Origin of the sequence: Pontibacter fetidus (genome assembly GCF_010119545.1) — a bacterium.
Taxonomy (GTDB): Bacteria; Bacteroidota; Bacteroidia; order Cytophagales; family Hymenobacteraceae; genus Pontibacter; species Pontibacter fetidus.
The window spans coordinates 1-115,343 of sequence record NZ_JAAEAA010000003.1; the positions used below are offsets into that span (position 1 = coordinate 1).

Genomic DNA, 115,343 nt, shown 5'->3' on the forward strand with positions numbered 1-115,343 from the left:
CTGCGTATTTGATAATAAATGCATAAAGCCTCCTTTTCTAAAGTGACCTGATACTACTGTCACTTACGAAAAGAAGGCTTTTACTTTTTAGAAATCCCTAACCTAAAATTCGGGATGACTCATGTTTGTATAGAGGAAGATTATACCTCCTTCTTTCTCTTAAAGTAAATAAATAGTACGATAAAAGTAGCTAGAATTACTAGTATAAGTTTTATTAACTCATATGGTTTTTGGTTGGAAAAATCATATGAGAAGAGCTCTATAGTTATTGTTGTAAGTAATAACAAAGAAAGCAGTACATAAGGAAATCTTATTTTCATATAATTTAGTAAATTCTACCACCATGACATACAATCACCAAATTCGTAAGTCGCAATTGCTGCTCCTACCCATCCTAAATATCTTGAAGCTACTTTTTTAAGTACTGATTTTACAGCACTTCTGCTCATATTATTAATACCTTTAGTCATTAATTCGCCAATTGCAGTAATACCTACTGCTTGTAAGGCACAATCATAAACTTCACTCTGAACGCCCTCTACAATAATCCCATCAACTGGAGCATAAGCAAGCTCATGATAGTTTCCTGTTAGAAGACTTGTTTCTGTACTAACATCGATCATTTCAACACCATAATCAGCTTGGTCTTCTATTTGAGCAATTGCTAGTCCAGCTTCAGCAATTCCTGGATTATCTAGTGACCCAAACTCATATATTATTTCTTCTTCAGATATCCCGTATGATTTTATAAGTTCTATACTACTTAATCTCAAGCCTTCCAAATCTGATTCATCGGCATTATTCAAATCTAAGCTGTTAGTTGAAACTGAACGATTACTAGATTTAGTAACTGCATTTTCTTGAAATTTGATTGCCTCATTTTTAAGATTCTCTATTAAAGCAGAGTTATCAAAAGGAGCAATTTCCTCTTCGTTATCGCATGAAGTTAAATTTACAACTACAGCAAGAGATAAAAGTAATTTTAAAGTTTTTTTCATTTGTTTTAGTTTTATATTAAACATATTCAATATTAAATATAAAATAACACACACATTTAGGAAGATATATAAAAGAAAGTAACATCTATTGAAACCTTATTATACAGCTTAAAGCAATTTTTACACGGTTTTATTTATATTTTATCTATATTTTATCTATACTTTTGAAGTTAATTATGACATATAGTAACATTCCGGGAAACAGAAAAGCCGCAGACATTACACCTGCGGCTTTAGATTTAAGAAACTACTTCTCTCGTTTTAAATTAAAATTATAGTTTAGGCCTAATGCTAAAGAGCCTTGATAAGGATACTGGTCTCGTGGCTGCAGGTCTTTGTTAAAGTTACGGCTTATTAGGTAATAGTTTAAATATGTATCAAAGCGCTTACTTATAGGGTAGGCTATTCCAAAACCTGCTGTTATAAAAGTGTTGATACCAGATGCTTCGGCGCTATAAGTAATTGTTTTAATTCCATCCTGCGTTTTAGATTTTTCAGCATAGGTCGTACTATACATAGGTGTAAGCGTAGCTGTACCGTAAAACTGTAATTTCTTTAATGGATAGAACAGCACATAATCCGCTGTAATCGGTATACCTACACCTTTCGTTTTAGAGATGTCATCGTAATAAATCAGTTTGTCTTCGGATTCTACGTAAACAGATCCAAAATTCCGGTTGTCGGTGCCATACCACGCTCCTACTTGCATCCGTAGTTTTTCATTAGGCTTAAAACCGAAGTAAATAGAAGTATAAGGTTGAATATTGGCACCTTTAGGTTCTTCGCTATACTTTAAATCAAATCCTATGGCAAGTCCGTTTATGCCAACATAAAGTTTTTTCTCTAACGTAGAATCAAGATTGGGCTGAGCAACGGCGGCTAATGAACTGAGTGAAAGGGTAAGTGACAGAAATAGTGCTTTCATAAAATTTGGCTAAAAATTGAGAAGTATAGGGAAAAAGAACAGCAGGCTTTAAACCTGCTGCTCTTTTAGCAATTGAATACAGTTATTATCTGCGCGGCATCCCAATTCTATACTTGATACCTAAAGTAGCGTTGGCAACATTAGCGGCTCCTCCCTGCTTGTTTGGTTTCAGGTAGTATATTCCCCGGAAGTCTGTAGAGAAAGCTATAGGTAATTTGCCCAAGCCTATTTCTGTTCCTACTATAAATCCTGCACCTACCTGTGTCGATGGTTTGGGGTCTTCACTAAAGATAGTGCCATAGCCTTCTTTTGTAATATGTAGCAGACCGGTACCGCCACCATAATAAAGTAAAAAATGGTTAGAGTTAAATAATTTATTGTGCCGTTCGTACATCAAAGCTAATTGATAGGCGTTATCATTAAAAATCACCTTTGAAACACTTGCTTCTAATGCACTCTGCCTGCCAATAAAGTATTTAGCATTTATCCCCATATCAAACTCACCAACTAAGTTTAATAACCTTACACCTACAGCAAGTTTATAAGGTGGTGCTGCGGCAAACTCCATTTGCTTCTGAATATCAATTGAATCAGGATTGACTTGAGCAACGGCAGCAAAAGAAGAAACTAAAAGGATGAAGGATAGGAATAGTGCTTTCATAGCTGTTCAATCTGGTTAGACTTCAGAACTTCTTGCTTCTCCCGTTTCCAAGTGAAGTTATAGTTTAGGCCGATGCTTTTAGCGCCATTTTTAAGCGAAATAGTTGAATACTTACGTTCAAAGTTATAATAGGCAAAATCACTTTCTGCATAAGCGCTCCACTTGGCGCTAAACCTATAACGCATTGTGATTCCGGCAGATGCGACTGCTGTAAAGCTTGAAGTATTTCTGTTATAAAGCTCTGTCTTCATAGAGGATCCACCTTAAGGCTCTCGGTTGCCCGGGCTTTTATATGCCTGTATAAAGGTGTAAAAGAGGCACTTCCATAGAATTGCAATCGTTTACCCGGATTGAATGGAGTCCACTTAAAAGTAAATGGAATAGCCACCGCACTGAGGTGCTGGTAGGTTTCTTTCATATAAATACTGTCAGCCTTAATGTGCCTTGATACTCCAGCCTGCTGGGCTTCATTCATACCATACCCTATCCCGATCTGCAAATTTGCTCTATCGCTTAGTCTTTGGATATAACTCAAATGGATAAATGGAACATCTAATGCTGGCATTCGATATTCCGGTGTACCTACTGCATCATAAGGTAATACACTTAATCTAATATCAATTGCTGACTTTCCAGATTGGATTTCTTTTTCAGAAGAAGCCTGCTGGGCTCTTGCTGCAGAGATAATTCCTATAAAGATGATAGCTACTAAAAGAGTAATTCGTCTGAATAAGAATAAAGGGAAACATATATAATCATTTAACATAATTGAATTTAAATAAGTAAAGTTCTTGAGAACTGAATAATAAACTAAACCTCCTTCTTAATTTTATAATAATAGGGATCATTAAATACCAATCCAGAAATAATACCTCAATACCTTGACTTACTATCTAGGTATTGAGGTAATGAAATATTATCTAATCTTTTTATAAATGAAGTATATGTAGTCGCCTCCAGCACCTTCATTTAGGTCTTTAGGCACTTTAATCCAAGGGTAGGGGTGGTTCTATTGTACTACTATTACCGTAAATTACACCTACTTCTATTATAACAGGTAGTGTTGGGTTATAGGGATCTTCTTCTGCGCCTTTCTGCTGATAAGCATATATATATTTACCGCTAGCGCCATCATTTAAATCTGGAATGTGAAATCCTAAAGCATCTTTTACTTCAATCCCAGGTAAGTTAGTATCATAGAACTTGGGTGTCGTACCAACTGTTTGCAATACAACTTCAATGCCTCGTACAGGCACATTTTTACCCATAGAGTATGTATCTACCCAGTTTGAAGAACCTTGAACTTTCGTATTATCCCTGGTAAAACATAGATAAATGTATTTACCACCAGCTCCCCTATTAAGATCTACTGGGATTTTATAATACCCGGGCAAGTCCGTTGGTTCAATAGAGGAGGAACTCCCTTTAATCACTTTCAAATCATAAATTGCACCAACTCCACCTAACGACTCCGAGGTTACAAATGTAGATGCTGGTAAACCACCTGTGCCACCACAGTCGTCACAAGGATCCATATAGTTCGCTCTGATAGTCCCGGCAGCATCATACTTCGGTCTTGTGGGGCGTTCTCTTCCATCTTCATAGCCAGTTACCTGCACATCTTTGCTTACATACTGGCCGGTTTTATCAGACTTATACTTGACATCCTTGTTCTCTTTTTCTTTGCCGCTTTTAATGGTTTGGCCTTTGGTAGCGGTTAATGCTTCAGGCTTTACCGCTTCGTCTGCTTTGTCGCAACTCCACAAAAAAGTGCTTGCAGCTATAAAAAGAACTACAAATAGCTTAAGCCAAACTGGCTTAAAATTGGGGGGGGGTAAAAGTTTTGATTTTCATAAAAGTTGGATTAGGTTAGAAATATGGTCAAACCTAAATATTAAAATCCAACTATAAAAGACTATCTTACTATGGTTTGTAACATCTGTTTTAAAAACACGAAATGCCATGAACTTCGCGCAAACCAAATTTTACATCCAGATTTGGTTAAAAAAATGTCTATTTTAGAGCCATTCGTAACATTGGCCCCATAAAAAAGCCGCAAGTATTTTACCTGCGGCTTCTCTTAAATTTATAGCTGCGGCTATAGTTACCCTTCGTAATAAAACTCGCCGTGGGCGCTTCTTATAGTTAACTCGTTGGTTTTGCTGGCTTCCACGCGACCAATTATCTGCGCATCCACATTAAAAGATTTAGATATCGCGATAAGCTCCTGTGCGTATTGCTCCGGCAGGTAAATTTCCAGGCGGTGGCCCATGTTAAACACCTTGTACATCTCTTTCCAGTCGGTGTGGCTTTGCTCTTGTATAATCCGGAACAGGGGCGGCGTCGGGAACAGGTTATCTTTTATGATGTGTACCTTATCGGTAAAGTGCAGTACTTTGGTCTGGGCGCCGCCGCTGCAATGCACCATGCCGTGTATGTGCTGACGGTGTTCCTGCAATATGGCTTTAACTATAGGCGCATAGGTACGCGTCGGCGATAAAACCAGCTTACCTATTTCCATACCTGTTTCTTTGTCTACATCGGTCAGGCGCTTGTTACCAGAGTAAACCAGGTCTTTTGGCAGTTCAGGGTCAAAGCTCTCAGGGTACGAGTTTGCCAGGTAACTATGGAACACATCGTGGCGGGCCGAGGTAAGGCCGTTGCTGCCCATGCCGCCGTTATACTCCGTTTCGTATGTAGCCTGGCCAAAAGATGCAAACCCAACTATAACATCGCCGGGCTGTATGGTGTGGTTACTGATCACTTCGTCGCGGCGCATGCGGGCAGTAACGGTGCTGTCAACTATAATGGTGCGTACCAGGTCGCCTACGTCAGCAGTTTCGCCACCGGTGCTGTAAATACCAATTCCGTTATCGCGCAGCATTTCCAATACTTCTTCGGTGCCGTTTATAATAGCTGCAATTACGTCGCCGGGTATCAGGTGCTTGTTACGGCCTATAGTTGAGGATAGCAGGATGTTATCGGTAGCGCCCACGCAAAGCAAATCGTCGGTATTCATGATAACGGCATCCTGGGCAATTCCTTTCCAGACGCTCAGGTCGCCGGTTTCTTTCCAGTACAGGTATGCCAGCGATGATTTGGTACCAGCTCCGTCGGCGTGCATAATATTGCAGTAGTCGGGGTCGCCGGTCAGTATATCCGGAATGATCTTGCAGAAAGCTTTCGGGAAAATGCCTTTGTCGATGTTCTTGATGGCATTGTGCACATCTTCTTTGGAAGCTGACACGCCGCGGCGCAAATATCTGTTTTCCATAGTTCGGGATGATTTGCTTACAAATTTAACAAAGCAGCCGGGATTGTAGCAGCAGTTTGTAAATTAAAAGAGCAGCGCAAGTATAAACTATAGTTATAAAGTTATGCCTCCTTATAAATACAGGACTTTCGGGCACAGGCGTTATCTTCCAAGTCTTGCTCTTAAGTAGTTGTCAAAATCTGGATTAGGTTAGGATAAGCAGTATTAGAGTTCAGACCTTGTAGCGTCCGGAGGTCCTACGAGCGTCTTTGCCACAAAGCTGTTTAGACGCTCCGAGGTTTTGCAAACGCTCCGAGGTCGTTTCTGCCTTTGCTATAGTTACGGCTATAATTTTATAGTTTCTGTTTTACCTCACCCCGGCCCTCTCCTTTTAAAGAAGGGCCCTACCCAAAACAGGAGAGGAAATTTTTACCTACTCTTTCATTTGTTATCCTGAAAGGATCTTGTGGGAAGGGAGATTAAGCCTTTGCTATTACACACCCCCTGCCCCTCTCTAGAGGGGAATTTCTGCCTCAGCCATAGTTTGCAGTTTAGTTCTATAGTTTCTGTTTGTCATCCCCCTGCCCCCTTCAAAGGGGGACTTTCTGCTTTTGCTATGGTTAAGGTTATAGTTCTATAATTACAGTCCAAGATCGGACAGGTCGCGACCTGTCCCTACGGAACTATAACCAAGATAAAAGTCGAAGCTTATGCTTTCAAAGTATAGACAAACTATAACTATCGAAATGATCTCAGTCTTTGGGTTGAGCGCCTTGTAAATATCTGGTGCCGTTAGGGATCGCGAGGAACGAGCGAAGGAGATTTGCACAGCGCGATGCCTGAAGACGGGGCCTCCCGGCCCAAGAGGGCACCAAAGTCAACTATAAAACGATAGGAAAGTAGAGCTCCCAGGATTGGAAGTAACTATGCTAGGATAGCTGGGTGTGAGTAAGTATAGACTCCAACTATAAGCTGCGATAGATTTCTCCTTGCGTCGAAATGACAATGAGGATTATACTTAAACTAAAAAGCGGCTGAAGTATAAACTCCAGCCGCTCTTTATCTGTAGCGCTACACTGATTACTCTTTTATACGCACCACTTTAAATTCGGTACGGCGGTTACGCTGGTGCTCTGCATCTGTTTTAGCGTTCTTTACTACCAGGCGGCTTTCGCCATAGCCTTTGGCTGTAATGCGACTTCTATCTATACCTTTCGAGATGATATATTCCACAGCCGATTCGGCACGGCGTTGCGACAGGTCCTGGTTATATACATCGCTACCACGTACGTCGGTATGCGAGCTCAGCTCTATCGAGATGTTAGGATTATCATTCAGCACTTCTACCAGTTTATCCAACTCAACAGCAGCATCCGGCCTGATATCGGCTTTATCGAAGTCGTAGAAGATGTTTTCCAGCACGATCGGCTTCTCTTTCACGATCTCGTTAAGCACCAATGTTGCTGTCAGGCGGATATCGTTTATATCTTCCAGCAACTTATCCTGTGACGGAATTTTGCCTATAGTTGAAATGCGGTAACGTGCCGTAAAGAAGCCGGGCTTTTCAGAAACCAGCGAGTAAGTAGAAGCAGTATCCAGGGCAAAAGAGAATTTGCCTTCGGCATCGGAATTCGTTTCTTTTATCTTCTGGCCTTTTTCATTCTGAAGTATAACCAACTGGTTCGGAGCTATAGTTTGCTGTTTTGCTTTGTCGCGACGCAGGTATACGGTACCATCTACATAAAAATTAACCTGCTTGCGCTGCGATTTTACCAAACTATACAGGTCATCTCCCCCTTTGCCACCTTCGCGGTTAGATGAGAAGAAACCTCGTATCGGGCTCTGGAAATAGATGCTGAAATCGTCGCCAGCAGAGTTTACGGGCGTTCCCATGTTTACAGGTTTGCCGTTTTCTACTCTGAACAAATCCAGGTTACCTAAGCCTGGCAAACCATCTGAGGCAATGTATAAGGTGCCATCCGGTGCTACATGCACAAAGCTTTCGTTGCCTGGTGTGTTAATATCCGGACCCAGGTTTTCAGGAGCTCCAAAACGACCATTATCATCAATTTCCACTTTATAAATGTCATTACCACCTAAACCGCCTTTTCTATCGGAAGAGAAGTATAAGGTTTTGCCATCTGGCGAGAAAGCCGGAGACGAATCCCAGGCGCGGGCATCGTTTATAGTTAGCAGTTTAGGTTCGGTCCAGGCATTGGAGCGGAAGTATGTCACAAACAGGTCTACGTTCCGGCGGCCTTTCTTAGACCCTTCGTTGCCACGTGCAAAAACCATGGTGCGGCCATCGTTGGCAAAAGTAGCCAGGGCATCGTGCATGTTCTCCAGGTTCACGTTATCATACTTGCGTACTTCGCCGGCTTTTTCAGCAATAGAGTCTGTAAGCGCGGTAGTATAAATATCTATAAAGCCTTCGCCGTTGCCCATATATGCTTTGCCCGAACCACGTGTAGAGGAAAACACCAGTTCGTTGTTCAGGATATAAGGGCCAAATTCAGAAGCTTCGGAGTTCAGGGCCTGCAGGTTCTGTACTTCGTATGCCTGCCGGCCGCGCATGATGTCACTTAACTGTCCAAAGTTCTCTACCTCGCGGGCAGCAAGTCCTTTTAACCTGGAGTTGGTGCCTATATTGGCGTAGTCCTGTAGTTGGTTAAGGGCCTCTTCGTACTTGCCGTTTGCCTTAAGCGCCATACCATGGTAGTAAAACGCTTCTTCTTTACGGTAGCCGCCATCCAGCGCAGCTTTATAAAACGGCTCTGCCTCTGCTAACCTGTTAGACAAGCGGTAAGACTCGGCAATTTTATAGTTTGTTTCGCCGGGGTTCTTAGAACTTTTCAGTGCCTGTGTATAATACTCAATAGCCTTGTCATACTGCTCCATCTCGAATCGCTTATCGCCTTTGGCAAGCTGTTGCGATGCCCCACATGCACTCAGTAATAAAGCAATCAAGGCCAGGAAACTAACGTGCTTCAGGCTTCGGATTAATTGGTTAGCGTATGGCATCTGGTGCATGTATGTTATATGTTGGGCAGATTTCTAAAAGTAACGCGAAAGCCAGCTTTGCTGTGCCGGACGTGGCCATGCAGCCTGCAGCTCTCCATAGTTGGTAACTAGCGTATCAAAGTATAAGGTATCTTTACTTATATCGCCGGCAACCACTTTATTTTTAAGCTCACTCATAGGTACCAACTCCACTTCTCCTTCTCTCAAAAAAGCCAGCTGTGTGCGGTCGAAGAACGAAATATTAAACCGCTGCTCCAGTTCGCGCACAAAATTTACCGACTTATCGATAGAGCAACCGCTGGCTGCTGTCGCATTTTCGTTGTTGGCCAGTACCAGAAAGCGGTCGTGCAATAGCTCTGCAGATGCCTGTAAATTGGTACCGTGGCTGCTCCAGTCTGTTGCAAACTGCTCCAGTAAAGGCTTTATTTCTGCTTGTTCTGCCTCATTAAGAGGCCTGTTTGCCTGATAGATCCAGACACGGGCTTGTTGCGGCAGTTCATCAAACGGAATATACATTTTTATAAATGGTTGAATTGTTGGTTGTTAAATTGTTAACATTCTGAATTGTTGAAGGTTAAACGGCTTAATGGATATAAACTATAGTTAATAGCGCCTGTTTATACTTTTATCAGGAATTAAACAATTTAACAATGCAGCAATTATTTAGTTAATCCTTCAGCTTGTGCGATCAGTTCAGCGATGTCGAACACTTTTACGTTTTGTTCCTGCTCCTTGTTCTTTACGCCGTCGTTCATCATCACCATACAGAACGGGCAGGCTGTTGCAATCACGCCTTCTGTTCCTAAAGTGGCTAATGCTTCTTCGGTTCTTTCGATGTTGATCTCTTTACGGCCTGGTTCTGCTTCTTTAAACATCTGGGCACCACCGGCACCGCAACATAACCCATTGGCACGGCTACGTTTCATCTCCACCAGGTCGGCATCCAGAGCAGCCAGCACATCGCGCGGCGCTTCGTAAATATCGTTGGCACGGCCCAGGTAACATGAATCATGGTAGGTAATACGCTTACCTTTAAACTCGCCTCCACCCTGTATTTTTACCCTGCCTTCGTTTATAAGCTGCTGCAGGAAAGTAGAGTGGTGAATTACCTCATAGTTGCCGCCCAGGTCAGGGTACTCGTTTTTAATGGTGTTAAAGCAATGCGGGCACGCTGTAACTATAGTTTTAATGTTATAGCCATTCAGTACTTCTATGTTAGTAAGCGCCTGCATCTGGAACAGGAACTCGTTACCGGCACGCTTGGCAGGGTCGCCGGTGCAGCTTTCTTCAGTACCCAACACCGCATACTTTACACCCACATGCTCCAGTATCTGTACAAACGCGCGGGTCACTCTTTTATAACGATCATCAAAAGAGCCGGCACAGCCAACCCAAAACAGTACTTCCGGTTCCTGGCCATTTGCAGCCATTTCGGCCATGGTAGGTACTTTTATTAACTTCTTATTTTCTTCCATCTGTGTATTTAAAATGACAAAGGACAATCTGACAAAAGACAAAGGACTTACTTTTCAGCTCCTTCATGCAATGACTTATGTTCTTTATCTCAAAAATCTATAGTTTAATTTTTGCTTGGCAGGTATAGTTCGTCGGCCCAGTTAAAGCGGTCGGATGCCGGGAATGCCCACGGTGCGCCGTTGTTCTCGATGTTGGTGAACATGGCGTTCAGCGATGCCGGCGCAGCCGATTCTTCCAGCACCAGGTAGCGGCGCAGGTCCATGATCGTAGAAAGCTGATCGATATTTACCGGGCATGACTCTACGCAGGCGTTGCAGGTAGTACAGGCCCAAAGTTCTTCCGGAGTGATATAACCTCTTAATAGAGTCTTCTCGTCGGTCGTTTCCACACGCTCCACACCCATTTCCTTGTAATGGTTTGGATTAAAGATGGCTGGGTGTTCGCCTTTTTCTTCCATGCGGTCGCGGGTATCCATGATGATCTTACGCGGCGACAGTAACTTGCCTGTAATGTTGGCTGGGCATACCGACGTACAGCGTCCACACTCCGTGCAAGTATAAGAATCCATCAACTGCTTCCAGCTTAGGTCTTCTACATCTTTTGCACCAAAGCGCTGCATAACCGGGTTGCCTTCTGCATCAACTTCAGGAGCCGGTGGCTGGTAGCTTGGGTCCAGCATAGCTTTAATTTCGTGCGTTATGGCCGGGTTGGTCATGAACTTGCCTTTTGGTGCCAGCTTAGAGAAGTACACGTTCGGGAAAGCCATGATGATGTGGAAGTGCTTGGAACTAGGCAGGTAGTTCATGAAGGCAAGTATACCGATGATGTGGATCCACCAGCCTACGTTAGCTATAGTTGCCAGCGTGCCCGCATCGGAGCCAAATGCATTTATAAACATGCTGCTTACCGGGAAAGCACCCGCCAGTTCATGCCCTTTCAGTTCAGCTAATTTCAGATCAGAGATATTGAAAGCGAAAAGCGCAAACATCAGCACGATCTCCGTGATCAGGATAACGTTGGCATCCATTTTAGGCCAGGCACGCATCTCGACACCGGTTGCAAGACGAGGCACTTTGGTAACGTTACGGCGCCATAAGAACATAGCACAGGCAATAATTACCAGCGCTGCCAGTATCTCGTTCACAGCCATCAGGGCATCATAAACAGGTCCCATAAAGCCCAGCACGCGGTGCGTACCAAAAATACCGTCTATCATGATCTCCAGTACTTCGATGTTGATCACCAGGAAGCCCACATACACAAACAAGTGAAGTATAGCCGGCAACATGCGCTTAAACATTTTCTGTTGGCCAAAAGCAACCAGCAATGTTTTATTGATACGCTCCGGCGGGTTGTCCTCTAATTCCAGGTCGCGGCCCAGTTGTATGTTTTTTCGGATTTTGCGGATCTGCCATACAAACAGGCCAATGCCTATGGCTGCCACAATCAGGAAGATAATGTTTGAAATTCCTATCACGGTAAATTATTCGTTATACATACCAATTTATAGATAAAGATAGTAGTTTAATAAGAACAAACGCATATATAGGCCTTTTTTAAAATTTTTTTAGCCGGAATGTTTGCTACTTAAAAGTTAGTTGCTACTTTTGCATACCCTTACGGAAAAGGGTGACACAACAGAGCTGGTGATGTAGCTCAGTTGGTAGAGCAAAGGACTGAAAATCCTTGTGTCGTTGGTTCGATTCCAATCATCACCACAGCAAAACCCTTGTCAGAAACGGCAAGGGTTTTTTGTTTTATAGGCTTTACGCTCTATTCTGCGCCTTTTACCCTTCTTGTAGATATACAGATAAGACTTTAATAAATGTACGCAAATCAACAGGGTAAAGGTGCTTTAGTCTGTTTACTGTCTCATCTACTGTCTCATGTATTACCACTATCAAGCAGATCAACAGTCAAAAAGGAGCATATTAAAAACCACTACGACTAACTTAATTAGGGACCTACAACTAATGGTAAAGCAAGCACCTATAAAGGTAATAACCCCATTTTTTCCCTATCCAATAGACCAGCACTCTCGATAATATTATCTGGTTCTAAATAGCTTATCGCTAATTGAGGTTTAACCTTTATATATCTCTCGAGTTCTTCTTCCATCACATTTCTTACATAGCCTTCATTGCCTCTTGTTGTAAGTATGCTATCATGTATCGTAAAGATTGGGAGATCAGATCGTTCTCTGCTTATTCGAGTGCTGATCTTATCCAATATAAGCCATGATTCAACAGACTGAAGCAGTCTTGCCAGCCTGCCTTTGTCGCCTTTTTTCAGAAGCTTGAAGAGTTCATAAACATTAGGAAATACTCGCTTAAACTCTTGCTTCAATTCACCCCCTTCCTGACCTAGAAAGTTATTACCAGTGAATAACACTGTGAATACTACTGCTTTTATCTCCTTCCTGTAAACATATATATGTGCTGTCTTACGAATAAACTTATAGGCTAAGTATTCATAAAATGAGCCTTTAGACATCTCCAACTCGTATTTTGCAACATCCTGAAGATCAGCAGTATATACGTATTTAGAAAACATAATGAGAGAAGAAAGTTGAGAAGAAGAGGTGGAAGGTTGTTTGATTTTGCCTTGTGCTTTCTCTACTATATTCTTACTTATTTTAGATGCCTTAGTACCTGAAAGCTCTTGGAAAACCCTTGGAGCAACTGTACTGATATTAAACTTTCTTGTATTCCTTTTTGCATTGCTTAGCTGCGTATCTACATGTCCTTGGTAAAAGGCTGGATTGAACAGCACCAAACTCAAGTAAGGCTGAGAACTTGTAATATCAACTGAAACCAAGGGCTGTCCTTTATAAGTAAGAAAATGACGCAGCTCGCTCTTCATGTTGGTCAAGTTTGTGTGCAGCCTCTGGATATTGCCATCTACTTTCATGTGGAACCTACCATTCTCTATACTAACTACATTCTGAAGCATGGCCAGGTAACGCATTGACTTGGTACTTTTACCTGTTGCTTCTTCTTGCTTCATTAGTTGCTGAATATAGGCTCGTGCCTCTGCACCATCTATTTGAAGGTCCCTATTAAACCACAATACCAGATTAGGATAAAGCTTTTTGGTTTGATTCCACTGCTGTCTTCTCTCTTTCTCGATTCTTCTGTTAAGAACCTTATCATTTGATATAACTTCAGTTAATGAAGTATTCAACCTATACTTTTCTCTGAACCTATATTGTCTGCTCTTATGATCAACAGTGCTATAGGTCTTATCAATTTCTATTAGCCTTGCATCATCGTCTAGCGAAAGACAATGGAGACCTGAAGCATAGTCAAGATATTGGGTATAGTTCTTTGCAATCTTAGCTAACTCCACGCTCGACAAGGGCACCCAACCATCATCATTTTTCGCAATGTCTTTATTATGCGCTGGCACAGAGATTAGCAGACTTAACATAAAAGCTAACTTACCTTTGCTGAAGTTCTCTATCTTACTTGTAGAGTACTTCTTAATATGTTCATCAAGATTTAAATCAATAGGAAGGTTTATAATCATTAATTCATGTTTTAGAAGTACGCAGAGCGCAGCTTATTGTAGAAGGGAGATAAGTTAATACTTATTTACTAGCGATAGCTTCTTCTTACTTATGTATGTGGTTTTAAGAGTGTATGAGTAAAACTGCAACACTATCTGAAAGCACAGTAATTTACTATTAACGAGTCTACCTTAATCTTTACACATTGTATTAATATAGCTTTAATTGATGGTAAGCAACTCTTCATACTTTGCACCATTACACCTAAAGCAAATACCTGACTGCACATGGCTGAACTCAGGAAAGACACCAGCACCATGGCACCTCGAGCAGTTAGTATATTCCCCTATTTTATTTCCCCATCTATCAAGTACAGGCACTTTGCTATTCTTATGCAGTTCTTCATGGCAGTACCAGCAAAGGGTTGTCAACGCACCATCTGGATACTCCCAAGGCATTGCACCTACCTGGTAGTACTTATGATGGACTTGCAAGCCCTTCACGTTTTTCCACTCTGTATAGGTATTCTTTTTATAGGTCTCAAAGGCCTGAATAAACCTTGCATTCTCTTTTCCCAATCGATCTTCTAGATAAGCTATCTCAAAATCCTGATCAGTGTAAGTCTTACGTGCTATTAGGTGAGCAATCTCAATCCCATCTCCCCTACCTGATGGTAACACCAGCATTAATGAGCCCCTTTCTGGACGCTTATTACCTTGTACAGGGATGAAAACCCTATAAGGAGTATGCTCTAATGAAGACACAATAAAAGCTACTATCCACTCAGAGTTAACATTGCAGCGAGACACCTTGCATAAAACAGCTTTATCGAACAAATTACTGTTGCCACAACTTACACATGTATTATTATCTCTACCTACTATAGATTTGCGCTTCTCCTTCCATTCAGGAGCTTCTAGTAGTTTAGCGTATATAGACATTCTTTCCTATTGACAATGATAAATAAGATTTAAATCAATTCTGATTCTTAGACAACAAGCTCTTTATACCTAGCGCCATCACATTGGAAACAGATTCCTCCTTGTATATGACTAAACTCTGGGAAATGCCCTACTCCATTACACCTGGAGCAATTGGTATATTCTCCAATTTCATTATCATACTCATCTAACACAGGCACCTTGCTGTTTTGGTGTAATTCGTTATGACAACACCAGCATAACGTTGTAAGGGCATCATTTGGATATTCCCATGGCTTTAAGCCAACCTTGTAGTATTTATGATGGACTTCTAATCCCCCAATAATCTCCCACGACCTATAAGTCTCTGCTCTATATTCATTAAATGCAGTGATATATTCACTATGGGTCTTCCCTAAATCCTGCCTAAGGTGGAAAAGATTCCAGTCTTCTTTTGATGCCTTTCTAAATGCTACAACATAATTACTAGTTGCACCCAAGTTATTGGATCTGGATGATACGAGCAAAGGAGTAAAATAACTTATTGGATCCAGGTACTTTCTCAGCATATATGCTTCTCCCTCATTGTCTGACTTGAAATCTTTATAGGTAACCAAGAGAGAGTCTTTTAACCCACGAATATGATAAATACGAGCAAATGAGCTCTGTTCGAACAGCTTGGTGTTATCACATATAGTGCATGAATTCCTATCCCTTATTACGATATAATTGCGCTTGCTCTTCCATTCAGGTGATAGCAATAGCTGTGCATATTCAGTCATCTTATCCTTTGATATTCCATACAATATATAATTTTTATATTTTTTTTGCCCCACCCCCCTTCGCAACATATAATATAAGCCTGCCCCCTAGCCTAACCTTGCGATTGGCACTGGGTCTCTCGCTGTTAGAACTTATAAATTATAACTACTTATGGTAACAATTGTAGATTGGAAAAAGCGTAATGCTGAGGATGGCAGAGAATTTAATGCGTTAATACTGCAGGGTGACATTGAACTGATTCAGTCCAAGGAATCAGGAAGATTCTACGCAACTGCCAAGAAGTGCTCTATATCCTGCACGTTCAACGATGTAATCTGTGGTACTCTTATTGGAAAGACATTACCAGGTCAAATTGAGAAGATGCAGGTAGATCCATATGACTATCACATTCCTGGTACTGATGAGATCATCAGCCTAGCCCACACCTACTATTATGATCCTGTAGAAAGAACCATGGAGCAGGAAGTGTTTGGCATGAAGGCAGCAGCTTAGCGCCATAACAGAGGTAGCCATTACGAGCTACCTCTTTTGTTTATCCCCTTACAATTACTCAAGTAACATGATTACAAAACTTCTGCTTAGCCCAGAGCCTAGCAGGTTCGATGATAGCTGCTTGTTCTTATCCAAGTTTAAACTTCAGAGAATTTACTGTCCTTTCGATGTAGAATGTATTAAACCCATCAGAGGCATAAGTACAGGCCAGATAAGGCAGGTAGATAAAATACTAAGTTGGGGATCAGGCCTTATCCTTTACTTTATAGGAGGCAAGCTATATCCCCACCAATTCTTTCGACTTAAGCCACCATATCACTTTGTGCTAACTAGATTCAAATAGAATTAAGGAGTTATGCTGAATTTCTTAGGCATTGTTCTGTGAGATAGTTTCTCCTGCTAACTAAAAAACTACTGAAAGAACGTAGCCACGACCATTCGCTGCAGCAAGATGGGAAGGGGTAGCAGCCATGCTTGGCTTCTATCCCATTGCAGCATCGCAATCATTATAAAACAACCACAAACTTAATTAACATGAGACATTCACTTATTAGGGTTACATCCCAACCAGAGCCTAGGCTTACAGTAAGCAGCAACAGCGAGACAGAAGCAACTACTTCTGTCTCTTCTGCTTTTATAGAAGCTAACACAGTATCAATTGTTTTGTCTGAGTTGCAACAAGATCATATTATCCCTGTTTATGTGAAGGATAATGAGCCACTAATCAGCCAGGCTGACTTCATTCAGGCGACTCAGGAAGCTGCCTCCATCATCTTTAGAGGGGAGCAGATTCTGTCTCCTCAGATCAGGTGCAGTCACCCTATCAAGGGTAGAATTCCAGAGGCTAAGGACAAGCCTGCAAACCAACTACTGGAATGGGAGAGAACGCTATACTATGAGCGCATGATGTTTCTGCTCGAGATCCCATCTATCGTGAATACAGTAGACAACAACCAACTTACCTTGACTATTGGTGGGGTAAAGGCCTATAACCTAGACAACCTCTACAACAAAAAGGGGGCTGCTGAGCACTTCAAGGTGTTTGTTGGTTTTAACAATTTGGTGTGTACTAACCTGTGCGTAAGAACAGATGGTTATCTCGCTGATCTCAAAGTAAGCCACATAGATCAACTGTATGCATGTATTCAACAGCTCCTAAGTACTTATGATCAGCACCAGTACTTGAAACAGATGCAAACTTTGACAGAATATTCTATCACAGAACAGCAGTTCGCACAGCTGCTTGGACGTTGCAGGATGTACTTGCACATGCCAACTGAGGAAAAGAAGCAAATCCCTCCATTGTTATATGGTGATTCCCAACTGACTACTGTCTGCAAAGATTATTATAGAGACACCAACTTGTGTAAAAAGGAAGATGGTAATATCAGCCTGTGGAAGTTCTACAACCTTTTAACTGGAGCTAATAAGTCAACTTATATCGACCAGTTCCTTGATCGCTCTGTTAATGCGTTAGACTTTACGTCTCAAATACAAGGAGCTATACAAGGGCAATCCAGTAGCTGGTACATAGGCTAGCCTACTGTTAACACATGAGTAGGTAGACTTACAACTGCTACCTACTCATCCTTTCTTACTGGCCTTCAATTGTAATATCCAACTCATTGAGCATGGATACTACTTCATCAGGCATTCTCCCTACTCTAGCAGGTGAGATAGTATCAAATGCTAAACTTAGCTGAGGACATACCTCTTGCATGCTAGTTATATATCTGCATAATAACATCCCAGTTTCAGACTTACCTGGGAAATTCATTTTGCTAACACTATCAGTTTGGGCTGAGCGATATAGGTTTGAAAGCTTCTTATGTAATTTATTATCTGCATTGGTATTCTCAGAAGGTATGCTTTCGATTAAAGCTCTTATATCTTCAGCTGACACTCTAATTTCATTAGATTCAGTTGATTCTGAAAGCAAGTCATTTATAAGATTTGCCCAAACTTCTGGAGCTATCGAATCCTCTAAATCCTGTCTCCCAAGATAATATTTAACAGCATCAGGCATTGTTCTATCTTTTACAGCTTTCTGGTCACGATCAAAAATGTATACAATAGAATCTGTATTCTTCTTAAATCCATCCATCAAACTTGTAAACAGCCTTTGGTTCGTTGCTTCATTACCTGAACCTTTCATATTAATCACTTGAATATTATCCTGAAGAAGGGTTCTTCCTGTATGAAGACGATAGAGTGCAGGGAATAAGTTATATTCTGTTTGACCTTCTACAACTAAGAACTTATCGTGAAATAGAAAATCACTATTACGTAACTTTAAGCTATCATAAACATCTTCAACATCTTCGCATGTATTAGTTTGAGTATAACCATTAAACAATACTGTTTTTTTGATTTCACTCAGGTTAGTCTTATCTACAAAGATTGTAGAGTGAGTGGATAAAATCACCTGAACTCCTCCTGATGTTGCGTCTCTCAGAAGATCAAAGAATTCACGCTGAGCACCTGGGTAAAGATGAGTTTCAGGCTCATCAAAGGCCCAAATATATTCTTTTTTACTATCTAGGCGCTCTGCAAGCCTTCTTGCCTGAGCCCTTAATAACCCATACCAAATTTGTCTTTTAACGCCTTCCCCTTGGGATTCTATATGGATAAGCCCTTCAGAAGTACTCTTTTCTACTAAAATGTCTGTTACACTAGGTTTGATTACTGGTGGAGATAACTTAGCAGTTATGTCTATTAACGATGGTACTACAGTAGTTAACTCTTCTAACAAGTTTTCCCTAAGTTCTTGATTTATTTCATTTTCAAGATCTTGTGCAATTTGAGCTACAGATTCACGCACTTCTTGGAAAGCTGTATTTATTTTAGATGTTAACAAATCATCTGCTTGTTTTTTGATATCCTCTAAAGAGCAACGCCAATCAAGGTATCTAAACTCTGGAAATGCAGGACGATCTTCTCTTTTGAAGCCATATAAAGACCAGCCCTGTAGTAATCCAGCTGAGTGATTTACATAAACAGCTTTTATACGTTCATATTTTGATGGCCTTCCTTCTCCATTAACATTATCAATGTCTTCATCCCTGATGCCTAATTGACTATTTAGGGTTCTAAGTCTTGCTTCAGTCAACGCCCAAAGGTCTTCTTCGCTCTGACGTTCTTTGCATAACACGTATGTACTATGAGTACCTGTTTCACAAGAAAAGCTCCTTAGCATCCATATACTATCGTCTTCTGAGAACTGTCTGCAGATACGAAGCTGTTCAGAGTAAGCTTGGTAGCTTAGTTCAGTATCGTCAGCTTCAAGCTTGAATTTACCTAGAATGATTGTTTCTTGCTCTGAGTAAGCTAAACTAGGTAGTCCATTCTCTCTCAACAACTCATCAAACTGAGCTATAGCTAGCGCAGAATTAGATAGATCTCTCTGACTACTCAAATCAGATCCATATTTATAGCTAGGATTTTGATCTAGTAGTAAACCAATTGCCTTAAGCACAGTCGACTTTCCACAGTCATTAGCACCTATAAATACATTAGGTTTATTAGAATTGAAACTTACATTTACTAGCTGGCAGCTGCGATAATTAACGATAAGAAGTTGAGCTAAATACATGACGTTATAAGTGACTATAGATTGTTTTCATACTAAATGAATAGCAGACAGAATACTTCCTGTAAATCTAAAGTTTACACCTTAATTCATATATATTGCTTATACTATATTTCTGCACAACTTATCAACACTCTTGAAATCTTAACTACAATAATAATTACCTTGTTGGCCCTCTATCAGTCTGTCTTTCAATAACCACTTGTATATCTTCGTCGACATTGGAAAGAAGATTATATCCTGTTGCTGTCTCTATTGCATCTACTGTGGTACGATAAGCTCCCCAGTCAGAACTAATGGAGCTATTGTTGGGTGTATCCACTGCAATCACCCTAGTTGTTGTAGTAATCCTGCTCAGATCATTCACACCTTCAGGAAGTATAACCAGCACTTTCCAGATGCGATTAGGTACTGTCACCCTTCCCTGATCTATGGTCTGCGCCAACCCATTGCTGCCTGTGCCACCACTTCCATAGTTTCCCATCATCACATACACCTCCATGCCATCATTTACTAAATCACGAGTGTAATCTTCCAGATTAGCCCATGTCTGGCGATTATGGTTAGGGGCCTGTGGAATCATGTTCGTCATTAAGAATGTGGCAGAGTTATCTTCCACAGTTTTGGTTCTGTCTGCAGAAGGCGTGTTGTGACCACGATCAAAGCCACTGCCTGTATAACTGGTGGCAGCTACCTTGTACCAAGCTGAAGGCAGACTCTGGTCAGCTCTGAAATCGTCCTGTCTGTCTGTTGTACCCAACCAGTCTTTGCTCACATACCAACTTACCCAGTTAGGCGTTCCCCTGTCGCGACTGTAAGACAGCGCATATTGTGGTCTTTCTATTAAATAGTTGTTGAAGTTACCTTCATCACTCGTCGCACTACTTGGATTGCCTAGCAGCAAATGCTCTCCATCAAGAACTGTTGACTGCTGTGGCGCTACTTCTGTCTCCTTACAACTTACCAGGAACAGGACTATGAATACTTGGTAGAGAAGATTTCTTTTTGTCATGATATGCTGATTAAGATTATATCAGTCTATAGACGTAGCAGAGTTGATCTTGTTTATGCTTCGCATATTATGACTCATTGTGCTTTTAAGCTCGTAGAAGGATTGTAACAACCAGTTCAGCACCATGTGTGGTAGATATTCAGTTATTCCTAAGGCAAAGGGTAAATCGCGTGTTTCCAAACTTCTCAAAAACCACATACAGGAGGCGAATTATAACGCTGCACCATCCCAAAGCCTACCTGTGGTTACTAATGACCATCCAGATGAAGTGCAGTACTTCTCCTGGGGCCTGCAGCCCTTCTGGGCGAAGGATGCAAGAGCAGTGAAGCGCTCTATCAATGCTAGGGCAGAAACGCTGACAGAGAAGCCATCTTTCAGGAATCTGCTGAAGTCAAAACGTTGTCTGGTTCCTGCTGATGGTTTTTACGAATGGCAAGTAACAGAACATGGCAAGGTACCTTACAGAATCCTGCTGAAGAGCGAAGAGCTGTTCTCCTTTGCAGGGCTTTGGGATGAATGGCTGGATAAAAGTACTGGTGAGGTATTGCATACTTATACCATCATTACGACTGAAGCTAATGAGCTTGTAATGCCAATTCATGAACGAATGCCTGTGATATTGTCGCCAGAGACTGAGAAACTATGGCTGGATGAACATGAGACGCAGGATGAATTACTATCATTGTTGGAGCCATACAAAGCTGATGAGATGAAAGCTTATCAAGTTTCTCCCTTAGTCAACTCCCCACTGAATAACACATCTGAAGTAATTAATTCGCTTTAACAGAAGTCTTAATAAGTAACTTGTTTAACGAGCATTCTGACCTTCATCCATGTCACTAATTATATCACCATGTGTGATTAGATCTGGATCATTTAGATCAGGAGCTGGTAAAGAGCCTATTTGAATTTCTCCAGGGCGATTAAGAGCTGCATAATGCAAGTTAATGTTTACTACTTTTGAGTAAGGTATTACCATTAGCGCCCCTGGCACTTTATACTTCCTTTGTGACTGTGCCTGCACCAAGACTTCTTCGCCTGCATCATTCTTGCCATTTACCTCTTCAGTCAGAGGTCTTCTAAATACATGGCTTAAGGTCAGGCTATCCAGCTCAGCATTATTATTAAGGCTATAGTCCTGAAGTATACCTGAATAAATAATCGAACCATCTGCAGTATCTACCAGCATATCTACTACTCTCATATCTATTCGTGTAATAGGAGGCCTCTGTACATCAGGAAACCTTGTGATTTCTCCAGAGAATATGTAGTGCCACTTGTTGTTAAAACGAAAGTATGCAAGGTTAATATCTAACGATCCAAACCTGATGATTACGCGTCCTATTAACCCTAATAAATATGCTACAGCCCAAAGCACAATGTGATAAATTGCTATTGGGACAAAAAACGTTGAAAGATTAGAAAAGCTTTCCTTGATTCTATCTGGGTTACTGCTACTAAATAGCAGATTGCCAAGCAATGGGAAATCCACCTGATAATCAGTCCAATTCTGAACTATTACTAAGTAAAGCGCGTGAAGCACAACGCTTGGTAAGATTGCACTAATTAATTCATTGACTGGATTGCTTGGTAGTATCCTTTTAGTGAATGGAGCAGAAAAAAAGCCCCTAGACATTATCAATCCAGGAGCTATGATGAGTACGATTAGTATCGAAGCAACAGCGAAATTCAAGAGCTATTAAGTATGTGTCAACTCGTATTTTGATTCACCTAATAAAGTACCAGAGGATGATTTTCTGAATCCTTTACTACTTTCCTTTCTCTTAAGAACTTCTTCAACAATAGTATAACCAGCCTCCCAATCGTTAGCAAGTACTTCTTTCCCCCTTTTACTTAAAGGAGCAGAGAAAGTAAAGCCTAGCTTTAGATGCTTTAATATATTCATAACTACGTTCATTAGCCTATCCATATTATAACAACCTCCTCTCTTAGAGTTTAGTTTCTCATTGCGAGCACTAGGTTACCCTTCTTTATAATCTCTACACTTAGTTATGCCTTTACGCAGAGTAGTAGTTGTAGTTGTTGTTACTAGTATGTCCAATATTACGACATTGTCTGAACATTGCAAACGATCTATGTTACTATTTTAGTTTAGCTCTCTTGCTACCCCTAACATTCTTATCAGCATGTCTCTCTTTAATACCTGTACTCTAATCCCCTACTATCCTTCCTATTTACCCTCGTCTCATCAATAGTAGTTTAAGACATTACAAATGTGGTAGCAGTATCTTATTGTTTAAACTAATATATGATTAGTAGTAACTTCAATACATAATTCTCTGAGTTACAAAGTTTCACATCAAAACATCAATCCTATACTAAATTCCATCTCAAATAAACGCCAAAATAATTAGCATTAATCATCACTTTACACGTATTTGCTAACTATATTAGTTTTTAGATATAATGTAAACTGTTATGTGCACTGCCAAGGTTATACCTATTTCCTCTCATGCGCTAGAGCTGTTTGATTTTGATTTCCTCGATCATGTTCAATTGCCTTTATATGCTTCTTATGTTTCAGCAGGCTTCCCATCCCCTGCAGACGACTACTTAGAAGATAAGATTGACCTAAGCAAGTACCTCGTACAGAACCCAACTTCCACTTTTATGATGCGCGTAAAAGGTAGTTCTATGCAGGATGCGAATATTAACGATGGTGACATTCTGGTAATTGACAGATCCCTTAAAGCAGCAGATGGTCTGCCTGTCGTCTGCTTTCTGGATGGCGAGTTCACAGTTAAGACCTTCAGAAAGATTGAAGGCAGAGCGTTTCTGTACCCTGCTAACCCTGCCTATCAGCCAATAGAAGTAACTGAAGAAATGGATATGCGTGTGTGGGGTGTTGTAGTATGGGTATTGCATAAGCCTGTAAAGTTATGACGACCTTGTTTGGCTTGTGCGACTGCAATAACTTCTATGCAAGCTGCGAGCGAGTCTTTGACCCTAGCCTGAATGGGAAACCAGTAGTGGTACTGAGCAACAACGATGGCTGCGTGATCGCCAGAAGCAATGAAGCTAAAGCGTTAGGCATTCAGATGGGCGATCCCTTCTTTAAGATCAGAAACCTAGTCGAACACAAGCATCTACACGCCTTCTCATCCAATTACGTGCTGTATGGGGATATGTCAGACAGAGTAATGCAGACCCTATCGCTGTTCACGCCTAACGTAGAAGTATACTCTATTGATGAGTGCTTCCTGGACCTGGGTAACTTTTATGATGTGAACCTATTTAATTATGCGTGGGAGATCAAGCGAACAGTAACGCGATGGACTGGCATCCCTGTCAGCTTAGGTATAGCCCCAACCAAAGCCTTGGCAAAGGTCGCGAACAAGCTTGCCAAGAAGTCTGCTAAAGCGAATGGTGTGTTGGTTTTGACAGAGCCCTACCACATTGAGAAAGCATTAGAGGCAACTAAGATCGAGGATGTCTGGGGCGTGGGGAGGCAGTATGCGAAGTTCCTTAAAAACCACCACATCAATACTGCCCTGGACTTTACTAACGCTTCTGAGAACTGGATCAGAAAGCACATGACAGTGGTAGGTGTGAGGCTGCATAAAGAGCTGCGTGGTGAGTCATGCTTGGAGCTTGATGAGGTAGCACCACCCAAGAAAGGCATCTGTACCTCCAGAAGCTTTGGCAAGAAGCTTACAACATTCGAAGATATACTGGAAGCTACAGCCAGCTATGCAGCTAAGTGTGCCAAGAAGCTTAGAAACCAGAAGAGCTGCGCTAAACTTGTAACTGTGTTTGTACAGACCAACCCCTTCTCTGAGAACGACAGACAATACTACAACAGCAAGACCATTTGCATGCCAGTAGCCACTAATTCAGACATAGAGCTGATTCACTATGCTACATTGTCGCTTAAAGCGATTTTTAAACCACACTACTGGTACAAGAAGAGTGGGGTGATCGTGACTGAGATTGTACCTGAAACCCAGATTCAGTTTGACCTGCTTGACACAGTAGACAGGGATAAGCACAACAGCTTGATGAAGGTAATGGATGGGCTGACTGACAGGTTTGGAAGAAGCAAAGTACATGTAGCAGCTCAGGGAATAAGCAAGAGTTGGCTGCTGAAGTCTGATTACAAATCACCATGTTATACCACAAGACTTGAGGATATGCCTACTGTGTTCATATAGATACTTAGAATTCCTTAAGCCTTAATCATTCTAGCTTAATTTTGACTACTAAAGCATTTTCGTTAGCATTAATTATGCTAAATTGAGGCTTTTCTAATTGATATATTATTATATAACTATTACATTTTAAAGGTGGATTTATTTTCTGAAGTTGAAGAGTTAGTGCAAGGCTATGAAGCCTTGAGAAATATCAATTGGAACTTTCAAGATTCAATATCTGATACAATACATTCTATACACCCCTATCCTGCAAAATTTATTTCAGATATCCCAAGAGCAGTTCTGAGAGCTCTTCCTATTCCAAAAGACACGATTGTTTTAGATCCTTTTTGTGGTAGTGGTGTCACCTTAGTTGAGGCACAAAGGGCAGGGATAGAGTCTGTTGGTGTAGACCTTAATCCAATAGCTTGTTTGCTCTCGAGAGTAAAGGTAAATATTCTAGACAGAGGCTTCCTCAAATCTGCAGAAAGTGTAATTAGTAATTGCCTTGCTTATGAGGGAGCAATTGAAATACCACTTATCCCTAACTTAGATCATTGGTTTAGAGGGGATGTTCAGGAAGCAATAACACTTATTATAAGAGAGATTAATAGCATAGAGAATCACAATATCCAAGATGCCTTAAGGTTTTGTCTATCAAGCATTATTGTAAAGGTTTCTAATCAAGAGAGTGATACAAGATATGCTGCTATAGAGAAGAATTATAGAAAAGCTGATGTTTTTGACCTGTTTAGTAAAGCAGCTAAAAAGCTTGCGAAAGTAAAAAATGAATCACGATCTATAGTAGCCTCCTCCATCTTAAATAAGAGTTCGTTGACATTGAATGCTAATGACTTTAATAAGAAGATTGGACTTGTCATTACATCACCTCCTTATCCAAATGCCTATGAATATTGGCTCTATCACAAGTATAGAATGTGGTGGTTAGGTTATGACCCTATCGATGTAAAAGAGCAGGAGATTGGAGCAAGAGCACATTATTTCAAGAAGAATCATCAAACAGAGCATGACTTTATCAGGCAAATGAATGAATTGTTCTCATCTCTACAGGAGAACATGATAGATGGGGGCTATGCAGTATTTGTGATAGGGCGTTCTAAAATACATGGTAGAATAATTGAAAACCATAAGATAGTTAAAGAAGCAGGGGAGAATAATGGTTTCGAAGAAGTTTTAACAACAACTAGAGTTATTAAAGCCAGTAGAAAGTCTTTTAATCTTTCCCATGCTAGGATTAAAGAAGAGTATATTGTTGTACTTAAAAAGCGTGGAACTAATGGCAAATAATGAAGTAAATCTCTTCTGGCACAAGTATAAGTTCTTTCCTTACGAGAAGAAATTAGCCATAAGAGAAATTCAGACGTTACTCGTTCCAGAGAGAATAGATGAATATCCTGAAAGAGTAACAGTTACTGCACCTCAAAATAGAAATAACTTAGAAAAGCTAGTATACTTTTCTCATACCCAAACGAATGGAGCCTTAATTGAAACAGAGCAATTCCAATACGAGAATGGAGCAAGAGCTAATATTAGATTAAAGAAGCAAAATACGAGATATTCTGCTCATGGCTTACACGAGTATAAAGGCAAATTCAACCCTCAAGTCGTAAGATCTCTATATAATATCTTTGGCATACAAGAGGGTAGCTTGGTGCTTGATCCTTTTTGTGGTAGTGGCACATCACTAGTTGAAGCTGCTCACCAAAACATTAGAGCAGTTGGTACAGACATTAATCCTTTAGCAGCTTTCATTGCGAATACAAAACTAAATAGTCTTCAGATTAATATTGCTGAGTTAAGAGAAGCAAAAGAGCAGCTATTTAGGAACTACACTACCATAAGAGAGGGATATGAATTACCTGAGCACGATGTTAGGTTAACTTATTTAAATGATTGGTTCCCATACAATATACTTCTAGATATAGAGGCTTTCAGGTTATCAACTAATGACTTGCCAGAGGCACAACGTAATGTGTTTCTAGTAATTGCGAGTAATTTACTAAGAGATTATTCTTTGCAAGAGCCTGGTGACTTGAGAATAAGACGAAGGAGAACTCCTCTTCCAGAAACTCCTTTTAAAGAGGCTCTTTTAACTGCAGTTGAAGGTAGTATAGTTAATTTAGAATCGTTTCAGGTTCAATTTGGCGTCTTAGAAACTGAAAATCATGCACTTAACTTGGACATTCGAAATGCTATCCCTAATGAGAATATAAGAGGTGGATTTGATTTCGCAATCACAAGCCCTCCTTATGCTACAGCTCTACCCTATATTGATACTCAAAGACTAAGTTTAGTATGGCTGGATATGATTTCTGCCAGGGAAATTAAGAATCTAGAAAGCGATTTGATTGGGAGTAGAGAATTTAAGCTTAAAGCTGAAGAGAAAGCTTGGTCTGAGAACTTAGCAACAAATACATTGGATTTGCCAGAAGAAATATATAATTTTTGTTTCAGATTATATTCAATGTTAACCCCTACAGATGGCTTTAGGAAGAAAGCATTGCCTTCACTTTTATACAGATACTTCAAGGATATGTCCTTAGCCTTTACTTCTGTACATAATCTTTTGAATGATGGAGGGCATTTCGCACTGATAGTTGGCCACAATCATACTAAGATAGGTGGTGTTAGAACAGATATAGATACTCCTTACTTTTTGGGAATCCTTGGAGAAAGTCTTGGCTTTCAAATCCATGAGATTACACCATTAGAGGCATACCAACGATATGGTTTAAATGCTTCTAATGCAGTTGAAAAAGAATCACTCATAGTTTTTACAAAATAGCTAAAAATGCAGTTCACCCTTCATCCTAATGTTTATAATACTAGCCCTAGTTCTAAAGGGCTTTTACACATGCTTGAACAAGTTTGGGTTAGAGATAGGGAGCCTGGAGATGGTACAAATTATATCATCTCTGGCTTCTCAAACTACAATGGAGGGGTAAGATTCTATGAAATATTCAAGCAGCATATAGACAATGGGGGCCAGTGTATTGCAATATTGGGAGGCAGCACCTCTCAAAGGCTTTCAAGTATCCAAGTAGTTGAGCAACTACTTGAGGTAGGCTGCAAAGTTTATCTGATTAACAGAAAGAGGATTCTACATGCAAAGTGCTATGGCTTTAGTACTAACAATGAACAAGGAGTAGTTATATCTTCTGGCAACTTCACAGGCCCTGGAATGTCACAAAATATTGAGGCATCAATGTTAGTAAAAGGCAGCCATGTGCAAGAATTAAACTTCTCTTGGAACGACTTAATCAATAACATGTTGAGTCAAAACTGGAGTATTTACGAACCAACCTTAGCAGATAGAACTCATCCTGCTTGGCAGCTGCTATATGATGAAATAGGTACAAGTGTAAGATTAGAAGATGCGCAGGAAGTAACAATGCTATTAACCTTAAGCCATGCTGATACTGCTCGCATACAGGCTGCCCCTGGCACTACAGCAGGAAAAGGAACACAGTATTTCTGGTTAAGTAAAGATTCCTATGACTTCTTTCCTGCATTAACGATAAGAAATGAACGAGGGCATAAGGCAACCTACTCTGCATTAATCAACATGAATTATGTTGACTTAGGTATAGTTGATAATGAATGTAGAGTAACATTTGAGGCAGAGAATAATTTAGACTTTAGGTTAGGTACTGGTAAGTTAAGATACTCTAGGATTGCTCGTTCAGGTGACCTTGCAGCGATTACAAGAATTAGTGAGTTTGATTATGAGCTAAGGGTTCTACCAATTGGATCGAACGCTTATACTGAGTTACTCCCTTATGCTGTCAACTTTATAGGGCATCAAGGGAAAAGATATGGCTATATCTCAAATGAAGACTTTAGCAATATTTTAACTAATTCATAGCTTCTAAACCATTTTAGATTAATTACCCCAGAGTAGCTCCTGTTGCATACACTACACTTTATATTGTAAACATGCACATAAATTAGAGTTGTAATGTGCTCTTGAGCTGGTTAATATTTATTAAAACCCCTCAGAAAAGAATTCCTGTAAAGTCATTTTATGAATGGCTAGCACCCTCAGTAGGGTTCGCATAGTCAAATTAGCTTCCCCCTTCTCCAGTCGCCAGTATTGCATCCTACCTAGCTCATGGTCCAATGCAAAGGATTCGTAGCTACTGTAGCCCTTCTCGATTCGAATTGCTTTCAGCCTATCGCCTATAGCTTTCAGTATCTCTTCTTCGCTCTTCATAGGGCGAAAGTTGAGAGTTATCCAGCTTTAGTATTACACCATACATTTTAACACCATATATGGTGTATAATACATGTTTAATATTTACTTTTAATTCAACTAATATACCAATCATGATTAAAAGGATAACCTTTACACTCATTCTGACACTTACACTTCTAGCATCAGCTCAAAGTCAAAACCTCATAGGCTATACCAAAGAAGAAGTGAAAGCTTATGTTGCAGAAAACGAACCCAATTATACCTTAACTGGAGACAGAGAAGGAGTTGGTCTAATTTACAAAGTGGATAATGAACCTCATCAGGGCTGCATTTTCCTCATAGAGGAGAACGATTTGTGCTACTCACTTCAAGTTGCCTTCCCCTACAATAAGCTAAATTCAGTAATCAATGATCTGAATTCAAATTATGTCAAGCTGAGCTCATATGAATGGCTTGAACATTCTGAATCAATGATATACAAACTTAATCTCATTCGAGAAAGCTCATTCTTCATTATCCAGCGATCAATACACAAAATAAAGTAGCCCATGAAAATCAACAGATTATTACTGATCATTGTATTGTTAACATTTAGTACTATAGTAAAAGCACAAAGCGTAAGTGAAACACTAAAGTACATAAATGAGAAGCTCAATCAGACCACTGATGTAATGCAACAGGGGCAGAAGTTTAAGTGGATTGTTTCTAGTGATGGTAAGCTTACACGCACTCTATACCATCGTAATGGCTCAGTAGTCTATACTAATACAATTTATTTAAAAGAGCTATGTGTAAAGCCAGAATGTATAAGGGAAGACACAATGGATCCTATTAGTCAGGGAGACAAGCCTAAAATAGTGTATACCTTCGCAACACCCAATAGCTCAAATGCAAAGCCATTCAGGATATTCATGGACGACAATGCAGATAGCTATAAGGTAAAGAATGCAGTTATACATCTTGTTAAGCTAGCTCAAAACAACAAGAGTTATAAGCAGAAAGACCCCTTCGATTATTAACAGACAGAACTATTCATCTATAGATGTATGTGATTTCAAAAGAACCTAAAACCTCTTTATCGTGCCTTTGAGTCAATATGCCAAAGTAAACATTATAGTTCCAGTAGCTCAGGCATGACAGAATGATCAATCTGAATCATACCAAGGCTTCGTAGATAGGTCAAGCTAGTAGTTAGGCTAGTGTGGCCTAGGAGTTGTTGCAGCAGCTTCAGATTTTGTGTTCTGCCAAACACATTCACAGAGGCAGCATGGCGAAAGCTATAAAGGGTCTGGTTGACATTAATTAATCTTTTCAGCAGCATCTTATTCTTTGCCCTCGACCACATCGTGTTAAAATAAGATTCATTGTAAGGTACGCCTGTTCCAGAAACAATATAATTGTCTGGCTGCAGCTGGTCTACTCCTCTTCTCTGGAGTTCTTCCCTTACATATACTGGCACAGGCATGGTTCTGATTCTGCCACTCTTGTTTTCGCTGCCCTCTAATGTAAGCTGAGAAAGCGTTTTATTAAAGTGCCTTCGCTGCAGCAATCTGATCTCCTGATGAGGGCGCAGCAGCACGCCATACATCAGCAAAGCGCATAGAAACAGATTAGGGTAGTGCTCCTGGAGAAAAGGCAGTACTTTGGAAAGCTGATCAGGAGTATAAGCCTGATGTAGGACAGCCTTAGCCTTTCGCTTAGAGGTAGCTAGCACAGGATTGGACTGGCAGTATCCCTGTTTAACCAGTTTGGAGAACACAGCAGCCAACGTCCTGCGTTTGTTCTGGTAATAGGTTCCTGAAGAGGAAAACTGCTGCAGGAAGCGTTCTATATCTGCTGAGGTGACTTGGCTGGTTAGTATGTGCTGTTTGCCCTCTGCCTCTATAAACTCTTTAAACTTCTCCTTCACACTTGTTATATCACGTTTATAGGTCCTGCTATAGGCACTAGTCTCCACTTCCTTAACTATTCGCGCCAATAGCTCTACTAAAGACAAATGCACAGGTTTAGGGAGTGGCTGAGATTGTTTGGCTTCTGGTGTCCATCCTTTGAGCAAAGTGCGTGTATACTCCCTCAGAAGCCGCTTAAGTAGGCGCCCCCTTTCTGTGTGGGTTTTCGAAGTGTTGGGAAAGCAGCTTATATTGATGGCCTTCCCATTATAATAGCGACAGCGCCTGCCATTAAAGTAGAAGCTGATAAAGCCACGCTGCGTTAAATCAGTTGGGTTGTAAATCTGTGGGTCAGTGAACATAAGACAATAAACTTTAAGGTTACTGTCTCATCTGTTGTCTCACAGTGGGAAATATAGGCTAAAAAGTGCCCTGGTGATGTAGCTCAGTTGGTAGAGCAAAGGACTGAAAATCCTTGTGTCGTTGGTTCGATTCCAATCATCACCACAGCAAAACCCTTGTCAGAAACGGCAAGGGTTTTTTGTTTTATAGGCTTTTCAGTTTTATAGTTACCTAACTATAGTTTGCCTTATCCTACTCTATATCTTTTTGCTTATATTGTTTCTGCATCTATACTATAGATTAAAGTTATTTGATGCGTTTATACTTTGATCACCTATACTTATGGATACGATCTTCTGGATTTGCGTGCAATTGATGGTGATGGGTGCGAAGCTATTAGGAATAAGTTACCAGCAGCTGAATGTGATTCTGTTTGTTATACTTCACCCGGCGCTAACTATAGTTTTCTGGTACCAGTACAGGCGCTACAAACGAAAGTATAAACTGGCCATTACCAATTCAGACCAAATTATAGTTAATAACAATTAGCCCTTAGCTCCAGCAACGCAGCCGAATAGCCCAGGTCATAAGCATTGCCAAAATAGATACACGCCGAATCGGGCTCCTGCAATTCCAGTTTTGTTCTCCCCATCAGGTAATGCACTCTTCCGTTGTCATTATCTATGGCCAGGGCGCGGCGATAATCATGCTCCGATAGTTTCCAGGCTTCTATTTTATAATACCCGAATCCGCGGTAGGTTAAGGCTGCAATTCTTTTGTCTTTGGCTGTGCCGTAACGCAGGTAGGTTGATAAGTCGCTAAGGGCTGGTTTATACTTTTGTAAATAGAATAACCGCACCTCGCCGCGGGCCAGGTAAGCATCCCAAAGTTTTTCGTTTAAAAGTATAGCTTTGCTTAGGTCGGCTTCGGCTTGCTGGTAACTCGATAAATGCTGCTTACTAACACCCCGCATAAAGTATACTTCCGCCGATGGTTTTTCTTCCAGGGCTATAGCTTGATTAAAGTCTTGCAGAGCAGCTTCGTAATCCTCAAATACAGTTAACTCCAGTCGGCCTCTCTCTTTGTAAGCTGCGGTGTGTTTTGGCTTAAACTGAATGGCATCCGACAGCATCCGGTGCGCACTACTGTATTTACCATCTGCTATATAAGTTAAAGCTGTTTTATACTTATCTTCCCCTGATATGTGGTCCATTACCACCTTTAATAACAGACTGAACAAAAGTATACCGCCTACAAAGGAAATAGTGATGTACAGGTCTTTGCGTGAGAACCTGCGCTCTTCAGTGCGGATGTTATGGTAATAGCGTTCCGAAACCGGGGCAGGTTCGCGGGTCTGGCGGTAGCGTTGGTTATAGTAGGGCTGGTATTGCTGCACCACGCGTTGCCGCTCGCGCAGGTATTGCAGTTTAAGGTCGTAGCGGGCACGCTTGCCCGGGTTCGATAAGGTTTGATAGGCCGTATTTACCAGCTTGAACTTATCTTCGGCTGCTCTATTTCCGGGGTTTTTATCCGGGTGGTACTTTATGGCCAGTTTTTTATACGCCTGCTTTACCTCTTGCTGCGTGGCAGCCGGGCTAATGCCAAGTACAGTATAAAAATTCTGCTCCAACGTGTAAATGTGTTATAAAACTAAACCAGCCCCAAAGGTAATTAAAACACTTTTTGGCCATTAGTGTATATTAGGTACCAATGTAATTATACTTTACGTAAATATTTGAATACACCTGCGTATACAGGGTAAGCAATTAACAAGCTAAAAACTATGGCGATGCAAGATAACGGCACAAAAGAAAAAAGCACGCATATTGTCGAGAACCTGATGGGGTACATCGACACGCGTATCGATATTATACGATTAGAAATTCAGGAAAAGCTAAAGGCCTCGTTTGTAGGTATAACCCACGGTGTGCTACTCGGTCTGGTAGGCTTTATGTGCCTCATATTTGTTAACATTTTTCTGGGCCTGCTGCTAAACCATCTCCTCGACAGCACGTTTTGGGGGTTCGGCATCATTGCCTTAGTTTATGTGGTGCTATTAGTTATACTTGTAGTTGGGTTAGATAAAAAAATGTTCCAGGGCATGGCCGACAAAACGTTCGACAATACAATTTACAAAACAGATAAAAGAGAAAAAACTATATGAGTGACCTTAACAATCCTTTGTTCGACAGCCAGCGGGAGTTTCTGGAGCGTCAGAAAGAAGAGTATAAACATGCGCTGATGGGCGACGTGGAGCAGATAAAAACCCAGGGCCAGGAAATAGGCAAAAAAGTAGCGATAGCAGGTGGCGTAGTGCTGGCCGGTTACTTGCTGAAGCGTGCATTTACGAGCGATAAAAAAAAAGCCCCAAAAGTAGCTAAAACTAAAAAGGGCAAAGCTGCTCATGCAGCAACCGGCACTATACCTGTATCGCACCCGATCCCGGATTATGATCCTATTTTGCATACCCCTGTTACCGATTTCGTAGCTGAACAACAAGAGCCGGCCAAAAAGGGAAAAAAACCAAAGCAAAAATCCGGACCAGGCATGGTGCAAAGCTTTTTGCGATCTGACCTTGCCCGCACGATGGCCATGGAAGGCGTAGCGCTACTGGTTGCCTATATTGCTAAAAAGGGTGCTGACCAAATGCAAAATCAATCTAAAAATAACGATATTGCAGCAAAAGCTGTTCCGGCTACCGAAGCAGACCCTATAGTACAAAGCGCCTCAGAAAAGCATGCCATTTAACATTCTTCGCGAAACACAGCAGACCAGACGCACCGGCAGAAAACATTTTGCCGTATTGCTAGACCCCGATAACCTGGACGAAGCAAGCTGTCTGCAACTGCTGCACTTAAGCGAAGCAAGCCACGTCGATTTCTTTTTTGTTGGTGGCAGCCTGATTACTACCGAAAACCAGGCAACTATAGTTCAATTGATAAAACAGCATAGCCGCATTCCGGTTATACTTTTCCCGAGCAACAGTCTGCACATCGATAAACAAGCCGATGGCATCCTGTTGCTTTCTTTAATTTCGGGCCGCAACCCTGATTTCCTGATTGGCCAGCACGTACTTTCAGCTCCAATTCTTAAAGCCAGCAACCTGCACGTTTACCCAACCGGCTACATGCTTGTAGACTGCGGCCGCCAGACCACGGCAAGTTACATGAGTGGTACCACACCTATCCCTTATGACAAACCAACTATAGCCAGCTGCACTGCCATGGCCGGCGAACTGCTTGGGCTAAAGTATATGTATTTAGATGGTGGCAGCGGTGCGGCCAAGCCAGTGAGTGCGGAAATGATAACAGCCGTTTGCGAAGCCGTAGACGTGCCGGTTATAGTTGGTGGCGGCATTAACACTGCCGAAAAAGCAAAAGCAGCTTTGGAGGCAGGTGCCGATGTACTAGTGGTAGGTAACCATATAGAAAAAAACCCCGGCTTTCTGGCCGAGGTTTCTTCAGTAGTCAATTCTTATAATCTTACCTTAGATGTTCATCGCTGATTCGCGACGACGCATCTTACCGGCAGGAATACCGAACATCATCTTAAAGCGACGGCAGAAGTAAGCGGTATCTTTGTAACCAACTTCTTTACCAATTTCGCGGATGCTCTTCTTAGTAGTTCTTAACAGGAACACGGCACGCTCCATACGCTGGTACTCGATGTAATCCTGAGGGTTTATACCGGTCAGCATTTTAAAATACTGGCCTACATAATCCTCTGATACGTTCGCAACGTTTGAAAGCACTTTGTTCGAAAGATCGCCACCAATGTTCTCCTTAATGTAGTTGAACAGGTCTATCAGGCGCGGATCTTTAAAGTAGGTGCTGTTGGTTGCCAGCTGCTCCACAAACATTCTGTTACGAAGAATGTGGCGCACAACTTCTACAACAATGTTCTCAGTATAGATATTGATCAGACGCTCTCTGCCTGGCAGGTCCTGCATGCTCTCTTCTACCACTTTTATCACCAGGTTGGCCAGTTTGTTGTTTCCTGAGATCAGGAAAGCAGGCACATCTAGGGATGCAAAGAAGTTTACAGAGTCAAACACCTTCGCCTCGAACGAAACAAAGCTGTGGCTTTCTTCCGCATCTCCAATCAGGTCAAGATCGCTGTTATTCTTAAAGAATTTCTCTTTATTCGTGATCAGGTCATCGTTAGAGATTACTTTGCCTTCACTAGAGCCATATCTAACACGTGTGCTACGGCCTCCCGGAATAAACAGCAGTTCCCCCTCTTCTACCGCTTGCTCCTCATCGCCGAAGGATATACTGCCTTTATGAAGCAGTATTAGGTTGTTGCCAACATCGTAGTAATTGCGAACCGTAAACGGCTGCTGCAATACCAGATTCTTAGCCTTAATGAACCGCACCCCAAGCGATTCAATAATTTTATTGTAATCTTCCATTGTGTAACCAACTAACTTTTTATACTATAAACCCGTTAATTATGGCTTAAAGCTAAGACTAATCTTTATAAAATTCAAATTAAATTTTAAAATTAAATTTTAATTCGGAAAATCCTATAGATAGCCTAAGCTGCACAGAAACACATTTTTACAGAGAATTCTACTTAAGCAGTTCTCTTGATATTACTATTTTCTGTATCTCTGAAGTACCTTCGTATATCTGTGTAATTTTTGCATCGCGCATCAGACGCTCTACATGGTACTCTTTCACGAAACCGTATCCGCCGTGTACCTGCACTGCTTCTATAGTTGTATCCATTGCTACTTTTGATGCAAATAATTTTGCCATAGCGCCAGACTTACCATAGTCAGCATGTGTGTCTTTGTCGTAAGCAGCCTGCAGGCAAAGCAGACGTGCCGCTTCAATGTTGGTAGCCATATCAGCCAGCTTAAACTGTATTGCCTGGTGCTTCGCGATCTCTACACCAAATGCCTTACGCTCTTTAGAATACTTAACCGCCAGCTCATACGCGCCAGATGCTATACCCAGCGCCTGCGAAGCGATACCGATACGACCACCAGACAGCGTAGACATAGCGAACTTAAAGCCGAAGCCATCTTCACCGATGCGATTTTCTTTTGGCACCTTCACGTCCGTAAACATCAAAGAGTGTGTGTCAGAGCCACGGATACCCAGTTTATTTTCTTTCGGTCCGATCTCGAAGCCAGGCATGCCACGCTCAACTATAAGCGCGTTAATACCACGGTGACCTTTGGCTACATCTGTCTGAGCGATAACCAGGTAAACAGAAGCTGTGCTACCATTCGTAATCCAGTTCTTAGTACCGTTTAGCAGGTAATGGTCGCCCATATCTATAGCGGTAGTGCGCTGCGATGTAGCATCAGAACCAGCTTCCGGCTCCGATAAACAGAACGCACCAATAATCTCACCAGTAGCCAGGCGGGTCAGGTATTTCTGCTTTTGCTCTTCTGATCCGTATTTCTCAAGGCCCCAGCAAACAAGCGAGTTGTTAACCGACATTACAACAGAAGCAGAAGCGTCTATTTTAGAGATCTCTTCCATCGCCAGCACATAAGAGATGGTATCCATACCGCCACCGCCGTACTTCGGGTCCACCATCATCCCCAAAAAGCCAAGCTCACCCATTTTTTTGATCTGCTCTGCCGGGAATTTTTGGTGCTCATCACGCTCAATTACACCAGGCAATAGTTCTGTCTGTGCAAATTCGCGGGCAGCTTCCTGTACTGCCAGGTGTTCTTCTGTTAACTGAAAGTTCATATTATGTATATAATAACTATTGTAGAACGAAAACTTTTCAGGTACAAAACTATAAAATACAACAATATAATTTTAACCGGACTACTAATAAATGTTTATTGTTCCGCAATCGGTCAGTATTAAAAGCTTTAACAGTAAGTATAGAGGGAAATAAAAACGCCACCCGCAGAATGGAAGAGGGTGGCGTTATACTTATACGAGACAAATTATAATTTAGTCGCGACGCCCCATTAATAAGGAGCCGTAGTATAATAACGTGGCCAGTGAGCCAAGCGCAGCTACCACATAGGTTAAGGCGGCCCATTTAAGTGCATCTTTAGCCATACCATATTCCTGCTGGGTTACAATTCCATTTGAACTGATCCAGGCCAGGGCGCGCTTACTGGCATCGAACTCTACCGGCAGGGTTATAAAACTGAATAGCGTAGTTAAGCCAAACAGCGCTACACCTATAGCTAATGGCACCGGCGTAGACTGCAGCATTAAAATACCGATCAGCAGAATCCATTGCATGTAGCGCGAAGCTATACTTAGCGCCGGCACCATGGCTGAACGGAACTTCAGGAAACTATAGGCTTTGGCGTGCTGTACCGCGTGGCCACATTCGTGGGCTGCTACTGCTGCTGCTGCCGCACTGCGAGCCTCATACACATACTCGCTAAGGTTTACTGTTTTATCCGTTGGGTTGTAGTGGTCTGTTAATCTACCTGCCACCGATATTACGCGCACGTCTGTAATGCCATTGTCGGCTAGCATTTGCTCTGCTATTTCGCGTCCGGTCATGCCGGAACTTAGCGGCAGTTGAGAGTATTGCTTAAACTTGCTTTTTAACCGCCAGCTCACAAGCCAGCTTGCAAGCATAATCGCGATCATTATTATCCATATACTAGGCATAGTCGTTATCTATTTTCGTTTAACTGGTTCTCTATTTTCTTTACGATGTTTGTAGTGGAATAACCGGTAACCAGCGGAACTGTTTTCACTTCGCCACCGGCTTTCAATACTTCTTCGTGACCTACAATTTGCTCCACGGCATAATCGTCACCTTTTACAAGTACGTCCGGTTTTACGGCTTTAATTAGTTCCAGCGGGGTATCGCTGTCAAACAACACTACAGCGTCCACAAACAAAAGCGATGCCATTACCCGTGCACGTGACATTTCGTCCTGAAGCGGGCGGTTTGGCCCTTTTATACTGCTGATAGAATGGTCGGTATTAAGCCCAAGCACCAGTTTATCGCCAAGTTGTCGTGCTTTTTCCAGGTAGTCTACATGGCCAAGGTGCAGCAGGTCGAAACAGCCGTTTGTGAAAACGATCTTCTGCCCTTGCTTGCGCCACACCTGTAGTTGCTCTAAAAGTTGCGGTAAAGTATAGATCTTATCGGTTGAGTTCATGGTTTGCTATAGTTCTGGTTTCAGGAAGTGCTGCATCTGCCGACGGCTTACGCAACATACCTGCTATAAAACTAAGCACTCCCATGATAACGACCAAAAGGGTTTGAGAAGTATGTGCCAGCAGCGCATAGGCCATTCCGGCTTCTTTAGGCACTCCGTAAAGTAATAACGCAGCTTGTACCAGCAAATGATATACGCCTACCCCGCCTTGTACCGGAGCCGCCATACCTAAACTGCCAACCACCAACACAGAAAGCGCTGCACCATAACCTAGGTTGTTTGTTGCCGGAAGCGCATAAAAAACAACCAGGCTCATGCCGTAGTACATTAGCCATACAAAAACAGTATGACCCCAGAAAGCGGCCTGGTTATCGAGTTTGGTGATGCTAAACACACCCTGTAGCATGCCTTTTACAAACTGCATTGCCTTCTGGAAAAAGGCATTCTCGCGCAGTAGGCTAAGGTAACGCAAGCCAATAGCTACAATAACTATAGCTGATACCAGAAACAGGCCTGCTACCCAGTAAAGCGAGTTTATAGTTTGCTCCAGGTTGCTATACTTGCTTGAAAGCAGTTCCCATAAAAAGTCTTTTATCTGGTTGAATTCGATCAGTAGCGTAAGGCTTACAGCTACCAGCAGCATGATCATATCCACGAACCGCTCGGCTATTACAGTACCAAAGCCTTTGTTTACCGGCAAGCCATCAGAGCGGCGGAGCATGGTACAACGGACTACCTCGCCCATACGGGGCAATACCAGATTGGCCAGGTAACCTACCATCATGGCATTATAGGTATTGGCCAACGAGGGGTTGTAACCGGTAGGTTTTATCTGCATCTGCCAGCGGTAGGCACGACTCAGGTAAGCCACCACTCCCATTACCAGCGACAGGGCAACCCATCCATAGTTGGCATTCTGTAGTTCTGTCCACATTTTCTCGAAGTCGAGCTCCTTTAAGGCATACCACATTAAAAATGCAGATACACCAAGCAGCAGGATGTACTTGAGAAAAGAGAGCAGCTTCTTCATGCAGCGGTATTAAACCAGGCGGTTATGCTGATCCGGGAAAACAAGGGTTGGCTTGTGTGCTTTCGCATCTGCAAACGAGATGCTGCAGTAAGAGATTACAATAACAATATCGCCTACCTGCACTTTACGTGCAGCAGGGCCATTTAAGCAAACAGTACCGGTTCCGCGTTCGCCCTTAATTACGTAAGTCTCGAAACGCTCGCCGTTGTTTATGTTTACGATGGTAACTTTTTCATTCTCCACCACATTGGCGGCGTCCATCAGGTCTTCATCAATGGTGATGCTGCCAACATAGTGCAGCTCGGCCTGGGTTACCTTACAACGGTGGATCTTGGATTTTAAAACCTCAATATACATGGTTTGTAACTAAATAAAGCGCAAAGTTAGGCAATAGGCAGCAGATATACTATGAAACTATAGTCACACTACCTTGTCTCAAACAATTTATACTTCGCTTAAATTCACTACCAGGTTATCGATCAGGCGTACCGGACCTACCTGTGCTGCAATACATAAAGCTACTTCCTGCACATCAGCTATAGTTTCCAGGGGCTGTAAGGTAAGCGGGTCGGCTATTTCAAAATACTCCAGTTCTACTTCAGGCTTATCTCTTAGGTATTCGGCTACAGCTTCTTTTATAGTTGGCAAAGGTGTATGTGCCAGTTGTTTTCTGGCCAGCTCAAGGGCCTCGTGCAAGCTAACCGCAATTTTACGCTGGTCCGCGTTCAGGCGTTTGTTTCTCGACGACATGGCCAATCCATCAGCTTCACGCACAGTTGGGTAGCAAACTAATTCTATATTAAAACCAAGCCCAAGTATAAGCTGCCGAACTATAGCTACCTGCTGCAAATCTTTTTGTCCGAAATAGGCTTTATGCGGCTGCACCATGTTAAACAACTTACCAACTATAGTTGCTACGCCGCTAAAGTGCCCCGGCCTGAACTCGCCTTCCATTACCGTCTCCAGTTTTCCGAAACTAAACTGCAACATAGTGTGTTGTGGATATATAGCTTCGGGAGTTGGCGCAAAAACATAATCGCATCCGGTAGTTTGCAGCAGTTCTACATCGGCGTCTAATGTGCGCGGGTATAGTTTGTAGTCGTCAGGGTTATTGAACTGAGTCGGGTTTACAAAAATGCTGCAAACCGTAATTTCGTTATCTTTTGCCGATGCGCGCAGTAGCTGCAGGTGGCCTTCGTGCAGGGCACCCATGGTTGGTACAAAGCCAATGCTTTTGCCACTACAGCGCAGCGCCTGCATTGTCTCGCGAAGCTCGTTTACCTGCGTAATTACTTGCATATGTTGTGTTTCAGGGTTAAAACTGTAAAAGCCGGCAAAAGTAAGTCACAGCAGATAAAATTGAAAATTAGAATAAAAAATACTAATTTTGCACGTCCCAATACTGTTGCCTTTTAATTTTTAATTACAAACTCATGTCAAAATTGCGAATTCTGTACGCCGCCACCGAGATCCTTCCCTTCCTTCAGACCACAAAAGTAGCAGAGTTTCTGAACACACTGCCACAGGCGATGCAAGAAAGAGGCATGGAGATCCGCATCTTTGTACCAAGGTTCGGTATCATTAACGAGCGCAAGAACCGTTTACATGAGGTTGTTCGTCTTTCAGGCATCAACATCGCTGTTGGCGACGACGAGAAACCACTGGTAATCAAAGTGGCTTCAATCCCGAATGCTAAATTACAGGTATATTTTATCGACAACGAAGACTATTTTCACAGAAAGTCCGTTTTTGTTGACAAGAACAACAAGTTTCACCAGGATAACGACGAGCGTGCTATCTTCTTCTGCAAGGGCGTGCTGGAAACCGTTAAGAAACTTGGCTGGGCTCCGGACATTGTGCATTGCAACGACTGGATGACCGGTTTGATACCAATGTACCTGAAAACAACTTATAAAAAAGATCCGATCTTTAAAGACTCTAAGTCGATGTTTACGGTGTATAACCACAACTATACACACAAGTTTGCAGACGACCTGGCTGAGAAAGTAAAGATGTTGGATATTGATGACAGTATGCTGGGCCACCTGAAGTCTGCTGATATCGACAGCTTCCTGAAAATAGGTATGGAATATGCCGACTCAGTTATCAAAACAAACGAAGATTTCAGCGACAACATCAATGCCCTGTTCAGCGATTTTACTGCCAAGAACATCAGCACTGTTAGCGCCGACGACACCCTTTTAGATTCATACTATAATCTGTATAATGAACTTAGCCGTTAGAAGATTTACCCTTTTCTTCTTTTCCCTTGCTACACTTGCATCCTGCGAAGACCCATCTGACATAGGCTTAGACCTACAAGATGAAAACCAGATCGGAGCTTTTTATACCGATACGCTAACTGTAAATTCAGGCACGGTACTGCATTCAGACTCTGTGCTTGCCTTTAGGCAACTGCCACTTTCTATTGGTGGTTACCAGGATGCAACGCTGGGAAATGTTAAGGCAACTGCATTTACAGAATTAGGATTGTCGGGCGAAAGTGTATCTTTTGGTACAACTCCGGTAGCTGACTCTTTGGTACTGAGCCTGGACTATTCAACAGATATTTATGGTGCTAAAGGAATTGCTCCCCTTACATTAAGTGTACACCGCCTTACAGAGAACTTCCAGGATAAAGCATCTTACTTTACAAACTCGTCTCTGAGCTATGATGGTGATGCACTGGGTAGCGTAACTTTCCAGCCAAAAGTTTTTGTAAACGATACAACAAAAGCGGAGACAACCAAACCTGCAAGAATACGTCTTGACCTGGCGCTTGCCAACGAATTGCTTGAGCAGTCCGGCAAAGACCCGTTAAAAGATCAGGCTAAGTTTGTACAGTTCTTTAAAGGCATAGCTATAGTTCCGCAAGCTGACCCGCGCGTATTGATCGCTTTAAATACCAGTTCCAGCAAAACAAAGCTTACGCTTTACTATAAAAACGGTACCGAAAAAAAGGAGCAGAACTTTTTTATGGGCGGAACCAGCATTCGTAACTTCACCAAAATTGAAGCAAACCGCACCGGAACAGCACTGGCAGGCCTGTCAAAATACGAATTACTTAAATCTTCAGAAACCGGAGACGAGATGTATGTGCAGGCGGGCACACAATTGCTTGCCAAGCTTAGTATACCTCACTTAACCAAAATGAAGGAAAAGTATGGTAACATCGTAATTAACAGGGCAGAACTTGTAGTACCTGTTAAAAATAACTCCTTCGAAACGCTTACAGCACCCGAGTATCTGGGCATTTACGAAACCAACAACTCTAACCGCATACTTTACACCAACAAGGGCATCCCGAAAACGGTACCAGTTGACAACCCAAATGCATTAGATTCTTATGCCTTCCCGACTGCGTTAGCTCTGGTAAAAAAAGAAGACACAAAAGAGGCAAACTATAGAGTAAATGTAACGGCTTATGTGCAGGCAATTATAGATGGCAAAAAGCCAAACAGCAGCTTACTGATTACACCTGCAAAGTTCCAGCCTGGCACGAGTGGTAATTCGCTAAGCAACGAAAGTGTGCCTAAAAGGGCTATCCTTGTTAATACTGCCGATAGAGGTGTGAAGCTGCGTATTTACTTCTCAAAACTGGATTAAATTATATTATAAAATATTTTTAATAGGTACCTTTGCGGGTACCTATTATAGTTTATATACAACAGACTTATGTGCGGAATTGTAGCATACGTAGGGCATAGAGAAGCTTGCCCAATAATTATTAAAGGCCTTAAGCGCCTGGAATACAGAGGATACGATAGTGCTGGTATAGCCCTGATGAATGGTGAGCTGAACGTTTACAAGAAAAAGGGTAAAGTTAGCGAACTGGAAGGGTTTATTGCTGACAAAAATGTACATGGCAATATTGGCATGGGCCATACGCGCTGGGCAACCCACGGTGAGCCAAATGATGTAAATGCACACCCGCATTACTCTACATCAGGCAAAATCGCCATTATTCATAACGGTATTATAGAGAACTATGCAGCCCTGAAAACGCTGTTACTTGAGAAAGGCCATACGTTCCAGTCTGACACCGACTCTGAGGTTTTCATTAACCTGATCGAAGATATCCGCACGACAACAAACTGCACATTGGTAGAAGCAGTACGTTTAGCTTTACATGAAGTAGTAGGTGCTTACGCTATAGTTGTTTTATCAAAAGATGATCCGAACCACATGGTGGCAGCCCGTAAAGGTAGCCCGCTGGTAGTTGGTGTTGGCGAAGGCGAGTACTTCTTTGCTTCTGATGCTACTCCGATCATTGAGTATACCAACGATGTGATTTACCTGAACGACTATGAAATTGCCGTAGTTAAAGATGGTAAGTTAGATATCCGTACAAAAGAGGATGTGCAGCAAACACCTTATATTCAACGTCTGGAGCTTGCCTTGGAGTCGATTGAGAAAGGTGGTTACGAGCACTTTATGCTGAAAGAAATATTTGAGCAGCCTCGCTCTATATTGGACAGCATGCGTGGCCGTATGATCGCGGAGAATAACCATTTAATGATGGGCGGTATCCGTGAGTACGAAAATAAATTCGCAAATGCCCAGCGTATACTTATAGTTGCCTGCGGTACATCATGGCATGCCGGCTTGGTAGCAGAATACCTGATCGAAGATCTGGCCCGCATACCGGTTGAAGTAGAATATGCTTCAGAGTTCCGTTATCGTAACCCGATCGTAAACGAAAACGACATTGTAATTGCTATTTCACAGTCTGGTGAGACGGCTGATACGTTGGCAGCTATAGAACTTGCGAAATCTAAAGGTGCTACTATTTTCGGTATCTGTAACGTGGTAGGTTCATCTATTGCACGTGCTACTGATGCTGGCGCTTATACGCACGCTGGTCCTGAAATTGGTGTGGCTTCTACTAAAGCGTTTACAGCACAGGTTACTGTACTTACGCTTATTGCCATGATCATCGGTAGCAAGCGCGGAACTATAGAAACCAGCAAACTACACCAACTGATCGCTGAACTGGAGCAGATACCTGCAAAAGTAGAAGAAACACTTAAGCTGGATAAGCAGATCGAAGAAATTTCAGCTATCTATAAAGATGCTACTAACTTCCTGTACTTAGGTCGTGGGTATAACTTCCCGGTTGCCCTGGAAGGCGCGCTTAAACTGAAAGAGATCTCTTACATACATGCCGAAGGTTACCCAGCCGCAGAAATGAAGCACGGGCCGATAGCGCTAATAGATGAGCAGATGCCAGTTGTAGTTATCGCTACAAAAGACAGCTCTTACGAGAAGATCGTATCGAATGTGCAGGAAGTAAAGGCGCGTAAAGGAAAAGTGATTGCTGTAGTTACCGAAGGCGACACAACTATACCTGCCATGGCTGACCACGTGATCGAGATACCAGAGACAAGCGAGCACCTGATGCCACTATTATCTGTCGTTCCGCTTCAGTTGTTATCTTACCACATTGCAGTAATGCGCGGTTGCAACGTAGACCAGCCTCGTAACCTTGCAAAATCAGTAACAGTAGAGTAATTACTACTAACTATAAAACAAAAAAGGAGACCCGAACAGGTCTCCTTTTTTATGCTTGCAGCTATAGTTTATACTTCGAACTTCTGGCCTGTTAGGTATTTTGTTTTAAGCAAAGGGCAGACTTTGTAGCGTTCTTCTTTTGTGTCTTCGTAAACGGCCTGCAGCAAATTATACACATTAGCTATCCCTATCAGGTTAGCCCACTCAAAAGGACCTTTCGGGTAATTGGTACCCAGCTTCATCCCCAGATCAATGTCATTTATACCTGCAGTTCTTTCCTGCAAAGTATAGCAGGCTTCGTTAATGATCATGCAAAGTATACGCGGCGTAACCATGCCCACGCGGTCAGCAACAATTAGGTAATCTGTTCCCAGTACACTACATACCTCTTTCAGTTTTGCTTCGCAGCCATCATGTAGCAGGCTTACTTCCAGCACCGGGCGGTTAAAAAGCGAAGGCAATCCGTTAAAGCCAATTAAAGTACAGGGTCTATCCGCATTTGCTTCTTTCACCAGCGCCGCTAATTGCATGGTTGCTGCATTACAGAAAACTACTTGTTCGGGGGCGTAATAGCTCAAACGTTCCGGTTGCTCATGCAGCAGAAAATCAAACACTACATCAGAAGGCTCCAGTTGCTCATCAATTATATTATGGCTCTGCAGGAACGTGTAACGTACGCCGTTATCAGTTTCCGGAAATTTCTGCCTAAACTCTGCGGCCATTTCGGGGCCAGCCAAAACAAGTATGTGCATAATTCTGTACTTTTGATGGTAAAGATAAACATTTAAACTTATTCAGAATGGCACATACTATAGTTAACGCACAGAATGCTCCTGCCCCGATCGGGCCTTACAGCCAGGCAACTATGGCCAACGGCGTACTTTATGTTTCGGGTCAGATACCGCTAAACCAACAGACCAGCGAACTGGTGACTGGCAGGATCGAGGACGAAACGCACATGGTGATGAAGAACCTGCAGTTTATACTTTCAGAAGCTGGCATGGATTTCAGCAACGTAGTAAAATGCAGCATTTTTGTAAAAGACCTGAACAACTTTGGTAAGATAAACGAAACCTATGGCAGCTACTTTACCAGCAACCCTCCTGCCCGCGAAACTGTAGAAGTTAGCCGCCTGCCAAAAGACGTGAATGTGGAGATTTCCTGTATTGCAGTGAAGTAATTACTAACTACAAACAAAAACGCCTTCAAGTTATTTTGGGAGGCGTTTTTGTTTGTAGCTTATTTCTAGTTAAGCGGCTCCGGATCGTCTTTCAGGTATAGCTTTATATAAACTGAATCGCCTTTGGATATAGTAAGCTTATCCAAGCCAGTTTCCAGCTTAGAAATATATTTTGCCCTGATTTTAAAGTCGCCCGGCTGAACAGTTATAGTTGTATCAGCTAGTTTGTTTGCGGGATCAATAACTACATTGTTGATGTAATAGAATGCAGGTGTTCTTTCCTGTTTATCCTCAAAGTGATAAGTGCCTATGGTTATATAACTTCCGCCGCCTTTCGACTTCAGTCTAATAATCTCAAAGCTATCGCCAAGGCTTTGGATTTTACTGCTTGAACAGGCAAATAGAAATAAAGCGAGCAGGAAATAACGATACATATAGAGTAACTATAGTTGTATTAATTCAGGTAAGAGAAGGTCAAATCGACCTTTAAGCTACCTTCGATAGCCTTATATGGTTTGTACCTCAATTCGTAATCAGGACTATACCAGTCACTGTTATAAATGACTTTATTAACCTTCCCGGCCAGCAACTTTACATTACCAATCATAGCGGTATCATTTATACTTCCGCGCACTACTATTTTCAGGTTATGCACATACTCATCAGCCCTAAGCGGGGCAATTACTTTATAGTTGTGCGGACTGCTGATCTGATCTATAACTATAGTTTCAGTTTCACTTCCTCCAATAGAAAGGAAGGTCATAGCTGCAAATCCGATTAAACCGGTTAGTAGAGCTATCGCAATCCAGATTATATTACGGGCTCTCATATAAGTATAAAAATATAAATTTTTACCACTTTACCATAAAATTGCCAAACTTTTAATTCTAAATATTTGCTCCCTGTTCTTTCTCCGTTTCTTCTGGTGGAACTATAGGCTCTTCTTCGCCACCATACACTTCCCGTTCGTGTTTACCGGGTTCTGCGTTTACAGCTGAGTTGCCTACTTCAATTTCCTGCCTTATAACACGCACTGCGTAAGTAGCCGGGTAAATATTATGCCCGTATTTGCGGGAGTACACAAACGTGAAAACCGCCCCGAAAAAAATGATCTGGGAAGTAAAGAAAACCCAGGTTAAAATGATCACGACAGAACCAGCTGCCCCATATACCGAAGCTACATCATTCTTGCCCAGGTAAAACCCGATAATCCCTCTGAAAATCGAAAATAGCAGTGCTGTAACTATAGCTCCCACCCACACATCACGCCATTTGATCCTGGCATCCGGAAGAAACCTGTAAATGCAGCCAAACAGGAAGGACATCATCACCAGACTCGACATAAAATTAGCCAGGTGCAGTACATACACGATCCAACCTGAGAAACGAGCCGTCAGGAAATCGCCGATGATAACCAGCACAGTGTTCGCCAGTAACGATAGTAAAAGGATGATCGCAATAACCAGGATCATCCCGAAAGAAAGAAACCGGTCGAGCAAGAGTTTAAGGTAGCCACGTTTAGGCTTGGGCTTTACATACCATATTTCGTTCAGGGAATCCTGCAGGGAGACAAACAAGCCGGTTGCGGCAATAAACAACGCCACGCCGCCAACTATAGCCGCCAGGTTCAGGTTAGTGAAAGCATTTACATTTTCCACCATCTTCTGCACGGCATACGCCCCTTCCGAACCTATCAGTTCTTTTATTCTATAGTATATCTCCCCCGATACGGCCTGCTCTTCCAGGAAATAGCCACTGGCACTAATGATGATGATGAGCATTGGCGGCAGCGCAAAAATGGTATAGTATGCCAATGCCGCTCCCTTCTGAAAAGAGTTGTTATCCAGGAACTCCAGCCAAGTTTCCTCGAGCAGGAGCCAGATCATAAGAAGTCGGGAGCGTACCATCCGGGCCGGTTTTAGCTATGCGTACTTACGCTGATACGCAAATACCTGATATTGTTTGTACTTGCGCTTTATGTATAAAGGATAACATGAAACGAAGCTGCCGTTTATACTTACGATTACGTACTTTATTTTGTAAATTGCGCCCGAATTAGACGATTACCAGAAGACGACCATACATGGAAAGAGAAGTTAGAGTACGCTTTGCACCAAGCCCAACCGGGGCGCTTCATATAGGCGGTGTTCGCACGGCCCTTTACAATTACCTGCTGGCCCGCAAAACCGGTGGTAAAATGATACTTAGAATAGAAGATACAGACCAGAATCGTTTTGTGCCAGGTGCCGAAGATTACATACGCCGGTCGCTGGAGTGGTGTGGAATTGAGCTGGATGAAAGCCCATGGAATGGTGGCCCGTATGCGCCTTACCGCCAGTCGGAACGCAAGCCAATGTATATGCAGTATGCCCTACAGTTGGTGAACGACGGCCACGCCTACTATGCTTTTGATACTGCCGAAGAACTGGAAGCGATGCGTGAGCGACTGAAAGCTGCCAAAGTAGCTACGCCACAGTACAACGCCATTACGCGTGCCACTATGCGCAACTCGCTTACCATGCCTGAGGATGAAGTGAAAAAGCTTCTGGAGTCTGGTGCACCGTATGTGATCCGTTTAAAAGTACCGCGTAAAGAAGAGATTCGCCTGAAAGATATGATCCGTGGCTGGGTTATGGTACACTCTTCTTCTATAGATGATAAAGTATTGATGAAGTCGGATGGTATGCCAACCTACCACCTGGCTAATATTGTGGATGACCACCTGATGAAGATCACGCACGTGATACGCGGGGAAGAGTGGTTACCGTCTGCGCCGTTGCACGTGTTGCTTTACCGCTACTTAGGTTGGGAAGATACCATGCCTGAGTTTGCCCACTTACCATTGTTACTTAAACCAGACGGAAACGGAAAACTTAGCAAGCGCGACGGCGATAAGCTGGGCTTCCCGGTATTCCCGCTGCACTGGCAGGATCCGTTTACAGGTGAGATTTCTTCTGGTTACCGCGAGGCTGGTTATTTACCGGATGCCTTTGTTAACTTCCTTGCTTTCCTGGGCTGGAACCCGGGCACGCAGCAGGAGATCTTCTCGATGCAAGAACTGGCAAACGAGTTTACAGTAGAGCGTATCGGTAAGTCTGGTACACGTTTCGATATTCAGAAAGCCCGTTGGTTTAACGAACAATACCTGCGCGCCAAACCAGACAGCGAACTGGCAGGTTACCTGCTAACTGCGCTGGAAGAGCATAACATTGATTGCACACACGAGAAAGCCGCCAAAGTTGCCGGACTAATGAAAGAGCGTGTGAGCTTCCCGCAGGATTTTTGGAAAGAGGCCGCTTATTTCTTTGTTGCCCCTGAAGAATATAACGAGAAGGTAGCTTCTAAAAAGTGGAATGCCCAGTCGGTTGCTGTGTTTGAGCAGTTTAAGAACGAATTGCCAACTATAGCGGACTTTAATGCTGATTCGGTAAAAGAGCTGCTGACAACTATACTGGAACGTAACGGTATGAAGATAGGCCAGGTAATGCAGGCGCTTCGCCTTGCTGTAACCGGCGCCGAAGCTGGCCCGGACCTGATGCAGATCATCGAGATAATTGGTCGTGAGGAAACTATAGCCCGCATCGAAACGGCTATTGCCAAGCTTAGCCAGTACGCTACTGCCGAGTAAGCAACTATAGCTTTAAACAAGAAGGCTGATCCGTTAACCGGGTCAGCCTTTTTTATTGCTGCAAACTATAGCTGGCCACACCAACCGTAACTATTTGCCTTTTTCTACTTATAACATCAGGGAATATAAACTATAAGATCATGGCTAGAAATAAGAAACCCGATAAGAGTAAAAAGAAATCCAAAGTGCATAAAGACCTTGAGGGATTTGAAATAAAGGTAAACGAACACGGAGAGATCATCTCTAACTATAGTATTGACAGAATAAACGAGTTCCTGAACAAAAATGTGGATGACAAAAAACTCGTAAAACGCGACGCTGCAGAAAAAGCCAAACGCGAAGAAGAAGAGTATCATGTAGAAGAGGGCGAAGAAGTAGAAGAAACCGACGAGGACTTTGTACGAGGCACCAGTTCTGTATCGGATGACGAAGATGACCTGCCTGTTAAACCAAAGCGGAAAGCCGACGAGGATGAGGAAGAAGATTAACTATAGTTTATAGTTCTTTCCCTAACCAAAAGAGCAAGTTTAACTATAGTTGCCGGTCAATTTCTGCTAATTTATTATCTTGCTGTACTATAACTAATCAGGATAAACTATGAGAAATTCACACGAAATTGACTACAAGATTTTTGGCAACGACATACAGGTGCTGGAGATTGAACTGGACCCGCAGGAAACAGTAATTGCCGAAGCCGGCGCCATGGTGTACATGGAGGAAGGCATCGATTTCCAGACCAAAATGGGCGATGGGTCCAGCCCAAGCCAGGGATTTTTAGGAAAACTGGTATCGGCAGGTAGCCGCCTTATTACTGGCGAATCGCTGTTTATGACGCACTTTACCCACATGGGGCATGGCAAAAGCCGTGTGGCCTTCTCCGCACCTTACCCGGGCACTATCCTTCCGGTTGACCTGACAACTATCCGTAACCGCACGCTTATCACGCAGAAAGACGCTTTCCTGGCAGCTGCACTAGGCACAAAACTGAGCATCCATTTTAACCAGCGTTTAGGAGCAGGTTTCTTTGGCGGCGAAGGCTTTATTCTGCAAAAGATGCAGGGCGATGGCATGGCCTTTATACACGCCGGCGGAACTATAGTTGAGAAGCAGCTGAATAACGAAACCCTGAGAGTAGATACAGGCTGCGTAGTGGCTTTTGAAGAAGGGATAGACTTTAGCGTGCAGCGCGCCGGCGGACTGAAATCGATGATATTTGGTGGTGAAGGTCTGTTTTTAGCTACATTGCGTGGCACCGGCCGTGTTTGGCTGCAGTCTATGCCGGTTAAGAAACTGATTCAGGCACTGATGCCACAAGGCGAAAACGCCCGCAAAGAAGGCAGTATTTTAAGTAGCTTTTTGGAGTAAGTTCATAGTGTGCTTTATACCTTACCCATAAACTACCTCAAACTTTATGAACCGGATAACTAAAATCATAGTTGGAGCCTTTATTGGTCTTTTCTTAATTGCATCTACTATAATTGTTGTTATATCTGTTAAGGTAAAAGATGCAGGTGCTTATAAGGCTTCTCAAAAATATATTGAGACAAATCCAGATGTCCTTAAAGAAACCGGAGAAATAAAGGGCTATAGTTTTTTTACTTCTGGATCAATTGAGCATAACTCTAAAGGTGGCGTTGCTTATTTTAGCTATACAGTTGAAGGAAGCAAAAGCGATTTACCTATTCATATTGTTCTCAAAACAGACTCTCTGGATAATTGGAACGTAATTGATTTTACAATGCTTGAATAAGCTCTAAAACAAGAATGTCTGGTAATTATAAACTTTAAAACTATAATTTATAATTGCACTCGCTCGCCTCTGGCGAGTGTGAGCTACTGGTGGCGTCCCGCCACTTATTCCTTACACATATTTTAAATCGGCCAGAGTCCGCTGTTAACCCACACTCGCGGGACGCGAGCGAGAGAACTGAAAAGTAAACTATAGTTTAAAGATCCGGCTAAAGCTATACTTGCGGCATTAAAGGAACTATAAAACAAAATGTCCGGTAAGTTTATACTTACCGGACATTTTGTTTTATTAACTCAGAAATCAAGACTCAGAACTCACCCAAGATTATTTACCTGCATAATCTCTTCCAGGTATTCGCGGGAGTTGCTCAGGCGTGGTACTTTGTTTTGTCCGCCTAGTTTGCCTTTATCGCGGAGCCAGTTCATAAAAGTACCTTGTGGAGCAGCATGTACAATCGGGCCTTGCAGGGCAATATCGTTCTGGCGCTTAGCATCGTAATCAGAGTTTACTTCGCGCAGGGTTTCGTCGAGGAGATACGTGAATTGCTTCAGGTTATCCGGTGCTTTCTCAAATTCTATCAGCCATTCGTGTCCACCGCGCTTGCCGCTTCCCATATACACAGGCGCAGCAGTAAAGTTGGTGATGATAGCTCCTGTCGCTTCGCAGGCTTTGGTAATGGCGGCTTCGGCATTCTCAACTATAACTTCTTCTCCGAAGGCATTTATAAAGTGCTTGGTACGGCCTGATATCTTGATGCGGTAAGGACTGAGGCTGGTAAAACGGATTGTATCGCCGATTTTATAGCGCCATAGGCCGGCATTGGTAGAGATAACTATAGCGTAGTTCTTTCCTAATTCAACCTGGTCCAGTGTCATCGTTTTGGGGTTTTCTTCCTCAAACTGGTCCATTGGTATAAACTCGTAGTATACGCCATAGTCCAGCATCAGCAGCATCTCATCTTCTGTTCCGGCCTGGTCCTGTATCCCGAAAAACCCTTCCGAAGCATTGTATACTTCCAGGTAATTCATTTTATCAGATGGGATAATCTCTTTAAATAACTGACGGTACGGGCCAAAGGCAACAGCTCCATGCGTAAAGAGCTCCAGGTTAGGCCATACTTCCAGGATATTATTTTTGCCGGTAACTTCCAGAATACGTTTTAAAAGTACGTAGGTCCAGGTGGGTACGCCGCTCATGCTGGTCACATTTTCGGGCACGGTTACCTCCACCATCTTCTCTATTTTCTCTTCCCACTTATCCATCAGGGCTATTTTAAGCGGAGGCGTACGAATGGCCTCGGCCCAGATAGGCAGGTTCTGCATGATAACTGCAGAAACGTCGCCGCAATTTATCTTGGAGTTTATTTCGCTTGGGCGATGACTGCCACCTATACTCAGTCCTTTACCGGTAAACAGCTTGGTTTCAGGGTACAGGTTCACATAGATAGACAACATATCCTTCCCGCCCTTGTAGTGACAATCTTCCAGCGACTCCGGGCTTACAGGTATAAATTTGCTGCGGGCATTGGTAGTACCAGATGATTTAGCAAACCACTCAACTTTACTTGGCCACAGCAGGTTTTGCTCCCCCATCATTACGCGCTCAATGTACGGGTATAGTTCCTCGTAGGTAGTAACCGGCACACGCTCCTGAAACTCACGCACCGACAGCTCATCGCTATAGCCATACTTTTTACCCCATTCTGTCCCTTTTGCGGTATTGATCAGGTTCTGAAACAGCTCGTTCTGTACCTCATGCGGGTACTTCCGAAACAGATCAATGTCATGGATCCGCTTCTTCATTACCCAGGTAACTATAGAGTTAATTATTTCCAAGTTAATTGGTGGCTAAATTGTTGATGGTTAAATTGTTAAATTGTTATTTGTCCACTTAACAAGGCTATTGATTGCTATTGGTAGCTTTTTCAATTCGCCAAGGATATGGTTGTACTGCTCTTCATTAATCAACTTACGTGCTCTTGCCTTCTAGGTCCAGTTAAATGACTCGTACATGGACCCTTGCGCATAACGGTAAAACTTAATTTTATCTTTCTTACCGTATCTACCGAAACCCTCAGCAATATTAGCTGATACGCTATCTATCGCTGTTATATACTGCTCTCCTACTGTATTCTGCGCAAAACGGCTCCAGTTCATTACATTATCCCAGATATAGTTGCTCAGAGCATAGCTTATTCTGTAGGCTTCTATGTCATTTAATTTGAGATATCTTTTCTCTTCCATTTATCTCTTATCAAACAACAATTTAACCATTTAACAATTAAACCTAAATCTTACGCTTAAGCTCAAAGTGCTTACCTAAGTATACACGGCGTACCTGTTCGTCGGCGGCCAGTTCTTCAGCAGTTCCTGACTTCAGAATTTTACCTTCGAAAAGAAGATAGGCCCGGTCAGTGATAGAAAGGGTCTCGTTTACGTTGTGGTCTGTGATAAGGATACCGATGTTTTTGCTCTTCAGCTTGGCAACTATACTTTGTATCTCTTCCACGGCAATGGGGTCTACACCGGCAAAAGGCTCATCCAGCAACACAAAGCTGGGGTCTACGGCAAGGGCACGGGCAATTTCGGTACGGCGGCGCTCACCACCGGATAGTACTACACCTTTGTTTTTGCGCACGTGGGTCAGCGAGAATTCCTCCAACAGCTCTTCTACCTTCTGGCGTTGCTCCTCCTTGGTTTTATTAGTCATCTCTAGCACCGCCATAATGTTTTCTTCCACGGTCAGCTGCCTGAAAACAGATGCTTCCTGGGCCAGGTAACCAACCCCACGCTTGGCACGCTGGTACATAGGCATAGCTGTAATGTCTTCAGTGTCCAGAAATATTTTACCGGAATTAGGCTTTACCAACCCCACAATCATATAGAAAGAGGTTGTTTTACCGGCTCCGTTTGGTCCGAGCAACCCTACTATTTCTCCCTGGTTCACTTCTACGCTCACGTCGTTTACTACATGGCGCGATTTATATTTCTTAAATAAGTGCTCAGCTCTAAGTATCATCTGGCTAAGTTACGGATTATCATATCATACTGCAATGCTGCAACTTTTAGCTATCGTAATGGTGTTGCAGAGGCTAGCTCCTGCTTTTGTACAATTTAACTTTTATAACAATCTTTATAAAAGTTACTGTATCAGCTTGTATGTCAGCAGTTAGTTATTTAAATTAAAATACTTTTAGCCAAATGCCTTTTTATGACGCTTTCTTTACTCCTATCATTAAGCAAACATGCTGCGCTTACCGGCTTGCTTTGGGTTTCATCCCTGGCAAGTTATAATACTGCTGTTGCAGAAAATATTGTTTCTGAAACTATAGATAACGGTGGCGAAACTAATACTACCAACAACGCTACACTCAAAGGTATTGATGTATCGAGGTGGCAAAAAGAAGTAGATTGGCTGCAGGTAAAAGATGCGGGTGTAACGTTTGCCTTCGTAAAAGCTACCCAGGGCGATTTCAGGTTAGATCCTTTTTTTGCGCGTAACTGGGAAGAAACTAAACGCCATGGCATAAAGCGTGGTGCGTATCATTTCTTTAAGCCCGAGGCTCCGATACAGGACCAGATCAATTTGTTTACCAGCACTGTAACTTTAGCTCCCGGCGACCTGCCCCCTGTGCTGGATGTTGAGATTGCTGACCCAAAGATGAGCGGCGAGCAGCTACGTGCCAATATTAAAACCTGGCTCGAAGCTGTTACCAAGCATTACGGCGCCAAGCCTATCATCTATACCAGCCAGAACTACTATCGCCGCTGGTTACAGGGTCATTTTACAGAATATCATTTCTGGATTGCGCGTTACAGCCCTGTGCAACCGGAAGTGCACCACACCGATAGCTGGATGTTCTGGCAGTACACTGACCGTGGTTCGGTATCTGGTATAAACTCGGCAGTAGATATTAACTTTTTTGCCGGCGACATGGATAAATTATCGGAGCTTTGCCTGCCGGAGGTAACGATAGCAAGTGAGCAGGTTAGCCCGTTACAGCAGCTAAAGCATAGATTTCCACAGCCATAACTAGAGCAACTATAGCATTTCAGAAGCAGCCTTTACCCCAAGTACAGGCTGCTTTTTTTATTTAAAGCGGATATCTTTGATAGAAAGCTGGGTGGTGATGTTGCCCCTATAGTTGTTCTCTTCTATGGTATAGCAAACATCAAACGGAATACCTTTGGAGATGTGGTGGTAATAATCGCCGAAACCAAAAGCAATGGCATCGAAGGAAGTATAGCCATCCTGGGTCAGGCGAAGTTTTAGGTGTGTATCGCCCACTACGCGCAGGTTACCAGTATCGTACACACACTCCGATACAAACACAGGGCGCATGTTACCTGGCCCAAACGGCTCCATCTGTTTTATGATCCCAAAAAAGTTACGGGTTATCTGGCTGAAATTGATCAGCGTGTCTATTTCGATCTGGGGGGTTTGCTGCTCTTCGGTGATAGCATTCGATACAAAGTGCTCAAAGCGCTCTCTAAAGGCCGGAATATTCTCTATTGGTAAAGTTAAGCCTGCTGCATACATGTGCCCACCATACTGATCTAACAAATCAGAGCAGCTCTCTATGGCGCTATGCACATTAAAGCCATGCACCGAGCGCGCCGAGCCCGAAGCTTTACCGTTGGAATGGGTAAGTATAATGGTTGGCCTATAGTATTTCTCGATGCAACGTGAGGCCACAATCCCGATCACGCCTTTATGCCAGTTCTCTTTGTATAAAACAGTTGACTTTGCATTCCGCAGAAAATCATCCTCCTCTATCATCTGAAGGGCTTCTTTGGTAATGTTGCTGTCTTTGCTTCGCCGCTCCTTGTTAGACTCGTTAATGATATCGGCCATTTTAAAGGCTTCATCTTTTGTCTGGGCCAACAGCATGCGCACCGAGTTCTTGGCATCGCCCATACGCCCTGCGGCATTTATACGCGGCGAAAACCCGAAAACTATACTTGTGATATCCATTTCGCCGGTTATTGCTGCAAGCTCTTTTAAGGCATCCAGACCAGGGCGGGTTGGTTGTGGCCCGTTCAGTAATTGTAACCCGAAGTAAGCCAATATCCTGTTTTCACCGGTAATAGGTACTATATCGGCAGCTATACTTACAACTACTAAATCAAGGAAGTTAAAAAGCTCTTCCAGCTCTACGCCGTTTTGCAAACAGAAAGCTTGCAGCAGTTTAAAACCAACTCCGCACCCCGACAGCTCTTTGTAAGGATATGGGCAATCTATTTGTTTTGGGTCCAGTACGGCTACTGCCTGTGGTATATCGTTGTCAGGCAAGTGGTGATCGCAGATAATAAAATCAATTCCGAAGCTAGCTGCATAGGCCACTTTATCCGCAGATTTAATTCCACAGTCCAGGCTAATGATCAACCCGAAACCATGTTCTGCGGCGTACTCTATTCCTGCCGTCGAAACGCCGTAGCCTTCTTTATATCTGTCCGGGATGTAAAATTCTATCTGGTGAGTATAGTGGCGCAGAAAACCATACATCAACGCTACCGAAGTGGTGCCATCTACATCGTAATCACCATAAACCAGTATTTTTTCGGAACGGTGCAGGGCTTCTGTCAGGCGGTTAACGGCACGGTGCATGTCCTTCATCAGGAACGGGTCGTGCAGGTCGGCAATGGATGGGCGGAAAAAAGCTTTTGCTTCCTCAAACGTACAGATGTCGCGCTGACAAAGTATACCTGCAATTGTGGGGCTCACCTTCAGGCTCTCGGCCAGGTTCTTAACGATCTCTTCGGATGCTTGCTGCTTGTATACCCACCTTTTCTCCATAATGCTTCTCGGCCTTGCTATCAGTTCAGGCGTAAAGGTAACTAATTTAAACAGGTTTTAGTTTTTGCCACACCAACACTTTGAATAGGTTAGCCCGAAATTCTATACATTTGTATCAGTACAACAGCCATTGTAGTGAAACGATTCAGAGATTTATTTCATAAGTATAAAGACTATTCTCTTGACCTGGTCATGTATGGGTTCTTCCTTCTTTTTATACTTATTCTTTTTATTTTCTTTAGTTAAGAATTGCCAGACCTTGCAATATGTACAGCTTCTGCTAACGTCTATTGCTATAGTACCTCTTTGTCATCCCGAGAACAGCCGAGGAATCTTATGTGTCCTATAGCTAAAGTCTAGAGTTCTTACTTTGTCATTTCGAGCGTAGTCGAGAAATCTATCTCAGCATATAGTTCCTGTTTTCTGAAACTTTAACCAAGCCATCCTTTCAAATCTCCTTCATTCCTGGGAGCTTTACTGACCTATCGTTTCAATTATACTTTGGCTCCCTCACGGCCGGGAGGCCCCGTCTTTGGGCATCGCGCTGCTGCCTTCTTGCTATCCTCGTTCCTCGGATTGCCTGCGGCACCGCAACAAGTCAAAGGCGCTCAACCCAAAGACTGATATCTTTCTACTATTCACCACTAACTATAGTTTGAACTTGCTTGCTTCGAAATTGATCGTGGTAATAATTTCGTAGGGACAGGTCGCGACCTGTCCGCTTCAAAGGCTGTAACTATAGAACTATAGCATCAACTATAACAAAGGTAGAAACTCCCTCTCCTGTTAGGAGAGGGCTGGGGTGAGGTAAAACAATAACTATAAAACTATAGCTTCATTAATTAACGGCATCTCCTCGCAATTTCCGGAAACGTTTACGGGCTTCGGCTACGAAAATGCTACCCTGGTGCTTTGCCAAAAGGTCGTTGTATAATTGTTGTGCTTTGGTGGTGTCTTTCAGGTTCTCTTCGTAAATGTAGGCCATCTTAAACAGGGCATCGTCGCTTAAAATGTCGTATTGCAGATTACCAACTATGTGCTGCAAACTGGCAACTGCTTCCGTAAAATTACCCATCCGCTCCTGTATGCTGGCTTTCTGAAAGTATATCTCATCTGTTAAACTATGGCCGGGATATTTTTTCAGCATGGCATCTAAACTGGTGAGGGCTTGCTGCAGCTTATTCTGGAACACAAGCAATTCTATGGCAGCATATTCTTCCATAGCTGTTGTAGAGGTGTCCAAGCCGGTATTGTCGGTTATGAGCAGGCTAAGATCCATGGCATCGTTGGCAATTTCGCGGCTGGTGGCCAGTTTCAGGATGTCCAGGTGGGCTTGTGCCAGTTCAAAATCTCCTTTAAAGTAACTGAGCCTGGCATTGCGCAACTTAGCATCGTAGCCTATCGGGGTATCTTTATGCGATTTCTCTACTTGTGCATAGAGCAGCGTTGCTTCCCATGGTTCTCCTTTAAGCAAATAGATGTCTCCTAAGGTTAGTTTACTCTCGGCTACCAGGTTGGCGTTGGCTCGCGGCATGGCAATGGCTTCCTGCAACAGTTCTATGGCTTTATCTTTATCATCCAGGTGAAAAGCATATAGGTTAGCCATGTGTTGCAACACTTCTACGGTAGCGGCGTTACGACCAACTTCTGTCAGCAGGGCATCATAGTCTGCAATCAGGGCACGTATCTTTTCTTTATCAACCGGAAACGTATTTTGCACCTGCTCTTCGCGGGCATTTATCAGGCGCTGCCGTGCTACCAAATAATATGGCCCCGACGGGTACTCTGTAACAATGTACTCAAATGCTTCGATAGCGCTTTTATAGTCTTTGTTTTTGGCACTTATCATTCCGAGCTCCATTACCCGGGCTCCCCCGCTGCGGGTGCGTTTGTCTACAGCCCGCGCCTGCATCAGTGCTCCATAAAAGTCCAGTCGCTGCACATATAACCAGATCAGCAGTTCGTTGTAGGATACTTTATCCGGGTATTGCTGCACGCGCATAATCAGCTCTTTCTCAAGCGCATCCAAGGCTTTATCATCCCGAAGACTGTTCTGTAGCATGTTTTGCACATAGCCTATCTCCCCTTCATTCTCCTGCAGCAGGTTCAGCACTTCGGGTATCAGGGCCGTATTTTTTTGGCGATAAGTATAAAGGGCTATCAGGGCGCGGTTATTTTCGATCGGGTTTTTGGTAAGCTCACGGCTACGCAGATAGGCTTTTTCGGCATAATCGTATAGTTCGTTCTGGATAAAAGCACTGGCCACACCTATAGTTGCTTCCGCAGGCATTTGCTGAATGATCTTATTAAACTGCTTTTCTGCGGCTGCTTTGTTTCCCTCGGCCTGGTAAACAATTCCTAAATCTACTTCAAAGTTATAGTTGCCCGGGTTTTGTTTTATACTTCGCTTTACCAGCTTTTCGGCATCTTTATAGTTTCGGAGAGCAAGCAGCGTTTTCAGGTAATCGGGGTAAGTAAGCGAGAACAGGCGTTTGTCGTTTATCAGCTTTTCGTAAAGTGCTTCGGCTTTCTGGTATTCTCCTTTACTGAAATATTCGCGGGCAAGCTCTAACTCCTGCGTTTGTGCCTGTGCTATAGTTGTAACTATAGTTAAGCAGAGTATCAGCAGGTATATTTTTTTGAATGGGGCCATGGGTTTACCTAAAACGAGAATCTGCCTGAATTTGATATAGAAGCTTTTTGTGTTTCTATTACTGAAGTTAACTATAGTTGATACCACGCCCGCTCTCAGGAACACATTTCAAAAGCAAGTATAACCGCGACTGGAAAATGCTGCACAGGTTTATAGTTACCTACAGGCATCTACAACTATAAGTTATCATTTATAAACATGCAATCCTATAAAAACAAAAGAGCCACTCTGTGGGGAGTGGCTCTTTTTATACTTCTGTACCGGGGCTTAGAAGAACTTAACGCGGTTATCTGTAATGTTCGATTTTTCTTTGATGGCTTCGAATGCCTGACCTTCAGTGTTTGCAGCACGCTGGTTAACCAATTGCAGCTTCACACCCGATAGGTCTTTTACTTCAGGCGCTTTTGTAATGTTGTTTAGCTCCACTACAATTACACCACCGTTACCTTCAAACGGAGCAGTACGGCTACCTGGCTTAAGGCCAAAAGTTTTACCAACTGCAACCGGCTCCAGGCCAATGCCAGGTATAGTTCCGGCAGCAAATGTTACATCATCAGCAGTTCTTACCATTGCATCCGGGCCATAAGCCGCAGCCATCTGGTCTACGTTGCCTTTTGTTTTCTGTATCTTCTCGATGATCTGTTTTGCTTTCAGTTCGTTACGAACAGCGGCTGTCAGCTCATCTTTGATATCCTCTACTTTGGCATAACCTTTTTCGCGCTTGCCTGTAAGTACGGCTACCACAAACTGGTCTTCTATCTCAAATACCGGAGATACATCGCCTATTTCAGTGTCTTTAGCATATGTCCAGCGTACAAGCTCACGTGCATTGTTTAGGGCACCGGCAATAATGTTGTTCTTACCGATCTCTTTTACTTCCTGCTTCACAAGCGCTTTGTTCTTAGCAACGTTCGCCTGGAACTCCTCTAAGCTACCGCTTGTACCAGAAAGCTCATCGGCCACGGCATAAGCTGCATCACGGGTAGACTCGCTTGGCTCGATGGCACGCTCTATAGCAGCAATTTTGTAAGAGCGGCTGGTTTTAGGAGCAGTAATTTTTACAATGTGGTAACCATATTCTGTTTCTACCAGCTCAGGCAATAAACCTGCTGAGGTAGCACCAAATACAGCTTTCTCAAAAGCAGGCACCATCTGGCCCGACTGGAACCAACCTAAATCACCACCTACAGAGGCAGTACCATCTGTACCGTGCTGCGCAGCCATCTGGGCAAAATCAGCACCTTTCTGTATCTGACTTAAGATGTCGGCAGCTTTAGCTTTAGCAGCAGCTTTTGCTTCCGGCGTATCGTTTTCAGGCTTTATCAGGATGTGGCTTGCTTTAGCAGCGCTCTTACCACCATCTTTAATATCAATTACCTTGTAAAGTGAGTAGCTCTCAGCAGTAGTATAAGGTCCGTATACTTTACCTTCTTCCAGGGTTACGTTACGAAGCTTCTCAGGCAGTTCGCCCGGTGTTAGGTAAGTACCGTTAAATGGCGTGTCAGAATTGGCATTAACAAAAGCAGAGTCGTTAGTAGCTGTTGCAAATTGCTTTGCGGCATTTGCCATCTCTTCTTCATACGACTTGTTATCTTCCTGCGAGGCCGTTACCGGTATGCTTACATACTCTATGTTACGGCCATCCTCTACTTTATAAAGCTCTTTGTTGCGCTCATAAAAATCCTTCAGCTGTGCATCTGTTACTGAAACCGAAGAGTCAGAAATTGTGAAGTAAGGCACATACAATACTTTTACAGAAGCCATGGCATTCTGCGCGTTAAAGTAGTTTTTGGCTTCGGCTGTAGTTACGTAAACCGACTTGCTAAGCAGGTTGCTATACTTAGTACGGATACGGTCCGTTAATACGCCCTGCTCAAAGTTAGCCCACATTGGTCTGGCTTCAGGCCCCATCTGGTCCATGTTCTGCAGGTACTGGATAACCTGCGCACGGTCAAACTCACCGGTCTGTGGGTTAGTGAATGCCTGCTTTACAGCCGGGTGTATGTTATTACCCTGCACCATATCAGCCATCTCTTCATCTGATACTTCAATGCCAAGGCGCTCGTATTCTTTCTCTAAGGCAATTTTAAAGATCAGCTGGTTCCAGGCCTGCTCACGCATCATGGCAAGTTCGCCTTCGTTTGCGGCCCTACCTGACTGATTTTCGTAATTGGTCTTCATTTGCTGAAATACCTCATCAAACTCCTGGTATTCAATTGTTTCACCAGCTATTTCACCAATCTCGTTGGCGTCGTTTCCAAGAAGCCTTGAGTTTGGCCCAAGCAGGTCGCCGCCCACTACAAATATGCCAAGCCCGATGGCAATGGCGCCTACCGCCCAACCAGACTTCTCTCTAATCTTGTTAATTAATGCCATTATCTATTTAACTTATAAAAAGGATTGTGCAAAATAAGGTTAATCGCGCTAAAATTCAAAATTTTATGCAATTCTGTTTACTGTTTCGGTTCTGCCTGATAATCTGGAGTTTTTACCAGACGTACTGTGTTAATCCGGTTCTCATCCATAGATAATACAGTAATCCGGAACGGAGGCCGGGACACCACATCGCCGGGGGATGGAATTTCGCCTACCTCCGAAAATATAAAGCCTCCCAGGGTCTCGTAATCGCCTTCCGGCAGGCCCAGTTCATACTTGTCGTTCAGGTAATCAATTTCCAGACGGGCGCTCAGCACATAAATGCCTTTTTCCGGGTATACCTGCTCCAGCGAATCATCCATGTCATATTCGTCCTCAATCTCCCCGAAAATCTCTTCTATCACATCTTCAACCGTAACTATGCCGGCTGTTCCGCCAAACTCATCCAGTATCACGGCCACGCTCCGGTGCTCTGATACAAAGCGTACAAAAAGCTCGCTGGCCAGCATAGTTTCCGGCACCAGGCTTACGGGCGCAAGTATATCGGCAATATGAGCTGGCTGCTTAAACATATCTAACTGGTGGCAATAGCCTATTATGTTGTCGATGTTATCGCGGTAAACCAGTATTTTGGAGTGGCCTGTTTCTATAAAAGTCTTACGCAGCAGTTCTACCGAATCGTCCACTTCTACGGCTTCAATTTCGGTACGGGGCACCATGCACTCGCGCACTTTTACCTTTTTAAACTCCAGTGCATTATGGAAAATCTCGGAGTCTACTTCGGGTGCGTTTTGCTGCTCAGGGTGGTACAGGCGGTTTTTGATATAGGCGTTCAGGTCGGTAAACCCAAAAACTGGCTTCTGGTCCGGAAATTCTATCTTAAAAAGCTTTTCAGCTACTACTTTGCTTAGGCTAACTATAAGATAAACGACCGGGTACAACAGGTAATAAAACACAAGTATAGGCAACGCCAGTACCTGCAGCATGCGGTTGGGGTTGATAACAAAAAGGCTGCGAGGTAAAAATTCTGCAGTTAAAAGCACCACTACCGATGCCACCATTACCTGAATCACAACTATAAGCAGGTCGAACTGCAGCTGCTCCGGAAAGATTTGGGACAGCAAGGTATGGATGAGCCCGGCAATGGCAAACCCATAAAGCACAAGTGCCAGCGTGTTACCGATAAGGGCCGTGCCCATTAGCCGCGAAGGGTGCTGCAGCAAATGCCAGAGTATTCGCCCGGATAAGACGCCATTCTTTTCGCTTAGCTCTATCTGCAGCTTATTAGCCGACATAAACGCGATCTCGATGCCTGAAAAGAAAGCAGACAACAGCAGCCCGATTACTAAAAGTATGATCTGATTGGGTTCTATCATTTTATATCAATCCTGGCTTCAGGACTTCAGATTCTTTTTGCGATGCCTGTAAACTATAAAAAGCACCAGCGCGATCATGAATATCCAGTAGTTTCCGGCAATATCCTTATCTTCTATACTGCGGTGTATGCCTATAACAATGGTCACGAAAGCCAGTGATAATAAAATGGTATTCAAAAGTTTTTGGTTCATTACTCTTCCAGGTCAAATGCACCTGTTATTTTCTGTATGGTATAGTTCTCGAAATTCTGGTCGGAGCGCAGGCCTTGCCCGGTAACCACGCGGTTAGGGGTCGTGATCTTTACAAACTTATCGGTATAGATCTTGCGGCGGCGCCTGTCCCAGTATAGTTCCTCGGTTTCCAGTTTCTCGCCTTTTGCAATGTTATGCACTTGTACATCGCCCCGGGCATAGTATATTTCGCGGCCTTTGTCCTGCTTGCCATAGTTGGCGCGCATAGTTGAGGTAACCTGGCCAGCCTGCTGAAAGAACTCTACATAAAACCCTTTCGGAAACACGCCATCGCCATCCTGAAACTCCTGTTGCACGGGTGCTTTCAGGCGTATCATTAGCTTAGCCGAATCGCTGTAAAGTGTAAATACATCTTTGTTCTCGATTACGGGCCCAGTATACTTTACTTCCTTGTCGGGGTCTTTCAGTTCCTGCTGGCAGCCAAACCCAACTATAGCTATAGTTGCCAGCAACATATGTACCCACGCTTTTATCTTCATCTCCGGAAATATGGTTTCTGTGAATTTAGCAATTTTTATGTGATTGTGCATACCCCTTGTTTACGTAAGCCTATAATACAAGAAAGGCCGCTTTACAACGGCCTTCTCTGTTATAGCTATACTATAAAATGCTTACTCCAGCCTGCGCTTTATAAACCAGCGGCTGTTTACGGTTACCCCAACACTAAACTGGAAATATTTTTCCTGCACCAGGCCATTATCGGTTGTGCCACGCAAACCATAGCCAAAGGCAGTGTTAAGCTGGTACATATCGTAAATGGTAGAGCGCCCAAATGGCAACGTAGCACCTATCGTTATACCTTTGTCTTTTATTTGTTCGTTGTTAAACTCGTATGGTGTATTGCCATAGTATAAACCGGCACGATACGTTATGCGCTCAAAATAATTGCCCACCGAATTTGCATCCGGAGTATATTCTGCACCTACACTTGCGCGGTAGCTGTCAACCAGTTCCTGCTCGTCGGTAAAGTTTTTAAAGCCCGACCATTTTTGGGTGTAATAATCGGCAGCAAAAGTCAGGTTAGAGCCATTGTCTATACTAATGCCGGCACTAAAGCTGGATGGTATATTTACATCGCCTTTTGCATCAACGGCATACAGGCTATCCTCTATTACCTGCCCAAAAGCGCTGCGGCGTTCAAAACCACCATTGCGTTCTGCATTCAGATCAGTTTTAAAGGTGTATACCGCACCGGCACTTACAAATAACTTATCAGCAAATTTCTTACGGTAGTTGGCACCAGCCCTGAAAAGCAGGTCGTTGTATCTTGTTTTCTCGCTATACACTACCTGCTCTGTAAAAGAGTTAGGTATTTCGGTATCGTTAATAGAGGTGGCAGACTCTTTTGTGATGCGGCCAAATAGGTAAGATGCGCTTGCACCTATCGTTAGGCCAGAAGTTATTTTTACGCCGTGCCCAAAGTATAGCTCTGAAATGCTGCCTTCGCCTTTGTAAGCTTCTGTTGCTGTTGCCTGCGGGTTTAGACGGGACGTAGTTGTTACATCATACGACACATCGGAGTACGGGCGCAGGCTAAGGGCCGAGGTCCAGAATTTTGCTATAGGCACCGAAAGGGAAACCGTGGAGAGGTTTGCCGTACCATTGGTCTGCGATTTTGTAGCGTTTTGCAGCGTTTTTATCTGTCCGCCAACTCCTATTTCAAAAGCTGTAAGGCTGTTGTAATACAGCAACGATGGGTTTGCTGTATTTATCTGGTAGCTGTTACCCGCTGCTATACCTGTGCTGGCCATACCTGCATTCCGGATATTGCCTGTGTTATAGTTGTACTCGCCTAAGCCGTAGCGTGAATATGGAGCATTGCCTATCGTCTGTGCCTGTGCCCCATACGAAAAGCAAAGTACAGCAGCGCAAACCAGGGCGCGAAGTGTTTTATACATTATACGTCAAAATTCTGTGAAGCCCGATCAAGACTAATTCAGGAATTACAAAGATGCGTCCTTTTAAGTTACTTTCAAAAAATCCTGCGTCGCCACCGCAAAGTATAACCACCAAATCCGGCGCCTTTTCAGAATATAATTGTATAAGTCCGTTCAGTTCTGCTACAGTGCCCGCTAAAACACCACTCAAAATAGATTCTTCTGTAGTCTGGCCGGTAAGTGGAAATTTATCAGGAATTTGGTCTATTAACGGCAGCCTTTGGGTAAAAGTATGCAGCGCTTTAAATTTCATGCGCAGGCCCGGTGCAATGCCACCGCCCATATAACTTCCGTCTGCAGTTATAAACTCGTGTGTTAAAGCTGTGCCAGCATCAAATACCAGGCAATGCTTTCCCGGGAAAAAATAATGTGCCCCTACTGCTGCTGCAATCCTATCAGCGCCCAGCGTTTGCGGGTTTTTATAGTTGTTTAAAACAGGCAAGGCTGTCTGCGCCGATAACATGATGGTGTTACCGGTTACAGACAGCCTTGTAGTATAGTTTGTAGCATCAGCGGCTACGCTGGCAACTATGGCATCTTCAAAAGTATGGTTAGTTATCTCTGCCGGGATGTTTTCCAATCCCTGGAAATAGCCCTGTTTGATAAGGTTACTTCCTTCGAAGATGCCATACTTGGTGCCTGTGTTGCCTACGTCTACCGCAATGCGCTGCATAATTCTTACATAAAGTATTTCAGACGGATAAGCTCTTTCTCAGAAAGATAGCGCCAGTTGCCGCGCGGCAGGTCTTTTTTGGTTAAACCCGCATACTGCACTCTGTCCAGCGTTACTACTTCGTAGCCCAGGTGTTCGAATATACGACGTACAATGCGGTTGCGGCCAATGTGTATCTCCAGACCCAGGAACTTTCCAGTATCACCGATCAAAGCCACATCATCCACTTCTGCTTTGCCATCTTCTAATTCCAAACCTTCCGCTACTTTCAGGAAGTCTTCTTTTGTAATTGGCTTATCCAGTTCTACCTGGTAAATCTTTTTCACGCCGTTTGATGGGTGTGTCAGTTTCTGAGCCAGTTCGCCATCGTTCGTGAAAAGTAACAAGCCAGTTGTGTTTCTATCCAGTCGGCCAACCGGGAAAATGCGTTCTTTCGATGCTTTCTCTACCAGGGTCATTACTGTTTTGCGGCCTTCCGGGTCGTCTGTGGTTGTCAGGAAATCTTTTGGCTTGTTAAGCAGTACATACACCAGTTTCTCGCGGTTCAGCAGCTTTTTGCCATACTGCACTGTGTCTTCCGGACGAACTTTAAAGCCCATTTCGGTTACCACTTCACCATTCACTTTAATTTCACCAGACTCGATCAGGGTATCGGCTTCGCGACGGGAACACACACCTGCGTTGGCGATATAACGGTTCAAACGGATTGTTCCGTCATCTTCGCCTTCCTCCTTGCGGTTGCTTTTCTTGATGCGCGGGTTATTCTCGTAATGCTTGGTGTTGTAAGTAGGCGTTTCCGGATCACCGAAGTCCTCACGGTTAGAGTAGCTGGTTCTGCGGTCTTTGTTGCCAAACTTTGAATTACGATCTGATTTGAAAGGCTTTCTGTCGGAGTTAAAGCTACGCTCGCCACCTCTTGCAGGTCTGTCTTCGCGGTTACCGTTTCTGTCAGAGTCGAATGAACGGCGCTCTCTGCCTTCGTTTCTGTCTGAACTATAGTTACGGCGCTCGCCTCTTTCTTCACGGTTAAATGATTTTCTTTCACCACGGTCAGTATTAAATGAGCGACGTTCGCCTCTGTCTTCACCACCTCTTCTTTCATCGCGTCTGTCGCTGTTGAAAGAGCGGCGCTCTCCGCCTTCACGCTTGTCGCCAAACGATCTGCGTTCTCCACCTTCTCTCCTATCGCCGTAAGGCTTACGCTCACTACGGTCCGAATCAAAAGAGCGACGTTCACCACCTTCTCTTCTATCTGAATTAAAGGTGCGTTTTTCGCCTTCTTCGCGTCTTGGGGCAAAGCTACGGCGCTCACCTCCTTCTTCGGATGAACGACGATCGGCCCTGTTAGGACGGTCAGCGTTAAATCTTCTTTCACCACCCTCACGACGGTCGTTGCCAAAAGAGCGGCGTTCGCCACCTCTGTTGTCATCGCGTCTGTCTGAGTTAAATGTTCTGCGCTCGCCGCCTTCGCGTCGGTCGTCTCTGCGGTCAGAGCTATAGTTGCGTCTTTCGCTGCCTTCACGACGGTCACCGAACGATCTGCGTTCTCCACCTTCTTTGCGGTCGCCGTAAGGTTTGCGCTCTCCACGGTCAGAGCCGAATGAACGGCGTTCGCCACCTTCGTTTTTATCTCTTCTGTTAAAGATTTTCTTCTCGCCGCGGTCGTTGTTTGGTCTGTCAGAATAATTTCTGCCAGTATCTCTGCGTCCTGCTCCGTCGTTGTCGCGCGCAGGTCTTTCGTTATCTCTTGCCATTGTTATTGTGTTACTCGATGCAGTATCGCTACTGTACCTTTATGTGCAGTATAATTGAATTTGTATTACTCTTGTGTGGGTTCGCTAATCTGCAATTTCGCCAATTACGTTTTCTTCGGTAGCGAAATCTTTTAGCTGTGGGAGGTCTTTAATGTGGTTGATACCGAAGTAGTCCATAAACTTCTGCGAAGTACCGTAAAGTACCGGCCTTCCTATAGTATCTGCTTTTCCTTTAATTTCGATCAGCTCTTTTTCCAGCAGTTTCTGGACGGCATAATCGCAGCCTACGCCACGTATCTGCTCCATTGCCGAACGGGTTATAGGTTGTTTGTAGGCAATAATTGCCAGCGTCTCGAGTGCAGACGCTGACAATTTTTTCTTTGATTTCTGTTTCAGGTAAACACTTACCGTATCCTGGTACTCTGGTTTGGTAAGGAACTGGTAACCGCCCCCGATCGCGTAGATCTGGAAGGCAAAACCGGTCTCGTTCAGCTGTTCATTTATAGCCTCAATACTTTCGAGCACATCACCAACAGCAATTTCCATTTGCAGCGCCTCCGTAAGGCAACGCTGAATTTCCTCTATGCTGATAGGGGATTGCGCACAGAAAACCAGTGCTTGTATATGATGCTGTAAGATATTCAAGAAGTAAAAGTTCTAGTCGTTACGCTGTAGTTTAGCTTCGATAGTATGTTGTGTGTGCGGCACGGCGCGCAGTCTCTCTTTCGGGATAAGCTTGCCAGTAACGATACAAACGCCGTAAGTACCGTTTTTAATACGGATAAGCGCATTCTCCAACTGCTGGATAAACTTCATCTGGCGGGATGCCAACTGGTTTAAGCTTTCCTTTTCGGCCGTATCAGCACCATCTTCCAATACTTTTGTAGGCGATGCGGTGTTATCTGTACCGGTATCGTTGCGGCGGCTAAGGGTTTCTTTTATAAAAGTTACCTCTTTTTTCGCGTTCGTCAGCTTCTCAAGGATGATGTTTTCGAATTCCTGTAGGTCTTCTTTCGAGTAGCGCTGTTTTTCTTCGTTCGTATTCATCGTATCGTATAAATATACTTGCTTGGGGTTCGTTTTTATAGTTGCTCTTTACTCGCCAAGTAAGCTTATAGTATAAAGCATATTTTAGTAAAATTCGTGCAAAAATAGTAGTATTATTTATTCTTTACTACCTATCCTCTCTTATTTAATGTTTTTTTAATGCACATTATCAGCGGCTTCCATTAAAATTGCACGCTTTTTAAGTATAAATACGGAGCGCATTAATGTTTAAACCTTAACTACAAAAACCGCTCCATAGCTGCACCGCAACCTTAAGGCGGGCTGCAACTATAGTTAGAAGCTTAGCATATGGATAACGGCTGCCGCAGCCTCTACTCCTTTGTTGCCGTGTTTGCCACCAGCTCTGTCCAGTGCCTGCTCCAGGTTATTGGTCGTTACCAGGCCAAAAGCTACCGGCTTGTTATACTTCAGCGATACATTGGTTAGTCCGTTTGCCACTGCGTGGTTAATGTAATCGTCGTGCTTGGTATCTCCTTTAATTACCACACCTATACAGATTACGGCATCAATCTCTTCGTGCTGCGCTAAAAACTGGGCCCCTAAGGTAAGCTCGAAACTGCCTGGCACGGTGTTGCGGAAGATGTTCTCTTTCTGAGCGCCATGCTTCAACAGTGTTTCGATAGCGCCATTGCTCAGGGCATCGGTAATGTCTTTGTGCCACTCGGCCACTACGATGCCGAATTTCTTATCAGACATATCCGCAAAAGTAGCGGTGTTGTACTCGTTCAGATTTTTTAAAGCTGTTGCCATCTTTAATTTCGTTGTTCGTTACTCGTTATTCGTTGACCGGTTTTTCAGTTCCGATAATTTCTGCTTCTTCTACAACTATAGTTTATAGTAAACTATAGTTTGAGGTCGGCTTAAAAACAGAAGCGCTTTTGCCTTATAAGTAAAGACAAAAGCGCTTTTATAGTTTATACTCGGGCGTTACCGATTAGTTTGCGCCTCCTGCAAGTGCCTCAGCACGAGCTTTGTATTTTTTAGCGTCGTTCAGTTCAGCTGCTGTTACGTAGCCTGTTACAATTTTGTCGTAAGCCTCGGCAGCTGCCTTATAGTTGTTATCAGCTTCGTAAGCGATACCAGCTTTCATGATGTACTGTGGCGAAAAGAACGGGTTAGCGTTGTGGTTAGCAGCCTTCATGTACTGGTCAGCAGCTTCTTTATTTTTACCTTGTTCTAACAGTGCATCGCCAATTAAACTATAAGCACGCGCCTGCAGCAGGTAATCATCAGACTCAAACTCTTCCAGGTGCTGCTGTGCCTCAGCAAATTTACCAGTTTTTAAAAGGGCTACACCCGCGTAGAAATTAGCCAGGTTAGCAGCATCAGTTCCGCTATACTCGTCAGCTATTGCTAAAAAGCCTTTATACTGTCCGTCGCCGTTAAGGGCTTTGTTCAGCGAATCAGCTTCGAAATAGTAAGTAGCCTGGAACATAGCTTCCTGGGCTTCCTGGTTCTGGGTAGTGCGGTGGTTAAAGTATAAAAAGCCTGCTACAACTATAGCGGCAATGGCGGCAAACACACCGAGCAAAATTGATTTGTTCTTCTTTACGAAATCATCCGTGTGCGATAAACGCTCTGCTAACGCATCCGGATTCTCAACCAGCTCTTCAAACTCGCTGTGCTTATTAACTGTTTCTTTTGCCATTGGTATTAATTGAATTAGAAATTCAAAAGTAGGAATTAAAAATTGGATTTAAATCTATGTCCGGTAATTTCGGAACACCAAATTTATAATTTTTAATTCCTAATTCTAAATTATTTTAGTCCATTACGTAAGGGTAGTCCGGCTCCACGTAAATATCTGTGTATAACTCAGATGGGTCCGGGTAAGGAGATTCTTCGGCAAATTTAACGGCATCCATTACTCTTGCCTTTATTTTCTCGTCTATCTGCTCCAGTTCTTCTTCGGTAGCCCAGCCGTTCTTCAGTATAACTGCAGCAACAGCTTCTATCGAGTCGCGACCTTTGTAATCTTCCAGCTCTTCTTTGGTTCTGTACTTGGCAGGGTCCGACATAGAGTGGCCTTTGTAGCGGTAAGTTCTGAACTCAAGCAAGGTAGGTCCTTCGCCGGCACGGGCACGCTCAGCAGCCTCAGCTACAGCAGTATGCACATTCTCAACGCTCATCGCATCAACCGGGAACGATGGCATATCATACGCAGAACCCAGTTTGTAAAGATCCTGCACGTTTGATGTACGCGATACCGAAGTACCCATAGCGTAACCGTTGTTCTCAATCACAAAGATTACAGGCAGTTTCCAGCTCATGGCCATGTTAAGCGCTTCGTGGAAAGCACCCTGACGCACCGCGCCATCGCCCATGTAGCAAATGCAAAGCTTGCCTGTCTTGTTATATTTCTCGGCAAATGCCAGACCTGCGCCTAGTGGCACCTGTCCGCCAACAATACCGTGGCCACCTACAAAGTTTACTTCCTTATCAAAAATGTGCATAGAACCACCCTTGCCTTTAGAGCAACCGGTAACTTTTGCAAACATTTCGGCCATTACTGCGCCCGGGTCAGTGCCCAGGGCAAGCGGGTGTGCGTGGTCGCGGTAAGCAGTTATCCACTTATCGCCTTTTTCGAGGGCGGTTACTGCACCGGCCACACAAGCCTCCTGGCCAATGTACAGGTGGCAGAAACCTTTAATTTTTTGCTGACCATATAACTGGCCTGTTTTTTCTTCGAAGCGGCGGATGAGTTTCATGTTCTCGAACCACCACATATAGGTTTCCTTTGAAAACTTTGGCTCAGCCTGTACCTTTGCTTTCGCCGATTTCGCGCTTGCCTTTTCTTTCGTAGCCATGGTAAAAATCTAATCTGGGTTTTATCCGTTGCATGCTCAGGTATAAAAACTACCTTGCATGGTGGGCGAAAAGGCCCGGAACGGGTTTAGCTGCGAAATTAAGGAAAAAGAAATCAATTATAAACTGAATGCTCCTCGAAAATCTAAGTCTGCTGTTTTTCAAGAACTACGACGATGCCACGCTGGCTTTTTCGGAGCACATAAACTGCTTTATTGGCGACAACGGGAGCGGTAAAACCAACCTTCTGGATGCCATACATTACCTCTCGCTTACCAAAAGTGCCTTTATCAGCTCTGATGCGCAAAGTATAAAGCAGGGCGAAGACTTTTTTATGGTGAAAGGCCGGTTTATTGTTGATGACACCAAGCACACCGTGCAGGTAAGCCTGAAACAGGGCCAGAAAAAGACGGTTACGCACAACAAGGTGGTGTATGAAAAGATGAGCGAGCACATAGGCCGCTTCCCGGTGGTACTGATTTCGCCTTATGACACCGACCTGATACGCGAAGGCAGCGAAGAGCGCCGCAAGTATTTCGACAGCCTGATCTCGCAGCTGGACCATACGTACCTGGAAACGCTTATTCAATTCAACTATATTCTGAAGCAACGTAACTCGCTGCTAAAGCAGTTTGCCGAGCGCAACTACTACGACCGCGATTACCTGCACATACTTAACGAGCAGCTTGTACCGCTGGGCCAGCAACTGGCGCAGGAACGCGAAAAGTTTCTGGAAATGTTTGTGCCGGTCTTTCAGAAGCATTACCGCCACATTTCCGACAGTTCCGAAACCGTTACCTTAACCTATAAAAGTCAGCTGTTAGGTTCTGATTTTGCCCAGCAACTACTGCAGCACGAGCGCAAGGATATGGCGCTGCAACGCACAACTATAGGCCCACATAAGGATGACTTCGTGTTTTTGATGGATGGCAACCCCGTGAAGCATTTTGGCTCGCAGGGTCAGCAGAAAAGCTATGTAATTGCTCTTAAGTTGGCGCATTTTGAAGTAATGGCCGAACGCCAGCATCACAAACCCCTGCTGCTTTTAGATGACATCTTCGACCGCCTCGACGAAAAGCGCATCACCAAGCTCATGCAAATGGTAGCCGCCCATACTTTCGGCCAGATATTTTTAACCGATACCCACCTCGACAGAACCGACAAAATACTAGAAGGCCTCTCCGAAAGTATCCGTAGATTTGATGTGAAGGATGGGGTGGTTAAGGTGATTGCTGACGGTTAAATTGTTTACCTGGTAAAAAAGAATCAACAGCAGACAAAGGTTAAATGGATACACAACTAGTAGATAGAGTAGAGACTAGAAGAGCTGAAAAAATGAGTAAGCTATTTCTTTATATTGGAATAGCTCTTATCTCTATTTTAGTCTTGAAACTATACTTTGGGCAAAACAACTTTGACTCAAGAAGATTTTGGCTGGATCTTTTACCTATGCTTCTCCCAATTTACCTTATGATAGTAGGCTATAAGGGACTAAAAAAGAGAATTGGACAATTTATTGAATGGCAGAAGTCTCAAATATTTTATAGACTTGGCGAGGATTCTTTTGAACAATCTATACCAGTAAATTCAATAACGGGAATAAACATTGAATTGGAGAACATTAAGGTAATGACAACTGAGGGCGAGCATAACCTTATCATTTCGGACTTTACTAACTATGAAACTATAAAACGCATTAAAAGCAATTTTGAAGCAATGAAGCTTAACATTGGCTAATAATCTCACGCCCTTCCAGATCTGTAAACCCAAAAGAGCAGTACCAGGCCAGTTACGCATTTATAAAAGTAGCGGTAACTATAGTTCGTGCGTCTGCAAATAAGCTGAAGTATAGGGATGTTCTTTGGCTACGCCTTCTTTCATAATGTGCATTACGACCCAGCCGGCTTCTTTCAGGTAATCCGAGATGATGGCCCGATGGCAGCGCCACCACACGGCTTCGGAGCACATATAAGCGGTGCGTTTTTGCAGGGCTGTTTCGGTTAAATCGGCAATTGCCTGCTTAAAGGCTTCTGTTTCTGCATAGTCGGCATATCCACGGAAAGACTCGCTTCGCCAGACAGTATTTTTGGAGTCCGGGTTTGGTTTGCGTCGGCCACCTAACTCTGTTTCGGGCATGTAGCTAATGCCGGCTTCGGGCAAATATGTCTGCAAAGCATCAACATTAAACTGTGGATATTTCCGGGACCCGGGATACCGGCGAACATCAGCCAGCACTTCTATCTCAAATGACTTAAGTGCTGCTACAAACTCTTCAGCGCTGAGTGTAGAGTGGCCGATGGTCCAGATGATGGGGTTATTTTGTGCCATTATAGTTTAACCGATAGTTGGGTTCGTCGTCAATTTTTCTCCTTATCTTTACTTGGGCAGCAGCAGTAATAGTTACAAACATGGGCTGCCAGCTTTTAATTACTATAGAATATCCATTACGTGCGCTACTACAAGAAGAAAGAAGAGATTGCAAAGCGAAAAGCCGGCACCCAAACGATAGGCGAAAGTATAAAAGGGCTTTTGCAAGCTTACCGCCTCGAAGGCAAACTGAATGAAGTAAACCTGGTGCAGCGCTGGGAGGAGATTATGGGCAAGCCAATCGCGCTGAAAACGCAGGAACTGTACTTTAGAGACCAGAAACTTTTCGTACGCCTGACTTCTGCCCCCCTTAAGCATGAACTTAACATGAGCAAAAGCAAGGTGGTGGAACTGCTTAATCGCGCCGCCGGCCACGAAGTGGTAAAGGAAGTAGTGTTTTTATAGTCTGAACCTGAATTAATGGGGATTGGTGGGATTTGATTGATTTTGTAGAGACGCAATACTTTGCGTCTTTTTTTGTCTGAATCAGGATTTACGGGATTTATAGATTTGCAGGATGCTTAAGACGTAGCAGCGTACACATCTCCTGCTAGCGCCTTACCTACTATAAAGCAAAAACACACCCCTGCCCCTCTCAAGAGGGGAATTTCGTTTACTGGTAAATCCTGTCCATCCTTTCAAATTCCGCAAATCCTGATTCAGACAAAAAAGGGATAGCTGCCGTATACTTGGGTCAAACTATAAACTATGACCGAACCTGCTTACCGACCTGTCTCCTACTCTCGCACTACACTTACCGAGCTCATGATTCCGAGCTACGCCAACTTTGGCGGTAAAATACATGGTGGTATTCTGCTGTCGTTGATGGATAAAGTGGCATATGCCTGTGCAGCCAAGCATGCTGGTAATTACTGTGTTACGGTTACCGTAGATGGTGTTCATTTTCTGCAGCCCGTGGAGGTTCAGGAACTGGTCTCGCTGATGGCATCGGTAAATTATGTAGGCAATACATCGCTGATGGTAGGTATAAAAGTAGTGGCTGAGAATGTAAAAACCGGATTGATAAAACACACCAACACCTCTTACTTTACCATGGTGGCCAAAGGCGAAGATAACAAGCCAACCCAGGTGCCCGGCCTCCTGCTGGAAAACCATGATGATACCCGTCGTTTTTTGGAAGCTATAAAGCGCCGCGAGCTGTCGCAACGCTACCAATCCGAATTTACTGAGGCCAAAACAATACTTTCGGTAGAGCAGGAACTTTATAAACTGCAAGGCGAGCGCTGCAAGCTGGCTTACGAGCTATAGTTACCAAAAAATGCCTGCGCCAGCCAGCCTGCTCATGTTAAGCTATAGTTTGGGCTCTTTTTAAACTATAGCCTCACAAGCCAGGTAATGCTTTTCTGATATTCTTAGTTATATTTAAGGTCTACACCTATACTTATTATGACCTTAAAACTTAACCTTACCCGCTTACTGGCTTTGCTAACTATAGCCAGCTTATATTTTACAACCATACCCGCCACTTCTGCGCAAACTATAGTTCGGCAGGACGACGAAATTAAGAAGATGGTAGACGAAATTTCTGCCGCTAACCTGGAAGCGTTGGTGCGTAAACTGGCTTCTTTTGAAACCCGCCACTCCCTGAGCACCATTAAAGACAAGAAAAAAGGTGTTGGCACTGCCCGCGAATGGGTAAAATCTGAATTTGAGAAATATGCAAAGGCATCCGGAGACCGTATGACCGTGGAACTGGATAAATACCAGGTAAAAGCTAACGGGCAGCGTATTCCGGAGGATGTGGAACTGGCTAACGTAATGGCGACCCTTAAAGGCACCGACCCTAACGATGACCGCGTGCTGATCATCAGCGGGCACATGGACTCGCGCAACACCGATGTGATGGATGCAAAAGGCAAAGCGCCAGGCGCTAACGACGATGGCTCGGGGGTAGCTGCTGTGATGGAACTGGCCCGCATTATGGCTTCGCGCCAGTTTCCGGCAACTATAGTTTTTGTAGCTGTAACCGGCGAAGAGCAAGGGCTGCTGGGTGCCCGCCACCTGGCCGAAAAAGCCAAAGCCCAGAACTGGAACCTGATCGCAATGCTGAATAACGACATGATCGGAAATTCATTCTCGAATGAAACAGAGCTGCGCAACAACATGCAGGTGCGTATTTTTAGCGAAGGCATACCAGCTGTTGAGACAGAAGAACAGGCCCGCATGCGCCGCTCTACCAACCGCGAAAACGACAGCGAAAGCCGCCAGCTGGCCCGCTACATGAAAGAAACCGGCGAACGCTACGTGGACCAACTGGAAGTGAAACTGGTGTACCGCAACGACCGTTTCCTGCGTGGCGGCGACCACACGCCTTTTAGCCAGAATGGTTTCGCGGCCATACGTGTTTGCGAAATGAACGAGAACTATAACCACCAGCACCAGGACGTGCGCGTAGAAAATGGCGTGCAGTACGGCGACCTGCCCGAGTTTATAGATTATGAGTACATGCGCAAAAATGCGGCACTTAACCTGGCATCGCTTGCAAACCTGGCCTGGGCACCCTATGCCCCAACCAACGTAGGCGTAAACATCAAAAACCTGACAAACAAAACCGACCTGCAATGGGAAGCCCCTGCCAAAGGCAAGAAACCGGCTGGCTACTATGTACTGATGCGCGAAACCAGCAGTCCTGTCTGGGAAAAGAAGTTTTTTGTGAAAGACACCAAGGTTGCCCTGCCTTATTCTAAAGACAATTACTTTTTCGCCGTACAGTCCGTTGATGCCGAAGGCCACGAAAGCCTGGCGGTGTTCCCGGTGCCGGTACGCTAGCTATAGCTATGCATTAAAAAAGGCTGGTGCTATAGTTTAGCATCAGCCTTTTCTATTTTACTGCATCGGCAGGTATAAAAAAAGCAGCCATAACAGGCTGCTCTTTAAGGGTGTGGTTATATGCTTTTTATAGTTTGGATATTTTGCTTAACGTAGAAGTTTCAGCCTGTATTTTTGGAGAACCTGCATAAGCTATAGTTGACGGTCCGTTTGCATCTATAGTTAAAGTTTCGGAGGCAAATACTTTTACTTTGCTGGCGCCGCTGGCACTAACTTTAACAGCTTTAGCTTTTAGCTCGTGGGTATCAATGTTCGAGGCACCGGCCATATCCAGTTCCACTTCATCGGCACGGCCGGTCAGTGTTACTTTGCTGGCTCCACTCATATCGGCATCCAGTTTTTTCACATCCAGGGCCAGCGATACGTTGGTTCCTCCGCTCAGGTCCATTTCAAAAGTTTCAGCCTTAAACGTAGATAAACCTACCACTTTTACACCGCCACTTATTTTAAGCGCGTTTAACTGATCTACAGTAACATAGGCTTTTATACCTTTCCGGGTATTAATGCTTCCTTCGGTGTACAGGTACAGCATGCCATTTTTTACTTCTGATCTGATGTTATTCATCAGGTTTTCCTCAGCTTCAATTTTCAGCTCTTCCTGCTTGCCTTGCTTTATTTCTATGGTAAAGCCACCGCTAACTTTTATGCCGCTAAAATCAGATACTTTGCGGGTTTGGGTTTGCAGGTTGCCGTTACCTTTTATTTGCTGGGCCCATGCATCGCCACCTAGCCCTAAAATAGCGAGTAATAACAGAAACACGATAGCTGCTGTGGAGGATGTAATGTTTCTCATAGTTTTATTTTGTGAGTTATAGTTAAAGTTTGATAGCCTTATTTGCTGAACCTGCTTAAGAGATGCAGTAATTCTGGAAAGGTTGCTTTGCCTCACAAAAAAATTTCAGAATGGCTATATAAGACAAACCGGGGGCTCTGTTAATCTATAGTTCCGTGTCTTCAACCTTGGGTTTCGTGCTGTTCATCTAATTTCCGGGTTGGTGCTTGTAACCAGCCTGTTAATCTTGCATCAAATGGTTAATTTTGTAGCAGGTAAAGTTTAATGCTACTGGCTTTGTAGTTATAGTTGCTCAAGCTTTCCGGAAGGTTTTAAAGTGAACGAGTGTTGTTTGTTGTTTGCAGCGGCAGGTGCTATACGTAGTGCCTGCCGTTTTACTTTTGCGGTGGGCTATAGGGGCCTGTTTATTAACACCTGAAATACCACCACGCCAACACTATAACACAGCACATCTACCGCATCCGGAGTATAAACAGGCGAAAACAGAGGCAATATTACTTCGAAGTAAATACTGACCAACACAGCCGCTACCAAACTATACCGCAGGGGTAACACAAAATAGTTATTGCTGAAGTATAGCCGCTCTGTGGCCAGAGTTATAGTTAACACCAAGGGCATGCAAAGCAGGTCGTCGAGGTATTGGTAAAGCGGGCTTATAAAGATGTGTTGCCACTCCAGTAGCTGGTTAAGCCAGAAAAGCAGCAGGCAAGCTATAAACACCGGGTGAGCAAAGGTCCTCATTTTACACTGCTACCAACCCGATCAATAGCATCAGCGCGCCAAGTATGAGCAAAAATATTTCTGCCGGGTTCAGGCCTTTTAAACTATACCATTTTTTGGTGGGCAAAGGGGTATGGCAGCTGGTGCACACCGTAGTGCCGGCTGGCAACTGTACCCCGCACGCAGGACAGATAACAGGTAGTGGTGCTTGTGTCAACGCTAAGCTATACTTACTTTTTAGTAGTGATCTGGATAACGCCGTTTGCGCCTTCGGCCCCGTAAAGTGCCTGCGCTTCTTTGCCTTTTAAAACGGTTATGCTTTCTATCTGTTCTTCATCCAGTCCTGTTATGGCCTCGGGTTCCTGGTCATCCGTCATGTAGCCTTTCTTTACGCCATCTATTACCAGAAGCGCTTTCAGAGGGGCAGCGTTGCTGTTTGGGGTAGCTATAGTTTCCGATGGGGCATCTTCAGGTACTTTTATGTCGGGCATTTCATACTCGTTCCGGAACCTGGTATCTACTACATCGCCTTCTTTGCCTTGCTGCAACGCCCTTGCATAGCCATCTATGGCGTATAATACCTGTTGTTGCTTAGGATTCATTAAAGGCCGGTTGTGTTTCAGGTCGTCGCGCAACATTTGGTACGATACTTTTCGGAGCCGCACGTAGTCTAGCAGTACCAGTACGCGATCTTTGTCTTTGCCCTGCACATCATCTATCGTTTCCAGCATTGTTTCGCTTTCGTCCCATAGTTGTATGCCAGCCTCCAATTGGGGCACAAACTCTGCCGCTTTAGCCTCATCCCCAACCTCGGAGAGTTTATAAAGTACCTGCATGGCCTGCTCCTCGTTCTGTGCAAACTGGTCTGATGTGTAGAGGTAGCGCAATTGCCCTTTAAAAGGCAGCAACACATAAATCAGCACTACAACTATAAGCCCTGCACCAGCGGTAAGGTAATTGCCAACCAAACTATAGTTTTGCGTTATCCGGCGTCCGGAACGCCACATCAGTACAGCGCCTAGTATAATTCCTGCTATCAGGCCGCCGGCATGTGCTGCATTATCTATCCCTCCTTTCATCCCAAACAGCAGATTTATGCCTATTACAAAGCCCAGGTTGGCCAGCATTGCCTTCTTTTCCTGCCAGGTTAGTTTCTGTTCCAGGGCCATCAGTGTCAGCAACAAGCCAAACATGCCAAAAATAGCACCCGATGCCCCTACGCCTACCCGTGTGCCATCCCACCAGATACTTAAAAGGCTACCCGACAGCCCGCATAAAATATAAGCGATCAGGAACGGGATGCGACCAATAAGCTGCTCCAGTTGTTGCCCCACACTTACCAAGGCAAACATGTTAAGCGCCAGGTGTATAATGCCCGCATGTATAAATGTACTGGTAAATAAACGCCACCACTGACCCGACAAAGTATAAGGCCCATAGTTGCCACCGACAGCAAATAACTGCCCTGCCTCCGGGTCTATAAAGCTAATACCGAGCAATAGCATCACTATAAACACAAACAGATTACTATTTAATAGTATAGGTGTAATGTAGTAGCCTTGCCTTGGTACAAAAGACTGCAGCATGCCTTTCAGTTTTTCGGCGGGTGTTTTTGGTCTGTTTTCGAGCTCTATTTTAGCATCGTAAACAGCTTGCGTGTATGCTTTTATTTCTTCCAGGTCGTGGGGTAGTTGCACATCGCGGGTCTGTAGTTCGGCTATCACGGCCAGTATGATTTCGGGCTCGTATTGTTCGCGCTCGTGTAATAGCGTTACTAATTGTTCGGTAGTAAGTGGTGCTACCTGGGCGGCAAAAGGGTTTTCCATGCAAAAGGCTTATAGTATAAAGGTAAGCAAGGCACAGATAAGCACAAAATACAGGGCAAAGCAGTTTTTCCCCAGCCCCTGTTTAGCCTACAGGCCATGTTATACAGCAGCATTGAGAAAATACTGATGTAAAAAATAACGGAACTATAGATTTGCCGGACTTAAACTATAATCTACTGAGTTATGAGGTGCGCAGAAAAATAAAATTTTGGGTCGAAAAGTGGCTCAGGAAGCTGTAAAGGTACTTTTCAAAAAAAATTAAAAAAATTTCGCCTGATCTCTTGCATTTAGAAATCAAGACGCATAATTTTGCACCCGAATTGAGAGAGACGGTTTATCGGAAAGCTAATATTGAAATAAAAATTTAGAGTTCCAAATTCCTCAATGATTTTTTTCGTGCGCGATAGATTATTTTTTGTGGCACACCAGAATTAAAGTTGAAAAATACCCTTCGGGGATAAAGATAAGGTTAGTTAAAGTTAGATTAGTTTAGTTTGTTTTAAGGTGAGAGAAGGCCCCAGTCATTTTGACGGGGCTTTTCTCATTTTAGGGGGTTTATAGTTTCGCGTTTAGATTAAAACACTTGTAACAGGGTAAACATAATCGGTTATAGTTGGTACTACCTATAGATGAAATTATTCAGAGACAGACCTGCTACTAAACCCAAGGCAGCCGACGATAAAAAGAGTTTTAAAGAACAGGTAGGCGCGCTGAAAAACCTGCCGAAGTTTTTCCGGTTGATCTGGGAGACCAGCCCCGCCATGACCATTGGTAACTTGGTGCTACGCCTAGTAAAATCAACGTTGCCACTCTCGATGCTATATGTTGGCAAGCTGATTATAGATGAAGTTATCAGGTTAATTGATGTAACCGGCGACCGCGACCTGAACTATTTGTGGCTATTGGTAGCTGCAGAATTGGGTTTGGCTATCGTTTCGGACCTCATAAACCGCGGCATTACCTTACTGGATAGTTTACTGGGTGATCTATTCTCTAACAAAACATCTATACAACTGATAGAACATGCCGCTACCCTGGACCTGACGCAGTTTGAAGACGCTACTTTTTACGATAAACTGGAACGGGCTCGCCGCCAAACGGTAACGCGCGTGGTACTTATGTCGCAGGTGTTGTCGCAGTTGCAGGATATAGTTACGATTGGTTTCCTGGCCGTTGGTTTGGTTGCGTTTAATCCATGGCTTATAGTTATACTTCTGATAGCGGTTATTCCTTCGTTCCTGGGCGAAACACATTTTAACGAGCGCACTTACTCTCTTTCCCGCTCCTGGACACCCGAGCGCCGCGAACTGGACTACCTACGCTACATTGGTGCTTCCGACGAAACAGCCAAAGAGATTAAAACCTTTAACTTGTCTGGTTTCCTGGCCGAGCGCTTCAAACTGTTATCTGATAAATATTACCTGCTCAACAAGAGCCTGATCATAAAACGAGCAGTGTGGGGTATTGCTTTGTCGGCGCTGGGTACGCTGGCTTATTACGGAGCGTATGTGTTTATACTTGCCCAAACTGTTACAGGAGCTATTACAGTGGGTAGCCTTACTTTTCTGGCAGGCTCGTTTAGTAACATGCGTGGGCTGTTGCAAGGCATTATGATGCGTTTCTCTCAAATTGCTGAGAGTGCTTTATACTTACAGGATCTGTTCGATTTCCTAGAGCTGAAACCCCAGATAACGCCGCCAACTAACCCGCTACCTGTTCCGAGACCAATACAGCAGGGTTTTACATTCGAGCAGGTTGGCTTTAAGTACCAGAATAGCGAACGATGGGCAGTAAGAAATTTGAGCTTCCATCTCAGGGCCGGCGAAAAACTGGCGTTGGTGGGCGAGAATGGTGCCGGTAAAACAACGTTGGTAAAGCTGTTAGCCAGGTTATATGAACCCACCGAAGGCAGGATACTACTAGATGGCGTGGATTTGCGCGAGTACGACCTGAACGACCTGCGCCACCAGGTAGGCATCATTTTCCAGGATTATGTGCGTTTCCAGATGTCGGCTTCTGATAACATTGCCATTGGCCAGATCAGTAACATCCGAGACACAGAGCGCATACAAGGTTCGGCACAAAAAAGCCTGGCCGACCCGGTTATTCAGCGGCTGCCCGATAAGTATGACCAGGTGCTGGGTAAGCGCTTTAACAAAGGGGTAGAATTATCGGGGGGCGAGTGGCAAAAAGTAGCTTTGGCCCGGGCTTACATGCGCGATGCGCAGCTGCTGATACTGGATGAGCCAACCTCTGCCCTTGATGCCCGCGCCGAACACGAAGTATTTATACGTTTCTCGGAACTTATCGCCGGTAAAACGGCAGTGCTTATTTCCCACCGCTTCTCTACGGTGCGTATGGCCGACCGAATCTTGTTTTTAGAGCAAGGCCAGCTAAAAGAGTTAGGCTCTCATGAAGAACTACTGGCACAAAATGGCAAATACGCAGAGCTGTTTAAACTTCAGGCAAAAGGGTATCTATAGTTGTTAATTGCCGGATTGTTTGCGGTCGGGTACTGGGGATTTTGGATCCTGCACACGCTTCTTAAACCTATAAATCCTGATACAAACAAAAAAGACGCAAGGTGTTGCGTCTCTACCGGGTCAATCTTAATGTCTACTAAACTATAAGATCTAACTGATCAGCAATCAACTACTAACTATAACTCCACGTGGAACATACTATAGGGCTTAGGTTATAAAGGGAGTAGTTACCTGGTTAAGCCAGGCTTCTGCTTCCTGGCAGTTGGCAAAGTTACGGAAAGGCAGCGATGAGTTATTTGTAAACGAATTTGCCTGGAGGTTAGCTATTTTATCGGACGGAAGGACGTTGGCTACCTGTTTTACACCGGCGTCAATAACCATTTTCTGAGCAGCCATATGCAGTTCATTTAACTCTTGCGGATGAGTTATCATCGAGGTCATATCCGTCAGAATAGTAAAGCCCGAAGTAGAAAGGCTTACACATTTCTCCCAATCTGATATAAAAGATGAAACAGCTTCCTTGTTCTTCCAGAAACCATGAATGGTAAAGTAAATACGGTTTTTTGCTTTGTCTATTTTAAGGTCATAGTAAGAATTCTGCGCAATTTGTTCGCAATTATTTACATGGGTGCTATGCATATTGGCGCTGTACATTAACTACCTTTTACGGTTTTACTACAGTTGCGCTTTATACTATACAAAGTTTAAGTTGAGCTGTTATAACTTTTTACTACCTCCAGCATAACTTCCGGGTAATCTGTTATTAGGCCGTTTACTCCATAAGTTAACAGCCGCTGCGCTGTTTTAGGTTCGTTAACAGTCCATACAAAGCAGTAAATGTTATGCTCTTTCAATAGTTTTATCAAGGAAGCATTTACCAAACTATAGTTTGGGTTGTAAGCATACGGCGTAAATCCGAGTTGTTGCAGGCGTTTTTCCGGAGGAGTTTCATCTTCGGTAAGCAGGCCAAGTTTTATAGTTGGCTTAAGGCGGTGCAGCACTTGCAGGGGTCGCACGTCGAACGACTGCACCATTACACTTTCCTCCAGGTTATGGGCTGCCAGCACTTTTAGCAGCAACTTCACAAAAACTTCCGGTTCCGGGTGGTACAGGTTATCCCCTGCTATAGTTGATTTGATCTCGATGTTAAAGTAAGGTATGGCTATGCTTTTATTTTTGCAGAAAGTGTGCACAGCTTCTATAGCTTCAGATAACAGTGGCTTATAGGCTGGTTGGTTTTGCTGGCCCGGGAAACGCGGATGTGGCTTTGAGCCGCAATCGTATTGTTTTATAGTTTGGTAGGGCAGTTTATAGATGTTAAGCTGGCATTCTTCTTCCGGAATTATAGTTGCGTTGTTGGGTTTAAGGCAATATTCGGAGGCAAACCACGGCTCATGCGACACCAGTACCTGTGCATCTCCTGTTATTACTACATCCATTTCCAGGGCATCTACGCCAAGTTCGGCAGCTTTCAGAAAAGCAGGTATAGTGTTTTCAGGTAAAATGCCACGGCAACCCCTGTGCCCGTGCACCTGTTTCCCGGCCATGTTTATAGTTAGTAGCTAATTGTGCTGCTGATAATGTGCACCGTCCCGTTCTTTAAGGCGATGTCTGGTTTGGAGATGCTTACCCCATTGACCAAGGTACTTTTTTTACGGCAGATGGTAATGGTTTCACCGTTCAGGGCTTCCAGTTTAGCGCCATCTTTCAGGTCTTTTTCGGTATAGTTTCCTTTCACTAAATGGCCAGCCATTATAGTCCTAATCTTATCTGCAGGTTCGTTTTGCAATGCTTTCAGGTCTGCTTCGGGTGGGGCAAACAGCGTGTAAGGCGAGTCGCCGGAAAGTGCCGGAATTAAACCTGCCGTAGTTAAAAGGTTTACCAGAACGGGCCTGTCTTTCATGATGTACTCAATCATGGTTGAACGGGTAGTTTCGACGGAAGCTACGGTCTGAGCCTGTACGTTTATGTTCGTAAACAGAAATACAGACAGGGTGAATGCAAGTATAAAATTAGAGGGGCGCATACGTGTAAGCGTTTGTTTTCAAACACTTATACGTGCAATCTTTAGTTAAGTAGGATGTTAACTATAAAAGCGCCCTTAAAATGGTAAACGCCAGCTGGCAATCTGCTCTATAAACATAGGCCCAGCCTGCGGAACTATAGCCAGACTAACTATAAAACCATACACTGCGCCGTAAAAGTGGGCATCGTGGTTTATATTATCGCCCATGCGCTTACCCGAAAAGTACGAATACATCAGGTACAAAATACCAAGTATAAACCCAGGAATACAAAGCACTGCATACAGGCAAATATCATTTGTAGGGTAAAACAGGATACTGGAGAAAACCACCGAAGCCACACCACCCGATGCCCCCAAAGCACGATAGCCCGGATCATTTCTATGTTTAATGTATGTAGGAATATCCGAGACTATGATACCGCCAATATAGATCAGCAGGAAAATAAGTACCCCCGGCACCTCGCCAAAACCGGCTTTAAAAGTATACTCCACGTTTGTTCCGAAAAAGTATAGCGTAAACATGTTAAAGAACAGGTGCGAAAAATCGGCGTGCAAAAAACCTGACGTAATAAAGCGGTGCCACGAGTTATCGCGGTTAACGGTGTAAGGGTAAAATATCCATTTCTCCATCAGGCTATGGTTGCTGAAGGCATACCACGAGATTCCGACAGTTATGATGATCAATATAAGGGTAACGCTCATTTTTAGAGTTCGAAAGTTTGGAAGTTAGAGAGTTAGAGAAGTAAGAGTTAGAAAAGTGTAAGTTAAAAAGTTAGAAAGTTGAGTGTATGTAGAGACGCAATACTTTGCGTCTTTTTACTTTAGAAGATAAACTATAGCTTTAAATTTTATCTATTCAAACTATAGCTGAACAACAATTTAACAATATAACAATTAACAATTTAACTATCCCGCTCCATTAACTGAAATGCCAGGCCACGTATAGTTGCTTTTCGCTTGTCTGGCAAGGCAATAGCATCTAAGTGGCGCAGGGCTTCCTTAAAGTACAGGTCTATCTGTTGCTCGGTCTGCTGACGGATATTTAGCTCGTCATAAATCCTGGTAATAGCCTGAACTTTGGCTCCAGCTATAGTTTCCTCGGTCTTATCGCGCCAGCTAACTATAGTTTGTAGTTGCTCTGGGTTGGCCTGCTCCAAGGCTGTCAGCATCAGGAAAGTCTTTTTATCGGAAAGGATGTCTCCCCCGACCTGCTTGCCAAACTTGTCTTTATCGCCAAACACATCCAGCAGGTCGTCGCGCAACTGAAAGGCAATGCCAATGTTATCGCCAAAGGCTTTTAAGTGCTCAGCATCCGCATCGGGTGCACCCTGAAGTATAGCGCCCAGCTCTAAGCTAAAGCCCAGCAAAACTGCTGTCTTCAACGTGATCATCTGGATATACTCTGGTATACTTACCTCGGTGCGCTGCTCAAAATTCATATCCAGTTGCTGGCCTTCGCAAACTTCGGCTGCGGTTTTACTGAACAGTTCCAGCACTTTTGCCAGCTTGTCCGGCTCTACCTGCATCATCAGTTGGTAAGCACGTACAAGCATCACATCACCACTCAAAATGGCGATGTTAGCGTTCCATTTTTCGTGCACAGTTTTCTGACCACGACGCAACGGCGCTTTGTCCATGATGTCGTCGTGCATAAGCGTGAAGTTGTGGAAAACCTCTACACCCGCAGCAGGCAAAAGTGCCTTTTCGATATCATCATCGAACATTTTAGCAGACAAAAGCACCAGCATAGGCCGGATACGTTTGCCGCCCAGCGCCATTATATAGCGGATGGGTTCATATAGTTCTGATGGTTGCTCGCCGTAGCGAAGCGTACTCAACGTATGGTTTAACTTTTCAGTCAGGATGTTGATATCCACGAGGCGCTTAATGAGTTTTGAGTGTTTCTACCAGTTCCAGATCGATGGTACGGTCGTTCAGGTTGGCGCTTACAACTTCTACCAGCACTTCGTCGCCAAACGAAATAATACGCTTGCTCTGGCGACCAATAATGCGGTAGTTGTTCGCATCCAGTTCATAGTAGTCGTCGTTCAGACTCGACAGGCGTACCATACCTTCGCACTTATTCTCTTCGATCTCCACAAATATACCCCATTCTGTAACACCAGACACAATTCCTTTGTATTGATTGCCAATCGTGTCCTTCATAAATTCTACCTGCTTGTACTTAATAGAGGCACGCTCGGCATCAGCAGCACGTTTCTCCATTTCAGAAGAGTGCTGGCATTTTGCTTCGTATTCATCTTTTTCCGTCGATGGGCCACCATCCAGGTAATGTTGCAGCAGGCGGTGCGCCATCATATCAGGGTAGCGGCGGATAGGCGATGTAAAGTGCGAGTAATGCGCAAACGCCAGACCAAAGTGGCCTTCCGGTTCGGTGCTATACTTTGCCTTCGCCATGGTACGGATAGCCAGGTTTTGCAGAACGTTCTGTTCTGGTTTGCCCTCGGTCTCTTCAGCCAGGTTGTTCAGTTCTGAAGATATGTTGCCATCCGGGTCTACTTTATAGCCAAACTTGCGGGCAAAAATCGAGAAGGTGCTTAGCTTATCCGGGTCAGGGGCGCCGTGCGTACGGTAAACCATAGTCGGGTGCTTTTTGCCTTTACCCAGGTTATACACAAACTCCGCTACCTTTTTATTAGCCAGCAGCATGAATTCCTCGATCAGTTTGTGAGCATCCTTGCGCTCTTTTACATAAATGTAAAGCGGCTTGCCATTATCATCCAGCTTAAATTTAACTTCTGTAGTTTCAAAGCTGATGGCACCATTCTTAAAGCGCTTGTCTTTTAATTTTTTGGCAATGCCGTTCAAGATGTTGATCTCTTCTGCAAAGTCTCCTTCGCCGGTTTCGATACGTTCCTGGGCCTCTTCGTAGGCAAAGCGGCGGTCAGAGTAAATTACCGTGCGGCCAAACCATTCGCTGTATAGTTTACCATTATCATCCAACTCAAAAACTGCCGAAAATGTCAGCTTCTCTTCGTTAGGTCGCAGTGAGCAAAGGCCGTTTGAGAGGCGCTCAGGCAACATTGGCACTGTTCTATCCACAAGGTAAACCGACGTGGCTCTGTGGAAAGCTTCTTTCTCCAGTATAGTTTTAGGCGTTACATAATGCGTCACATCGGCAATATGCACCCCTATCTCCCAGTTACCGTTCTCGAGTTTTTGTATCGATAAGGCATCGTCAAAATCCTTGGCATCGGCTGGGTCAATAGTAAAGGTGGTTACATCCCGGAAGTCGCGGCGCTTGTTAATCTCTTCCTGTGTAATCTTATCTGATATCTCATTCGCCTCTTCTTCTACAGTCTCCGGAAACTCGAATGGCAAACCAAACTCAGCCATAATGGAATGGATCTCGGCTTCGTGCTCGCCAGCAGGACCAAACACGCGGGTTACTTCACCTGTCGGGTTTTTGCCCGGTTTATCAGGCCACTCGGTAATCTTCACCAGCACCTTGTCGCCATTATTAGCGCCATTCAGGCCGCGTTCGCCTACAAAAATATCGAAGTATAGTTTCTTGAAATCCGGAACTACAAAACCGAAGTTTTTAGACAATTGTATAATACCTACCAGCTCTTCGCGGCGGCGTTCCAGTATCTCCACAACTATACCTTCGGCACGGCCTCCTTCGTATGTTGGCAGTACTTCTACTTTCACCAGGTCTCCATCCATGGCATAGTTCAGGTGTTCTCTAAATACGCGCACATCATCCTCGGTCTGTTCCGACACAATGTAGGCGTACTTGTTATTTGCCATATCTACCCTGCCGGTAATAATTTCTACCTTCAGGTTAAGCGTATACCTGTCTTCGTCTACCAATATGCGGCTCTCACGCTGTAGCACTGCCAGCATATCGCTTACCAGTTCGCGGCCTTTCTTATCTACCACCCCTAAGCGGCGGTATATCTGGCGCAATGTAAATTCTGTATCCGGATTTCTAGAGAACAGCTCCAGCACCATGCCTTTAGCTGATCTGTCGCGGCCGCCTTCTCTGCGGCCCGATCCTTCTCTTCTGTCACCTGATCTGCGGCTGCCGCCACCTGTTGTTTCTCTTTTAGATGAGCTTCCGCGTGTAGCCTCTTCTCTTCTGGATGATGACTCGCCACGGCGGGAACCACCTTTGTCGCTGCGGCCTTTTCCTCTGCCGCCAGTGTTATCTCTTTTACTTCTCATGTTTTATTTTGTTGGTATACAGCTTCTTTGGCTGCATCCGGTATTTTTTAGCCTTTATAGTTTTGATACTATACGCCACATATGGTGGTTTGGCTAATCTATAGTTGCAATTATGGGGTAATTTATAGATAAAGCGCTATATAATGTACTTTGTTTGAAATTAAGTTAGTGTTATGGTTGGTGTTGGAGGGAAGTTAGTTGTTCTATAGTCGCCTATTTGTCATGTCGAGCGCAGTCGAGACATCTTATGTGTCCTATAGTTAACTTCTATTGTCATTTCGAGTGTAACGAGAAATCTATCTCAACCTATAGTTATTTCTTTGTCATCCTGAGCGAAGTCGAAGGATCTTATCCAGCCCATAGCTAACGATAATTACTACTTGCCACAAGCAGTTCGTGCTATAGTTACTACCTATCCTGGGAGCTCTACTAGCTTATCGTTTCAATCCAGCTTTGGTGCGCTCACGGCCGCGGGGCCCCGTCTTCGGGCATCGCGCGGTGTACATTTCTTTTGCTCCTGCGTCACAATACCTGACGGCACCAGAAATCTACAAGGCGCTCAACCCAAAGACTGTGATCTTTCGATAGCTAACCTATAGTTTGAGCTATGGCTATAGTTGCATTGCCTTTTCGTGGTAGTAGTTTCTTAGGGCAGGCTGCGCCTGCCTGCTCGTGGGCTTTAACTATAGCACTTAGCCTCAACTATAGAACGATACCCAAACTATAAATTGGCATAAGTTCTCCCTCTCCTGTTTTTAGGAGAGGGCTGGGTTGAGGTAAAAATTCCCCGCTTTAGACTACCGAGAAGCGGTTTCGAAAGTAGCGAGCGTAGCTCTGAGGGGTTAGGGGTGGTTTAATAATCGTAACGATAAAACTATAACTCCAACCATACCAATAGCATTCATCCTGAAAATCCTGATTCAGACAATTGTTTGTCCCTTTTGGCTCAGTTAAGTTACAAACTCAACCTTATAGTTAGATTCGGGGTGCAAACTCGCGCCAGCGAAATGCTCAACTATACTAACTATAGGACTATGGCTCCAACTATAGCAAAGTGCTAATCCTGAAAGTCTATTAAATTCCTCTTAATCACTGGTCCTATAACTGTCCCGCTTTCATCATCTCACGTTTCTGCTGGGCTTGCATTATATCCTCCACTTCGCCTTTCGGGATAGCGTTGATAAGGGTGCGGGTGTATTCTTCTTTTGGATTCAGGTATAGTTGCTGCGGCGTGCCGCTTTCCACGATCTGACCTTTACTCATTACCAGGATACGGTCTGACATATACTTTGCCACCGACAAATCGTGCGTAATGAAAATGTAGGTCATCTGGAACTCGTGCTTCAGCTTGTTAAGCAAATTTAGCACCTGCGCCTGCACCGATACATCCAACGCCGACACAGACTCGTCGCAGATAATGCATTTTGGCTGCAGTGCCAATGCTCTGGCTATGCTTATACGCTGCCGCTGCCCGCCTGAAAATTCGTGTGGATAACGTTGGAAGTGCTCAGCCGTAAGTCCTACCTTTTCAAGCAGTTCCATAGTTTTGGCGCGGCGTTCTTTATCGTTGGCGTATAGTTTATGCACACGCATCGGCTCCATAATAGCATCGCCCACGGTGTGCATCGGGTTCAGCGACGCATACGGGTCCTGGAAGATCATCTGGAAATCGCGGCGGCTTTTGCGAAGTTCTTCTGAACTGAGTTGGGCTATATCGCGGCCATTAAAAATAATGCTGCCTTCGGTTGGCTCTACCAATCGGAGCAGCGCCCGGCCCAGCGTAGTTTTTCCACATCCCGATTCACCTACCAAGCCTATCGTTTCACCAGGATTGACTGTAAAGCTTACGCCATCTACAGCTTTTACATAATCGGTAGTTCTGCCAAAGAAGCCTTTTTTGATCGGGAAATATACTTTCAGGTTCTCTACTTTCAGTAAGGGTGGCTTCTGCTTGTTCTCTTGCTGATGCTTTATATCGGTAACGGTGCCTACATAGTTATTCACTACATCTACCAGCGATGGCTCCACAACTTCTTTCTTCCGCTCGATGATGTTCCCGTCCTCATCCTCCAGCATAAAATCCGACACTGTTGGAAGTATAGATTGCGGTTTGGCAGAGAGTTTTGGTCGGCAGGCCAGTAAGCCTTTGGTGTAAGGGTGTTGCGGATTGGTGAAGATATCGAGCACTTTGCCCTGCTCTACCAGCTTGCCTTTATACATTACCAGAATACGGTCAGCAATTTCGGCAACTACGCCTAAGTCGTGGGTGATGAACAGAACGGCTGTATTTTCTTTTACCCTGAGTTCGTCTATTAATTGTAGCATGCGTGCCTGCACCGTTACATCCAGCGCGGTGGTTGGTTCATCGGCAATCAGTATACTGGGCTCACAGGCCATAGCCATGGCTATCATCACGCGCTGCTTTTGTCCACCCGAAATTTCATGTGGATAAGCGTTGTATATTTTTTCCGGCCGTGGCAGTTTTGCTTTCTCGAAAAGGGCTATAGTTCGCTCTCTGGCCTCTTTTTCTGAAATATCTTTGTGTAGCAGAAGTACCTCCGCCACTTGTTTTCCACAGGTATAAACCGGGTTCAGCGACGACATCGGCTCCTGGAAGATCATTGAAATATCGTTGCCGCGTATCTGCTGCATCTGCTTTTCAGACAACTGAAATAAGTCTACTTCCCCAAACTTCTCTGACTGAAAAATGGCGGTGCCCCCTGCTATTCTGCCCGGCGGTGTGTTAATCAGCCGCATTACCGAAAGCGACGTAACCGATTTACCTGAACCTGACTCTCCAACTATTGCCACCGTCTCGCCCGGGTATATCTCAAACGATACCTTATCCACAGCTTTGGTTGTGCCGCGGTGCGTAGAGAATACAGTTTCTAAATCAGTGACTTTAAGTATGGGAGTTGCCAAGGTAATTCGGATTAATGGTATTAGTAAAAATAAGTTTTTTGCTTTTGAATAAGAAAGATAACGATACAATCTGTAAATTTTAACTATAGTTGCAGACTACAACCCCAACTATAATTCTGCATTCCTATTACTTACGCTCCTGTTCTACTAATTATAGTTAACTAATGAGAAAAGCATTGCTGCCATTCCTGGTCATCCTTAGTCTGGGTTTAAACAGTTGTAAAGATGAATCTGCTGAACCTGCTCAAGATAGTACCTTATACTTTCCACCCAATAACTCTTCTGTCTGGGAAACTGCTACTATACAGGAATTAGGCTGGAATGCAGCTGCCGTACCTCCGTTACTGGACTATCTGGAAAACAACAATACCCGCGCCTTTATACTTTTAAAGGACGGCAAAATTGTAATGGAACATTATTTCGGCAAGTCTGCCAATGGCACGCCTTTTACAACTACAAGCAACTGGTACTGGGCCTCTGCGGGTAAAACTTTAACAGCCTTTATGGTTGGCAAAGCTCAGGAAGACGGCCTATTAACTATACAGGATAAGACTTCTACCTATCTTGGGAACGGCTGGTCCAGTTTATCGACTGCCCAGGAAGATAAGATTACTTTACGCCACCAACTCACCATGACCACCGGCCTTAACGACGGCGTACCTGATAATCATTGTTCAGATCCTGGCTGTTTAACTTATCTTGCCCCGGCCGGTACACGTTGGGCTTACCACAACGGCCCGTACAATCTTCTAACTGACGTTGTTGCAGCGGCTGCAGGTAAAACGTTCAACAGTTATTTTGACAGCCAGCTAAAAAACAAAACAGGCATGGATGGCAGCTGGACCACTATAGGAAATGACTATGTGTATATAAGTACTGCCCGCTCTATGGCCAGATTCGGGTTGCTTATGCTTAACAAAGGCAAATGGGGCACTACCACTGTTTTAAATGATCAGGCTTATATAACGGCCATGTTATCACCTTCACAAAACCTGAACCAGTCGTATGGATACCTATGGTGGTTAAATGGCAAAGCTTCTTACATGTTACCAACGCTTCAGCGCACTTTCTCCGGAAGTATTGCCCCGGACGCTCCTACCGATATGGTGGCAGCTATTGGTAAAAACGGCCAGTTAATAAATATTGTGCCGAGCCAAAATCTGGTCCTGATCAGGATGGGCGAAAACCCGGATAACGCTGATGTATCGCTTGAATTTCAGAATGAACTCTGGAAAAAGATTAACCCAATAATCCAGTAAGCGGATATAACTATAAGGATCCTGGCTACTCTACCGTAACGTTTAGCTGTTTGCCCCTGAACGTATAAGCGTTAATTAAGCCGACACCTTCTTTAATGTAGATACCTTCTACAAAATCCAGCGGATATTTATCAGACCTTGGTTCATGCGCCTCTACATGAGGTTCCTTTATATATAGATGGTATACATTTGCATGCGAAACACCATTTAAAGTTACAGTTGGCAAAAACTCCTGCATGTAGGTTATTCTGTCAATAGCGGAAGTGGCAGCATCTGAGAAAATGAAAATGCATTTGGCAGAAAAACTGTTAATGGTTGTCGTTCCATAAGGTACAGGTTCAGGGTATATGTTGTTATACCCCATTTCAAATTCTATCACATCATCCACAGGATTTTTGTCCTGAATCGTATTGTACTGCTCCGGAAGCACATCTTTTCTATAGTTTATTCTAATGCTAAAGTGCTTCTCACCTGCTACCTGACTAGTGTATACTTTTTTGCCAGCGGTGTAATACTCTTTGCAAGAGTTAAGGTCGAACTTGCCCGAGTAGTTCGTTTTACCAGCTGGTATAATTACCTCCGTATTTTCTTCAGCATACTTCATCTGTAGCTTGCCGGTGTCTGAAGTTAGGTAGTAATTTTTTCCTGGTGCCGGCTGAGATGGCAAAAAGGTAGTAAGCTCGTTGGTAAATTCGAGTTTGCCCAGGTTTACATCCTCGCAATTATCGCAGGAATATAGGCTTAGCGCTAAAAAGACGGCTGCTAAAAGTTTAGGGAGTTTCATATTATAGTCAGAGAAACTGTTACTCACAAAAAAGTACGAAATATAAGCGGATGTTTTCTAATTGTAATGCTGCTATAGTTTGATATTTTAAAAGCATAAAAGCTCTCAAAATTGCAGAGGCTGCTATAGCAAAAAGGGACTGCTCCACATGGAACAGCCCCTTTTGTATAGTTTATACTTTGGCTTAAAAACCTTGTTGTTGTACAGTTTTATGATCCTGCTCATGGTGTTCTCCAAAAAAGCGCTTTTGGTTGAACAAGATCAGTAACACACCGATAAAGATGGCGGCATCGGCTACGTTAAAAATTGGCCATAGCGACATTGGCTTACCGCCAAGTAGAGGTACCCAGTGTGGTATAATACCTTCCCATATATCCAGGTAAAACATATCGATCACCTGCCCATGAAACCATGGTGTAGATGAACCATAAAGCGCGTTATCAAACCAAACACCATAGAATGTACTGTCTACCAGGTTACCAACGGCGCCGCCAAGTATAAGGGCAATACACCAGATCAACCCTTTTGGCGCGTTATGCTTTATCAGGTAGTATAAGTAATAGCCGATACCAAACATGGCCACTAAACGGAACAATGTCAGCATCAGTTTACCATAATCAGAGCCCAACTCTACACCAAAAGCCATACCCGGGTTAAGAGTGTAGTGCAGCTTAAAGAAGTCGCCGATAACATGTATTTCGCCAGGCAGGCCCATTTCCATGTTGTAATGCACGATCAGCTTTACGGCCTGGTCAATCAGGATCACTACAAGGCTGAGCAGGTAAAATTTCCAGTATTTCATGTGTGTAAAGTAAGCAGCGCTGTCGGGTTATAGTTTATCAGCTACTGCAAGTATACTTAATAATAAGAAACGCACCCATCGGTATTAGACAGACGGGTGCGTTTATAGTTTAAACTGTTATAGCTTCGGTACGAATCTGCATATAGATCTGGTACTCGTCCATTTCCAGCAGCGTACCGTCAGCCAGGCCATCCACAATCTCCAGGCTCAGGGCCTGCGTTTCAGTGCAGATATAGTCCTTGAAATTCTCCACGGCAGCATTTACTTCCGGTGCCGATGGCTGCATCAGGATATGGATCTTGTCCTGTACTTCCAGGTTGGAGTCCTTGCGCAGGTTCTGGATACGATTAACCAAGTCGCGCGCAATACCTTCCTGCTTTAATTCTTCAGTTATAGTTATATCCAGAGCAACTGTCAGTTTACCTTCGCTGGCTACCAACCAACCTGGTATATCTTCTGAAGAGATCTCCACATCGTCTGGTGTCAGCACGGCAGTTTCATCATCAGCTATCAGTACTTCAAAACCACCTTCACGTTCCAATCTAGCAATGTCGTCCTGGTTCATTTGCTGCACGGCAGCGGCTACCAGTTTCATCTTAGGTCCGAATACCTGGCCCAGCTTCTTAAAGTTAGGTTTGATCTTCTTCACCAAAATTCCGGAAGTATCATCGATATACTCGATGTGCTTCACGTTCACTTCGCTCATGATCAGGTCTTCCACCGCCTGTATCTGGTGCTTGATGTGCTCGCTTAGAACAGGTATAAGCACACGCTGCAACGGCTGGCGTACTTTTATCATGTGCTTCTTGCGCAGCGAGTGTACCAGCGATGATACTGTTTGTGCCAGCGCCATACGCTCTTCCAGGTCTTCGTTTATAGCAGTGTGCTCCACTTCAGGGTAATAAGCCAGGTGCACCGACTCTACCTTGTTTTTACCACTCACGCTGTTCAGGTCACGGAACAATTGTTCGGTGTAGAACGGCGCGATAGGCGAAGCAAGCTTAGCTATAGTTTCCAGGCAGGTATAAAGTGTCTGGTAAGCGGCAATCTTATCTTCGTTGTACTCGCCTTTCCAGAAACGTTTGCGGTTCAGGCGCACGTACCAGTTACTTAGGTCATCTGTCACGAAATCCTGAATAGCACGGGCAGCCTTAGTTGGATCGTAGTCGTCAAAATAAGTATCTACGTCCTGCACCAGTGTATTAAGTTTCGAGATGATCCAGCGATCACTCTCCGTTCTTCTTTCCAACGGCACATCGGCTTCGGCATACGTGAAGTTATCCAGGTTAGCGTACAGCGCGAAGAAAGAGTATGTATTCTGCAGCGTTCCGAAGAAGCGGCGTTGTGTTTCCACTACACCATCTGCATTAAACTTCAGGTTATCCCAAGGCGGCGCATTCGCGATCATGTACCAACGCACCGCATCCGGGCCATAGGTACCGATCATATCAAACGGATCGATGGCGTTGCCTAGGCGCTTGCTCATCTTGTTTCCGTTCTTATCCAGCACCAGTCCGTTTGCGATCACGTTCTTGTAAGCCACACTGTCTTCCAGCATTACAGCCAGCGCGTGCAGCGTAAAGAACCAGCCACGTGTCTGGTCAACACCTTCGGCAATGTAATCTGCCGGGAAGTTCTGCTCAAAAATGTCTTTGTTCTCCAGCGGGTAGTGCCACTGTGCATAAGGCATTGCACCAGAGTCAAACCAAACGTCGATAAGGTCTGGCTCTCTGTACATTGGCTTACCAGATGGGCTTACCAACACGATGTTATCCACGTAAGGGCGGTGCAGGTCGTTTATCTCAACAGCCGCATCCATGAAGCCTTTATCCACAGCATGATCGATCTGCTCGCTCAGCTCATGTATAGAGCCAATGCAGATTTCTTCTTCTCCGTCTTCCGTTCTCCAGATAGGCAGCGGCGTACCCCAGTAGCGCGAGCGCGACAGGTTCCAGTCTACCAGGTTCTCAAGCCAGTTACCGAAACGGCCTGTACCCGTAGATTCCGGTTTCCAGTTGATCGTCTTGTTCAGCTCGATCATTCTTTCCTTAACGGCAGTAGTTTTGATGAACCAGCTATCCAGCGGATAATAAAGTACCGGCTTATCGGTTCTCCAGCAGTGCGGGTAAGTATGCTCGTATTTCTCTACTTTAAAGGCTTTGCCTTCTTCTTTTAGTTTGATAGCGATGAGTACGTCGGTTGGCTTATAGTCCGGGGCAGACTCATCCTGACCGTCGTAGTTCTTCACGTACATGCCGGCAAAGTCGGTAACTTCTTTTACGAAGCGACCTTGCTTGTCAACTAACGGCATTGGCTTGCCATTCTCGTCCATTACCAGCAGCGCTGGTATGTCGTTCTGAGCGGCCACTCTAAAGTCGTCGGCACCGAACGTTGGCGAGATATGCACGATACCGGTACCATCCTCGGTAGTCACGAAATCACCAACCACTACTCTGAAGGCAGGCTTATCAGGTTGCACGTAAGGCATCAGCTGGTGATACTCTACTCCTGCCAGGTCTGCACCCACAAACTCTTCTACCACTTTAAACGGCACCAGTTTATCACCCGGCTTATAGTCTTCCAGGGCAATGTCTTTGGCTTTCTCGTTGAAGTAGCGGCTTACCAGGTCTTTGGCAAGTATAACTGAAATTGGCGCGTAAGTATACGGGTTATAGGTTTTTACCTTCACATACTTTATACCTTTCCCAACCGCCAACGCGGTGTTAGCCGGAAGCGTCCAGGGCGTAGTTGTCCAGGCAAGGAAGTATACATGTTCGTCTTCGTTATCGAACAGGAACATGTTGCGGGTGATCTTCTTGAGTTCGAACTGCGCTACGATGGTCGTATCTTTCACCATCTGGTAGCAGCCCGGCTGGTTCAACTCGTGCGAACTAAGACCTGTACCTGCTCCCGGCGAGTATGGCTGTATAGTATAACCTTTGTATAGGTAGCCTTTGTCGTACAGGCGCTTTAGCAGTGCCCAGCAAGACTCGATGTATTCGTTCTCGAAGGTAATGTACGGGTTGTCCAGGTCTACCCAGTAACCCATTTTCTCGGTCAGGTCGTCCCACTGATCCTTGAAACGCATTACCGTTTCGCGGCAGCGCTGGTTATACTCTTCTACCGTTATCTTCTTACCGATATCTTCTTTGGTAATGCCTAGTTCTTTTTCTACCTGCAATTCTACCGGAAGGCCGTGTGTGTCCCATCCACCTTTGCGGTTTACCTGGTAACCTTTCAGGGTTTTGTAGCGGCAGAAAATATCTTTAACAGCACGGGCCATTACGTGGTGAATACCCGGCGTACCATTTGCAGATGGCGGCCCCTCGTAAAACACGAAGTTATCGTTGCCCTCACGCGTCGCAACCGATTTCTGGAAGATGTTATGCTCTTTCCAGAAAGCCAGTACGTCTTCGCCAAGCTTGGCGTAATTCAGATTTTTATACTCGTTATACTTCACCGTTTTCAGGTTTATCTTTATCTCACGAATGCACTCAATTTCAAACTATAAACTATGGATTAAGCAGCTATAGTTAGCAGTTTGACTATAAGCCGGTAAAGTTAGGCAATTTTGCTCATTCTTATAAACTCAAAATGCTTACCGGAACCTGCTAATGTAAACAACAACTATAGTTTAAAAGTGCTGCAACAAAAAAGCTCCGTTTTGAGCGGAGCTTTTTCTTTCTAAAATAGATACCTGTCATCCTGTTAAGGATCTCGGTGGAAGGTAGGTTAAGCTTTTACTACTGGCCCACAAGATCCTTTCAGGATGACAATAAAAGAGATGTCTGGTTTTATTAACTATTCTTTTTAGAAGATGAACCGGAAGATTTGTTCTCCGGAACACAATTAGGCACCTGTTTGCCGTCTTTGTTTTTCATGCCCACTTGCTCGTAGCCTTTCCAGCACGGGTCTTTTTCAGATGATTTGCTGCTACTTGTTTTTGATGTGTTTGCCATAGCTTTATAGTTTATATCTGCTTATTTGAACAGCTAACTACTAACTATAGTTTTGTTCCTTGTGGAACAGAGCAGCAGCTATAGTTGAAAAGTAAACTATAAAAAAACCTTAGTCGCAGTGTAGGAGCAAAAACTGTCCTGTTTTTTCAGCAGTTAGTTGCTGCGGCTAATCTCGATTATTTTATCGTTCGTGCCGTTACTGGTAGCCAGGTATACTTTGCCGTTTGGTGCTACCAACACATCGCGCAGGCGGCCGTGAGCCGAGCGGTAAAATTCGTTAACTTCTGTAATCTCGTCGCCCGCTTCGTTTAGTTTGAACTGGTAAAGCGTTTTATCTTTTAGGGTTGCGATCAGTAATGAGTTCTTCCATTGTGGTATCTGGCCATTATTATAGTAGTCCATACCGCTGAATGCTATAGTTGGTGTGTAGCTTTTCAGTGGTTCAACGGCATTGTATTCTTCACAAACAGCCTTTTCCTCTTCTTCATCGCAGAAACCATTTATCTCAGGCCAGCCATAGTTGCGGGCTTTCTGAATTATATTGATCTCATCGTCAATGTCTGGGCCGTGTTCGCTGCTGTATAGTTTGTTGTTTGCAAATACAAGACCCTGTGCATTGCGGTGGCCAAAACTCCATACAGGGTTTCCGCTGTAAGGATTATCGGCAGGTATAGAACCATCCAGGTTAATGCGCAAAACTTTACCGTTAAGTGAATTTATATTTTGTGGTGCAAAATAGTCGCCGGCATCGCCCGTGGTTATAAACAACTTCATATCAGGAGAGATAAGCAAGCGGCTTCCGTTGTGGATGTTGGTTGCAGGGATATTATCCAGCAACACCACAGGGCTGGTTAAGGCTGTACCATTAAATCTATACTTTACTACTTTCTGGCTATAAGAACCAGCTTTGTCATAGTTGTAAACCAGGAAAACGTCTGGTGTAGTACTGAAATTAGGATGAAGCGCCATCCCCAGCAGGCCACCTTCTCCCCTGGCATCTACTTCATCTATAGTTGCCACTACATTTACAAGCCCTGTTTCCGGGTTCAGGCGGCTGATGCGGCCACCGCGTTCTGTCATCCAGATGGTGTTATCAGGTGCCCAGGCCAGTTCCCAAGGCAGTGTCAGGCCATCTACTAAAACATTATCAGCTAGTTCGGCATCTGTAAGAACCGGATCTGGTTGGTCGTCAGACTCGCTGCAACCAAAGTGAAGTATAAGAGTGAGTAATAAGAGTGATTTTAGAGCTTTAAGCATAATCGTGTAGTATTTAGATCAAACAAACACTCTAACTTCAGTCGTTTTTAAAAGGTTAGGGGTATTCGGCTCTTTTTGTAAAATGCTTTAATTAGCTAAAGTATAAACTATACTATAAAATGGCTTAGCGTAGTTCAGAAACCTATTTCGAAAAAATTTTCCACAGGGAACAACACTAAAAAAGGCAGCCTGGTTTCCCCAGACTGCCTTCTAAACTATAGTTATACGTTATACTTAAGCCAGTTTTTCCAGGATGCTACGGAAGTTAACAGCGTTATCGATATAAGTTCTCAGGTCTGCTATTGGCATACGTACCTGCTCGCGGCTGTCGCGGTCACGAACGGTAACGGTGTTGTCTTCCAGTGTCTGGTGGTCAACGGCAATACAGAACGGTGTACCGATCAGGTCCTGACGGGTGTAGCGTTTACCAATGCTGTCGCGCTCTTCGTAGATCATGTTGAAATCAAACTTCAGTGAGTTGAAGATCTCAGTAGCTTTCTCTGGCAGACCGTCTTTTTTGGTAAGCGGAAGTATAGCTGCTTTAACCGGAGATAGTGCCGGGTGCAACTTCAGGAACGTACGTGTTTTGGTAGCTTCGCCTTCGGTAATTTCTTCTTCCTGGTAGGCGTTGCAAAGCGTCATCAGGAACAGGCGGTCAGCACCAGCTGATGTCTCGATCACGTAAGGAATATAGTTACCGTATGGTTTGCCGTCTGCGTTCAGGTCGTTGTCGAAGTACTGCATTTTTTTGCGGCTCAGCTCCTGGTGCTGGGTCAGGTCAAAATCAGTACGCGAGTGTATACCTTCTACTTCTTTAAAGCCAAACGGGAATTTATACTCAATATCTACAGCGGCATTAGCGTAATGGGCCAGTTTTTCGTGGTCGTGGTAGCGCAGGTTCTCCGTAGGAATACCAATTGCTTCGTGCCATAGTTTGCGGGCAGCTTTCCACTTCTCATACCACTCCATCTCAGTGCCAGGGCGTACAAAGAACTGCATCTCCATCTGCTCAAACTCACGCATTCTAAAGATAAACTGACGCGCCACGATCTCGTTACGGAAGGCTTTACCAATTTGGGCAATACCGAAAGGCACTTTCATGCGGCCTGTCTTCTGCACGTTCAGGAAGTTAACGAATATACCTTGCGCCGTTTCAGGTCTCAGGTAAATTGTGCTTGAATCTTCAGCTACAGAACCAACCTGCGTCGAGAACATCAGGTTAAACTGACGAACTTCTGTCCAGTTGGTAGTGCCGGAAATAGGGCATTTAATACCTTCTCTAACTATAAGCTCACGCACGCCATCCAGGTCTTCCGCTTCTAACAGCTTTCCCATTTCAGCTAACAACGCGCCGGCTTCTTCTACTTTGCCTTCGTTCTCCAACCCAGCGGCTTTTTCTTCAATCAGTACATCGGCACGGTAACGCTTCTTTGAGTCTTTGTTATCGATCATCGGGTCGTTAAAGCTATCGATGTGGCCGGAGGCTTTCCAGGTAAGCGGGTGCATAAAGATGGCGGCATCCAGGCCAACTACGTTCTCGTTCAGTTGGGTCATGCATTTCCACCAGAGCTGCTTTATGTTGTTCTTCAGCTCCACACCCATCTGGCCGTAATCATAAACAGCCTGCAAACCATCGTATATCTCGCTGCTCGGGAAAACAAAACCGTACTCTTTCGCGTGCGAAATGATGTCTTTTAACTGGGTATTTTCTTCAGTAGTTTTCTCTTTTGTTGCCATGGTTGCAAAGATAGCTTATTAAGGATGGATTATGCCATACGTGGTTTATACTTTTTGGCTCGGCTAGCTGATTTATACTGGCGGTGCCTTGTACTTTTCTGCTTCATTATCACTCCAATACCATTTATACTTGCTGATTTATGTGTGTTAACAATTCCTTAACATTAGACATACAGCCGTAACATTAATTTAATGTAACTTGCGCGGCTTTTAAAATTATTCACTTTTAGACACTCAAATGCCTAAGACCAAAAAACATCCGAAGCACGTTATTCCGGCTAAACCCTACAAGTTCAGGAAACGCTTTGGTGAACTTAACATTACTATTAGCAAGGAGAAAAACTTTTTATACTTTATCGCTTTCTCTTTCCTTTTAGCAGGTATCGTATATCCGTACCCAAGTATAGCTATGTGGGTTGGTTTTGCTTTTGCAGCTTACTCGGCTATCGCTAACGACAGTATCCAGACCATTGGTACATTTATAGTTGCCAACGAAGACAAACCCTGGTATTGGCAGTGGCTTTTTATGGGTATTATTTTCCTGGGTACGGTAGCTTTTAGCTGGTATACATTTAACGGTGACGTTTCTTACGAACGCCTGGCAACTCCCGGCCTCGATAAAGCTCCTACTTCTTTTGTGTACCTGCAGCTGGCTTCGCCTATAGTGCTTTTGCTTTTAACGCGCTTTAAAATTCCGGTATCTACTACTTTCATGTTGCTAAATGTATTCTCGGCTTCGTCGGGTACGGTAGTGGGTATGGTTAGCAAAAGTTTGTCAGGTTATGTGCTGGCTTTTGGGTCTGCTCTTATCATTTACCTGCTACTCTCTAAAGCTATCAAACGCTTTATAAAAGGCGAAGCTAACATGTTCTGGATTGTAGCGCAGTGGCTGATCTCTGGTTTCCTGTGGTACATCTGGCTGGCTCAGGACCTTGCAAACGTTGCCGTTTATTTACCTCGTCAGTTAGGTATATGGGAATTTGCAGCTTTTTCAATTTTTATATTTGCGTTACTGGGCTTCCTGTTTTATAACCGCGGCGAGAAGATACAGCACGTAGTTAACGAGAAATCGGAGATGCGTGATGTTAGAAGTGCTGCCATTATTGACCTGGTTTATGGTATTATACTTTACTACTTTAAAGAAGTAAACAACATACCAATGAGTACTACTTGGGTGTTTGTTGGTTTGCTGGCCGGTCGCGAACTGGGTATGCACATTCAGTCGCAGGACAAGAGCGTGAAGTATATCAAAACCTTCCGATTGATCGGTAAAGACATTCTTTCGGTAACTATAGGTCTGATCATCTCGGTTATACTTGCTGTGGCTATAAACCCGGTTATGCAGAAAGAAGTAATGGACTTCCTGTTCAAATAAGAACTATAGCTTTAAAACAAAAAAGGCGCTGCAGATTTTGCAGCGCCTTTTTTTATACTTTATAGTTTAGTCTGGTTTATTTCTCAGGCCATTTTACTTCCAGGTTGTCATCAATAAATACCCCGAAGTTTACAGCTATCAGCTGGTCTTCATCAAAGTATAAGTCGATCATTTGCTTTTCGTAAGAGATGCGGGTTTCGCCTTCTTCCATCTCTTCTTCCTCTGGATCCTCGATGCCGTGGTCTGCAAAAAGAGTTTTCAGCTGTTCCTGGCTCATTTCAAAAATGCGCTCGTCCCAGAGCTGTACTTCGCGGTTTGCTGTTTCTATGCAGCTCAGGCGGTAGTCGTCTTCTTTATCAAAGTATAGCGAGTAACCTTCTTCCCAATAATTCCAGGCTTCGTGCTCAAACTCATCCTCCTCTTCCGATTCTTCTACCTCTTCCGGTTCGCCGATTAGTTCTTCTACTTCGTCCCTTGTCAGGCCGAACTTGATCTTACCAAGTCCCTTACCTAACCTGATGTCTTTATTGATCATTTCTTTTTGATGTGTTTCTTTTATTACAAAGATATGTGAATTACTCTTTCAGAGATATTACGGTTACACGGAATTATTTTTAAGCCTCGTATTTTGCTTTAAATGCCTCTTTCTGCCTGATATAATGCGGGTTTTGTTTTGCCTGGTCCCACTTAACTTTAAAAATCGCCGCCGACTCGGCTTTCACTTCATCTATTTCGCGGGGCAATTCTTCGCGGCCATGTGCGCCGCTCTGCCCTTTTTTATCGTCTGGCACAGGCCCGTTATACTTTTTACCGCTTTTATGGTTGGCATAGCGCCGCGAACGGGTGTAGCCCATCTGCAGAAATTTACGCGCCATGTCGGCTCCCACAAAGTCTTCGTTGGCCAGGTATTCCTCAAACAAACTATAGATCTTCTCCGACGACTCGCGTGCTATGTCAGGGGTTTTAAAGCGCCAGTGCGGCAGTATCTCCGATTTGTAAGGCTCCACCAACAATACGCCCTGCTCGCCCTTACCCACGCGGTATAGTTCCGGTTGCTTCCTGAAATCTACTTTATCGAAATCTAAACTATAGTTAAAGGCTTTGTTGGTTTGTTTCGTTGCCATAACCTATGTTGTAATAGCCATTCTCCTGCTGCATCATCGGGTTTTGTTCCGGGTAAACTATAATAAAGCTGTTGTCTTTATAGTTTCTCGAAAGCAGGCGCGGTACATAATCCATATTGCTGTTATACGATATGGTACCTCGCCTAGCTGATATTACTACGATCATATCATCCGTCCGGAGTTGTGTACGCATATCCTCCAGTTCTTTAAAATCTTTTAGCGGTTCGAAAACAGCTTCCACAGCTGGTTTCGAAGTAGTTATAGTTTGCCTAATCTTATTTAAGGTTCTTCTCCTGCCTTTAAACACAATCTTCGCTCCGAGTTGTACCGATAATGTTTTTACAGACCGCAGCCAACGCAGGTAGCCCCTTTCCAGTTCTGCGTTTAAAGGCACTATAATTACCAGGCGCTGGGTAGTGTTAAGTGGCTGCACAATTTTGCTTACCAGTATCATCTGCTCCGTATTCTCCAGCAAATTATCCAGTACCGTCCCAAAGATCCTGTCTCGGGTTGTTATTTTGGCGTTCCAGCCTAAAACCACTTCCGTTATCATCAGCTCTTTTATCGCCCTCAGTATGCCATCCGATATATTAAGATCAATTTTAGAAACCAGTTGTACATCGTGGTCTGTTGCCGAGGCATGTTTTATAGCTTCCTGCAGCATTTTGTTTTTCCTGAAGATCTCTTCCTCGGCATGCTCGTTATCTATTACCACAGCCAGCGGATAGATGGGCTCATTGTAATCCGGATTGTTCAGCATGATAGATAAATCTACCAGGCTTTCTATAGTTGCCGGGTTAGCGATCGGTACCAGAATACGGTCGGGTTTTTCGCTTAGGTCCGGTTTTTTGCGGCTCTCCATAATAGCCAGTGTTTTGCCAGCTTTTTCGGTAATAAACGAGCTCACCAGGCTTGTTGCCAGTATCAGTACCACTGTCATGTTCAGGGCAAATTCCTGTACTATACCAAACTCGAAACCGACCAATATTACAGCCAGGGTTGCTGCTGCCCTTGCGGTGCTTAGCCCGAAAATAAGGTTACGCTGTGTAAGTGAGTAGCCGTATAGCTTCTGTGTGATGAAAGCTGCTATCCATTTAGAGGCTATTGCGAGCAGGGTTACAGTTACCACTATCAACAACGATTGCCAGCCCTCGAACAGCACGCTTATATCTACCAGCATTCCTACACTCAGCAAAAAGAAAGGCACGAATATATTATTACCCACAAACTCCAGCCTGTTCATTAGCGCCGATGTATGCGGTATTAATTGGTTCAGTGCCAGGCCAGCCAAAAAGGCTCCTAATATAGCTTCCACACCGGCCAGTTCGGCCAGGAAAGATGCCAGGAACACCAGGGCCAGCACGAATATGAACTGTGCTCCTTTTTCGCTCTCTATCTGTTTAAATACTGCTTTTGCTATCAGTGGAAAAATAAAAAGTACCACACCAACAAATGCACTCAACTTAAGCGCCAGAACAAGCCAGTAGCCCAATGTAACGTTACCTTGCGTAGAGCCAACTATAACCGCCAGCACCAGGAGCACTGCGGTATCGGTAATAATTGTGCCGCCTATAGTTACTGTAACTGCCTCATTTTTGGCCAGCCCCAGTTTTGATATGATCGGGTATGCCAGCAAGGTATGAGATGCAAACATACAGCCTAGCAATATTGCTGACTTTGTTTCATAACCGAAAAGATATATAAAGCTTAGTGTTCCTATAGAAATCGGTATCAGGAAGGTGAGTACGCCGTAAACTATACTTCTCGATTTTGTTTTCTTAAAACCGATCATATCCATTTCGAGCCCGGCCAGGAACATAATGTAAAGTATCCCCACTGTCCCGAACAGGATCATGCTTGCGTCCCTTTCCAAAATTCCGAAACCATTTGGCCCCACAATTACACCCGCTATAATCAGCCCCACTATACCTGGTATGCGTAGCCGTTTCAGGATGATCGTGGATGCCAATATAATCAGCAACACCAATGCAAAAATTAGTACCGGATCTTCGAAAGGAGTTGTAAGCTTGAGCAGTAGTTTCATTCGTTCTATTTTGGTTCTTTTTTATCTTCTTCTTAAAGATACACTTTTTAAAATTTCTCTTTTTTCTCCCTGTTCCACACCTTTCCACATCTTCAACCCTCTAATTATTTTAAAAAACTTAAATCTTAAATTCTTCTTTCTTTCACTATTTAGGCTGTTTATAAGTGCATAAGTTTTATGTTTCACGGGCTTAGCTTATAACTTGTTTACGGTTTCTTTATTCTTCCACAGTTGTTCCACAGTTCCGAACTTCCGATGTTTTTATAGTTCAGATGCTTAAATGGCTTATCCACTTTTTGAGGTTTTATGTGTATTTCTTTTTACACACTTGTTCCACGCGTGGAAAACTGTTTTTTTCATGTGTACTTATAAACCTGTTTCCACTTTTTAGCGTGGAACATGCCCTTTTTTACTCCTGGTTCTCGTGGGGTGTTTATCTTTTCAATACTTTACCCACTTTTATCCACAGTTATACCCCACTTGTTTGTGGATTTCTATTGCCAACTTTTAGATTTCTGTTTTTGTTTTCAAATTTCTGTATAGATATCCATTTCTAGCTGTTTTATACCCGGTGGAACATGTATACCTACGTGCTTAAACACCGGTTCGCTTAACCTGTGAAACAACAGGCATAAAAAAAGGAGGTCCGTTTCCGGATCTCCTTTTTTTACATTTCAATTTTTATGTCTTCCAGTTCCCAGTTTGCTCTTATTTCTATCGGGTTCGGGTAGATCATTACTTTTTCAGGCTCCTTTTTAAAATCTGGTGTGCCTCTCTCCCATTTGCCGTTATTATTCTCATCAATCAGAACCCGTATAGTATAAATGCCTGGCGGCACATCTCTGAATTGAAATCCGCGCCCATTCTTTGATTCTTTTACCACATTATATTTACCATCGAGTAGCTGAACTGTAAAGGATTTTGCCGGAATGTTTACTATACCTTTTACGCTGCCTGTGCCTTGCTCCTCTCCTATAGTTATTGGCAATTCCGGGAAGCGTAATTTTTTTCCATCCAATGCTACGATCTGGGTACTGTCTAACACAATAGTATAAGGCCGTTGCCGTGTACTTAATTTAGGGATTGTAAATGTGAGTTCGGTAGATGTTTTATCCAAGGTTATCTGTTCTGGGTATTTGAGTTTTATACCATTCGTCGAATCAGACATTATACTTATCGGGTTTGCTCCTGTTACTTTTACCTGTGTCTGTAATTCTATAGTTAATTTTTGGCCAGGTCGGTAAGTTGTGGTTCCGTTTGTTTTGTTGATAAGCTTTATGCTGGCGCCTTGAATGCGCTGTGTATAATCCTGTCCGAAATCAACTTGAATCGTGTCTATAGTTGAATTTCCTAATGAATCTGATGCCGTTACTAACACTTTTCCGCCATTAAATTTCGGGGTTTTAAAGAGCTCTATTGTTTTGCCGTCTGGCAGTGCTTTTAAAAGTATCGTGTCTTTGGTTGTTGCATTAAGCGCCTTTACTTTCTCAATCCCTTCGCTGTATGTTATGGCCAACCGGTCTATTAGTTTTTGCCGTTGCAAGGATACCGGCTTCTTACTATCCAGCCTGAATGTTCGGAGCGTTACTTGTTGTGTGTCGGGTTTTATAGAGATCGGATCTTCCAGGAAACCTATTTTTTCTGCTTCGTTATCGTACAGGCTGTTTGTATTTTTATCAAGCAAAGCAAATATCTTATAGTTGCCTTCGCGTATATTTTCAAATTTGAACTGGCCGGTTGCATCTGTTTGTGTCTGGTAATAAGGTCTGCTCTTCCGGATATTGGTAGTATCGTCTGCTGGGTAAAGCGCAACTATAGCATCTTTTTCCGGTTGCTGTGTCATTAGGTCTACCACTGTTCCTGCCACCCTACTCGAGTCGATATAACTTCCGGTACTAAATGAAAGCTTCAATCCTTTGGCAATATTTTTTTCGGTGATATCTGCTATACCTTCCCTGAAGTTGAAAATATAGGTGGTGCTATCCTGTAAAGGCTTCTCGAATAACAGCTCCATCACCTTTTCATTCACTTTGATTTTATATTTATTATCCGTGAATGGCGTAATGAGCAACTGTTTCTGCAGGTTGTTCTGCTGCACAGGCTCATCAAATTCCAGGCTTATAGTTTTGCCGTCTACATTTAGTTGCTGGTCTTTTGGATTGCTGCTTACTAGGGTGGGCGGTGTGGTATCTTTTGCTCCGCCTTCCGGGCTGCTAACGCTGGCGCAGGATGCCATTGCAAGTACTGATGCAACCGCAAATGCTGTGTTGATAATTTTCATAGGTCAGGCCTTTTAAATGAAAAGAGGCAAACTTTCGCTTGCCTTTTCCACCATATCGTTAGGTTCTTTTTATACTTATTTTCTTTTAGCTACAAATATCAGACTGGAGTAATCGTTGCCATTTTTCTCTGCATAGCTATTCGATTTAAAACCATTTACTACACTGCTGATCATTTTAGTTTTACCTTCTTTATGCTTTTCGCTCAGCATGCTTACATAGTACGCATCAAACTTCATGGGCAGCACTTCCTCCAGTTGCATTTTATGCTTCTTTAAAAAGCGCTTCATGGTTGGCTGCGTAAAATGATACAGGTGGCGTGGCACATCATATGCTGCCCAGTTCTCCTTATACTCTTTTGCGTCGTGCGAGTCTGCATTTGGCACCGCAATTATAAGAACACCATCTTCCGTTAGATGCGAGATCAGTTGGCTTATAGTTTCATTCAGCGTGTGGATATGTTCTAGTACATGCCAAAGCGTTATTACGTTAAACTTGCTATTTGCCAGTTCTGCTATGTTTGTAGCTATAGTTATCCCCACAGATGCAGCTGCCATTTCACGGGCTTTATCGTTCGGTTCTATCCCCTGTACATTCCATCCATCTTTTCTGCAAGCCGTTAGAAATACACCAGTTCCACAACCATAATCCAATATACTTCCTTTGCCCGGAGCATATCGGTTTATCAATTCAACTTTCTGCTTGGTAGTAATAGAGCGTACCACATGGTAAGCCCTGTTTATAATTCCGGTTTTAGTGTTGCTGTGTGAAATATAGTCTTCGGATTCGTAATAACTTCCTATACTTTCTACATCCGGGCGCGGATTTGTAAACTTGAATGTACAGTTCTCACACTCTACAATTACAAAGCTCTCCTTTGAAACCGAGTTATCTGTTACTACTAAAAAGTTTTTGAATTCTTCTTTGCCACATATCGGGCAGTGCTCCAGTCTTTCGTAGCTCATTTATTTGCCTAAGTATACCATCAATACTGAAATATCAGCCGGAGAAACGCCACTTATTCTGGATGCCTGGCCTATAGTTTCTGGCTGCACCTTAAATAGTTTTTCTTTTGCTTCTGCTGATAAAGCAGGTATGTTACGGTAATTGATCTTGTCTTTTATGATATAGTTTTCGAGTTCGCCCATCTTCGCAGCCATCGTATGTTCTTTTTCAATATAGCTTTCATACTTCACTGCTATTTCGGCCTGCTCTATACTATCAACTTTAAACTTACTTAAATATTCTCTAACAGATGGTATAGCTTCTGCTATATGTTGGATCTCTATGTTCGGACGCTTGATCAATTGGCCGGCTCGCTGCTTTTCTATGATCGGTGCAGAACCTAGCTCCTCCAACTTACTGTTGATATCTCCCGGCTCGATTGGCTTATTATTTAAGTAAGCGATGATTTCGGCTGTTTCCTCTATCTTCTTTTCCACAGCTTTTAACCGGCTTTCATCAGCTAAACCAAGTTCATAACCCAGCTTTGTTAGTCGGATATCGGCGTTGTCCTGGCGTAACAGAATGCGGTGCTCTGCTCTTGAAGTGAACATACGGTATGGCTCTTCTGTACCTTTATTTACAAGGTCATCAATTAATACGCCGATGTAAGCTTCTGATCTTTTCAGTATTAATGGCTCCTTGTTATTAATCTTATTATGAGCATTTATACCTGCCATCAATCCCTGGCAAGCTGCTTCTTCGTAACCGGTAGTCCCGTTTATCTGGCCTGCAAAGTATAGGTTCTCTACCAGCTTGGTCTCTAATGTCAGGTTGAGTTGGGTCGGTGGGAAAAAGTCGTACTCGATTGCATAACCCGGACGGAACATTTTGGCATTTTCGAAGCCTACGATTTTACGCAGCGCTTTTAATTGCACATCCTCTGGTAACGAGCTCGAGAAACCATTTACATAGACTTCCACAGTGCTCCATCCTTCCGGCTCCACAAATATCTGGTGGCGGTCGCGGTCAGCAAAGCGGTTAATCTTATCTTCTATACTTGGGCAATAGCGCGGGCCTAATCCCTGAATACGTCCCTGGAACATCGGAGACTTTTCGAAACCAGTTTTCAGGATCTCGTGTACTTCAGAATTGGTATAGGTTATGTAGCAGCTGCGTTGCTGGGCAAGCGGAGTAGTTTCGGTGTAAGAGAATTTAGATGGGTTCTCATCTCCGAACTGTTCCTCCATTCGGCTATAGTCAAGCGAGCGGCCATCTACACGCGGTGGTGTTCCGGTCTTCATGCGGCCAGCTTCAAAACCCAATTCAACCAATTGTTCAGTCAACCCTTTTGCTGATTTTTCAGCTGCGCGGCCACCACCTAACTGGCGTTCACCGATGTGGATAATACCATTCAAAAATGTGCCATTCGTTAAAACAACAGCTTTTCCACGTATAGTTATCCCCAGGCTTGTGCGTACTCCAACTGCTCTTCCCTGCTCTACTTCTATACCTGTCACCATCTCCTGCCAGAAGTCAACATTCTCAGTTTGCTCTAGTGTCAGGCGCCAGGCTTCGGCAAAACGCATGCGGTCGCTTTGCGCACGTGGACTCCACATAGCTGGGCCTTTTGATTTGTTCAGCATTCTGAACTGAATCATGGTCTGGTCGGTAATGATACCACTCATACCACCTAGTGCATCAACTTCACGAACAATCTGCCCTTTTGCCACACCACCCATTGCTGGGTTGCACGACATTTGCGCAATCGTGTTCATGTTCATGGTTGCTAGCAGCACCTTTGAACCCATTTTTGCAGCAGCAGCAGCGGCCTCGCAACCTGCGTGGCCTGCTCCTACAACTATAATATCGTATTCTGGAAACATGTATTTCTGAAATTAGAGATGTTTCACGTGAAACATCAACAAGAGATTGGTAATTCCTTTTTGCGATTAAAATTTACGCAAAGATAAGCAAGAATCTTCTTGTTTACGCATAAGTGCTTCCTGCTCATTGGTCTTATCTTTAAAACCAAGCAAATGAAGTACACCATGAATAAGGACGCGGTGAAGTTCGTCCTCGAAAGGTATTCCTAAAGTTTGGGCGTTATCGCGAACCCGATCAATGCTAACAAAAATATCACTTTCAACTACGCCTTCTTCGTCGGCATTGTCAAAAGTGATAATATCTGTGAGTGTGTCGTGGTCTAAATATTCTACATTTATCTGGTGCAGGTAATCATCAGAACAGAAAATGTAAGTTAAACCAGCCAGCTCAAAATTATGTTGCTCAATAATAGATGCAATCCAATCAGCTACTTGCTCCGGGTTCGATAACGAAAATTCTATGTCTTCGCTATAAAACTCAATTGGATGATCCATTCTGTGGCATATCGATGTTAAATTTCAACTGTACTTTTTTACCCTGATCAAAGAAGTTTACTTCGTCGCAAAGGTTGCGCATCAGGAAAATACCACGGCCACCTGGGTTCTCCAGGTTCTCAGGAGCAGTTGGGTCCGGAAGGTTCTCATAGTCAAAGCCCGGACCTTCGTCTTCTACTTCAAACAACAATTGGTTGTCTTCTACCTGTAGGGTAAGGTAAACGTTTTTGTCTTTATCAAACTTGTTTCCGTGTCGGATAGCGTTATTCACAGACTCTGTCACAGCAACCATAATGTTGCCATAAATATCATCTTCAAACTCGAATTCTTCCTTTGAGTTGTCTATAAAACTTTCAATTACGCGGATGTTTTCGATTAAGGAAGGAATCTGAATTTTAACTTGATTCATATTAATCTTAGGTATGTAAACTATTAGGTGCTTTTCTAAAATTTAGTGCTCTGAAAATACTCGTTTACCTTTTGCTTATAGTACGGCGACAAAGCAGGAGGTATAGTTTTAAGTAATTCAGTTTGCTTTTGTTTTGCTTTCAGGTACTTCTCAAACGATGGTGGAAGTTTACGTGCTATATCCTGTGCCGTTTTAGCTTCCCGTTTATTATCAAGCTCCCGTTCCTTCATCGACTTCTCAGCCTGTAATAAGCGGGTCAGGATCTCGCGTTGCCGCATAATCGTTTGTTCGGTCAAACGTTTATTAACGAGATCAGTTTCGCTTTGTTCCATCATCTTGCTAATATTTCCGAGTTCGCCCTGTTTACCATTTTCGCCGGGTTTGGTGCCTTGTTTCTCCATTTCACGAAGGGCGTTTCGGAGAGCCTCCTGCTCAGCAGCTAATTTAGCTAATTCTTCAGACAGTGCCTTACCTGTTTTGCCACCTTTTTTCAAATCTTCTATTTTTTTATTCAAAGCGTCCTGCATTTCGCCTAAACCACCCGGTTTTTTTTGATTTCCCTTCTGTTTTCCGGCCATTCCGCCCTGCATATTCTGCATGGCCTGCTGCATTTGCTTCAGGGCATCGTTCAGCATCAGCGCCAGGTTGTTCATACTTGTCATGGCAAGTTGTTGTTGCGCGGTGGCCTTACCTACATTTCGGTCACGAAGTTCGCGCATGCTGTTGTCCATACTCTGGTTCATGGTGGCTACTTCGCGGGTCACGAAAGACTGTATCTGGAATACCTTTTTAGCTAGCGAGAAAAGGCTGTCTTCAATTACCTTGGCATTGTCGCGCAGGTTAAGCTGCTCCTGCGAGAGCGCTATAAAGCGTGGGTCGCTCTGGTTCACACTTCTGAAAGATTTCATAACCGCTTCCTGATCGAATGACAGTTTGATCAGGTTTTCCAGTATGTCGCGAAGATGATCCAGGTTTTGCTGCATGCCGGCCATACTCATGGAGTTCATCATCTGGTCCATTTGCTTGGCCATCTGCTTCATTTGCTGTCCGGCTTTCTGCTGACTTTCGCTGGCTTTTTTATTTTGCTGCTTCTGTAGCTGGTCCTGGCTTTTCTGCATTTCCTGATCTATCTGCTGCTCACCCTGCTCCTGCTGCTGTTCATCCATCGAGTTCGGGTTTTCCAGTTTATCGTTCAGGTCTTTCAGTTCGTCCATTTGCTTCTTCACTTCCTCGAACTGCTCCTGCAGTTCTTTCTGCTCCTGCTGCAACTGCTTGTTGTCCTCCTGCTTCTGATCCGTTTTTTGAGCTAGCTTCTCCTGTTCCTGGGCCATGTCTTCTAGCTTATCTGTAATGTTGTCCAGCTTTTGCTCAAATTGTAGCTGCTTGAATAGCTCTAATGCTCGCTCCAGTTCGCGCTCCAGGTTCTTTTCGCGATTGTCTAGTTTGCTTAGCAGTTTTTGCAATTCAGGGTCGTTTGCTTGTTTCTCCTGTAGTAGCTTCTCCAGTTCTTCGTATAGTTTCTTGGTTTCCGGGTCAAGCAGGTCGTTCATTAGTTTTTGCAGTTCCTGCGCTTTTCCGGCCAGTTGCTTGTCCTGTTCGCTGAGCATATTCTGTTTTTGATTCAGCTCATCAAACATTTCTTTCATGGCGGCCAAGTCCTGCTCCAGTTGCTTTTTCTTCTCTACCAGGTCTTCCAGTTGTTTTTTATCTTGCCAGTTAAGGTCGCGCTTGGTCTTCATTTTTTCTTCAGACTTAGCTAATTCTTCCTGCAGTTTGTTGGCTCTCTCAAGCGATTTACTGATCTGACTACCTACAGATTGCGCATTATTGTTCAGTTCTTTTTCCAGGTCGCGTTTGGTTGGTACTTTTAACTCGAAGGTGCGGGTGCGGGCATTTTTTGGACCGTGTATGCCATCATTATCCCAAACCTGCACAAAGTACTCGAGCTTATCGCCAGGCTGCATGTTAAGTGCGGCTGTATTCCATTGGTAATAATATGCCTGGCTAACCTGGCGAGGCGTTAAAGGCAGAGCTATAGTTTTATATCCAGCTTTCGGGTTAGCTGGCTTACTTACTTTGTAATGAATTGCTAGGCGAGACAAACCATAGTCATCAGAAACGTTACCACCTAATACCAGGAAAGTATAGAGGGCTGTATCCTTAAATTGCTCTAAAGAGATCTGTGGATGTTTATCTGTAATAGCAGAAATCTGGTATTTAATATCCTCTTTGTTAGCGCTATAGTTGTTTTTGAGCTGTATGCTATAGTTCTGGCTTTCGTTTATCTTCTTACTGGTAGTAAAGTTTTCGTCGTTTTTTGAGGCTTGCAGTTGCTGTGTCGGATTATCGAAAGTTAGTTTTATACTTTCAGTTTCAGCGGCTTTAAAGTTCCACGTGATCCTACTCCCCTCCGGCACAGTAGCATTGCCCGTGTTTTCTATCTTTTCGGGTTTGCGGTTCAGGTATGCGGGGTAAGTAACCTGTAGTTCAAAGTCTTTTAGTATGGGTCTTGAGATCAAATCTAAAGTATAGGTATCCGACATAAACCCAGAGCCTTCCAGTTCGAAATCGATTGGTTTAAGTGGTTGTTTGAACGTATAAGTATAGTTGTTGCCAGCAGCTTTCTGTAACAATTGCCGGCGACCGTTATAGTTAATGTATACTTCTTTGGGTATAGCCTCCCCTT

108 protein-coding genes and 2 tRNA genes (1 of these 110 running past the window's edge) are annotated in these 115,343 nt (G+C 43.8%); 33 read left to right on the forward strand and 77 right to left on the reverse strand.

The features are described from left to right. Positions 1 to 335 precede the first annotated feature (335 nt). The 11 genes from GWO68_RS02405 to GWO68_RS02455 all read right to left on the reverse strand — a co-directional run bounded on the left by GWO68_RS02405 (position 336) and on the right by GWO68_RS02455 (position 11,811). Complete coding sequence (locus tag GWO68_RS02405) at positions 336 to 998, reverse strand: hypothetical protein (protein WP_162344822.1); 663 nt, start codon at positions 996 to 998, stop codon at positions 336 to 338. A 247-nt stretch (positions 999 to 1,245) separates the two neighbouring features. Then, positions 1,246 to 1,923: an outer membrane beta-barrel protein gene (locus GWO68_RS02410; protein WP_162344823.1), complete on the reverse strand. Its 678-nt coding sequence runs from the start codon at positions 1,921 to 1,923 to the stop codon at positions 1,246 to 1,248. A gap of 85 nt (positions 1,924 to 2,008) precedes the next feature. Next, positions 2,009 to 2,584, reverse strand: a complete 576-nt coding sequence (locus GWO68_RS02415; RefSeq protein ID WP_162344824.1) for a hypothetical protein — start codon at positions 2,582 to 2,584, stop codon at positions 2,009 to 2,011. Beyond that, the gene (locus tag GWO68_RS02420; RefSeq protein WP_162344825.1) at positions 2,581 to 2,835 is read right to left on the reverse strand and encodes a hypothetical protein; all 255 of its coding nucleotides are present in this window, start codon (positions 2,833 to 2,835) and stop codon (positions 2,581 to 2,583) included. Before GWO68_RS02420 ends, GWO68_RS02415 begins: the two co-directional genes overlap by 4 nt. Then, positions 2,832 to 3,350 (reverse strand): hypothetical protein, encoded by a 519-nt coding sequence (locus GWO68_RS02425; protein WP_162344826.1) that lies wholly within the window; start codon positions 3,348 to 3,350, stop codon positions 2,832 to 2,834. Before GWO68_RS02425 ends, GWO68_RS02420 begins: the two co-directional genes overlap by 4 nt. Positions 3,351 to 3,570: 220 nt before the next feature. Next, entirely contained in the window at positions 3,571 to 4,350 is a 780-nt protein-coding gene (locus tag GWO68_RS02430; protein ID WP_162344827.1) for a hypothetical protein, read from the reverse strand. Between the two features lie 338 nt (positions 4,351 to 4,688). Further along, a complete protein-coding gene (locus GWO68_RS02435) occupies positions 4,689 to 5,858 on the reverse strand; it encodes an AIR synthase related protein (protein ID WP_162344828.1) in 1,170 nt (389 codons plus the stop codon). 1,059 nt (positions 5,859 to 6,917) lie between these two features. Next, positions 6,918 to 8,867, reverse strand: a complete 1,950-nt coding sequence (locus GWO68_RS02440; RefSeq protein WP_162344829.1) for an OmpA family protein — start codon at positions 8,865 to 8,867, stop codon at positions 6,918 to 6,920. 24 nt (positions 8,868 to 8,891) lie between these two features. After that, the gene (locus tag GWO68_RS02445) at positions 8,892 to 9,374 is read right to left on the reverse strand and encodes a hypothetical protein (protein WP_162344830.1); all 483 of its coding nucleotides are present in this window, start codon (positions 9,372 to 9,374) and stop codon (positions 8,892 to 8,894) included. A 143-nt stretch (positions 9,375 to 9,517) separates the two neighbouring features. Beyond that, positions 9,518 to 10,333, reverse strand: a complete 816-nt coding sequence (locus tag GWO68_RS02450; protein WP_235941912.1) for a (Fe-S)-binding protein — start codon at positions 10,331 to 10,333, stop codon at positions 9,518 to 9,520. Positions 10,334 to 10,437: 104 nt separating this feature from the next. Then, positions 10,438 to 11,811: a 4Fe-4S dicluster domain-containing protein gene (locus GWO68_RS02455; RefSeq protein ID WP_162344831.1), complete on the reverse strand. Its 1,374-nt coding sequence runs from the start codon at positions 11,809 to 11,811 to the stop codon at positions 10,438 to 10,440. A 168-nt stretch (positions 11,812 to 11,979) separates the two neighbouring features. Between GWO68_RS02455 and GWO68_RS02460 the strand changes: the two genes are divergently transcribed. Continuing rightward, positions 11,980 to 12,052, forward strand: a tRNA-Phe gene (locus tag GWO68_RS02460). A 271-nt stretch (positions 12,053 to 12,323) separates the two neighbouring features. Here GWO68_RS02460 and GWO68_RS02465 read toward each other — a convergent pair. From GWO68_RS02465 to GWO68_RS02475, 3 genes are all read right to left on the reverse strand, one after another. Next, positions 12,324 to 13,862, reverse strand: a complete 1,539-nt coding sequence (locus GWO68_RS02465) for a hypothetical protein (RefSeq protein ID WP_162344832.1) — start codon at positions 13,860 to 13,862, stop codon at positions 12,324 to 12,326. A gap of 201 nt (positions 13,863 to 14,063) precedes the next feature. Continuing rightward, on the reverse strand, positions 14,064 to 14,783 hold the full coding sequence (locus GWO68_RS02470) for a hypothetical protein (protein WP_162344833.1): 720 nt from the start codon (positions 14,781 to 14,783) through the stop codon (positions 14,064 to 14,066). A gap of 47 nt (positions 14,784 to 14,830) precedes the next feature. Continuing rightward, positions 14,831 to 15,379 (reverse strand): hypothetical protein, encoded by a 549-nt coding sequence (locus GWO68_RS02475; RefSeq protein ID WP_162344834.1) that lies wholly within the window; start codon positions 15,377 to 15,379, stop codon positions 14,831 to 14,833. 316 nt (positions 15,380 to 15,695) lie between these two features. Between GWO68_RS02475 and GWO68_RS02480 the strand changes: the two genes are divergently transcribed. Together GWO68_RS02480 and GWO68_RS02485 are read left to right on the forward strand one after the other, a co-directional pair. Beyond that, positions 15,696 to 16,037 (forward strand): hypothetical protein, encoded by a 342-nt coding sequence (locus tag GWO68_RS02480; protein ID WP_162344835.1) that lies wholly within the window; start codon positions 15,696 to 15,698, stop codon positions 16,035 to 16,037. A 534-nt stretch (positions 16,038 to 16,571) separates the two neighbouring features. After that, entirely contained in the window at positions 16,572 to 17,576 is a 1,005-nt protein-coding gene (locus tag GWO68_RS02485; protein ID WP_162344836.1) for a DUF3871 family protein, read from the forward strand. 55 nt (positions 17,577 to 17,631) lie between these two features. Here GWO68_RS02485 and GWO68_RS02490 read toward each other — a convergent pair whose 3' ends face one another. Further along, positions 17,632 to 19,629 (reverse strand): ATP-dependent nuclease, encoded by a 1,998-nt coding sequence (locus GWO68_RS02490; RefSeq protein WP_162344837.1) that lies wholly within the window; start codon positions 19,627 to 19,629, stop codon positions 17,632 to 17,634. A 157-nt stretch (positions 19,630 to 19,786) separates the two neighbouring features. Further along, positions 19,787 to 20,638 carry a DNA/RNA non-specific endonuclease gene (locus tag GWO68_RS02495; RefSeq protein ID WP_162344838.1) on the reverse strand — a complete coding sequence of 284 codons (852 nt, stop codon included), beginning with the start codon at positions 20,636 to 20,638 and terminating at the stop codon, positions 19,787 to 19,789. A 124-nt stretch (positions 20,639 to 20,762) separates the two neighbouring features. On the opposite strand from GWO68_RS02495, the gene GWO68_RS02500 reads away from it, so the two are divergent. Continuing rightward, positions 20,763 to 21,422, forward strand: coding sequence for an SOS response-associated peptidase (locus GWO68_RS02500; protein ID WP_162344839.1), 660 nt, complete (start codon positions 20,763 to 20,765; stop codon positions 21,420 to 21,422). Positions 21,423 to 21,446: 24 nt separating this feature from the next. Here GWO68_RS02500 and GWO68_RS02505 read toward each other — a convergent pair whose 3' ends face one another. Next, positions 21,447 to 22,331 carry a hypothetical protein gene (locus tag GWO68_RS02505; protein WP_162344840.1) on the reverse strand — a complete coding sequence of 295 codons (885 nt, stop codon included), beginning with the start codon at positions 22,329 to 22,331 and terminating at the stop codon, positions 21,447 to 21,449. 6 nt (positions 22,332 to 22,337) lie between these two features. Continuing rightward, positions 22,338 to 22,544: a hypothetical protein gene (locus GWO68_RS02510; RefSeq protein ID WP_162344841.1), complete on the reverse strand. Its 207-nt coding sequence runs from the start codon at positions 22,542 to 22,544 to the stop codon at positions 22,338 to 22,340. Between the two features lie 533 nt (positions 22,545 to 23,077). Between GWO68_RS02510 and GWO68_RS02515 the strand changes: the two genes are divergently transcribed. The 5 genes from GWO68_RS02515 to GWO68_RS02535 all read left to right on the forward strand — a co-directional run bounded on the left by GWO68_RS02515 (position 23,078) and on the right by GWO68_RS02535 (position 28,675). Continuing rightward, a complete protein-coding gene (locus GWO68_RS02515; RefSeq protein WP_162344842.1) occupies positions 23,078 to 23,542 on the forward strand; it encodes a LexA family protein in 465 nt (154 codons plus the stop codon). Next, the gene (locus tag GWO68_RS02520; RefSeq protein WP_162344843.1) at positions 23,539 to 24,810 is read left to right on the forward strand and encodes a Y-family DNA polymerase; all 1,272 of its coding nucleotides are present in this window, start codon (positions 23,539 to 23,541) and stop codon (positions 24,808 to 24,810) included. The genes GWO68_RS02515 and GWO68_RS02520 overlap by 4 nt, the downstream gene beginning before the upstream one ends. Before the next feature lie 132 nt (positions 24,811 to 24,942). Further along, entirely contained in the window at positions 24,943 to 26,097 is a 1,155-nt protein-coding gene (locus GWO68_RS02525; RefSeq protein ID WP_202923646.1) for a DNA methyltransferase, read from the forward strand. Then, on the forward strand, positions 26,087 to 27,595 hold the full coding sequence (locus GWO68_RS02530; protein WP_162344844.1) for a TRM11 family SAM-dependent methyltransferase: 1,509 nt from the start codon (positions 26,087 to 26,089) through the stop codon (positions 27,593 to 27,595). Before GWO68_RS02525 ends, GWO68_RS02530 begins: the two co-directional genes overlap by 11 nt. A 69-nt stretch (positions 27,596 to 27,664) precedes the next feature. Then, positions 27,665 to 28,675, forward strand: a complete 1,011-nt coding sequence (locus tag GWO68_RS02535) for a phospholipase D-like domain-containing protein (RefSeq protein WP_202923647.1) — start codon at positions 27,665 to 27,667, stop codon at positions 28,673 to 28,675. A 120-nt stretch (positions 28,676 to 28,795) separates the two neighbouring features. On the opposite strand, the gene GWO68_RS02540 is transcribed toward GWO68_RS02535, so the two are convergent. Then, positions 28,796 to 29,023, reverse strand: coding sequence for a helix-turn-helix domain-containing protein (locus GWO68_RS02540; protein WP_162344846.1), 228 nt, complete (start codon positions 29,021 to 29,023; stop codon positions 28,796 to 28,798). 113 nt (positions 29,024 to 29,136) lie between these two features. On the opposite strand from GWO68_RS02540, the gene GWO68_RS02545 reads away from it, so the two are divergent. Together GWO68_RS02545 and GWO68_RS02550 are read left to right on the forward strand one after the other, a co-directional pair. Then, a complete protein-coding gene (locus GWO68_RS02545) occupies positions 29,137 to 29,550 on the forward strand; it encodes a hypothetical protein (protein WP_162344847.1) in 414 nt (137 codons plus the stop codon). 3 nt (positions 29,551 to 29,553) lie between these two features. Next, a complete protein-coding gene (locus GWO68_RS02550) occupies positions 29,554 to 30,024 on the forward strand; it encodes a hypothetical protein (protein WP_162344848.1) in 471 nt (156 codons plus the stop codon). Positions 30,025 to 30,116: 92 nt separating this feature from the next. On the opposite strand, the gene GWO68_RS02555 is transcribed toward GWO68_RS02550, so the two are convergent. Next, positions 30,117 to 31,256: a tyrosine-type recombinase/integrase gene (locus GWO68_RS02555; RefSeq protein ID WP_162344849.1), complete on the reverse strand. Its 1,140-nt coding sequence runs from the start codon at positions 31,254 to 31,256 to the stop codon at positions 30,117 to 30,119. Between the two features lie 72 nt (positions 31,257 to 31,328). Between GWO68_RS02555 and GWO68_RS02560 the strand changes: the two genes are divergently transcribed. Then, positions 31,329 to 31,401 (forward strand) — tRNA-Phe (locus tag GWO68_RS02560). A gap of 177 nt (positions 31,402 to 31,578) precedes the next feature. Next, on the forward strand, positions 31,579 to 31,785 hold the full coding sequence (locus GWO68_RS02565) for a hypothetical protein (protein WP_162344850.1): 207 nt from the start codon (positions 31,579 to 31,581) through the stop codon (positions 31,783 to 31,785). Here GWO68_RS02565 and GWO68_RS02570 read toward each other — a convergent pair. Beyond that, positions 31,772 to 32,866, reverse strand: coding sequence for a tetratricopeptide repeat protein (locus GWO68_RS02570; protein ID WP_162344851.1), 1,095 nt, complete (start codon positions 32,864 to 32,866; stop codon positions 31,772 to 31,774). The two genes, GWO68_RS02565 and GWO68_RS02570, sit on opposite strands and share 14 nt — an antisense overlap. A gap of 153 nt (positions 32,867 to 33,019) precedes the next feature. Here GWO68_RS02570 and GWO68_RS02575 point away from each other — a divergent pair, with 153 nt between their 5' ends. The 3 genes from GWO68_RS02575 to GWO68_RS02585 are packed head-to-tail and all read left to right on the forward strand — an operon-like array spanning position 33,020 to position 34,741. Further along, the gene (locus GWO68_RS02575; protein ID WP_235941913.1) at positions 33,020 to 33,400 is read left to right on the forward strand and encodes a phage holin family protein; all 381 of its coding nucleotides are present in this window, start codon (positions 33,020 to 33,022) and stop codon (positions 33,398 to 33,400) included. Then, positions 33,397 to 33,984 carry a hypothetical protein gene (locus tag GWO68_RS02580; RefSeq protein ID WP_162344852.1) on the forward strand — a complete coding sequence of 196 codons (588 nt, stop codon included), beginning with the start codon at positions 33,397 to 33,399 and terminating at the stop codon, positions 33,982 to 33,984. The genes GWO68_RS02575 and GWO68_RS02580 overlap by 4 nt, the downstream gene beginning before the upstream one ends. After that, a complete protein-coding gene (locus GWO68_RS02585; protein WP_162344853.1) occupies positions 33,974 to 34,741 on the forward strand; it encodes a geranylgeranylglyceryl/heptaprenylglyceryl phosphate synthase in 768 nt (255 codons plus the stop codon). The genes GWO68_RS02580 and GWO68_RS02585 overlap by 11 nt, the downstream gene beginning before the upstream one ends. Here GWO68_RS02585 and GWO68_RS02590 read toward each other — a convergent pair. The 7 genes from GWO68_RS02590 to panC form a co-directional block, all read right to left on the reverse strand. After that, the gene (locus tag GWO68_RS02590) at positions 34,724 to 35,647 is read right to left on the reverse strand and encodes an AraC family transcriptional regulator (RefSeq protein ID WP_162344854.1); all 924 of its coding nucleotides are present in this window, start codon (positions 35,645 to 35,647) and stop codon (positions 34,724 to 34,726) included. The genes GWO68_RS02585 and GWO68_RS02590 overlap by 18 nt on opposite strands. Before the next feature lie 160 nt (positions 35,648 to 35,807). After that, a complete protein-coding gene (locus GWO68_RS02595) occupies positions 35,808 to 36,947 on the reverse strand; it encodes an acyl-CoA dehydrogenase (RefSeq protein WP_162344855.1) in 1,140 nt (379 codons plus the stop codon). 213 nt (positions 36,948 to 37,160) lie between these two features. Further along, on the reverse strand, positions 37,161 to 37,820 hold the full coding sequence (locus GWO68_RS02600) for a zinc metallopeptidase (protein WP_162345044.1): 660 nt from the start codon (positions 37,818 to 37,820) through the stop codon (positions 37,161 to 37,163). A 26-nt stretch (positions 37,821 to 37,846) separates the two neighbouring features. Further along, positions 37,847 to 38,341 carry a D-glycero-beta-D-manno-heptose 1-phosphate adenylyltransferase gene (rfaE2, locus tag GWO68_RS02605; protein WP_162344856.1) on the reverse strand — a complete coding sequence of 165 codons (495 nt, stop codon included), beginning with the start codon at positions 38,339 to 38,341 and terminating at the stop codon, positions 37,847 to 37,849. After that, positions 38,325 to 39,371 (reverse strand): lysylphosphatidylglycerol synthase transmembrane domain-containing protein, encoded by a 1,047-nt coding sequence (locus tag GWO68_RS02610; protein ID WP_162344857.1) that lies wholly within the window; start codon positions 39,369 to 39,371, stop codon positions 38,325 to 38,327. The genes rfaE2 and GWO68_RS02610 overlap by 17 nt, the downstream gene beginning before the upstream one ends. Positions 39,372 to 39,380: 9 nt before the next feature. Beyond that, positions 39,381 to 39,728 carry an aspartate 1-decarboxylase gene (gene panD / locus GWO68_RS02615; protein ID WP_162344858.1) on the reverse strand — a complete coding sequence of 116 codons (348 nt, stop codon included), beginning with the start codon at positions 39,726 to 39,728 and terminating at the stop codon, positions 39,381 to 39,383. An 87-nt stretch (positions 39,729 to 39,815) separates the two neighbouring features. Next, positions 39,816 to 40,670: a pantoate--beta-alanine ligase gene (gene panC, locus GWO68_RS02620; RefSeq protein ID WP_162344859.1), complete on the reverse strand. Its 855-nt coding sequence runs from the start codon at positions 40,668 to 40,670 to the stop codon at positions 39,816 to 39,818. 134 nt (positions 40,671 to 40,804) lie between these two features. Between panC and GWO68_RS02625 the strand changes: the two genes are divergently transcribed. From GWO68_RS02625 to glmS, 3 genes are all read left to right on the forward strand, one after another. Beyond that, on the forward strand, positions 40,805 to 41,614 hold the full coding sequence (locus GWO68_RS02625) for a glycogen/starch synthase (RefSeq protein WP_162344860.1): 810 nt from the start codon (positions 40,805 to 40,807) through the stop codon (positions 41,612 to 41,614). Further along, positions 41,598 to 42,977 carry a DUF4270 family protein gene (locus GWO68_RS02630; protein ID WP_162344861.1) on the forward strand — a complete coding sequence of 460 codons (1,380 nt, stop codon included), beginning with the start codon at positions 41,598 to 41,600 and terminating at the stop codon, positions 42,975 to 42,977. The genes GWO68_RS02625 and GWO68_RS02630 overlap by 17 nt, the downstream gene beginning before the upstream one ends. Before the next feature lie 69 nt (positions 42,978 to 43,046). Further along, complete coding sequence (gene glmS, locus GWO68_RS02635; protein ID WP_162344862.1) at positions 43,047 to 44,882, forward strand: glutamine--fructose-6-phosphate transaminase (isomerizing); 1,836 nt, start codon at positions 43,047 to 43,049, stop codon at positions 44,880 to 44,882. Positions 44,883 to 44,950: 68 nt separating this feature from the next. On the opposite strand, the gene GWO68_RS02640 is transcribed toward glmS, so the two are convergent. Then, positions 44,951 to 45,634 (reverse strand): 3-hydroxyacyl-CoA dehydrogenase family protein, encoded by a 684-nt coding sequence (locus tag GWO68_RS02640; RefSeq protein ID WP_162344863.1) that lies wholly within the window; start codon positions 45,632 to 45,634, stop codon positions 44,951 to 44,953. Positions 45,635 to 45,681: 47 nt separating this feature from the next. On the opposite strand from GWO68_RS02640, the gene GWO68_RS02645 reads away from it, so the two are divergent. Then, complete coding sequence (locus tag GWO68_RS02645) at positions 45,682 to 46,062, forward strand: RidA family protein (RefSeq protein ID WP_162344864.1); 381 nt, start codon at positions 45,682 to 45,684, stop codon at positions 46,060 to 46,062. A gap of 65 nt (positions 46,063 to 46,127) precedes the next feature. On the opposite strand, the gene GWO68_RS02650 is transcribed toward GWO68_RS02645, so the two are convergent. From GWO68_RS02650 to GWO68_RS02660, 3 genes are read right to left on the reverse strand one after another with little or no spacing between them, the layout of a single operon-like run. Then, the gene (locus GWO68_RS02650; RefSeq protein WP_162344865.1) at positions 46,128 to 46,496 is read right to left on the reverse strand and encodes a hypothetical protein; all 369 of its coding nucleotides are present in this window, start codon (positions 46,494 to 46,496) and stop codon (positions 46,128 to 46,130) included. 20 nt (positions 46,497 to 46,516) lie between these two features. Next, positions 46,517 to 46,891 carry a hypothetical protein gene (locus tag GWO68_RS02655; RefSeq protein ID WP_235941914.1) on the reverse strand — a complete coding sequence of 125 codons (375 nt, stop codon included), beginning with the start codon at positions 46,889 to 46,891 and terminating at the stop codon, positions 46,517 to 46,519. 58 nt (positions 46,892 to 46,949) lie between these two features. Beyond that, positions 46,950 to 47,969, reverse strand: coding sequence for a YihY/virulence factor BrkB family protein (locus GWO68_RS02660; RefSeq protein WP_162344867.1), 1,020 nt, complete (start codon positions 47,967 to 47,969; stop codon positions 46,950 to 46,952). Positions 47,970 to 48,145: 176 nt separating this feature from the next. Here GWO68_RS02660 and gltX point away from each other — a divergent pair, with 176 nt between their 5' ends. The 4 genes from gltX (at position 48,146) to GWO68_RS02680 (ending at position 51,440) form a co-directional block, all read left to right on the forward strand. Next, complete coding sequence (gltX, locus tag GWO68_RS02665; RefSeq protein ID WP_162344868.1) at positions 48,146 to 49,690, forward strand: glutamate--tRNA ligase; 1,545 nt, start codon at positions 48,146 to 48,148, stop codon at positions 49,688 to 49,690. Between the two features lie 140 nt (positions 49,691 to 49,830). Beyond that, a complete protein-coding gene (locus tag GWO68_RS02670) occupies positions 49,831 to 50,178 on the forward strand; it encodes a hypothetical protein (protein ID WP_162344869.1) in 348 nt (115 codons plus the stop codon). Positions 50,179 to 50,287: 109 nt separating this feature from the next. Beyond that, complete coding sequence (locus GWO68_RS02675) at positions 50,288 to 51,055, forward strand: TIGR00266 family protein (protein ID WP_162344870.1); 768 nt, start codon at positions 50,288 to 50,290, stop codon at positions 51,053 to 51,055. Positions 51,056 to 51,101: 46 nt separating this feature from the next. Beyond that, complete coding sequence (locus GWO68_RS02680) at positions 51,102 to 51,440, forward strand: hypothetical protein (protein ID WP_162344871.1); 339 nt, start codon at positions 51,102 to 51,104, stop codon at positions 51,438 to 51,440. Positions 51,441 to 51,754: 314 nt separating this feature from the next. Here GWO68_RS02680 and GWO68_RS02685 read toward each other — a convergent pair whose 3' ends face one another. The 3 genes from GWO68_RS02685 to lptB all read right to left on the reverse strand — a co-directional run bounded on the left by GWO68_RS02685 (position 51,755) and on the right by lptB (position 54,458). Further along, entirely contained in the window at positions 51,755 to 53,242 is a 1,488-nt protein-coding gene (locus GWO68_RS02685; protein WP_162345045.1) for a GH3 auxin-responsive promoter family protein, read from the reverse strand. 183 nt (positions 53,243 to 53,425) lie between these two features. Further along, positions 53,426 to 53,683 (reverse strand): four helix bundle protein, encoded by a 258-nt coding sequence (locus tag GWO68_RS02690; protein ID WP_162344872.1) that lies wholly within the window; start codon positions 53,681 to 53,683, stop codon positions 53,426 to 53,428. 43 nt (positions 53,684 to 53,726) lie between these two features. After that, positions 53,727 to 54,458: an LPS export ABC transporter ATP-binding protein gene (lptB, locus tag GWO68_RS02695; protein ID WP_162344873.1), complete on the reverse strand. Its 732-nt coding sequence runs from the start codon at positions 54,456 to 54,458 to the stop codon at positions 53,727 to 53,729. A 192-nt stretch (positions 54,459 to 54,650) separates the two neighbouring features. On the opposite strand from lptB, the gene GWO68_RS02700 reads away from it, so the two are divergent. Next, entirely contained in the window at positions 54,651 to 55,472 is an 822-nt protein-coding gene (locus GWO68_RS02700; RefSeq protein ID WP_162344874.1) for a glycoside hydrolase family 25 protein, read from the forward strand. A 57-nt stretch (positions 55,473 to 55,529) separates the two neighbouring features. Here GWO68_RS02700 and recJ read toward each other — a convergent pair whose 3' ends face one another. The 14 genes from recJ to pdhA form a co-directional block, all read right to left on the reverse strand. Continuing rightward, on the reverse strand, positions 55,530 to 57,236 hold the full coding sequence (gene recJ, locus GWO68_RS02705; RefSeq protein ID WP_202923648.1) for a single-stranded-DNA-specific exonuclease RecJ: 1,707 nt from the start codon (positions 57,234 to 57,236) through the stop codon (positions 55,530 to 55,532). Between the two features lie 838 nt (positions 57,237 to 58,074). Beyond that, positions 58,075 to 59,889: a tetratricopeptide repeat protein gene (locus tag GWO68_RS02710; protein WP_162344875.1), complete on the reverse strand. Its 1,815-nt coding sequence runs from the start codon at positions 59,887 to 59,889 to the stop codon at positions 58,075 to 58,077. Between the two features lie 267 nt (positions 59,890 to 60,156). Then, complete coding sequence (locus GWO68_RS02715; RefSeq protein ID WP_162344876.1) at positions 60,157 to 62,265, reverse strand: peptidylprolyl isomerase; 2,109 nt, start codon at positions 62,263 to 62,265, stop codon at positions 60,157 to 60,159. Positions 62,266 to 62,342: 77 nt separating this feature from the next. After that, positions 62,343 to 63,641 (reverse strand): hemolysin family protein, encoded by a 1,299-nt coding sequence (locus tag GWO68_RS02720; protein ID WP_162344877.1) that lies wholly within the window; start codon positions 63,639 to 63,641, stop codon positions 62,343 to 62,345. 18 nt (positions 63,642 to 63,659) lie between these two features. Beyond that, positions 63,660 to 63,818 carry a hypothetical protein gene (locus GWO68_RS02725; RefSeq protein ID WP_162344878.1) on the reverse strand — a complete coding sequence of 53 codons (159 nt, stop codon included), beginning with the start codon at positions 63,816 to 63,818 and terminating at the stop codon, positions 63,660 to 63,662. Positions 63,819 to 63,832: 14 nt separating this feature from the next. Further along, complete coding sequence (gene lptC, locus GWO68_RS02730; protein WP_235941915.1) at positions 63,833 to 64,423, reverse strand: LPS export ABC transporter periplasmic protein LptC; 591 nt, start codon at positions 64,421 to 64,423, stop codon at positions 63,833 to 63,835. Positions 64,424 to 64,504: 81 nt separating this feature from the next. Then, the gene (locus GWO68_RS02735; protein ID WP_162344879.1) at positions 64,505 to 65,791 is read right to left on the reverse strand and encodes an OmpP1/FadL family transporter; all 1,287 of its coding nucleotides are present in this window, start codon (positions 65,789 to 65,791) and stop codon (positions 64,505 to 64,507) included. Beyond that, positions 65,784 to 66,503 carry a type III pantothenate kinase gene (locus GWO68_RS02740; RefSeq protein ID WP_162344880.1) on the reverse strand — a complete coding sequence of 240 codons (720 nt, stop codon included), beginning with the start codon at positions 66,501 to 66,503 and terminating at the stop codon, positions 65,784 to 65,786. The genes GWO68_RS02735 and GWO68_RS02740 overlap by 8 nt, the downstream gene beginning before the upstream one ends. 5 nt (positions 66,504 to 66,508) lie before the next feature. Next, a complete protein-coding gene (locus tag GWO68_RS02745) occupies positions 66,509 to 68,257 on the reverse strand; it encodes a pseudouridine synthase (protein ID WP_162344881.1) in 1,749 nt (582 codons plus the stop codon). A gap of 84 nt (positions 68,258 to 68,341) precedes the next feature. Then, a complete protein-coding gene (gene scpB / locus GWO68_RS02750) occupies positions 68,342 to 68,902 on the reverse strand; it encodes an SMC-Scp complex subunit ScpB (RefSeq protein ID WP_162344882.1) in 561 nt (186 codons plus the stop codon). A gap of 12 nt (positions 68,903 to 68,914) precedes the next feature. Then, complete coding sequence (locus GWO68_RS02755) at positions 68,915 to 69,304, reverse strand: TraR/DksA family transcriptional regulator (protein WP_162344883.1); 390 nt, start codon at positions 69,302 to 69,304, stop codon at positions 68,915 to 68,917. A 294-nt stretch (positions 69,305 to 69,598) separates the two neighbouring features. Beyond that, positions 69,599 to 70,075 (reverse strand): 6,7-dimethyl-8-ribityllumazine synthase, encoded by a 477-nt coding sequence (gene ribH / locus GWO68_RS02760; protein ID WP_162344884.1) that lies wholly within the window; start codon positions 70,073 to 70,075, stop codon positions 69,599 to 69,601. Positions 70,076 to 70,259: 184 nt separating this feature from the next. After that, a complete protein-coding gene (locus GWO68_RS02765) occupies positions 70,260 to 70,973 on the reverse strand; it encodes a tetratricopeptide repeat protein (RefSeq protein WP_162344885.1) in 714 nt (237 codons plus the stop codon). Between the two features lie 115 nt (positions 70,974 to 71,088). Beyond that, a complete protein-coding gene (pdhA, locus tag GWO68_RS02770; RefSeq protein WP_162344886.1) occupies positions 71,089 to 72,132 on the reverse strand; it encodes a pyruvate dehydrogenase (acetyl-transferring) E1 component subunit alpha in 1,044 nt (347 codons plus the stop codon). A gap of 128 nt (positions 72,133 to 72,260) precedes the next feature. Between pdhA and recF the strand changes: the two genes are divergently transcribed. After that, a complete protein-coding gene (recF, locus tag GWO68_RS02775) occupies positions 72,261 to 73,373 on the forward strand; it encodes a DNA replication/repair protein RecF (protein WP_162344887.1) in 1,113 nt (370 codons plus the stop codon). A gap of 44 nt (positions 73,374 to 73,417) precedes the next feature. After that, positions 73,418 to 73,867, forward strand: coding sequence for a hypothetical protein (locus GWO68_RS02780; RefSeq protein WP_162344888.1), 450 nt, complete (start codon positions 73,418 to 73,420; stop codon positions 73,865 to 73,867). Between the two features lie 78 nt (positions 73,868 to 73,945). Here the strand turns inward: GWO68_RS02780 and GWO68_RS02785 are convergent, their stop codons facing one another. Then, positions 73,946 to 74,458: a DUF488 domain-containing protein gene (locus GWO68_RS02785; RefSeq protein WP_162344889.1), complete on the reverse strand. Its 513-nt coding sequence runs from the start codon at positions 74,456 to 74,458 to the stop codon at positions 73,946 to 73,948. Positions 74,459 to 74,578: 120 nt separating this feature from the next. On the opposite strand from GWO68_RS02785, the gene GWO68_RS02790 reads away from it, so the two are divergent. From GWO68_RS02790 to GWO68_RS02800, 3 genes are all read left to right on the forward strand, one after another. Beyond that, entirely contained in the window at positions 74,579 to 74,902 is a 324-nt protein-coding gene (locus GWO68_RS02790) for a DUF721 domain-containing protein (RefSeq protein WP_162344890.1), read from the forward strand. Positions 74,903 to 75,205: 303 nt separating this feature from the next. Beyond that, a complete protein-coding gene (locus GWO68_RS02795) occupies positions 75,206 to 75,766 on the forward strand; it encodes an acyl-CoA thioesterase (RefSeq protein WP_162344891.1) in 561 nt (186 codons plus the stop codon). A gap of 138 nt (positions 75,767 to 75,904) precedes the next feature. Beyond that, on the forward strand, positions 75,905 to 77,287 hold the full coding sequence (locus GWO68_RS02800) for a M20/M25/M40 family metallo-hydrolase (protein WP_162344892.1): 1,383 nt from the start codon (positions 75,905 to 75,907) through the stop codon (positions 77,285 to 77,287). 127 nt (positions 77,288 to 77,414) lie between these two features. On the opposite strand, the gene GWO68_RS02805 is transcribed toward GWO68_RS02800, so the two are convergent. The 4 genes from GWO68_RS02805 to GWO68_RS02820 form a co-directional block, all read right to left on the reverse strand. Continuing rightward, positions 77,415 to 78,140, reverse strand: coding sequence for a head GIN domain-containing protein (locus GWO68_RS02805; protein WP_162344893.1), 726 nt, complete (start codon positions 78,138 to 78,140; stop codon positions 77,415 to 77,417). 390 nt (positions 78,141 to 78,530) lie between these two features. Beyond that, positions 78,531 to 78,881: a magnesium citrate secondary transporter gene (locus GWO68_RS02810; RefSeq protein ID WP_202923649.1), complete on the reverse strand. Its 351-nt coding sequence runs from the start codon at positions 78,879 to 78,881 to the stop codon at positions 78,531 to 78,533. Between the two features lies 1 nt (position 78,882). Next, the gene (locus tag GWO68_RS02815; RefSeq protein ID WP_162344894.1) at positions 78,883 to 79,077 is read right to left on the reverse strand and encodes a zinc-ribbon domain-containing protein; all 195 of its coding nucleotides are present in this window, start codon (positions 79,075 to 79,077) and stop codon (positions 78,883 to 78,885) included. A gap of 13 nt (positions 79,078 to 79,090) precedes the next feature. Continuing rightward, on the reverse strand, positions 79,091 to 80,686 hold the full coding sequence (locus GWO68_RS02820; RefSeq protein ID WP_235941916.1) for a rhomboid family intramembrane serine protease: 1,596 nt from the start codon (positions 80,684 to 80,686) through the stop codon (positions 79,091 to 79,093). Positions 80,687 to 81,315: 629 nt separating this feature from the next. Here GWO68_RS02820 and GWO68_RS02825 point away from each other — a divergent pair. Next, the gene (locus tag GWO68_RS02825) at positions 81,316 to 83,169 is read left to right on the forward strand and encodes an ABC transporter ATP-binding protein (RefSeq protein WP_162344895.1); all 1,854 of its coding nucleotides are present in this window, start codon (positions 81,316 to 81,318) and stop codon (positions 83,167 to 83,169) included. A gap of 207 nt (positions 83,170 to 83,376) precedes the next feature. Here GWO68_RS02825 and GWO68_RS02830 read toward each other — a convergent pair whose 3' ends face one another. The 7 genes from GWO68_RS02830 to GWO68_RS02860 form a co-directional block, all read right to left on the reverse strand. Beyond that, positions 83,377 to 83,823 carry a hypothetical protein gene (locus GWO68_RS02830; protein WP_162344896.1) on the reverse strand — a complete coding sequence of 149 codons (447 nt, stop codon included), beginning with the start codon at positions 83,821 to 83,823 and terminating at the stop codon, positions 83,377 to 83,379. Positions 83,824 to 83,873: 50 nt separating this feature from the next. Then, entirely contained in the window at positions 83,874 to 84,716 is an 843-nt protein-coding gene (locus tag GWO68_RS02835) for a glycerophosphodiester phosphodiesterase family protein (RefSeq protein ID WP_162344897.1), read from the reverse strand. A gap of 8 nt (positions 84,717 to 84,724) precedes the next feature. Then, positions 84,725 to 85,195, reverse strand: a complete 471-nt coding sequence (locus GWO68_RS02840; protein ID WP_162344898.1) for a fasciclin domain-containing protein — start codon at positions 85,193 to 85,195, stop codon at positions 84,725 to 84,727. Between the two features lie 75 nt (positions 85,196 to 85,270). Continuing rightward, complete coding sequence (locus tag GWO68_RS02845; protein WP_162344899.1) at positions 85,271 to 85,897, reverse strand: rhomboid family intramembrane serine protease; 627 nt, start codon at positions 85,895 to 85,897, stop codon at positions 85,271 to 85,273. Between the two features lie 200 nt (positions 85,898 to 86,097). Beyond that, positions 86,098 to 87,072 carry a polyprenyl synthetase family protein gene (locus GWO68_RS02850; RefSeq protein WP_162344900.1) on the reverse strand — a complete coding sequence of 325 codons (975 nt, stop codon included), beginning with the start codon at positions 87,070 to 87,072 and terminating at the stop codon, positions 86,098 to 86,100. A 7-nt stretch (positions 87,073 to 87,079) separates the two neighbouring features. Beyond that, positions 87,080 to 89,383, reverse strand: a complete 2,304-nt coding sequence (rnr, locus tag GWO68_RS02855; protein WP_202923650.1) for a ribonuclease R — start codon at positions 89,381 to 89,383, stop codon at positions 87,080 to 87,082. Between the two features lie 1,098 nt (positions 89,384 to 90,481). After that, entirely contained in the window at positions 90,482 to 92,311 is a 1,830-nt protein-coding gene (locus GWO68_RS02860; RefSeq protein ID WP_162345051.1) for an ABC transporter ATP-binding protein, read from the reverse strand. Between the two features lie 158 nt (positions 92,312 to 92,469). Here GWO68_RS02860 and GWO68_RS02865 point away from each other — a divergent pair, with 158 nt between their 5' ends. Next, positions 92,470 to 93,564, forward strand: a complete 1,095-nt coding sequence (locus tag GWO68_RS02865; RefSeq protein ID WP_162344901.1) for a serine hydrolase domain-containing protein — start codon at positions 92,470 to 92,472, stop codon at positions 93,562 to 93,564. A 25-nt stretch (positions 93,565 to 93,589) separates the two neighbouring features. On the opposite strand, the gene GWO68_RS02870 is transcribed toward GWO68_RS02865, so the two are convergent. The 6 genes from GWO68_RS02870 to GWO68_RS02895 form a co-directional block, all read right to left on the reverse strand. After that, positions 93,590 to 94,348 (reverse strand): hypothetical protein, encoded by a 759-nt coding sequence (locus tag GWO68_RS02870; protein WP_162344902.1) that lies wholly within the window; start codon positions 94,346 to 94,348, stop codon positions 93,590 to 93,592. A 184-nt stretch (positions 94,349 to 94,532) separates the two neighbouring features. Continuing rightward, positions 94,533 to 95,150 carry a lipoprotein signal peptidase gene (locus GWO68_RS02875; RefSeq protein ID WP_162344903.1) on the reverse strand — a complete coding sequence of 206 codons (618 nt, stop codon included), beginning with the start codon at positions 95,148 to 95,150 and terminating at the stop codon, positions 94,533 to 94,535. A 109-nt stretch (positions 95,151 to 95,259) separates the two neighbouring features. Then, entirely contained in the window at positions 95,260 to 98,610 is a 3,351-nt protein-coding gene (gene ileS / locus GWO68_RS02880; RefSeq protein ID WP_162344904.1) for an isoleucine--tRNA ligase, read from the reverse strand. Between the two features lie 337 nt (positions 98,611 to 98,947). Beyond that, on the reverse strand, positions 98,948 to 99,109 hold the full coding sequence (locus GWO68_RS02885) for a hypothetical protein (RefSeq protein WP_162344905.1): 162 nt from the start codon (positions 99,107 to 99,109) through the stop codon (positions 98,948 to 98,950). A 153-nt stretch (positions 99,110 to 99,262) separates the two neighbouring features. After that, positions 99,263 to 100,366 (reverse strand): PQQ-dependent sugar dehydrogenase, encoded by a 1,104-nt coding sequence (locus tag GWO68_RS02890; RefSeq protein ID WP_162344906.1) that lies wholly within the window; start codon positions 100,364 to 100,366, stop codon positions 99,263 to 99,265. 234 nt (positions 100,367 to 100,600) lie between these two features. Beyond that, on the reverse strand, positions 100,601 to 102,103 hold the full coding sequence (locus GWO68_RS02895) for a glycine--tRNA ligase (protein ID WP_162344907.1): 1,503 nt from the start codon (positions 102,101 to 102,103) through the stop codon (positions 100,601 to 100,603). A gap of 238 nt (positions 102,104 to 102,341) precedes the next feature. On the opposite strand from GWO68_RS02895, the gene GWO68_RS02900 reads away from it, so the two are divergent. After that, on the forward strand, positions 102,342 to 103,478 hold the full coding sequence (locus tag GWO68_RS02900) for a hypothetical protein (protein WP_162344908.1): 1,137 nt from the start codon (positions 102,342 to 102,344) through the stop codon (positions 103,476 to 103,478). 76 nt (positions 103,479 to 103,554) lie between these two features. Here the strand turns inward: GWO68_RS02900 and GWO68_RS02905 are convergent, their stop codons facing one another. The 10 genes from GWO68_RS02905 to GWO68_RS02950 all read right to left on the reverse strand — a co-directional run. Beyond that, positions 103,555 to 104,013: a hypothetical protein gene (locus tag GWO68_RS02905; RefSeq protein ID WP_162344909.1), complete on the reverse strand. Its 459-nt coding sequence runs from the start codon at positions 104,011 to 104,013 to the stop codon at positions 103,555 to 103,557. A gap of 79 nt (positions 104,014 to 104,092) precedes the next feature. After that, positions 104,093 to 104,602, reverse strand: coding sequence for a DUF4385 domain-containing protein (locus GWO68_RS02910; RefSeq protein WP_162344910.1), 510 nt, complete (start codon positions 104,600 to 104,602; stop codon positions 104,093 to 104,095). Next, a complete protein-coding gene (locus GWO68_RS02915) occupies positions 104,571 to 106,646 on the reverse strand; it encodes a cation:proton antiporter (RefSeq protein ID WP_162344911.1) in 2,076 nt (691 codons plus the stop codon). Before GWO68_RS02915 ends, GWO68_RS02910 begins: the two co-directional genes overlap by 32 nt. Positions 106,647 to 106,667: 21 nt before the next feature. Beyond that, positions 106,668 to 106,832, reverse strand: coding sequence for a hypothetical protein (locus tag GWO68_RS02920; RefSeq protein WP_162344912.1), 165 nt, complete (start codon positions 106,830 to 106,832; stop codon positions 106,668 to 106,670). Positions 106,833 to 107,313: 481 nt separating this feature from the next. Further along, positions 107,314 to 108,927: an Ig-like domain-containing protein gene (locus tag GWO68_RS02925; RefSeq protein ID WP_162344913.1), complete on the reverse strand. Its 1,614-nt coding sequence runs from the start codon at positions 108,925 to 108,927 to the stop codon at positions 107,314 to 107,316. Positions 108,928 to 109,002: 75 nt separating this feature from the next. Continuing rightward, complete coding sequence (locus GWO68_RS02930) at positions 109,003 to 109,890, reverse strand: class I SAM-dependent methyltransferase (protein WP_162344914.1); 888 nt, start codon at positions 109,888 to 109,890, stop codon at positions 109,003 to 109,005. Beyond that, positions 109,891 to 111,753: a tRNA uridine-5-carboxymethylaminomethyl(34) synthesis enzyme MnmG gene (gene mnmG, locus GWO68_RS02935; RefSeq protein WP_162344915.1), complete on the reverse strand. Its 1,863-nt coding sequence runs from the start codon at positions 111,751 to 111,753 to the stop codon at positions 109,891 to 109,893. It lies immediately after the preceding gene. A 66-nt stretch (positions 111,754 to 111,819) separates the two neighbouring features. After that, positions 111,820 to 112,248, reverse strand: coding sequence for an rRNA maturation RNase YbeY (gene ybeY / locus GWO68_RS02940; protein WP_162344916.1), 429 nt, complete (start codon positions 112,246 to 112,248; stop codon positions 111,820 to 111,822). Next, entirely contained in the window at positions 112,232 to 112,657 is a 426-nt protein-coding gene (locus GWO68_RS02945; protein WP_162344917.1) for an ATP-binding protein, read from the reverse strand. Before GWO68_RS02945 ends, ybeY begins: the two co-directional genes overlap by 17 nt. 35 nt (positions 112,658 to 112,692) lie before the next feature. After that, on the reverse strand, positions 112,693 to 115,343 hold the 3' portion of the coding sequence (locus tag GWO68_RS02950) for a DUF4175 family protein (RefSeq protein WP_162344918.1). Its footprint extends 661 nt past the window's final position; 2,651 of the gene's 3,312 nt are visible here — the last part of the coding sequence; the start codon falls outside the window, past its right edge; it ends in the stop codon at positions 112,693 to 112,695.

Excerpts from the sequence above, each read along its gene's own strand:
- GWO68_RS02595 (WP_162344855.1), bottom strand. The coding sequence starts at position 36,947 with ATGAACTTTCAGTTAACAGAAGAACACCTGGCAGTACAGGAAGCTGCC.
- GWO68_RS02440 (WP_162344829.1), bottom strand. The coding sequence starts at position 8,867 with ATGCACCAGATGCCATACGCTAACCAATTAATCCGAAGCCTGAAGCAC.
- pdhA (WP_162344886.1), bottom strand. The coding sequence starts at position 72,132 with ATGGCTACGAAAGAAAAGGCAAGCGCGAAATCGGCGAAAGCAAAGGTA.
- GWO68_RS02765 (WP_162344885.1), bottom strand. The coding sequence starts at position 70,973 with ATGGCAAAAGAAACAGTTAATAAGCACAGCGAGTTTGAAGAGCTGGTT.
- GWO68_RS02805 (WP_162344893.1), bottom strand. The coding sequence starts at position 78,140 with ATGAGAAACATTACATCCTCCACAGCAGCTATCGTGTTTCTGTTATTA.
- ybeY (WP_162344916.1), bottom strand. The coding sequence starts at position 112,248 with ATGGATCATCCAATTGAGTTTTATAGCGAAGACATAGAATTTTCGTTA.
- GWO68_RS02945 (WP_162344917.1), bottom strand. The coding sequence starts at position 112,657 with ATGAATCAAGTTAAAATTCAGATTCCTTCCTTAATCGAAAACATCCGC.
- GWO68_RS02875 (WP_162344903.1), bottom strand. The coding sequence starts at position 95,150 with ATGAAATACTGGAAATTTTACCTGCTCAGCCTTGTAGTGATCCTGATT.
- GWO68_RS02465 (WP_162344832.1), bottom strand. The coding sequence starts at position 13,862 with ATGATTATAAACCTTCCTATTGATTTAAATCTTGATGAACATATTAAG.
- GWO68_RS02745 (WP_162344881.1), bottom strand. The coding sequence starts at position 68,257 with ATGGCAAGAGATAACGAAAGACCTGCGCGCGACAACGACGGAGCAGGA.
- GWO68_RS02810 (WP_202923649.1), bottom strand. The coding sequence starts at position 78,881 with ATGAGGACCTTTGCTCACCCGGTGTTTATAGCTTGCCTGCTGCTTTTC.
- GWO68_RS02415 (WP_162344824.1), bottom strand. The coding sequence starts at position 2,584 with ATGAAAGCACTATTCCTATCCTTCATCCTTTTAGTTTCTTCTTTTGCT.
- panD (WP_162344858.1), bottom strand. The coding sequence starts at position 39,728 with ATGTATATTGAGGTTTTAAAATCCAAGATCCACCGTTGTAAGGTAACC.
- GWO68_RS02520 (WP_162344843.1), top strand. The coding sequence starts at position 23,539 with ATGACGACCTTGTTTGGCTTGTGCGACTGCAATAACTTCTATGCAAGC.
- GWO68_RS02780 (WP_162344888.1), top strand. The coding sequence starts at position 73,418 with ATGGATACACAACTAGTAGATAGAGTAGAGACTAGAAGAGCTGAAAAA.
- GWO68_RS02555 (WP_162344849.1), bottom strand. The coding sequence starts at position 31,256 with ATGTTCACTGACCCACAGATTTACAACCCAACTGATTTAACGCAGCGT.
- GWO68_RS02680 (WP_162344871.1), top strand. The coding sequence starts at position 51,102 with ATGAACCGGATAACTAAAATCATAGTTGGAGCCTTTATTGGTCTTTTC.
- GWO68_RS02610 (WP_162344857.1), bottom strand. The coding sequence starts at position 39,371 with ATGAAGAAGCTGCTCTCTTTTCTCAAGTACATCCTGCTGCTTGGTGTA.
- GWO68_RS02650 (WP_162344865.1), bottom strand. The coding sequence starts at position 46,496 with ATGTATCGTTATTTCCTGCTCGCTTTATTTCTATTTGCCTGTTCAAGC.
- GWO68_RS02425 (WP_162344826.1), bottom strand. The coding sequence starts at position 3,350 with ATGTTAAATGATTATATATGTTTCCCTTTATTCTTATTCAGACGAATT.
- GWO68_RS02500 (WP_162344839.1), top strand. The coding sequence starts at position 20,763 with ATGTGTGGTAGATATTCAGTTATTCCTAAGGCAAAGGGTAAATCGCGT.
- GWO68_RS02535 (WP_202923647.1), top strand. The coding sequence starts at position 27,665 with ATGCTTGAACAAGTTTGGGTTAGAGATAGGGAGCCTGGAGATGGTACA.
- GWO68_RS02800 (WP_162344892.1), top strand. The coding sequence starts at position 75,905 with ATGACCTTAAAACTTAACCTTACCCGCTTACTGGCTTTGCTAACTATA.
- GWO68_RS02580 (WP_162344852.1), top strand. The coding sequence starts at position 33,397 with ATGAGTGACCTTAACAATCCTTTGTTCGACAGCCAGCGGGAGTTTCTG.
- GWO68_RS02590 (WP_162344854.1), bottom strand. The coding sequence starts at position 35,647 with ATGGAAGATTACAATAAAATTATTGAATCGCTTGGGGTGCGGTTCATT.
- GWO68_RS02480 (WP_162344835.1), top strand. The coding sequence starts at position 15,696 with ATGGTAACAATTGTAGATTGGAAAAAGCGTAATGCTGAGGATGGCAGA.
- GWO68_RS02470 (WP_162344833.1), bottom strand. The coding sequence starts at position 14,783 with ATGTCTATATACGCTAAACTACTAGAAGCTCCTGAATGGAAGGAGAAG.
- GWO68_RS02450 (WP_235941912.1), bottom strand. The coding sequence starts at position 10,333 with ATGGAAGAAAATAAGAAGTTAATAAAAGTACCTACCATGGCCGAAATG.
- GWO68_RS02585 (WP_162344853.1), top strand. The coding sequence starts at position 33,974 with ATGCCATTTAACATTCTTCGCGAAACACAGCAGACCAGACGCACCGGC.
- GWO68_RS02575 (WP_235941913.1), top strand. The coding sequence starts at position 33,020 with ATGGCGATGCAAGATAACGGCACAAAAGAAAAAAGCACGCATATTGTC.
- GWO68_RS02835 (WP_162344897.1), bottom strand. The coding sequence starts at position 84,716 with ATGGCCGGGAAACAGGTGCACGGGCACAGGGGTTGCCGTGGCATTTTA.
- gltX (WP_162344868.1), top strand. The coding sequence starts at position 48,146 with ATGGAAAGAGAAGTTAGAGTACGCTTTGCACCAAGCCCAACCGGGGCG.
- GWO68_RS02885 (WP_162344905.1), bottom strand. The coding sequence starts at position 99,109 with ATGGCAAACACATCAAAAACAAGTAGCAGCAAATCATCTGAAAAAGAC.
- GWO68_RS02645 (WP_162344864.1), top strand. The coding sequence starts at position 45,682 with ATGGCACATACTATAGTTAACGCACAGAATGCTCCTGCCCCGATCGGG.
- GWO68_RS02485 (WP_162344836.1), top strand. The coding sequence starts at position 16,572 with ATGAGACATTCACTTATTAGGGTTACATCCCAACCAGAGCCTAGGCTT.
- panC (WP_162344859.1), bottom strand. The coding sequence starts at position 40,670 with ATGCAAGTAATTACGCAGGTAAACGAGCTTCGCGAGACAATGCAGGCG.
- GWO68_RS02900 (WP_162344908.1), top strand. The coding sequence starts at position 102,342 with ATGCCTAAGACCAAAAAACATCCGAAGCACGTTATTCCGGCTAAACCC.
- GWO68_RS02870 (WP_162344902.1), bottom strand. The coding sequence starts at position 94,348 with ATGAAACTCCCTAAACTTTTAGCAGCCGTCTTTTTAGCGCTAAGCCTA.
- GWO68_RS02865 (WP_162344901.1), top strand. The coding sequence starts at position 92,470 with ATGAGAAAAGCATTGCTGCCATTCCTGGTCATCCTTAGTCTGGGTTTA.
- GWO68_RS02840 (WP_162344898.1), bottom strand. The coding sequence starts at position 85,195 with ATGCGCCCCTCTAATTTTATACTTGCATTCACCCTGTCTGTATTTCTG.
- GWO68_RS02530 (WP_162344844.1), top strand. The coding sequence starts at position 26,087 with ATGGCAAATAATGAAGTAAATCTCTTCTGGCACAAGTATAAGTTCTTT.
- GWO68_RS02435 (WP_162344828.1), bottom strand. The coding sequence starts at position 5,858 with ATGGAAAACAGATATTTGCGCCGCGGCGTGTCAGCTTCCAAAGAAGAT.
- GWO68_RS02545 (WP_162344847.1), top strand. The coding sequence starts at position 29,137 with ATGATTAAAAGGATAACCTTTACACTCATTCTGACACTTACACTTCTA.
- GWO68_RS02445 (WP_162344830.1), bottom strand. The coding sequence starts at position 9,374 with ATGTATATTCCGTTTGATGAACTGCCGCAACAAGCCCGTGTCTGGATC.
- GWO68_RS02410 (WP_162344823.1), bottom strand. The coding sequence starts at position 1,923 with ATGAAAGCACTATTTCTGTCACTTACCCTTTCACTCAGTTCATTAGCC.
- GWO68_RS02495 (WP_162344838.1), bottom strand. The coding sequence starts at position 20,638 with ATGACAAAAAGAAATCTTCTCTACCAAGTATTCATAGTCCTGTTCCTG.
- GWO68_RS02700 (WP_162344874.1), top strand. The coding sequence starts at position 54,651 with ATGACGCTTTCTTTACTCCTATCATTAAGCAAACATGCTGCGCTTACC.
- GWO68_RS02795 (WP_162344891.1), top strand. The coding sequence starts at position 75,206 with ATGACCGAACCTGCTTACCGACCTGTCTCCTACTCTCGCACTACACTT.
- GWO68_RS02655 (WP_235941914.1), bottom strand. The coding sequence starts at position 46,891 with ATGAGAGCCCGTAATATAATCTGGATTGCGATAGCTCTACTAACCGGT.
- GWO68_RS02825 (WP_162344895.1), top strand. The coding sequence starts at position 81,316 with ATGAAATTATTCAGAGACAGACCTGCTACTAAACCCAAGGCAGCCGAC.
- recF (WP_162344887.1), top strand. The coding sequence starts at position 72,261 with ATGCTCCTCGAAAATCTAAGTCTGCTGTTTTTCAAGAACTACGACGAT.
- lptC (WP_235941915.1), bottom strand. The coding sequence starts at position 64,423 with ATGCACAATCACATAAAAATTGCTAAATTCACAGAAACCATATTTCCG.
- GWO68_RS02515 (WP_162344842.1), top strand. The coding sequence starts at position 23,078 with ATGTGCACTGCCAAGGTTATACCTATTTCCTCTCATGCGCTAGAGCTG.
- GWO68_RS02915 (WP_162344911.1), bottom strand. The coding sequence starts at position 106,646 with ATGAAACTACTGCTCAAGCTTACAACTCCTTTCGAAGATCCGGTACTA.
- GWO68_RS02925 (WP_162344913.1), bottom strand. The coding sequence starts at position 108,927 with ATGAAAATTATCAACACAGCATTTGCGGTTGCATCAGTACTTGCAATG.
- GWO68_RS02890 (WP_162344906.1), bottom strand. The coding sequence starts at position 100,366 with ATGCTTAAAGCTCTAAAATCACTCTTATTACTCACTCTTATACTTCAC.
- GWO68_RS02550 (WP_162344848.1), top strand. The coding sequence starts at position 29,554 with ATGAAAATCAACAGATTATTACTGATCATTGTATTGTTAACATTTAGT.
- GWO68_RS02785 (WP_162344889.1), bottom strand. The coding sequence starts at position 74,458 with ATGGCACAAAATAACCCCATCATCTGGACCATCGGCCACTCTACACTC.
- GWO68_RS02740 (WP_162344880.1), bottom strand. The coding sequence starts at position 66,503 with ATGCAGCGCATTGCGGTAGACGTAGGCAACACAGGCACCAAGTATGGC.
- GWO68_RS02820 (WP_235941916.1), bottom strand. The coding sequence starts at position 80,686 with ATGGAAAACCCTTTTGCCGCCCAGGTAGCACCACTTACTACCGAACAA.
- mnmG (WP_162344915.1), bottom strand. The coding sequence starts at position 111,753 with ATGTTTCCAGAATACGATATTATAGTTGTAGGAGCAGGCCACGCAGGT.
- GWO68_RS02405 (WP_162344822.1), bottom strand. The coding sequence starts at position 998 with ATGAAAAAAACTTTAAAATTACTTTTATCTCTTGCTGTAGTTGTAAAT.
- GWO68_RS02420 (WP_162344825.1), bottom strand. The coding sequence starts at position 2,835 with ATGAAGACAGAGCTTTATAACAGAAATACTTCAAGCTTTACAGCAGTC.
- GWO68_RS02490 (WP_162344837.1), bottom strand. The coding sequence starts at position 19,629 with ATGTATTTAGCTCAACTTCTTATCGTTAATTATCGCAGCTGCCAGCTA.
- GWO68_RS02630 (WP_162344861.1), top strand. The coding sequence starts at position 41,598 with ATGAACTTAGCCGTTAGAAGATTTACCCTTTTCTTCTTTTCCCTTGCT.
- GWO68_RS02640 (WP_162344863.1), bottom strand. The coding sequence starts at position 45,634 with ATGCACATACTTGTTTTGGCTGGCCCCGAAATGGCCGCAGAGTTTAGG.
- GWO68_RS02685 (WP_162345045.1), bottom strand. The coding sequence starts at position 53,242 with ATGAAGAAGCGGATCCATGACATTGATCTGTTTCGGAAGTACCCGCAT.
- GWO68_RS02895 (WP_162344907.1), bottom strand. The coding sequence starts at position 102,103 with ATGGCAACAAAAGAGAAAACTACTGAAGAAAATACCCAGTTAAAAGAC.
- GWO68_RS02510 (WP_162344841.1), bottom strand. The coding sequence starts at position 22,544 with ATGAATATATTAAAGCATCTAAAGCTAGGCTTTACTTTCTCTGCTCCT.
- GWO68_RS02540 (WP_162344846.1), bottom strand. The coding sequence starts at position 29,023 with ATGAAGAGCGAAGAAGAGATACTGAAAGCTATAGGCGATAGGCTGAAA.
- GWO68_RS02905 (WP_162344909.1), bottom strand. The coding sequence starts at position 104,013 with ATGATCAATAAAGACATCAGGTTAGGTAAGGGACTTGGTAAGATCAAG.
- GWO68_RS02720 (WP_162344877.1), bottom strand. The coding sequence starts at position 63,641 with ATGATAGAACCCAATCAGATCATACTTTTAGTAATCGGGCTGCTGTTG.
- GWO68_RS02755 (WP_162344883.1), bottom strand. The coding sequence starts at position 69,304 with ATGAATACGAACGAAGAAAAACAGCGCTACTCGAAAGAAGACCTACAG.
- GWO68_RS02670 (WP_162344869.1), top strand. The coding sequence starts at position 49,831 with ATGGCTAGAAATAAGAAACCCGATAAGAGTAAAAAGAAATCCAAAGTG.
- recJ (WP_202923648.1), bottom strand. The coding sequence starts at position 57,236 with ATGGAGAAAAGGTGGGTATACAAGCAGCAAGCATCCGAAGAGATCGTT.
- GWO68_RS02710 (WP_162344875.1), bottom strand. The coding sequence starts at position 59,889 with ATGGCCCCATTCAAAAAAATATACCTGCTGATACTCTGCTTAACTATA.
- GWO68_RS02715 (WP_162344876.1), bottom strand. The coding sequence starts at position 62,265 with ATGGCATTAATTAACAAGATTAGAGAGAAGTCTGGTTGGGCGGTAGGC.
- GWO68_RS02565 (WP_162344850.1), top strand. The coding sequence starts at position 31,579 with ATGGATACGATCTTCTGGATTTGCGTGCAATTGATGGTGATGGGTGCG.
- rfaE2 (WP_162344856.1), bottom strand. The coding sequence starts at position 38,341 with ATGAACTCAACCGATAAGATCTATACTTTACCGCAACTTTTAGAGCAA.
- rnr (WP_202923650.1), bottom strand. The coding sequence starts at position 89,383 with ATGAGAAGTAAAAGAGATAACACTGGCGGCAGAGGAAAAGGCCGCAGC.
- glmS (WP_162344862.1), top strand. The coding sequence starts at position 43,047 with ATGTGCGGAATTGTAGCATACGTAGGGCATAGAGAAGCTTGCCCAATA.
- GWO68_RS02675 (WP_162344870.1), top strand. The coding sequence starts at position 50,288 with ATGAGAAATTCACACGAAATTGACTACAAGATTTTTGGCAACGACATA.
- GWO68_RS02600 (WP_162345044.1), bottom strand. The coding sequence starts at position 37,820 with ATGATCGCGATTATGCTTGCAAGCTGGCTTGTGAGCTGGCGGTTAAAA.
- GWO68_RS02625 (WP_162344860.1), top strand. The coding sequence starts at position 40,805 with ATGTCAAAATTGCGAATTCTGTACGCCGCCACCGAGATCCTTCCCTTC.
- GWO68_RS02845 (WP_162344899.1), bottom strand. The coding sequence starts at position 85,897 with ATGAGCGTTACCCTTATATTGATCATCATAACTGTCGGAATCTCGTGG.
- GWO68_RS02735 (WP_162344879.1), bottom strand. The coding sequence starts at position 65,791 with ATGTATAAAACACTTCGCGCCCTGGTTTGCGCTGCTGTACTTTGCTTT.
- GWO68_RS02910 (WP_162344910.1), bottom strand. The coding sequence starts at position 104,602 with ATGGCAACGAAACAAACCAACAAAGCCTTTAACTATAGTTTAGATTTC.
- lptB (WP_162344873.1), bottom strand. The coding sequence starts at position 54,458 with ATGATACTTAGAGCTGAGCACTTATTTAAGAAATATAAATCGCGCCAT.
- ribH (WP_162344884.1), bottom strand. The coding sequence starts at position 70,075 with ATGGCAACAGCTTTAAAAAATCTGAACGAGTACAACACCGCTACTTTT.
- GWO68_RS02690 (WP_162344872.1), bottom strand. The coding sequence starts at position 53,683 with ATGGAAGAGAAAAGATATCTCAAATTAAATGACATAGAAGCCTACAGA.
- GWO68_RS02930 (WP_162344914.1), bottom strand. The coding sequence starts at position 109,890 with ATGAGCTACGAAAGACTGGAGCACTGCCCGATATGTGGCAAAGAAGAA.
- GWO68_RS02660 (WP_162344867.1), bottom strand. The coding sequence starts at position 47,969 with ATGGTACGCTCCCGACTTCTTATGATCTGGCTCCTGCTCGAGGAAACT.
- GWO68_RS02830 (WP_162344896.1), bottom strand. The coding sequence starts at position 83,823 with ATGTACAGCGCCAATATGCATAGCACCCATGTAAATAATTGCGAACAA.